This is a genomic window from Burkholderia cepacia ATCC 25416, assembly GCF_001411495.1.
Taxonomy (GTDB): Bacteria; Pseudomonadota; Gammaproteobacteria; order Burkholderiales; family Burkholderiaceae; genus Burkholderia; species Burkholderia cepacia.
Genome location: NZ_CP012981.1, coordinates 3,384,070 through 3,497,654, shown reverse-complemented (window position 1 = coordinate 3,497,654; position 113,585 = coordinate 3,384,070). Strand labels below are relative to the sequence as shown.

Genomic DNA, 113,585 nt, shown 5'->3' with positions numbered 1-113,585 from the left:
CTGGTCGGTCGTGAAATAACGGCAGCGTTCCGCGCCGATCGCGTCGATGTACTGGTCGCGGCGCGCGGCGTCCTTGTTGTCGTCGGTCGGGCGCTGCTCCCACGACAGCAGGCGTTCCGGTTCGCACGCGACGAGGATCTCGTTGACGGGAATCACGGTTTCCGTGCCGGGAATGCGCACCTGCATGTGCACGAAATCGCCGAGCCTGCCGGTCGTTTCGAAGCCGACGCAGAACGTGTTCCATTCGCCGTAGCACGGGAAGTCGGTCAGCACTTCCCAGACGACGGAGGCCGGTGCGTCGATGTCGACGGTGATCGAGGTGACGAGATTCGAGGGTTTGGTCATGGTGGCGTATCGGGTGAGTATCAGGTGAGTAGCGGGTGAAGCCGCGCGCCCGGCCGGCCGGGCGCCGCAGCAGTCGGAAAGGTCCGCGCCGGCATCGGCCGGCGCGCATGGCAGGGGCGGGACGCGCGGTGCGGGTAGCGGCCGGCACGTGCCGCGCGGCGTACCCGACATCGAGCGTAGGCCGGCGCATGCGGCGAAGAATCGTCGGAATGGACTAAGGCGTTTCACCGGGGGCGGCGGGGGGCGCGACGGCCGTGACCGTCGTCGGTCCGCCGGCGCGCCGAACGTCGACACCGCGCGGCGCAGCCGCGACAATACGCGTCTCTTCCCGCTTTCGTCATCGAGGTGCCCGTGCCCGCCAAGTCGTCCGTTGCTCCCGCGATCGTCTGGTTCCGCGACGATCTGCGCGTGACCGACCAGCCCGCGCTGACGCGCGCGGTGGCGTCGGGCCGGCCGCTCGTATGCGTATTCGTCGACGACACGGGCGTCGGCGCCGGGCGCGCGCCCGGCGGCGCGGCGCGCTGGTGGCTGCACGGGTCGCTGGCCGGGCTCGACGCGGCGCTTGCGCGTCATGGCGGACGCCTGCTGCTGTTGCGCGGCGACGCGCCGCGCGAGATCGAACGCGTCGTGCACGACACGGGTGCGCAAGCGGTGTACTGGAACCGTCGTTATGCGCAACCGCAGCGCGACGCCGACGCGGCGCTGAAGGCGTCGCTCAAGGCGCGCGGCGTCACGGTCGAGAGCAGCAACGGCAGCCTGTTGAACGAGCCGTGGGAGGTGCTGACGGGCAGCGGCGGGCCGTACCAGGTGTTCACCGCGTACTGGCGCGCGGCGCGCCGCGATCGCGCGGTGGCCGCGCCGCTGCCCGAGCCCGAACGGATCGGGTTTCATCGCTGGCCGAAGGCCGTGAGCGACCGCGCACTGGCGCTCGATGCGCTGGCATTGCGTCCGCCGGCGCCGGATTGGGCCGGCGGCCTGCGCGACGCGTGGCCCGCGCCCGACGAAGGCGGCGCGCACGCGCAGCTCGACGCGTTTCTGACGACCTCGCTCGCCGATTACGCGGATGCGCGCGACCGTCCCGACCGCCCCGCGACGAGCCGGCTGTCGCCGTTCCTGCGCTTCGGCAACGTGTCGCCGCGACAGGTGTGGCACGCGGTGCAGGGCGCCGCGCAGGCCGGCGGCGCGGCATGCGCGGCCGGCGCCGACAAGTTCCTGAGCGAACTCGGCTGGCGCGAATTCAGCTACACGCTGCTGTATCACTTTCCGGCACTCGCGACCGACAACTTCCGCGCGCAGTTCGATGCAATGCCGTGGCGCGACGATCCCGCCGCGCTGCGCGCGTGGCAGCGCGGGCTGACCGGCTATCCGCTCGTCGATGCGGGCCTGCGCGAACTGTGGACGACCGGCTGGATGCACAACCGCGTGCGGATGGTCGTCGCGTCGTTCCTGATCAAGCATCTGCTGATCGACTGGCGCGCGGGCGAAACGTGGTTCTGGGACACGCTGGTCGACGCCGATCCCGCGAACAACGCGGCGAGCTGGCAGTGGGTGGCCGGCTGCGGTGCCGACGCCGCGCCGTATTTCCGCATCTTCAATCCGGTCGCGCAGGGGCGGAAGTTCGACCCGGACGGCGCGTACGTGCGGCGCTGGGTGCCCGAGCTGACCGGCCTCGACGCCGCATCGATCCACGCGCCGTGGGAAGCTTCGCCGCTGGAACTCGAAGCGGCAGGCGTGCGGCTCGGCGTCGACTATCCGGAACCGCTCGTCGAGCATGCGGCCGCGCGTGCCCGCGCGCTCGATGCGCTGGCCGCATTGCCGAAGCGCCGCTGACCGCCCGCTCCGGGTTGCCGCGTCAATTGCAGAACGCGGCGTGTTCGAGCAGCGCGTACGCGACGCCCGAATCGAAGTAGGCCGCGCCGCACCACGCGACGAACGCGAGCGTGCCGGCAGCCAGTGCCGCGCGGATCATGCCCACGCCGCGTTACCCGCTGCGGGACGCGCGACGCGCGCGTCGTTGATCGGCAGGTGCAGCAGCGCCGCGAGTACGCCGAGCGCGATCGAGCCGATCCACAGCGGCATGTACGAATGCGTCGCGTCGTACACGAGCGCACCGAGCCAGACACCGAAGAAGCTGCCGAGCTGGTGACCGAAGAACACGAAGCCGAACAGCGTCGCGATGTACCGCACGCCGAACACCTGCGAGATCACGCCGTTCGTCAGCGGCACGGTGCCGAGCCACGTGAACCCCATGACGGCCGCGAACACGTAGACGCTCGCGGGCGACAGCGGCGCGGCGACGAATACGGCCATCGTGAGCGCACGCACGAGGTACAGCACCGACAGCACGTACTTGCGCCGCAGCAGCCCGCCGAGATGGCCGCACGCATAGGTGCCGGCCACGTTGGTCAGCGCGATCAGCGCGAGCGCGACGCTCGCGTGGCGTGCCGGCAGCCCGTGATCCAGCAGGTACGCGGGAAGATGCGTCGCGATGAAGGCGAGCTGGAAGCCGCACGCGAAGAAGCCCGCGTTCAGCAGCCAGAAGCCGCGATGCGCGAACGCCTCGCGCACGGCTTCGCCGATCGACTGGTCGGGGCCGGCGGCGGCGCCGGCAACCTGCGCGGGCCGGTCGCGCAGCAGCACGGCGAGCGGCGCGAGCACCACCGCGACGAGCGCCAGTGCGATGAACGCATGCCGCCAGCCGATGCCGCCGATCAGCTCCTGCGCGACGGGCACCATGCAGAACTGGCCGAGCCCGCCGATCGCGCCTGCGACGCCGAGCGCCCAGCCGCGCCGGTCGGGCGGAAACAGGCGGCTCAGCGCGCCGTAGATCGATGCGAACGCCGAGCCCGACAACGCGATGCCGATCACGAGCCCGGCACCGACCGTGAACATGCCGGTCGTCGCCGCATGCGCCATCGTGACGAGCCCGGCCGCATAGAGCAGCATCCCGGCGACGATCACGCGCAGCGACCCGAAACGATCGGCGATCATGCCCGTGAACGGCTGCGCGACGCCCCAGATCAGGTTCTGCAGCGCCAGCGCGAGCCCGAACGCTTCGCGCGACCAGCCGTGATCGAGCGACACCGGCGCGAGGAACAGGCCCTGCACGTGGCGGATGCCGAGCGCGGCGCCCATGATCAGGCCGCCGGCCAGTACGGGCAGCCAGCGGCGGCGGACTTCCTGCTCGATCGGGGTCATGCGTGTCTCCGGAAGGGGGCGCGGCAAAACGGCCGCGCTCGATCCGATTAGACGATCGGGCCCGTCGACGCTCAAGCGATCATTCGGTCAGGTTGGCATGCGTGCGGGGAATGCGACGAAGGGCGCGCGGGATCCGGCGGGCGTGCCCGGCCGCGGCCGGCGGCATTCGCCAAACCGGCTTCGGCTCCGGCCTATGCCGACGCCCTATCGTGCGCACGCATCGCGGTATCGCATTCGGCTGCTTCGGCGAGCATCCAGTCGCGGACTTCGGCGACTTCGCGGCGCGGTGCCGGATCGTGCTGGAACAGCCAGTAGCCGTACGCCTCCGACAGCGCCTGCGTGTGCGGCCCGAGCACCGCGAGCCGCCCGTCCGCGAGCATCGGCGCGACGAGCGCGAGCCGCCCGAGCGCGACGCCCTGGCCCGCGATCGCGGCCTGGATCACCTGGTCGTACTGGTTGAAGCGCAGCACCCCTTTCGGGCGCGCGTCGCCGAGCCCGGCCGCGAGCAGGTGCGTGCGCCATTGCAGTTGCGGCTGCGGCGGCCCGTCGAATTCGAGCAGGACGTGGTCGGCGATCGCGGGCGCGTTCGTGACGGGGCGTGCGGCGAGCGCGGGATGGGCGACCGGCACGACGATCTCGTCGAACAGGTGCAGCGCGCCGGCCGGCGCGCGGTCGCGCGGGCAATAGCGGACGCCGAGGTCGATGCCTTCGGCGCGCAAATCGAGTACCTTGTCGTTCGCGGCGACGCGCAGGTCGATCTCCGGCAGGCGCGCCTGCAGCCGCCCGAGCCGCGGCAGCAACCACAGCGCGGTGACGCCGATGCTCGCGGTGATCGTGACGGGCTGGCGCTCGCGTGCGGCGGCGAGCGACGCGACGGTGTCCTGCAGGCCGTGCAGGGCCGCATCGGCGACGCGAAACAGCCGCTCGCCTTCCGGCGTGAACGCGATCTTCCGGTAGCCGCGCTGCAGCAGCGCGACGCCGAGATGCGCTTCGAGCGCGTGCACCTGGCGGCTGACCGCCGATTGCGTGACGCACAGATCCTGCGCGGCGAGCGTGATGCTCATGCGGCGGCCGACGGCGACGAAACCGCGGACGAGGTCGAGCGACGGGAGACGGACGAGTGGCGTTGACATGCGCGTGACTCATGCGAACGGAGCAGCAAGATTGGTTGAGAACGCGGGGCGCGTCAAGTTCAATGGAGGCTGGCGCGGGGAGCGCGGGGCTGACCGCGAAGCATGGGGTTCGGGTAAGGGCTGAAGCGGCAACTCGGGCCGACCGCGAAGCATGGGGTTCGGGTAAGCGCTAAAGCGCTAACGCGGACCGACCGCGAAGCATGGGGCCCGAGTAAGCGCTAAAGCGCCAACGCGGACCGACCGCGAAGCATGGGGTCCGAGTAAGCGCTAAAGCGCTAACTCGGGCCGACCGCGAAGCATGGGGTCCGAGTAAGCGCTAAAGCGCTAACTCGGACCGACAGGAGACTCGATGACGATTTCGAACGAAAGCAGCGGGACAACGCAGGGCAGCCGTGCGGCAGGCGCATTGCCGCCCGAGCCCGTGACGCTGCGCGCGGCCGACGGCTACGAATTGCGCGGCCATGTATGGCGCCATCGCGGCGGCAGTGCCGCGCGGCCCGTGACGGTCATCAATTGCGCGACATCGGTGCGTTGCGACTACTACTTTCGTTTCGCGGCCTGGTTGTTCTCACAGGGGCGCGACGTGCTCGTCTACGACTATCGCGGCATCGGCGGGTCGCGCCCGGCGCAGCTCGCGAAGCTGCGCGCGAACTGGCTCGACTGGGGGCGGCTCGATTGCGACGCCGCGCTGCGGTACGCGCGCGACGCGTTTCCGGGCCAGCCGATCGACGTGGTCGCGCACAGCATCGGCGGGTTCGCGCTCGGGCTCGCGGCATCGAACGCACACGTGCGGCACGCGGTGACGGTCGGCGCGCAGTACGCGTACTGGCGCGATTACCTGCCGGCCGAACGGCGGCGCATGTGGTGGAAGTGGCATGTCGCGATGCCGCTGCTCGCGGCCGTGTTCGGCTACGTGCCCGCGAAGCGGCTCGGCTGGATGGAGGACACGCCGCGCGGCGTCGCGTTGTCGTGGGTGCGCTCGCAGGCGCGCTTCGAGGATGGTTATACGCGCGGCCTGCTCGCCGAACCCGCCGCAAGCCGCGCCGCGTTGCCCATCCGCTTCGCGGGACTGTCGGCGCCGATGCTCGCGATCGGTCTCGACGACGACGGGTTCGGCACGGTCGAGGCGATCGAGCGGCTGGTCGGCTACTACACGGGCAGCGACGTCACGCATCTGCGGATCGCGCCGGCCGACATCGGCGTCGAGGCGATCGGCCATTTCGCGTTTTTCCACAGCCGCTTCACCGACACGCTGTGGCCGCTCGCGTTGTACTGGCTGCAGCACGGCGTGCTGCCGGCCGATGCGCCGGGCCACGTGCATGCGCTTCACCCGGCGTCGCGCGGGCGAGGGGCGGGTAGCGGCGTGCCGGGTGTCGCCGCGAACGGGTGAGGCGCGGCGGCTGCACGATGCGTCGCGGGCATGGCGTGCTGCCGTGCGCGGCCTTCGCATGCGGCACATGAAGCCGCCCCGATTCGATGCGGCTGCGGCGAGTCGCACACAAGCCGGTTCGTGCGCCGGCGCGATCGATTAACATCGGGCGTTTCCTTCCACGGCACAGGCTGCTGCGCACCGATGTCCATTCCGTCCGATTCTGCTTCCCCGGCCGATACCGCTCGCGCATGGCGCGTGCACGCGCTCGATGTGCCGCCCGCCGCGGCACGCGCGGGTGTGCGGGCCGTGCGTATCGATTTCGACTGGAGCGTGCCGCTCGCGTCGCCGGCCTATGCGGCGCTGAGCGATGACGAGCGCGCGCGCGCCGCGCGCTTCATGCGTCACGAGGATGCGGTACGCAGCGCCGCGACACGTGCCGCGCTGCGCGACGTGCTCGGCGCGGCGCTCGGTGTCGCGCCGCATGCGGTCGCGATCGTCGTCGACGCATCGGGGCGGCCGTCGCCGGCCCCCGCGCATCGGACGTCACTCGATTTCAACGTGTCGCATGCGGGCGATCACGCATTGCTCGCGTGGGCGCCCGCGGGCCGCGTCGGTGTCGATATCGAGTGCTGCGACCGCGCGGCCGACTGGCGTGCGCTCACACGCGAAGTCTGCGCGCCCGCCGAGACTGCGTGGCTCGACAGCGTGTCGCCCGCCGCGCGCGCGGCGGCGTTCATGCGCGTGTGGGCGGCGAAGGAAGCGCTGCTCAAGGCGCTCGGCACCGGCATCGTCGGCGGGTTGCGAGCGTTCGCGGTCGTGCCGCCGCGCGATGTCGCGACCCCTGCGACGACGATCGTCGAGCCGGCCGCGCCCGCCGCCGGCGTCGCGGCGTTCGACGCGGCGTGGCTCGACGCGGCGCCCGGCTACGCGGCGTGCATCGCGTGGACGCGTGCGTGAGCCGGCGTCAGCGCGCGGCGCTCATTCGAGCGGCGCGTCGTTCGGTGCCGCGTAGCGCGCCTTGATCACGTCGCTCATCGGGAAGTCGAACGCGAGCCCCTTCGGCGGCACCGGCTTCATGAACCACCTGTCGTACAGCGCATCGATCTCGCCGCGCTTCATCGACTGCACGAGCACGCCGTCGACGAGCGCCTTGAACTGCGGATCGTCCTTGCGCAGCATGAACCCGTAGGCCTCCGACGACTGCGGCGTGCCGACGATCTGCCAGTCGGCCGGCTTCGCGGCGAGCTGGCGCACGCCCGCGAGCAGCACGTCGTCCATCATGTACGCGGCCGCGCGGCCCGATTCGAGCGTGAGGCGTCCTTCGCCGTAGTCCTTCGCGCTGATGATCTGCATGTTCATCTTCTTTTCCTCGTTCATCCTGCGCAGCAGGCGCTCGGACGTCGTGCCCTGGTTCGTCACGACCGTCTTGCCGGCGAGGTCGGGGAAGTCGCGGATGCCCGAGCGAGTGCGCGTGAGCAGGCGCGTCGTCGCGACGAAGAAGGTGGTCGAGAACGCGACCTGCGCGTGACGCGCCGCAAGGTTCGTGGTGACGCCGCATTCGAGATCGACGGTGCCGTTCTGCACGAGCGGGATGCGGTTCTGCGACGTGACGGGGATGAAGCGCACCTGCAGGTCGGGCTTGCCGACGCGCGCCTTCACGGCGGCGATCACGCGGTCGCACAGGTCCTGCGAGAAGCCGATGACCTTGCCGTTCGCGTCGACGTAGGAGAACGGCACCGACGTTTCGCGGTGGCCGATCGAGATCAGGTTGCTTTGCCGGATCTTCTCGAGCGTGCCGGCGAGCGGCTCCGCGGCGAACGAGGCGCCGCATGCGAGTGAGCACGCGGCGAAGAGCAGGGGGCGGCCGAACCGGGCGATGAACCGGGCGATGAAACGGGGCGGGATGGGCATGACGGGCTCCGTGGCGAGTGGTGATTCGTATGTTGCCAAAGAAAAAATAATTGCAACATATGTTAAGAGCCGGATCCCGCCGACCGGTCCGGCGGGCCACACCGGGCATCAGGGAAACTCCCGAGTCGAAATCGGTGAAAAACGGGTTGTCTAGACAAGTTCGGGTGGCTACACTTCAAACCACTCCGAACTTGTCTAGACAGGATTGCTCACATGATTACGTTGACCCCCGGCCACCTGACCCTCCCGCAACTGCGCCAGATCGCACGCGAATCCGTTCAGCTGGCGCTCGATCCGGCCAGCTTCGCGAAGATCGACGCCGGCGCGAAGGCCGTCGCCGACATCGCCGCGAAGGGCGAGCCGGCCTACGGCATCAACACGGGCTTCGGCCGCCTGGCGAGCACGCACATCCCGCACGACCAGCTCGAACTGCTGCAGAAGAACCTCGTGCTGTCGCACGCGGTCGGCGTCGGCGAGCCGATGGCACGTTCGTCGGTGCGCCTGCTGATGGCGCTGAAGCTGTCGAGCCTCGGCCGCGGCCACTCGGGCATCCGCCGCGAAGTGATGGACGCGCTGATCAAGCTGTTCAACGCGGACGTGCTGCCGCTGATTCCGGTGAAGGGCTCGGTCGGCGCGTCGGGCGACCTCGCGCCGCTCGCGCACATGTCGGCCGTGCTGCTGGGCGTCGGCGAAGTGTTCATCCGCGGCGAGCGGGCGAGCGCGCTCGACGGCCTGCGCGTCGCGGGCCTCGCGCCGCTGACGCTGCAGGCGAAGGAAGGCCTCGCGCTGCTGAACGGCACGCAGGCATCCACCGCGCTCGCGCTCGACAACATGTTCGCGATCGAAGACCTGTACCGCACCGCGCTCGTCGCGGGCGCGCTGTCGGTCGACGCGGCCGCCGGCTCGGTGAAGCCGTTCGACGCACGCATTCATGAACTGCGCGGCCATCAAGGCCAGATCGACGCGGCAGCGTCGTATCGCGAGCTGCTCGAAGGCTCGCCGATCAACCAGTCGCACCGCGATTGCGACAAGGTGCAGGACCCGTACAGCCTGCGCTGCCAGCCGCAGGTGATGGGCGCGTGCCTGGACCAGATGCGTCACGCGGCCGACGTGCTGCTGATCGAAGCGAACGCCGTGTCGGACAACCCGCTGATCTTCCCGGATACCGGCGAAGTGCTGTCGGGCGGCAACTTCCACGCCGAGCCCGTCGCGTTCGCGGCCGACAACCTCGCACTGGCCGCATCGGAAATCGGCGCACTGGCCGAACGCCGCATCGCGCTGCTGATCGACGCGACGCTGTCGGGCCTGCCCCCGTTCCTCGTGCGGGACGGCGGCGTGAACTCGGGCTTCATGATCGCCCACGTGACGGCCGCCGCACTCGCATCGGAAAACAAGACGCTCGCGCACCCGGCGTCGGTCGACTCGCTGCCGACCTCGGCGAACCAGGAAGATCACGTGTCGATGGCGACGTTCGCCGCACGCAAGCTCGCCGACATCGCGGACAACACGAAGCACATCCTCGCGATCGAACTGCTGGCCGCCGCGCAAGGTGTCGACCTGCGCGCGCCGCACCACACGAGCCCGAAGCTCGCGCCCGTGATGGAAACGATCCGCGGCAAGGTCGCGCACTACGAGCTCGACCACTACTTCGCACCGGACATCGCGGTGATCGCGAAGCTGGTCGGCGAGCGTGCGTTCGCGAAGGTCGCGCCGTTCTCGTTCGCGTCGGAACAGTAAGCCCATGAGCGCGCCGGTCTACCAGGAGATCAAGGATTTCATCCTGGCCCGCATCCACGCAGGCGAGTGGGAGGAGGGCGACCAGGTGCCGTCCGAGAACGAGCTGGCGCGCGAGTTCAAGGTGGCGCGCATGACCGTCAACCGCGCGCTGCGCGAGTTGACGGCCGAGCAGGTGCTCACGCGCATGAAGGGCGCGGGCACCTACGTCGCGCGGCCGAAGTACGAGTCGACGCTGGTGGCGATCCGCAGCATCTCGGAGGAGGTCGGCGCGCGCGGGCATGCGTATCGCGCGAGCGTGCTCGGCCTCGACACGATCCGCGCCGACGAGGTGCTCGCCGACGAGATGCAGGTGGCCGTGCGCACGAAGCTGTTTCATTCGCAGGTGCTGCATTTCGAGAACGACGAGCCGGTGCAGCTCGAAGAGCGGTGGGTGAATCCGGCGGTCGCGCCGGATTACGCCGAGCAGGATTTCACGAACACGACGCCGAACCTGTACCTGATGCGCGCGGCTCCGCTGCAGCGCGTCGAGTACCGGATCGAAGCGGCGGCCCCGGCGCCGGAGCGGCGCGAGCAGCTGCGGATGGACGACGTCGAGCCGTGTCTGGTTTTACATCGGCGCACCTGGTCGCAGGGCGTCGTCGCCTCGGTGGCGAATCTGTGGCATCCCGGCAGCCGTTATCGCTTCACCGGGCATTTCTGATTCCTATTTGATATTCATTTCCCTCGGGAGCAGTCGTCATGAACCATCCGAAACACATCGATCCCCGTCTCGATCCGACGCGCACGATCCGCGCGCCGCGCGGCAGCGAGAAAGTCTGCAAGACCTGGCTGGCCGAAGCGGCCTACCGGATGATCCAGAACAACCTCGACCCGGAAGTCGCCGAGCATCCGCATGCGCTTGTCGTATACGGCGGCATCGGCCGCGCGGCGCGCAACTGGGAATGCTACGACCAGATCCTCGCGTCGCTGAAGGATCTCGAGGAAAACGAAACGCTGCTGATCCAGTCGGGCAAGCCGGTCGGTGTGTTCCGCACGCACAAGGATGCACCGCGCGTGCTGCTGGCCAACTCGAACCTCGTGCCGCACTGGGCGAACTGGGACCACTTCCACGAGCTCGACCGCAAGGGCCTGATGATGTACGGCCAGATGACGGCCGGCAGCTGGATCTACATCGGCAGCCAGGGCATCGTTCAGGGCACCTATGAAACGTTCTTCTCGGTCGCGAACCAGCACTTCAACGGCGATCCGTCGGGCCGCTGGATCCTGACGGGCGGCCTCGGCGGCATGGGCGGCGCGCAGCCGCTGGCCGCGACGATGGCCGGCTTCTCGATGATCGCGGTCGAATGCGACGAGACGCGCATCGACTTCCGCCTGAAGACGCGCTATGTCGACAAGAAGGCGACGACGCTCGACGAGGCGCTCGGCATGATCGAGGAAGCGAAGCGCACCGGCAAGCCGGTGTCGGTCGGCCTGCTCGGCAACGCGGCCGACGTGTTCGCGGAACTCGTCACGCGCGGCATCACGCCGGATTGCGTGACCGACCAGACGAGCGCGCACGACCCGATCAACGGCTACCTGCCGCAAGGCTGGACCGTCGCGCAATGGCGCGAAGCGCAGAAGGTCGATCCGCAGAGCATCGTGAAGGTCGCGAAGCAGTCGATGGCCGTCCAGGTGCGCGCGATGCTGGCGCTGCAGGAGCGCGGCGCGGCGACGCTCGACTACGGCAACAACATCCGCCAGATGGCGCTGGAAATGGGTGTCGAGAACGCGTTCGACTTCCCGGGCTTCGTGCCGGCCTATATCCGCCCGCTGTTCTGCGAAGGCAAGGGCCCGTTCCGCTGGGTCGCGCTGTCGGGCGATCCGGAAGACATCTACAAGACCGACCAGAAGGTGAAGGAGCTGATCCCCGACGATCCGCACCTGCACAACTGGCTCGACATGGCACGTGAGCGCATCGCGTTCCAGGGCCTGCCGGCGCGGATCTGCTGGGTCGGCGTGAAGGATCGCTATCGCCTCGGCCAGGCGTTCAACGAGATGGTCAAGAACGGCGAACTGAAGGCCCCGATCGTGATCGGCCGCGACCACCTCGACACCGGTTCGGTCGCGAGCCCGAACCGCGAGACGGAATCGATGAAGGACGGTTCGGACGCCGTGAGCGACTGGCCGCTGCTGAACGCGCTGCTGAACACCGCGGGCGGCGCATCGTGGGTGTCGCTGCACCATGGCGGCGGTGTCGGCATGGGCTTCTCGCAGCACTCGGGCGTCGTGATCGTCGCCGACGGTACCGCCGAAGCGCACGAGCGTCTCGGCCGCGTGCTGCTGAACGACCCGGCGACGGGCGTGATGCGCCATGCGGATGCCGGCTACGAACTCGCGCAGCAGACGGCCCGCGAAGCCGGCCTGAAGCTGCCGATGCTCGGCCGCTGAGCATGACGGCGCTCCACCAGGCGCCGGCGAACGCGACGCTGGCCGCCGCGGTGATCCGCGCAGCGGATCTCGTCGCGTCGCCATGGAAGAACGGCGGCGGCGTGACGCGCGAAATCGCGGCGTTTTCCCCTACGGGGACTTCCTTCGGGGCGCCGCCGGGCGCCGCGCTCGACGCGTTCGCGTGGCGCGTGAGCGTCGCGGACGTCGGCACGGACGGCCCGTTCTCGCGTTTCGACGGCGTCGACCGCACGCTCGTGCTGCTGTCCGGCGCGGGCATGACGCTCGCCGAGGAAGGCGGCGCACGCCACGTGCTCGACGCACCGCTGGCCCGCGCGGATTTCGCGGGCGAGGCGGCGATCGACGCGACGCTGCACGACGGCGCGACGCGCGACTTCAACCTGATGACGCGCCGTTCGGCCGCGCGCGGCACGCTCGACGTGTGGCGCGCAGGCGCGCACCGCATCGGGCACGCCGATACCGTGCTGTTGTTTTGCGCGACCGGCGAGGTCGCCGTTGAAATCGACGGCACGCGCTACACATTGGAAGAAATGGACACGTTGCGGCTCGACGGGCCGCGGCGTGCGTTTGACGTCGTCGTGAGCGGTAGCGGCGCGTTGCTCGCCGTGTCGCTCGCCATCGGCGAACGAGACTGAACGCATGAAACCGACTGTCTGGCATCACCTGAGGCTGTGTCCGCGCGGCCATCCTGACGAGACGATCGACGACGCGGCGATCGCCGTCGACGAAACCGGCACGATCGCCTGGCTTGGCGCGATGTCCGCGCTGCCGCACGGTTATGCCCACTGGCGGCGCGAGGATCTGCACGGCGCGTGGGTGACGCCGGGCCTCGTCGACTGCCATACGCACCTCGTATACGGCGGCACGCGTGCCGACGAATTCGCGCAGCGCCTCGCGGGCGTCAGCTACGAGGAGATCGCGCGGCAGGGCGGCGGGATCGTGTCGACGGTGCGCGCGACGCGCGCGGCCGACGAGACGACGCTGTTCGTGCAGGCCGCCGCGCGGCTGCAGCCGCTGCTGGCCGAAGGCGTGACCGCGATCGAGATCAAGTCGGGCTACGGGCTCGACCTCGCGAGCGAACGCAAGATGCTGCGCGTCGCGCGCCAGCTCGGCGAGCGCTTCCCGGTCACGGTCTACACGACGTTCCTCGGCGCGCATGCGCTGCCGCCGGAATATGCGGGCCGCGCGGACGAATACATCGACGAAGTGTGCGACCGGATGCTGCCGGCACTGGCCGACGAGGGGCTCGTCGACGCGGTCGACGTGTTCTGCGAACGCATCGGCTTTTCGCTCGCCCAGACCGAGCGCGTGTTCGAAGCCGCGACGCGGCGCGGGCTGCCCGTGAAGCTGCATGCGGAGCAACTGTCGAACGCGGGCGGCACGGCGCTCGCCGCCCGCTATCGGGCACTGTCCGCCGACCACCTCGAATTCCTCGACGAAGCCGGCATCGAGGCGATGAAGGCGGCCGGCACGGTCGCCGTGCTGCTGCCCGGCGCGTACTACTTCATCCGCGAGACGCAACTGCCGCCGATCGAGCTGCTGCGCAAGCACGGCGTGCCGATCGCGCTCGCGACCGATCACAACCCCGGCACGTCGCCGCTCGAATCGCTGCTGCTGACGCTAAACATGGGCTGCACGCTGTTCCGCATGACGGTGCCCGAAGTGCTGCAGGGCGTGACGCGCCATGCGGCCGCGGCGCTCGGTCGCGCGGATCGCCACGGCGCGCTCGAGGTCGGTCGCCAGGCCGACTTCGCCGCATGGTCGGTCGGCTCGCTGGCGGAGCTCGCCTACTGGATCGGCCGGCCGCTGTGCGAGCAGGTCGTACGCGGCGGCACGACCGTGTTTCGCCGGATGAATGGATAGATAGCCTTATGACCGACACCCTGTTGTTCGCAGACCATGCGTACCTGCCCGACGGCTGGCGCCGTAACGTGCTGCTGCGCTGGGACGCGGCCGGCACGCTGACCGGCGTGACGCCCGACACCGACGCCCCGGCAGGCGTCGCGCGTGCGGCCGGGCCGGTGCTGCCCGGCATGCCGAACCTGCATTCGCACGCGTTCCAGCGCGCGATGGCGGGGCTCACCGAATACCGCGCGAATCCGGCCGACAGCTTCTGGAGCTGGCGCGACCTGATGTACCGCTTCGCGCTGAAGATCACGCCCGACGCGCTCGCCGCGATCGCGCGCTGGCTGTACGTCGAGATGCTCAAGTGCGGCTATACGTCGGTGTGCGAATTCCACTACGTGCATCACGCGCAGGACGGCTCGCGTTATCCGCAGATCGCGGAACTCGGCACGCGCGTGGTCGACGCTGCACGCTCGGCCGGCATCGGCATCACGATGCTGCCCGTGTCGTACCAGTTCGCCGGCTTCGGCAACAAGCCGCCGCGCGACGACCAGCGCCGCTTCATCAATACGCCCGACGGCCTGCTCGAGCTGCTCGACGCGATGCGTCGCGCGGCGCCGGAGCATGGCGGGCTGCGCTACGGCGTCGCGCCGCACTCGCTGCGGGCGGTGTCCGAGAACGGGTTGCGCGTGCTGCTCGACGGGCTGCCCGACGACGCGCCCGTGCATATCCATATCGCCGAGCAGACGGCCGAAGTCGACGACTGCGTGCGTGCCTACGGCGCGCGCCCCGTGCAATGGCTGCTCGATCGCTTCGATGTCGACGCACGCTGGTGTCTCGTGCACGCGACGCACGTCGACGCGTCCGAAACGGCCGCGCTCGCGCAGCGTCGCGCGGTCGCCGGCCTGTGCCTGACGACCGAGGCAAACCTCGGCGACGGCGTGTTCCCGGCCGTCGACTATCTCGCGCAAGGCGGCGTGATCGGCGTCGGCTCGGACAGCCACGCGTCGGTCGACTGGCGTGCCGAGCTGCGCCTGCTCGAATACGGGCAACGGCTCGTGCACCGCGCGCGCAACGTGCTGGCGAGCGACACGCAGGCGCATGTCGCCGATCGCCTGTTCGACGCGTCGCTCACGGGCGGCGCGCAGGCCAGCGGGCGGCGCGTCGGTGCGCTGCGCGAAGGGTGCCGCGCCGACTGGCTCGTCCTCGATCCCGATCATCCGGCGATCGCCGAACACGACAGCACGTCGTGGTTGTCGGGTATCGTGTTCGCGGAGCACGGCGAGACGCCGGTGCTCGACGTCTACACGGGCGGCGAGCGCGTCGTGAGCGGCCGCCGCCATCGCGACGAAGCCGTCGCGTATGCCGACTACCGCGCCGCGCTGGCGCAACTGCTGCGCTGACGCGCGGCAACCGGCGCGCGCCGCCTGCGTGCGCCGGCAGACTTTCAACGGTGATGCGACATGACTGAACAACCGGCTGTATTCACGCTGAAGCAGGGCACGCTGCCGCTGCTGATCTCGATTCCGCACGCAGGCACGTACATCCCCGACGACATCGCCGCGACGATGACGGCCGACGCGCGTTTCGTCGACGATTGCGACTGGCATCTCGAACGGCTGTACGGCTTCGCGGCCGGCCTCGGCGCATCGATCCTCGTGCCGTCGCATGCGCGCTACGTCGTCGACCTGAACCGTCCGCCCGACAACGAGAACCTGTACCCGGGGCAGGACACGACGGGGCTCGTGCCGGTCGATACGTTCGACAAGGTGCCGCTGTATCCGGCGAACGCGCTGCCCGGCAACGACGAGATCATGCGTCGCCGCGATCGCTACTGGCTGCCGTATCACGACGCGCTGCAAGGCGAGGTCGCACGCCTGAAGCGCGAGCACGGCCGCGTGCTCGTGTGGGAAGCGCATTCGATCCGCTCGCACGTGCCGCGCTTCTTCGACGGCCGCCTGCCGGACTTCAACTTCGGCACGTCGAGCGGTGCAAGTGCCGCGCCGGGCCTGGCGGAGGCGCTCGCCGCGCGCGTGCTCGAACATGGCGGCTATACGGCCGTCGCGAACGGGCGCTTCAAGGGCGGCTACATCACGCGCCACTACGGCGTGCCCGAAACGGGCGTCGAGGCCGTGCAACTCGAGCTCTCGCAGATCACCTACATGGAAGAGACGCGCCCCTACGCGTACGACGAAACGCGTGCGGCGCGGATTGTGCCGCTATTGCAGACGCTCGTCGAAACCGCGCTCGCGCATCGCTGAACCCGGGCCGCGCGGATGCGGCAGCGCGGCGGAGCGGGTGCGTCACGGCCCGCCGGCACGCAGCGTGCCGCACCGATGCAATGCACAACACGGCATCGATCCACGAGATCGGTGCCGTTTTTTTCGTCCGGGTTTCGTCTGATCGATGTCGTCATCCGCACCTGAAAATTTGACGCAATTTTTAGGTGATATAAGCTGAATGTCAGGAAGTCGTCACGCGCGCATCGGCGGCGGGCCATCGAACGTGGCCGCACCGCACCGGAATGCGCGGCGAGACACCTTGCCGACGTGTCGCCGCGCGGCATTGCCGCATGCGCTTCATCGCGACACGTGTCCTGCATTCATCCGTCAGTCGAGTACGATCGTGAAAGCCGCCAGCCCTTCGATACGCCGGACGCGAAGTCCGTCGGCGGGCGCGCCGCCTCAGGCCGGGCCGATCCGGCATGCTGATCGCGGCACGCGTGCCGCCTCTTTGCGCGAACCTCGTTTCTTCGCCATTTCCCGTCGCGGCCTGCGCCGCTTCAACCTCGTGGCTGCCCGCGTGTTCAGCGCGGTGCAGTGCGACGGCAGCGCATCGTTGTTGCCCTAGCGTCCCTTTCCACGTCCGTTCCGGGCCGCACCGCCTGTTGCCGCATCGTCCGCGCGGCAGGATCGCGTTTGGGCATGCGGCGCATCGTGGCGCGCGCGGGCGGTGCCGGCGCGAACCTTCATCGTCCCGCGTGCGAACGTGTCGCGCGCGATTGCCGGAGAGACACCCATGCGTGCGCGACCGATCGTAGCCGTGACCGCCGACCGCATCCTGCGCGGTGCACATCCGAACCACACGGCGGGGGAGAAGTACCTGGCCGCGCTCGTCGACGGCGCGGGCGTGCTTGCCTTCGTGCTGCCCGCGCTCGGCGCGCGCCAGCCGGCCGATGCGATCGTCGAGGCGGTCGACGGGTTGCTGTTGACCGGCAGTTATTCGAACGTCGAGCCGCATCATTACGGCGGTGCCGCGAGCGCGCCCGACACGCTGCACGATCCCGCGCGCGATGCGACCGCGCTGCCGCTGATCCGCGCGGCGATCGACGCGGGCGTACCCGTACTCGCGATCTGTCGCGGCATGCAGGAGCTGAACGTTGCCTACGGCGGCACGCTGCATCAGCGGCTGCACGCGACGACCGGCTTCGACGATCACCGCGAGCGGCCGGCCGATCCGCTCGAACGGCAGTACGGCCCCGCGCACGTCGTGCAGTTCGCGCCGGGCGGCCTGCTGCAGCGGATCGCGCACGGCGCACCTGAAGCGACGGTCAATTCGCTGCACGACCAGGGCATCGCGCAGCTCGGCGCGGGGCTCGTCGTCGAAGCCAGCGCGCCCGACGGGCTGGTCGAGGCCGTCAGCGTGCGCGGCGCGCGTGCGTTCGCGCTCGGCGTGCAGTGGCATCCCGAATGGCGCTACGCGGAACAGCCACTGTCGCGCGATATCTTCGCGGCATTCGGCGCGGCGTGCCGCGCGCGCATGACCCATCGCATTCATGCGGCCGGCGGCGCGATGCCGTCGCCGGCCGCATCCGACGTCGACTGACAGAGGCCGATCATGCAACCCGAACTGAGCGAATTCCTGCGACAGCACCGCATCACCGAGGTCGAGGCGATCATTCCCGACATGGCCGGCATCGCGCGCGGCAAGATCATTCCGCGCAACAAGTTCGAATCCGGCGAATCGATGCGCTTGCCGCAGGCCGTGATGGTGCAGACCGTCACCGGCGACTATCCGGAGGACGGCACGCTGACCGGCGTGACCGACCCCGACATGGTGTGCGTGCCCGATCCGTCGACGATCTGCCTGATTCCGTGGGCCGTCGATCCGACCGCGCAGGTGATTCACGATTGCGTGCACTTCGACGGCTCGCCGGTCGAGATCTCGCCGCGCTACGTGCTACGCCGTGTGCTCGACCTGTACAAGGCGAAAGGCTGGCAGCCGGTCGTTGCGCCCGAGCTCGAGTTCTACCTGGTCGACATGAACGCCGATCCGGACCTGCCGCTGCGTCCGCCCGTTGGCCGCACCGGGCGCGCCGAAACCGGCCGGCAGTCGTATTCGATCGAGGCCGTCAACGAGTTCGATTCACTGTTCGAGGACATCTACGAATACTGCGAGATGCAGGGGCTCGATATCGAGACGCTGATCCATGAAGTCGGCGCCGCGCAGATGGAGATCAACTTCGTGCACGGCGATGCGCTGTCGCTGGCCGACCAGGTGTTCCTGTTCAAGCGCACGGTGCGCGAGGCCGCGTTGCGCCACAACATGTACGCGACCTTCATGGCGAAGCCGATGCAGGACGAGCCGGGCTCGGCGATGCACATCCACCAGAGCCTGGCCGACGCGCGCACGGGGCGCAACCTGTTCTCGGGCGAAGACGGCGCCGTGTCGCCGATGTTCCACAGCTATCTCGCGGGGCTGCAGAAGTACACGCCGGCGCTGATGCCGATCTTCGCGCCGTACATCAACTCGTATCGCCGCCTGTCGCGCTTCATGGCCGCGCCGATCAACGTGCAGTGGGGCTACGACAACCGCACGGTCGGCTTCCGCATCCCGCAGTCGGGCGCGTCGGCGCGCCGCATCGAGAACCGGATTCCGGGTGTCGACTGCAATCCGTACCTCGCGTTCGCGGCGACGCTCGCCGCCGGCTATCTCGGCTTGTCGCAGCAGCTCGCGCCGACCGAGCCGATCGCGTCGGACGGCTACAACCTGCCGTACCAGCTGCCGCGCAATCTCGAGGAGGGGATCTCGCTGATGGCGGCGTGCACGCCGCTCGCCGGCATTCTCGGCGACAAGTTCGTGAAGGCCTACCTGGCGCTGAAGGACACCGAATACGAAGCGTTTTTCCGCGTGATCAGCTCGTGGGAGCGCAGGCATCTGCTGCTGCACGTCTGAGCGTGCGGCAGCGTTATCCGGAGGAAACATGACCGATCGAAACGAAGCCTTCTCACCGCATTCGACCGCCGAATACCGCGCGCTCGACGCCGCGCACCACATCCACCCGTTCTCGGACATGGGCGCGCTGAACCGCGCGGGCAGCCGCGTGATCGTGAAGGCCGACGGCGTCTACCTGTGGGACTCGGACGGCAACAAGGTCATCGACGGGATGGCCGGCCTCTGGTGCGTGAACGTCGGCTACGGCCGCAAGGAACTCGCCGACGCCGCGTATCGCCAGATCCAGGAACTGCCGTTCTACAACACCTTCTTCAAGACCACGCACCCGCCGGTGATCGAACTCTCCGCGATGCTCGCGGAAGTCACGCCGAAGGGCTTCAACCACTTCTTCTATTGCAACAGCGGCTCGGAAGGCAACGACACCGTGCTGCGCCTCGTGCACCAGTACTGGCGCGTGCAGGGCCAGCCGCAGAAGAAGTACGTGATCTCGCGCAAGAACGGCTACCACGGCTCGACGATCGCCGGCGGCACGCTCGGCGGGATGGGCTACATGCACGAGCAGATGCCGTCGAAGGTCGAGCACATCGTGCACATCGACCAGCCGTATTTCTTCGGCGAGGCGGCGGCCGGCGAAACGCCGGAAGCGTTCGGCCTGGCCCGCGCGCAGCAGCTCGAGGCGAAGATCCTCGAACTCGGCGCGGAAAACGTCGCGGCGTTCATCGGCGAGCCGTTCCAGGGCGCGGGCGGCGTGATCTTCCCGCCGTCGACGTACTGGCCGGAAATCCAGCGGATCTGCCGCAAGTACGACATCCTGCTGGTGGCCGACGAAGTGATCGGCGGGTTCGGGCGCACCGGCGAATGGTTCGCGCACCAGCACTTCGGCTTCGAGCCGGACCTGATCACGATGGCCAAGGGCCTCACGTCGGGCTACGTGCCGATGGGGGCCGTCGGCATTCACGAGCGGGTGGCGCGGCCGATCATCGACAACGGCGAATTCAACCACGGCCTCACGTACTCGGGCCACCCGGTGGCGGCAGCCGTCGCGGTCGCGAACCTGAAGCTGCTGCGCGACGAAGGGATCGTCGAGCGCGTGAAGAACGACATCGGGCCGTACTTCCAGCGCCGGCTGCGCGATGCGCTGGGCGACCATCCGATCGTCGGGGAGATTTCGGGAGCGGGGCTCGTGGCAGGCGTTCAGCTTGCGCTCGACCGGAACCGGCGCGAGCGGTTCGGTGCGAACGTCGATATCGGGACGATCTGCCGCGACTTCTGCTTCAACGGCAACCTGATCATGCGTGCGACCGGCGACCGGATGCTGCTGTCGCCGCCGCTCGTGATTCGCGAGGCGGAGATCGACGAGATCGTCGACAAGGCGAAACGTGCGTTCGATGCGACGGCGCAGCGGGTGGGGCGTTCCGCGTGAGCTGTCGTCGCGGCCGCCGTGATGACGTGTACGCGTAGCGCTGCAGGTCGAATTCGACGATGCGCGTGACGCCAAAACGAAAAGGGCCTGCGTCGTGAGACGCAGGCCCTTGAATTCTTTGGTGGGCGGTACTGGGATCGAACCAGTGACCCCTGCCGTGTGAAGGCAGTGCTCTACCGCTGAGCTAACCGCCCAAAGAAGAATCAAATTATGTCAGAGCTTTTGGGATTCGTAAAGCCCTTTCTGCAATTTTTTTCAAATAGCCGCAAGCACCGGTTCGCGAGCCGTGCACTCAGCCCGCGAGCGCGGGCAGTGCATCGATCGACGCGCGCACGTAGTCGGCGAAGCGCAGCGCAACCGGCTCGGCGGTGCCGCTGCGCTTCAGCGCGAGCGTGCGCGATTCGAGCGACGCATCCTTCAGCGGCCGGAACGCGAGCCGGTCGCTCTTCGCCTGCTGCAGCACGCGCGGCACCAGCGCGACGCCCATCCCGAACTCGATCATCGACAGGATCGTCTGCCACAGCCGCGCTTCGTGGCGGATCAGCGGGCTGAAGCCGGCGTTCACGCATTGCGCGATGATCAGGTCGTGATAGTGCGGCGCTGCTTCGCGCGGGAACAGGATGAACGGTTCCGCGGCCAGCGCGGCAAGCGCGACCTGCCTGCGCCGCGCGAGCGGATGTGCGGCCGGCAGGCAGCACACGAACGGTTCCGCATAGACAGGTACCGATTCGACCTCGGGCGGGAAGTGGCCCCAGTGCGCGTAGCCGAGATCGATCTGGCCGCGCTGGATCGCCTGCACCTGCGCGTGCGTGTTCATCTCGCTCAGCACGACCTCGACGCCCGGGTAGTCGGCCTCGAAACGCCGCACCGCATCGGGCAGCCCGCGATACAGCATCGAATGAACGAAGCCGATCCGCAGCCGGCCCGCGAGGCCCGACGCGGAGCGCACCGTCAGGCGTTCGGCCTCGGCCGCCTGCAGCAGCAGCCGGCGCGCTTCGCCGAGCAGCACCTCGCCCGCGTTGGTCAGCGCGACGGTCTTGTTGGTGCGCGAGAACAGCTGGACGCCGAGCGCGTCCTCGAACTTGCGGATATCGAAACTCAGCGCCGGCTGCGAGATGAACAGGCGCTTTGCCGCGCGCCCGAAATGCAGTTCCTCGGCGACCGCCACGAAGTAGCGCAACTGCCTCAGTTCCATGGTGTCTCCTCGCGGCGTCGGCATCGATAAGCGATGTCTATCGTACCGGACAAATCCTGTATTGGACGCTTATCGATCGCGCGCCTACGCTCTGCGGAAAGCTTTGCACGGGACGGGCCGGGCGCCGCGGCGCCCCCCCGCCGGCCGATGTGCAGGCAACCCAGGAGACGCACGCATGAACGACACCGCTCGCACGCCGGACGCCGGCGCATCCAACATCCCCGACAGCCGGGGCCTCGATTTCTTCACGGCCGATCCCGATCTCGGCGCGTTGCTGAAGCTGCATCTCGGCGACGCGCACTATGCCGAACTGGAGCCTCGGCTGCGCGCGCTCGGCGCACGCGTGTCGGGCGAACTCGACGAATGGGCGTCGCGCGCGGACAAGCATCCGCCCGTGCTCGAACACCGCAACCGGCGCGGCGAGGCCGTGCAGCGGATCGGCAAGGATCCCGCGTATGTCGCACTCGAACGTGTCGCGTATGCCGAGCTCGGGCTCGCGTCGCTGAGCCACGGGGCGGAATCCGTTGCGCCGCTCGTCAAGTACGCGCTGACGTTCCTGTTCGTGCAGGCGGAATTCGGGCTGTGCTGCCCGGTCAGCATGACCGATTCGCTGACGCGTACGCTGCGCCGCTTCGGCGATCCGGCGCTCGTCGCGCGCTACCTGCCGAGACTCGCGTCGCGCGACTTCGACACGCTGTACCAGGGCGCGATGTTCATGACCGAGCAGGCGGCGGGTTCCGACGTCGGCCGGATCGCCACGCGGGCGACGCGCGAGACGGACGCGCACGGCGAGACCGTCTGGCGCCTGACCGGCGACAAGTGGTTCTGCTCGAACGCGGATGCCGATCTCGCGATGGTGCTCGCGCGGCCCGACGGCGCGCCGGACGGCATCAAGGGCCTCGCGCTGTTCCTGCTGCCGAAGACGCTGCCGGACGGCACGCGCAACCGCTACCGGATCGTGCGCCTGAAGGACAAGCTCGGCAGCCGGTCGATGGCGAGCGGCGAGATCGCGCTCGAAGGCGCGCAGGCTTTCCTGATCGGCGAGATCGGCCGCGGTTTCCACCAGATGGCCGACATGATCAACATGTCGCGGCTGTCGAACGGCGTGCGCGCGGCGGGGCTGATGCGGCGCGCGCTGAACGAGGCGCTGCACGTCGCCGCGCACCGCGAGGCGTTCGGCCGCAAGCTGATCGAGATGCCGCTGATGCAGCGCCAGTTGCTGAAGATGCTGCTGCCGGCCGAGGCCGCGCGCGCGATGTTCATGCAGATCGCGCTGCTGCTGCCGCAGGCCGATGCCGGCGACGAGCAGGCGGCGCGCTGCGTGCGGATCCTGACGCCGCTGATCAAGTTCCGCGCGTGCCGCGATGCGCGGCGCGTGACGGGCGATGCGATGGAAGTGCGCGGCGGCACCGGCTACATCGAGGAATGGAGCGATGCGCGCCTCGTGCGCGATGCGCATCTCGGCTCGATCTGGGAAGGCACGAGCAACATCGTCGCGCTCGACGTCGCGCGGGCCGCGCAGCGCGAGCAAGCGCTCGACGCGCTGCGTACCTTTCTCGGCGACCGCCTCGGCGCGGCGCCGCTGCCCGACGCGAGCCGCGCGGCGCTGCGGCGCATCCTCGCGCGCGCCTGCGACGCGCTTGCGCGGGTCGCGGCGGAAGGCGACGACGCGCGCGTGCGGCAGGCCGCGTCCGCGCTGTACTACGCAAGCGCGGCCGTGCTGATGGCGTGCGAGGGCGCGCGGCTCGCGCCGGATTTCCGGCGTCTCGCGCTCGCGCACCTGGTCGTGCGCCACAAGCTGCTGCCGGTCGACCCGCTTGCGCCGGCATCGCGCGACGACGAATCCGCTGCCTGCGCTGCGCTGCTGCGCGGCACGCCCATCGCGCTCGATACCGCGCTCGACCTGCTGCCGGAGGTCGAACGATGACCGCCTCGCGTGGCGCACTGGACGGCCTGAAGGTCGTCGACCTGAGCCGCGTGCTCGGCGGCCCGTACTGCACGCAGGCACTCGCCGACCACGGGGCGACGGTGGTCAAGATCGAGCCGCCGGACGGCGACGAGACGCGCGGCTGGGGGCCGCCGTTCCTCGGCGACACCGCGTGGTACTTCATGGGCGTGAACCGCAACAAGGAAGGGCTCGCGCTCGACCTGTCGCGCGACGAGGGGCGCGCGATCCTGTGGCGCCTGCTCGAAGAGGCCGACGTGCTCGTCGAGAACTTCAAGCCCGGCACGCTCGCGCGCTGGGGGATGGATTACGCGCGCGACCTGCAGCCCCGCTTCCCGCGCCTGATCCACTGCGCGGTGACGGGCTTCGGCGAAGCGGGCCCGCTCGGCGGGCTGCCCGGCTACGACGCGGTGATCCAGGCGATGGCGGGGCTGATGAGCGTCAACGGCGAGCGCGACGGCGACGCGACGCGCATCGGTCTGCCGATCGTCGACATGGTCACAGGCCTCAATGCGCTCGCGGGCATCCTGCTGGCGCTCGCGGAGCGCGGGAAGAGCGGGCGCGGACAGTCGATCGACATCGCGCTGTACGACTGCGGCGTGTCGCTGCTGCATCCGCATCTGCCGAACTTCTTCGGTTCGGGGCGCGTGCCGGCGCGCAGCGGCAACGCGCATCCGAACATCGCGCCATACGACAGCTACCGCACGGCGACCGTGCCGATCTTCCTCGCGATCGGCAACGACCGGCAGTTCGCGCGGCTCGTCGCGCATCTCGGTGCGCCGGCGCTCGCGGGCGATCCGCGTTTCGTCGACAACCGCAACCGCTGCGCGCACCGTCCCGAGCTGAAGGCCGAACTGGAAGCGCGGCTCGCCGCGCACGCATGCGAGCCGCTCGCGCGCGACCTGATGGCGGCCGGCGTGCCGTGCGGGCCGGTGCGAACGGTGGCCGACGTCGCGCACGATCCGCATGCGCTGCACCGGAACCTGTTCGTCGAGATCGGCGCGTATCGCGGCACCGCGTCGCCGGTGAAGCTGTCGCGCACGCCGGCTACCTATCGTTCGCCGCCGCCCGCGCTGGGCGGCGACACGCGCGCGGTGCTCGATCGCCTCGGCGTCGATCCCGCGCTCCAGCAGCAATTGCTCGACGCCGGCGTGCTGAGGGAAGCCCCCGGCTGACACGACGCCGCCGGCCGGCGGCGCCATGCCGGCCACCCGGGAAAGGCGCGCGGCAGTCGCGCCCCGGAAACACAAACATGGAGACATCGATGAGCCGTCAGCCATCCCCGTCCGCCGCGCCGCAGCCGCGGCCCGGCCGCGCCGCCTTCGCGGCGTTCGTCGGCACCACGATCGAGTGGTACGACTTCTACATTTACGGCACCGCCGCGGCGCTCGTGTTCGGCAAGGTGTTCTTTTCGAGCAGGATGGATCCCGGCGTCGCGACGCTGCTTGCGTTCGTCACGTTCTGGGCCGGCTTCGCCGCGCGGCCGCTCGGCGGCATCGTGTTCGGGCATCTCGGCGATCGTGTCGGCCGCAAGACCGCGCTCGTGATCACGCTGGTGATGATGGGGCTCGCGACGACCGGCATCGGCCTGCTGCCCGGTTATGCGCGGATCGGTGTATGGGCGCCGGCCGGCCTCGTCGCGCTGCGCGTGCTGCAGGGCATCGCGGTCGGCGGCGAGTGGGGCGGCGCGGTGCTGATCGCGAGCGAGAACGCGCCGAAGCATCGCAGCATCCTGTACGCGGCGTTCGCGCAGCAGGGTTCGCCCACCGGCAACCTGCTCGCCACCGCGGCCTTCTTCGCGCTGAGCGCGCTGCCGACACCGTCGTTCCTGATGTGGGGCTGGCGCATTCCGTTCCTGCTGTCGGCCGTGCTGGTGATCATCGGCATGGTGATCCGGCTGAGGCTCGAGGAGTCGGCCGACATGCAGCGCGTGCTCGCGCGCAAGCGCACCGTGAAGCTGCCGCTGCGCGACGTCGTGCGCGATCACTGGGTCGTCGTGCTGCTCGCGGCCGGCACGCTGCCGGTGATCAACGTCACGTACTTCCGCAGCACGTTCGCGCTGTCGTGGGCGACGAAGGAGCTCGGCTACGCGCAGGGCACGTTTCTCGGCATCCTGTCGATCTCGCTCGTCGTGCAGTTCCTGATGCAGCCGGTCGGCGCGTGGTTCGTGTCGAAGGTCGACATGCGCCGCGCGATGTGCTGGATCCTGATTCCGGAAATCGTGCTGATGCCGGTGATGTTCCATGCGCTCGCGACGCGTTCGTATTGGGTCGCCGTCGCGGGCATGTGCATCTCGACGATTCCGTCGGCGATGTTCTACGGCGCGGTCGGCGGCGTGCTGGCGCGCGTGTTCCCGGCGAACATCCGCTACACGGGCCTGTCGCTCGCGTATCAGTTGAGCGCGCTCGTCGTCGGCGGCGGCACGCCCGTGCTCGCGCAGGCGATCCTCAACACGACCGGCAGCATCGTCGGCGTCGCGGTTGCGTCGGGCCTTTACGCGCTCGTGTCGCTCGTCTGCATGCTCGCGCTGCTGAATCGCACCGGGTATCGCGCGGACGAACTGTCGACGGCCGAACGCAGCGATGCGGCCGAATGGGGCACCGAAGGCGGCAGCACGGCACCCGCGGCCGACGGGAGCGCGCAGTCGGGCGACGGCGGTGCTTTGAAGCCGGCCGGCTGAGCGGCACGCCATGCCGCCGCGCGGGAGGCGGGAACGCCCCGAGCGCATGTCGCCAAAAGAAAACGGCACCGTGCGAAACACGGTGCCGTCTTTCCCGGAGCACGCGGCCGGCAGGCTGCCGGCCGCGCGCATCGCATCATCAGCCTTCCGTCGGCGGCACGTAGCCGGACGCCTGGTCCGCGCCGTCGCCGAAGAAGTACTTCTCGGTCTGCTTCATCAGGTACTGGCGCGCGCGCGGGTCGGCCATGTTCAGGCGGTTCTCGTTGATCAGCATCGTCTGCTGCTTGAGCCAGCCCTGCCACGCTTCCTTCGAGACGCTCTCGTAAATGCGCTTGCCGAGTTCGCCCGGCAGCGGCGGGAAATCGAGGCCTTCGGCTTCCTTGCCGAGCTTCGCGCATTGAATCATTCGAGCCATCGTGTACTTCTCCTGTAATCGAACTGGGGGGAGGGCAGTCGTGCCTGCGCTCAGAGCTGCTTCATCAGCACGAGCGACTTGCGCTGCCAGTTATAGAGTTTGCGGCGGTCTTCGGGGAGGTCGTCGACGCTGACCTTGACGAAGCCGCGCTTGAGGAACCAGTGCTCGGTGCGCGTCGTGAGCACGAAGATGTGCGTGAGGCCGCGCGCGCGGGCGCGCTGCTCGATGCGCTTGAGCAGGCGTTCGCCGTCGCCCGAGCCCTGCGCTTCCGGCGCGACCGTCAGGCACGCCATCTCGCCGATCTTCTCCTGCTGGTACGGATACAGCGCCGCGCAGCCGAACAGCACGCCATCGTGCTCGATCACCGAGAAGTGGTCGATGTCGCGTTCGATCTGGTGGCGGCCGCGGCGCACCAGCGTGCCGTCCGACTCGAGCGGCTCGATCAGCGACAGGATGCCGCCGACGTCGTCCGGCGTCGCTTCGCGCAGGCTCTCGAGGTTCTCGTACGAGATCATCGTGCCGACGCCGTCGTGCAGGAACAGTTCGAGCAGCATGCTGCCGTCGAGCGACTGCGGGATCAGGTGGGCCCGGGTCACGCCGCCGCGGCATGCGCGGATCGAGTGCTTCAGGAAGAACGCGTCGTCGCCCTGGACGTTGCCGGAATCGAGCAGCTCGGCGGCCGCGTCGAGCGACATTTCGCGCACCAGCCCGCCTTCGTCGTCGACGATGCCGGGCGCTTCGGTCAGGAAGATGATCTTGTCGGCGCGCAGTGCGATCGCGGCGGCCGACGCGACGTCTTCCATCGACAGGTTGAACGCTTCGCCGGTCGGCGAGAAGCCGAGCGGCGACAGCAGCACGAGCTTGCGGCTCGCGAGAGAGTGACGGATCGACTCGGCGTCGATCTTGCGCACGATGCCCGTATGCGCGAAATCGACCCCGTCGAGAATCCCCACCGGCCGCGCGGTCACGAAGTTGCCCGACACGACGCTGATGTGCGCGTGCGCCATCGGCGAGTTCGGCAGACCCTGGCTGATCGCGGCCTCGATGTCGAGACGCACTTCGCCGGCCGCTTCCTTCGCGGATTCGAGCGCGCGCGCATCGGTGATGCGCAGGCCGTGCGAAAACTCGGATTCGACACCGTGCAGGCTCAGCTGCTCCTCGACCTGCGGGCGCGAACCGTGCACCAGCACGATCTGGATACCCATCGCCTGCAGCAGCGCGATGTCGGACACGAGCGCGTTCAGGAGCCCCTGCTGCACCACCTCGCCGCCAAACCCCACGACGAACGTGCTGTTGCGGAACTTGTGGATATAGGGCGCGACGGAGCGCATCCAGTCGACGAACTGCGCGTGACTGGCGGCCGAATCGTCGGCGGCCGGCGGCGTCGCGGCGCCGGTCTGGGCGGGGGGGAGGTCGGTTTGGGAATTCATGGGCGGGATTATAATGCGCCCCCATGTCGAATGTTTCTAAAAGTCCCGCGCCGACGCGGGCCAATACGCCGTCGGCCCGGCACCCGGATGGTGCGGCCGACGCACGCGAGCAGCAGGGCCAGCCAGCGCGCCAGCAGCAGGAAAAGCAGGCGGGCAAACCGGCAGACGCGCCGCGCGGGCCGCGCGGTGACGAACGGCGCGGCGATGCGCGCCAGTCCGCCGCGAAGGGCGCACCCCAGGCAACGGGCGAGCGTTCCCCGCGCCGCGCGCGGCCGCCGCGCGCCGTCGTCGCGCCGAACCCCGTCCCGCCGATCACGTACCCCGAAAGCCTGCCCGTGTCGGGCAAGCGCGACGAAATCGCACGCGCGATCGCCGGTCATCAGGTTGTCATCGTCTGCGGCGAAACCGGCTCGGGCAAGACCACGCAGCTGCCGAAGATCTGTCTCGATCTCGGCCGCGGCCTCGGCGCCGGCGGCACGGGCCTGATCGGCCATACGCAGCCGCGGCGGCTCGCCGCGTCGTCGACCGGCCGGCGGATCGCCGAGGAACTCGGCACGCCGTTCGGCGAGGTGGTCGGCTACAAGGTGCGCTTTACCGACAATCTCGCGCCGGGCGCGTCCGTCAAGCTGATGACGGACGGGATCCTGCTCGCCGAGACGCAGACCGATCCGCTGCTGAAGGCGTACGACACGCTGATCATCGACGAGGCGCACGAGCGCAGCCTGAACATCGACTTCCTGCTCGGCTACCTGAAGGAAATCCTGCCGAGGCGGCCGGACCTGAAGCTGATCGTCACGTCCGCGACGATCGACGCCGATCGCTTCGCGCGCCATTTCGGCACCGACGAGCGTCCCGCGCCCGTGATCGAGGTGAGCGGGCGGCTGTATCCGGTCGAGATGCGCTACCGGCCGGTGGCCGAGGATCGCCCGGCCGTGAAAAATGCCGAAGGCACGGGCGGCCGCGATCGCGTGAAGACCGCGCGCGAGGCCGAGCGCGACCTGATGGATGCGATCGTCGACGCGGTCGACGAACTGTGCCGCGAAGGCCCCGGCGACGTGCTGGTGTTCCTGCCCGGCGAGCGCGAGATCCGCGAGGCGGCCGAGGCGCTGCGCAAGCACCATCCGCCGCACACCGAGATCCTGCCGCTGTTCGCGCGGCTCTCGGCAGCGGACCAGGACAAGGTGTTCAAGGCATCGAACGCGCGCCGCATCGTGCTCGCGACCAACGTGGCCGAAACCTCGCTGACGGTGCCGGGCATCCGCTACGTCGTCGATACCGGCCTCGCGCGCGTGAAGCGCTATTCGTACCGGAACAAGGTCGAGCAGCTGCAGGTCGAGTCGATCTCGCAGGCCGCCGCGAACCAGCGCGCGGGCCGCTGCGGCCGCGTGGCCGACGGTATCTGCATCCGCTTGTACGAGGAAAGCGACTACCAGGCGCGGGCGCGCTTCACCGATCCGGAAATCCTGCGCTCGTCGCTCGCGTCGGTGATCCTGCGGATGAAGTCGCTGCACCTGACGGCGATCGAATCGTTCCCGTTCCTCGAGCCGCCGCCCGGCCGTGCGATCGCGGACGGCTACCAGTTGCTCAACGAGCTCGGCGCGGTCGACGACGACAACGCGCTGACGCCGCTCGGCCGCGAACTCGCGCGGCTGCCGCTCGACCCGCGCGTCGGCCGGATGATTCTCGCCGCGCGCGACCAGCAGTCGCTGCGCGAGGTGCTGATCATCGCGAGCGCGCTGTCCGTGCAGGACCCGCGCGACCGCCCGATCGAAGCGCAGGAGCAGGCCGACCAGGCGCACCGCCGGTTCGCCGACGAGCGTTCCGAGTTCCTGCAGTGGCTGAAGATCTGGGCGTGGTTCGAAGAGGCGGTCGCGCACAAGAAGTCGAACCGCCAGCTCGTCGACGCATGCCGGCAGAACTTCCTGTCGCACCTGCGGCTGCGCGAGTGGCGCGACGTCCATTCGCAGCTGCTGACCGTCGTGCGCGAGCACGGCTGGCGGCTCAACGAAGCCGAGGCGACGTACGAACAGGTCCATCTGGCCCTGCTGACGGGCCTGCTCGGCAACCTCGGCCTGAAGGCCGATGACGATCCGCACTATCTCGGCGCGCGCGGGATCAAGTTCTACCTGTGGCCGGGTTCCGTGCTCGCGAAGAAGGCCGGCCGCTGGGTGATGGCGGCCGAGCTCGTCGAGACGAGCCGGCTGTACGCGCGCTGCCTCGCGAAGATCGAGCCGGAGTGGGTCGAGAAGATCGGCGCGCACCTGCTGAAGAAATCGCTGTCGGAGCCGCACTGGGAGAAGCGCCCGGCGCAGGTCAGCGCGTTCGAGCGCGCGACGCTGTACGGGCTGCCGATCTACCACCGCCGGCGCGTCGCGTTCGGCAAGCAGGATCCGGCGCGGGCGCGCGAGCTGTTCATCCGCGGCGCGCTGGTCGAAGGCGAATTCGACACGAAGCTGCCGTTCTTCGCGCACAACCGCAAGCTGCTCGCCGACATCGAGCAGCTCGAGCACAAGTCGCGCCGGCAGGACGTGCTGGTTGACGACGAGCTGATCTACGCGTACTACGACCAGGCGATTCCGGCGGGTATCCACACGGGCGCCGCATTCGAGCGCTGGTATCGCGACGAGGTGAAGAAGGGCGGCCAGCCCGAGGACAAGCAGCGGCTGCTGTACCTGTCGCGCGACGACCTGATGCGCCACGAGGCGGCCGGCGTGACGACCGAGCTGTTCCCGAAGCGGGCGACGATGGCCGGCGTCGAGATGGCGCTCACGTATCACTTCGAGCCGGGCACGCCGCGCGACGGCGTGACGCTCGCGGTGCCGCTGTATGCGCTGAACCAGGTCGACGCGCGCCGCTGCGAGTGGCTCGTGCCGGGGATGCTGAAGGAAAAGGTGCAGTTGCTGCTGAAGTCGCTGCCGCAGAAACTGCGCCGGCACTGCGTGCCGCTGCCCGAGTACGCGGCCGGCTTCGTCGAGCGGATGGGCCGCGAGCGCTTCGGCGCGGGCGGCCTCGTCGAGGCGCTGATCGCCGACGTGCGCGGCGAGACGCAGGTCGCGATGAAAACGGCCGACTTCAAGCTCGAGACGCTGCCCGCGCACCTGTTCATGAACTTCAAGGTGATCGACGAGCACGGCCGCCAGCTCGCGATGGGGCGCAATCTCGCGCAGCTTCGCCAGGAGCTGGGCGCGCAGGCGCAGCAGCAGTTCCAGAAGATCGCGGCGGCGTCGACGATCGCGGCTGGCGGGGAGGGCGATGCGGGTCAGCCGGTCGGCCAGGCGCCGGCGGCGGCTGGTCCGGCCGGCGCACCCGGCCGCGGCCCGAAGCCCGCGAAGGGCGCGGCGCCGCAGACGTCCGCTCCGGCGGAAGCCGGCGCGACGGCGCTGTACGAGAACCTGACGACGTGGAATTTCGGCAAGCTCCCCGAGCTGCTGGAAATCCGCCGGCGCGGCCAGACGCTGTACGGCTACCCGGCGCTCGTCGATCGCGGCACGCATTGCGACGTCGAGGTGTTCGATTCGCCGGAGGAGGCCGCGCGCATCCACCGGGCCGGCCTGCGGCGGCTGTTCGCGCTGCAGCTGAAGGAGCCGATCAAGTTCCTCGAGAAGAACCTGCCGGGCCTGCGCGAGATGGCGATGCAGTACATGTCGCTCGGCACGCAGGACGAATTGCGCGACCAGCTGATCGACACGGCGCTCGACCGCGCGTGCCTGCAGGACCCGCTGCCCGACGACGACGCGAGCTTCCACGCGCGCCGTGACGAGGGCCGAAGCCGCCTGAACCTGCTCGCGCAGGAAATCGCGCGGCTGGTCGGGCAGGTCCTGGCCGAATACGCGGGGCTCGTGAAGAAGCTCGCGCAGGCGAAACCGTTCGCGCAGGCGCATGCGGACCTGCAGCAGCAGCTCGCCGCGCTGGTCGGCAAGCGCTTCGTGATCGATACGCCCTACGCGCAACTCGCGCACTTCCCGCGCTACCTGAAGGGCATCGCGCTGCGGATCGACAAGCTGAAGGCCGATCCGGCGCGCGACGCGAAGCAGTCGGCCGACCTGCTGCCGCTCGCCCAGCAGTACCAGCGCGCGGTGTCGCAGCGCGGCGGCGTCGCCGATCCGCGGCTCGCGGAATTCCGCTGGCTGCTCGAGGAATTGCGGATTTCGCTGTTCGCGCAGGAACTGCGCACGCCGATGCCTGTCTCTGTCAAGCGTCTGCACAAGGTCTGGGAGTCGATGCAGCGCTAGCGCAACATCGGCTTCCCGGGCTCCGCGCCGGCGGCGGGCCCCGGCCGGCCGCGCGGCGCTTGCCGGGCCGCCCGGCCGGGCACGCCGCCGCGTGCGTCGAAGTGGCGCAATGCCGGCCCAGGTCAACCGGCCGGGCCGGTTGAACGTTTTACAATGACGGTTGTTCCACGACGTGAGTCTTCATGCGCACTTTCCTTTCCCTCGGCCGCACGCTCGCGCTGGCCGCCGCCGTGCTGGCGCCCGCCGCCCACGCGAATAACGTGATCATCCTCAATTCGGCCGAAGCGACGCTTTCCCTGATCGACCAGCAGACCCGTCAGGTCGTCGGCACGATGCCGACCGGCAAGGAACCGCACCATCTGATGGCAACGCCCGACAATTCGTCGCTGATCGTTGCAAATTCGGTCTCGAACAGCCTGATGTTCCTCGATCCGAAGACGGGCAAGCTGCAGCGCACCGTCGAAGGGATCGACGATCCTTACCAGCTCGGTTTCTCGCCCGACCGCAAGTGGTTCGCGGCCGCCGGCCTGCGCCTCGACCGCGTCGACATCTACGGCTACGACGGCCGCGACCTGAAGCTCGTGAAGCGCGTGCCGCTCGAAGTCATGCCGAGCCACCTCGCGTTCACGAAGGACAGCAAGACGCTGCTCGTGTCGCTGCAGGTGTCCGGCGAGATCGCGGCGATCGACCTGCCGACGCAGACGGTCAAGTGGAAGATGAAGGTCGGCAAGGTTCCGGCCGGCCTGTGGCTCACGCCGGACGACAAGTACCTGCTCGTCGGGATGACGGGCGCGGATTACGTCGCGGTGGTCGACTGGCGCAACCAGAAGGTCGTCAAGCAGATCTATACCGGCAAGGGCGCGCACAACTTCCGTTCGCTCGCCGACGGCACGCACGTTGCCGTGACGAACCGGGTCGCGAACACGATCAGCATCATCGACGAGAACACGCTCACCAACGTCGGCGACATCACCGGCCTGCTGCCGGGCCCGGACGACATGGAGCTGTCCGCCGACAAGAAGACGCTGTGGGTGACGTTCCGCTTCGCGAAGAAGGTCGGGATCATCGACCTGGCGTCGCGCAAGCTGGTGCAGACGATCGCCGTCGGCCGTTCGCCGCACGGGATCTACTTCTACGACCGCGCGCCGTGGCGCGCCGCGAACGGCGCGTGACGGGCGGGGGAGAACGATGCTGCACCTGATCGATGCGTTCGTATCGGACATCCAGACCTGGCTGTACGTCGACGTCGTGCAGCCGCTCCTCTTCAAGTTCAACCTGATGGACTACGACGAGGACACCTACGACGCGCTGTACTGGGTGATCGTCGGCGCGCTGCAGATGGTGCTGATGTTCGTGCTGCTGCGCCCGCTCGAGGCGCTGCGGCCCGTCGAGCGCTGGACGAACCGCCGTGCCGTGCGGGTCGACGTGATCTACACCGCGATCGCGAAGCTCGGCATCTATTCGCTGTTCTTCTTCTTCGCGCTGCAGCCGCTGTTCGACAACTTCCAGGCGTGGCTGCGCCTGCACGGGGTCGCGAACGTCAACCTCGACTACCTGTGGCCGGGCGTGACCTCGAAGCCGATCGTCGCGTTCGCGATCTATCTCGTCGTGCTCGATTTCGCCGGCTACTGGTATCACCGCTGGCAGCACAAGTTCGGCGTCTGGTGGGAGCTGCACGCCGTGCATCACAGCCAGCGCCAGATGTCGCTGTGGTGCGACGACCGCAACCACGTGCTCGACGACGTGATCCAGTCGTGCTTCTTCGCGGCGATCGCGCTCGTGATCGGCGTGACGCCGTCGCAGTTCGTCGTGCTGACCGCGTTCACCAACTTCATGCAGAGCATTCAGCACACGAATGCGCGCCTGTCGTTCGGCTGGCTCGGCGAGCGCCTGTTCGTGAGCCCGATCTTCCACCGGCGCCACCACGCGGTCGGCTACGGCCACGAAGGCACGAAGTACGGCTGCAACTTCGGCGTGCTGTTCCCGTGGTGGGACATGATGTTCGGCACCGCGTCGTGGAACCGCACGGTCGAGCCGACCGGCATCCGCGACCAGGTCGAGGGCGTGTCCTATGGCGAAGGCTTCTGGGCGCAGCACGGCCTCGCGTTCGTGCGGATCTTCCGGCGCCTGTTCCCCGCCAAGCGCGGCGCGGCGTCGGCCTGATCCGGCCATTCCCACGTTGAGCGGCTCTCCCACGCGGCCCGCATGTGCTTTGGCGCATGCGGGCCGCGTGGTTTATCCTTTCCCCGTTTTTCTCCGTCGATACAGGCTCGCATGAACGACTTGCTGCGTTCCTTCGTCCGGGCATTGGCGAGCGCACTGCATCCGCGCATGCTCTGGCTCACCCTGATGCCGTTTCTCGTCTCGGCCGTCCTGTGGGGCGTCGTGCTGTGGTTTTCGTGGCAGACGCTGCTGGACCTCGCACGCGGCGCGCTCGACGGCTTCGTGCTGACGGCCCTGCTGTACCGCGCGTTCGACGCGATCGGCATGTCGCAGCTGCATGCGGTCGTCGCGCCGTTCGTGGTCGTGTCGCTCGCGATTCCGCTGATCGTGCTGACCGTGCTGTTGCTGATCGCGACGATTTCGATGCCGGTCGTGATCAAGCACCTGTCGAACCGGCAGTTCGCGGCGCTCGAGCCGAAGCGGGGCGGCACCTTCTTCGGCAGCGTGTTCAATTCGCTGTGGGCGGCGCTGGCCGGTGTCGTCGTGCTGGTCGTCACGATCCCGCTGTGGCTGATTCCACCGTTTTTCGCGCTGCTGCCGCCCGTGATCTGGGGCTGGCTGACGTACCGCGTGATGACCTACGATGCGCTCGCGCTGCACGCGAGCCGCGACGAGCGCCGGGCGCTCGTGCGCCGGCACCGCTGGCCGCTGATCGGCATCGGCGTCGCGACCGGGCTGCTCGGCACCGTGCCGACCTTCGTGTGGGTATCGTCGGTCTGGATGATGGTGCTGTTCCCGTTCGTCGCGGCGGCCATGATCTGGGTTTACGCTTTCATCCTCGTCTTCTCGGCGCTGTGGTTCGGGCATTACTGCCTGCGCGCGCTGGAGGACCTGCGTGCGAGTTCGCGCGCCACCGCAATCGACATGGGGCAGGCATGAGCATCGGCATCATCATCATCGGCGACGAAATCCTTTCGGGCCGCCGGCAGGACAAGCATCTGGCGAAGGTCATCGAGCTGCTCGGCGCACGCGGCCTCGCGCTCGACTGGGCCGAATACGTCGGCGACGATCCGGCGCGCATCACGGCGACCCTCGCACGCGCGATTGCATCGGGCGACATCGTGTTCTCGACGGGCGGGATCGGCGCGACGCCGGACGACCACACGCGCCAGTGCGCGGCCGCCGCGCTCGGCGTGACGCTCGAGCTGCATCCGGAAGCGAAGGTGCTGATTTCGGAGCGGATCCGCGAAACCCACACCGACCCGGCCACGCCGGTCGATTTCGATTCTCCGGAGAACCAGCACCGCTTCAACATGGGCGTGTTTCCGGTGGGCGCGACGATCATCCCGAACGGCTACAACCGGATTCCCGGTTTCTCGGTCGGCGACCTGCATTTCGTGCCGGGTTTCCCGGTGATGGCGTGGCCGATGATCGAATGGGTGCTCGATACGAAGTACGCACACCTGCATCACGCGACGCCGCACGCGGAGCGTTCGCTGTACGTGTTCGAGCTGCCGGAATCGACGCTCACGCCGTTGATGGAGCGCATCGAGCGCGATTTCCCAGGCGTGCGCGTGTTCAGCCTGCCGAGCGTGGGCGATGCGGAGCGTGGCGGGATCTTCGCGCGCCGTCACATCGACCTCGGCGTGAAGGGCGAGCCGGAAGCGGTCGCGGCCGCGTACGTGAAGCTGCGCGAGGGCGTGCACCTGCTCGGCGGCGACGTCGTCGAAGCCGAGACGTCGCGCGCCTGAGCGGCGCGCCAGCCGGCCGCACAAAAACCACGGGCCGCGCAACGCGGCCCGTCATCGGCATGTCATCGCCCGGCTCGACGATGAGGCTGTCGTCACCGGCGGGCGCGGCGCGCCGTCAGGCGCCGATCCACGGCAGTTTCCGGAAGCACCAGCCGTCGACCGTCTTGCGGTGGCCTTCGGCGTCCTTCGCGCCCTCGAAGCCTTCGAGCAGGTCGAACGCCTTCGTGAAGCCGGCCTGCGTGGAGGCGACCGCGGCGAGCTTCGAGCGCGCGGCGCTGCGGCACAGGAACAGGATGGGGGTATCGGCCGGGAGGGCCGCTTTCAGTTCGTTGACGAATTCGGCGTTCGGCACGCCGCCCGGGTAGCGCGTCCATTCGAGGTGCAGGTACTGGCCGTCGCCGACGAGCGGGCGGCCGATCCAGTCGAGTTCGGCGCGGGTGCGCACGTCGACGAGGCGTGCCGACGGATCGAGCTGCAGCAGTTCGAAGGCTTCGGCCGGCAGCAGCGCCCCGGCGTAGTTGAGCGCGCCTTGGGCGCGGCGTTCGTCGGCCTTCGCGTAAAGCTGGTCGAGCGTACTCATGGCAGGGAGTCTCCGTATCGGTCAAACGAGCATTCTAGCGCGGCGTCGCGGCACGGATGGCCGCGTGCGGTGCGGTGCACGCGTGGCCCACGTGTTCACCAAAAAAAGTGCAGAATGGCACGCATGCACCAGAATGATTCCTTGGTTGCGGCGGGCTACCGGAATTGCACCATTGCGGTGCTTTCGGCGAGCGACCAGTGCGGCGCAAGGCCCCGGAATCGCGCAGCCCGGCCCTGTCGTGGCGAGCCCCGGCGCGATTTGCGCCCGTCGTTCGCAAAGGTGGCACGGAAGCTGCTATATAGAATTCGGTCGAATCGGGGCGCGCTGCGCCAAAGCAAGACCCCGATCAGCTCGATAAACGAGGCGGTTCCCAGTCCGCCGGAATTGTTCTAATCAGGAGAAGAGGTTATGAGTAAAACCGTCGCCGACGTCATGCAGCTCGTGAAGGACGAGGACGTCAAGTTTGTCGATTTCCGCTTCACGGATACGCGCGGCAAGGAGCAGCACGTGTCGGTGCCGGTTTCGGCGTTTGACGAAGACAAGTTCGAAAGCGGCCATGCATTCGACGGCTCGTCGATCGCCGGCTGGAAGGGCATCGAGGCGTCGGACATGCTGCTCATGCCGGATCCGAGCGCCGCTTTCGTCGACCCGTTCTATGAAGAGTCGACCCTCGTGCTGACCTGCGACGTGGTCGAGCCGGCCGACGGCAAGGGCTACGAGCGCGATCCGCGTTCGCTCGCGAAGCGCGGCGAAGCGTACCTGAAGAGCACGGGCATCGGCGACACGGCCTACTTCGGTCCGGAACCGGAATTCTTCATTTTCGACTCGGTTCAGTGGAACACGGACATGTCGGGCTGCTTCGTGAAGATCAACTCGGAAGAAGCGCCGTGGTCGGCAGGCAAGGAATTCGAAGGCGGCAACACGGGCCACCGTCCGGGCACGAAGGGCGGCTACTTCCCGGTCGCACCGGTCGACACGTTCCAGGACATGCGTTCGGAAATGTGCCTGCTGCTCGAACAGCTCGGCATTCCGGTCGAAGTGCACCACCACGAAGTGGCGGGCCAGGGCCAGAACGAAATCGGCACGAAGTTCTCGACGCTGGTTCAGCGCGCCGACTGGACGCAATGGTCGAAGTACATCATCCACAACGTCGCGCACTCGTACGGCAAGACGGCGACGTTCATGCCGAAGCCGGTCGTCGGCGACAACGGTTCGGGCATGCACGTTCACCAGTCGATCTGGAAGGACGGCCAGAACCTGTTCGCGGGCAACGGCTACGCCGGCCTGTCGGAACTGGCGCTGTTCTACATCGGCGGCATCATCAAGCACGCCCGTGCACTGAACGCGATCACGAACCCGACGACGAACTCGTACAAGCGTCTGGTCCCGCACTTCGAAGCACCGGTCAAGCTCGCGTACTCCGCGCGTAACCGTTCGGCATCGATCCGCATTCCGCACGTGTCGAACCCGAAGGGCCGCCGTATCGAAACGCGCTTCCCGGATCCGATGGCGAACCCGTACCTGTGCTTCACGGCGCTGATGATGGCCGGCCTCGACGGGATCCAGAACAAGATCCATCCGGGCGAAGCAGCGGACAAGAACCTGTACGACCTGCCGCCGGAAGAGGATGCAAAGATCCCGACCGTCTGCGCGGGCCTCGACCAGGCACTCGAAGCGCTCGACAAGGATCGCGAGTTCCTGACGCGCGGCGGCGTGTTCACGGACGGCATGATCGACGCGTACCTCGCGCTGAAGGAGCAGGAGCTGGCGAAGTTCCGCATGACGACGCACCCGATCGAGTTCGAGATGTACTACTCGCTGTAATCGGCGATGGCGCTTCGATTCAGCGCCGTTTTGCCGGTTCGTTCCCGCCGCGCGGTTGGCGGCGGGGGCGGCGGAGTCTGAAAGGGGCGGCGTTCAGCCGTCCCTTTTTTGTTCCGGTGATTTTCCTTTTCTGGCCCGTTGAGGCGCGACAAGCACGCAGATGGTTCTGAAGAATCTGATCAAGGCGAAAACGGGGCAGCCCGAGCGACTGACGGACGACGAGCGGCTCGCACGCTCGGGCCTGCTGGCAGGGCTGGAAGCGCTGCCGACGGTCGTGCTCGTGCTCGACCGCAAGACGCTGCGGATCGCATTCGCGAACCCCTCCGCGGAGGCGATGCTCGACATCTCGCGCCGGCAGCTCGCGCAGCGGCCGTGGGGCGAGATTTTTCCGAACGCGAACGAACTGGCGTCGACGATCACCGCGATCGGCGAGGAGCGCTTTCACGCGACGCACCTCGATACCGTGCTCGACCGGCCCGGCCGCGAACCGCTGCACGTGCACGCGATCGTCGGCTTCCTCGAGACCGCGCCCGATTTCGTGCTCGTCGAGCTGTTCGAGAACGAACGGCAGTCGCGCACCGATCGCGAGGAGCGCATCCACGACCTGACCGCGGTCAACAAGCAGCTGATCCGCAACCTCGCGCACGAGATCAAGAATCCGCTCGGCGGCATTCGCGGCGCGGCCCAGCTGCTCGAATTCGAACTCGGCGAGCGCGAGCGCGGCGAGTTGCGTGAATACACGCAGGTGATCATCAAGGAGTCCGACCGCCTGCAGACGCTCGTCGACCGGTTGCTGGAGCCACACCGGCATCCGCACATCGTCGGCGACGTGAACATTCATGAAGTATGCGAACGCGTGCGCGCGGTGATGCTCGCGGAATTCCCGCGCGGGCTCACGATCGAGCGCGACTACGACGTGAGCGTGCCGGACCTGCGCGGCGACAAGGAGCAACTGATCCAGGCGCTGCTCAACATCGTGCGCAACGCGGCGCAGGCGCTGCGCGAACGGATCGCGCAGGGCGACGCGAAGATCGAGTTGCGCACGCGCATCGCGCGCAAGGTGACGATCGCGAAGCGCCTGTACCGGCTGGCACTGGACTTGCACGTGATCGACAACGGACCCGGCATCCCGGAAGACATCCGCGACCGGATCTTCTACCCGCTCGTGTCCGGGCGCGACGACGGCAGCGGCCTCGGCCTGACGCTCGCGCAGACGTTCGTGCAGCAGCACGACGGGACGATCGAGGTCGAAAGCCGGCCCGGACGTACCGAATTTCAGATCCTGCTGCCGCTCGATCATTGAGCGACGGCATGGCGATTCACCGGATTCACCAATATCTGACCGACCTATGAAGCCGATCTGGATAGTAGACGACGACCAATCGATCCGCTGGGTGCTTGAAAAGGCGCTCGCCCGGGACAGCTTCGCGACGAAGAGCTTCGCGAACGTGCGCGACGCGCTGGCCGCGCTCGACCACGAGACGCCGCAGGTGCTCGTATCCGACATCCGGATGCCGGGCGGCTCGGGCCTCGAGTTGCTGCAGGCGATGCACGAGCGCCTGCCGGGCCTGCCCGTCATCATCATGACGGCGTTCTCCGATCTCGACAGCGCTGTGGCGGCGTTCCAGGGAGGCGCGTTCGAATATCTCGCGAAGCCGTTCGACGTCGACAAGGCGGTCGAGCTGATCCGCCGCGCCGTCGAGGAAAGCCTGCGAGGCGGCGTGCCGCAGGACGAGCGCGTGGCCGAGGCGCCCGAGATGCTCGGCCAGGCGCCCGCGATGCAGGACATGTTCCGCGCGATCGGCCGCCTGTCGCACTCGGCCGCGACCGTGCTGATCACCGGCGAATCGGGCACCGGCAAGGAGCTCGTCGCGCGTGCGCTGCACCGTCACAGCCCGCGCGCGAACGGGCCGTTCATCGCGCTGAACACCGCGGCGATCCCGAAGGACCTGCTCGAATCCGAGCTGTTCGGCCATGAGCGCGGCGCGTTCACCGGCGCGCAGTCGACGCGGCAGGGCCGCTTCGAGCAGGCCGAGAACGGCACGCTGTTCCTCGACGAAATCGGCGACATGCCGTTTGACCTGCAGACGCGCCTGTTGCGCGTGCTGTCGGACGGGCAGTTCTATCGGGTCGGCGGGCACAACCCGCTGCGCGCGAACGTGCGCGTGATCGCCGCGACGCACCAGAATCTCGAATCGCGCGTGCGGCAGGGCCTGTTCCGCGAAGACCTTTACCACCGGCTCAACGTGATCCGGCTGCGGCTGCCGCCGCTGCGCGAGCGCAGCGAGGACATCGCGCTGCTCACGCGCCACTTCCTGCAGAAGAGCGCGCGCGATCTCGGCGTCGAGCCGAAACGCGTGTCCGACGAGGCGCTGGCCTACCTGACGTCGCTCGCGTTTCCCGGCAACGTGCGCCAGCTCGAGAACCTCGCGAACTGGCTGACCGTGATGGCGCCCGCGCAGACGGTCGAGATCAAGGACCTGCCGCCCGACCTCGTGCCGGCCGGCGCGCCGGTCGTCGCTGCGGGCGAAGGTGCGGGCACGCACGTCGGTGGTGGCGATACGGCACTCTCTGCACCGGTGACGGGCACGGCGCCGGTGGCGTCCGCGCCTGTCGCGGCCGCGCCGAACGGCAGCGCGCCGGCCGGCTATCCGGTGTGGGAGCATGGTTTGCGCACCGAGGTGGCGCGGCTGTTGCGCGAGAATTCGGCCGACGTGATGGACGAACTCGCACGCCGCTTCGAGGCGGCCGTGATCCGCGAGGCGCTCGACTTTACGCGCGGTCGCAAGGTCGAGGCCGCGGAGCGCCTCGGCATCGGCCGCAACACGATCACGCGCAAGATCCAGGAACTCCATCTGGAGCCCTGAGCACGATTTGCGGCATGCGCGGGCATCGCGCATGCCGCGATCGGACATAATCGCGGTTTGCACGCCGTTTGCCATTCCGCCCATCCGCAATGTCCGATTCCTTCCGCTGGCCCGCCGGGGCCGACCCGTTCCGTTTCCTCGAAGCGCTCGACAGCAAGCGCGCCCGCACGTGGGTCGACGAGCAGAACGCGCGCACGCGCGCCGCGCTGCGTGACGACGATGCCTATCGCGCGCTCACGGCGCGCCTCGCGAAAGCGTACCTGCCGCGCGAACGCCCGGTGATTCCAACCCGCTGGCGCGACTGGGCCTACGACCTGTGGCAGGACGATCTCCATCCGAAGGGGCTGTGGCGCCGCACGCGCTGGGACGACTGGCGTGCAGGCCGGCCGGCGTGGGAAACGCTGCTCGACGTCGACGCGCTCGGCGCGGAGGAGGGCGAATCGTGGGTGTTCGAGCAGGACGCGATCCTGTATCCGGACGGCGATCGCGCGCTGCTGTCGCTGTCGCCGGGCGGTGCCGACGCGGTCGTCGTGCGCGAATTCGATCTCGTCGAACGTCGTTTCGTCGACGGCGGCTTCACGATCGACGAGCCGGGGCATCACACGGTCGGCTGGATCGATCGCGATACCGTCTACGTGAGCTGGGATCGCGGCGACGCGCATGCCACCGCGGCCGGCTATCCGTATGAAGCGCGGCGCTGGGTGCGCGGCACCGCGCTTGCCGATGCGCCGGTCGTCTTCAGCGGCGAACCCGACGACATCAGCGCGGGCGCGGGGTTCGATCCGATCGACAACCGCCACGTCGCGTGGCGCAGCGTCGACTTCTTCGACGCGCATGCGTACCGGCTGACCGACGCGGGCGAGTGGGCGCGCTACGACGTGCCGCCCCATGTCGAGGTCGGGTTCTGGGAAGGCTGGCTCATGCTGGAGCCGCGCCTCGACTGGGATTGCGGCGGCGTGCGCCATGCGGGCGGCTCGCTGCTGGCGATCCGCGAGCAGGCGTTCCTGGCCGGGTCGCGCGAACTCACGACGCTGTTCGCGCCGCAGCCGACGACGTCCGCGTGCACGTGGACGCACACGCGCACGACGCTGATCGCGAGCTGGCTCGACGACGTGCACAACCGCACGATGCTGTGGCAACCGCGACAGGTCGACGACGGTACGTGGACATGGGATGCGCGGCCGTTCGAGTGGGCGGGCGATGCGCAGATCGACGTCGAGCCCGTCGAGTCGACGCTGAACGACGAGGTGTACGTCGACGTCGACACCTATCTCGATCCGCCCGAATGCTGGCTGGCGGATCTGGCCGACCGCGCGGACGATGCGTCGTCGCGCCGCGTGCTGCTCGACCGGCCGCCGGTGCAGTTCGACGCGACGGGGCTCGTCGTGCGCCGCGCGAGCGCGCGCTCGCAAGACGGCACGATGGTGCCGTACACGCTGATCGGGCCGCGCGATGCACTCGATCCGGCCGAAGGCGCCACGCGCGTCGCGCGGCCGTGTTTGCTGTCGGGCTACGGCGGTTTTGCGATCCCGAACCTGCCGGGCTACAGCGACGCGTTCGGCATCGGGTGGCTCGAGCGCGGCGGCGTGATGGCGTTCGCGCACATCCGCGGCGGCGGCGAGTTCGGGCCGCGCTGGCACGTCGACGCGCAGCGCGAACACCGCCAGCGCTCGTTCGACGATTTCATCGCGGTGGCCGAGGATCTGGCCGCGACCGGCGTGACGAGCGCCGCACAGCTCGGCATCGAGGGCGGCAGCAACGGCGGGCTGCTGGTTGCCGCGTGCATGGTGCAGCGGCCGGAGCTGTTCGGCGCGGTGCTCTGCCGCGTGCCGCTGCTCGACATGCGGCGCTATCCGAAGCTGCACGCGGGCGCCGCGTGGCTCGACGAATACGGCGACCCGGACGATCCGCACGAAGGTGCGGCGCTGGCCGCGTATTCGCCGTATCACCGCGTGCGCGAGGGCGTCGCGTATCCGCCGTTACTGCTGACGACGTCGACGCGCGACGACCGCGTGCATCCCGCGCATGCGCGCAAGATGGCCGCGCGCATGCATGCGCTCGGTCATGAACGGGTGTGGTATTGGGAGAACACCGACGGCGGCCACGGCAGCGCCGACGATCTGGAACGCGCGGAAGCCGACGCGGCGGAATTCGGGTTCCTGTGGGCCCATCTCGGGCCGGCGCCCGCGCGGCGCTGAACGCGCGCGGGCTGCCCGGTCAGCCGACGACCGCGACCACGGGCGTGTGGTCGGACGGCTGTTCCCACGTGCGCGGCGTGCGATCGACCTCGCACGACGTGCAGGTTTGCGCGAGCGCCGGCGACAGCAGCACGTGGTCGATGCGCAGCCCCGCGTTGCGGCGGAACGCCATCATCCGGTAGTCCCACCATGTGAAGGTCTTCTCCGGCTGTTCGAAGCGGCGGAACGCATCGACGAAGCCGAGTTCGATCAGTTGCACGAAGTGGGCGCGCTCCTGCGGCGACACGAGGTTCTGGCCTTCCCATTTCGCGGGGTCGTGCACGTCGCGGTCTTCCGGCGCGATGTTGTAGTCGCCGAGCAGCGCGAGCTTCGGGTAGCGCTGCAGCTCGGTGCGCAGCCACGCCTGCAGCGCGTCGAGCCATTGCATCTTGTAGACGAACTTGTCCGAGTCGGGCGCCTGGCCGTTCGGGAAATACGCGGACACGATGCGCACGCCGTCGACCGTCGCGGCGATCACGCGCTGCTGGGGATCGTCGAAGCCCGGAATGTTGCGTACGACGTCCGATTCGTCGACGGACAGCGTGTCGCGCGCGAGGATCGCGACGCCGTTGTAGGTCTTCTGGCCCGTGAACCAGCTGCGGTAGCCGGCGGCTTCAAGATCGGCGCGCGGGAATTTCTCGTCCGGCAGCTTCAGTTCCTGCAGGCACAGCACGTCGGTGCCGCTTTGCGCGAGCCAGTCGAGTACGTGCTGCTTGCGGACGTTGAGCGAGTTGACGTTCCAGGTGGCGATTTTCATGAACGGGGAGTGTGCGTGCGGGGTAAATGCGAAGGCCGCCATCTTACCGCGAGCACGCGGTGCGAACGCGCCCGTCGTGCGGGGCGGGGGCGGTGCCTCGCACCGCCGTCACGGTGAATCGGGAAGAAATTGTGACAAAAGTATTGACGTGAGTACTTCCTCACCCTATAATTTATTTCTCTGACGCGGGGTGGAGCAGTCTGGCAGCTCGTCGGGCTCATAACCCGAAGGTCGTAGGTTCAAATCCTACCCCCGCAACCAAGCACACCAGACGATGTGCAGCGCATATGACCGATGCGCGCTTCGTCGACAAGAACCCGGCTCCATGCCGGGTTTTTTGTTTTCTGCGCGCGGCGCCGCTATCGCGCCGCCCACTCGACCGCCGCCTTCGCATGCAGCGCGGTCGTATCGAACACCGGCAGCGGCGAGTCGTCCGCGCCGATCAGCAGCGTGATTTCCGTGCAACCGAGGATCACCGCCTGGGCGCCGCGTGTCGCCAGTTCCTCGATGATCGTCCCGTACGTCGCGCGCGATTCCGGCGCGATGATGCCGTGGCACAGCTCGTCGTAGATGATCCGGTGCACGTCGTCGCGCCCGCGTTCGTCCGGCACGAGTACCTCCATGCCGAACCTGTCGCGCAACCGCTCCGCGTAGAACGGCAACTCCATCGTGTAGCGCGTGCCCAGCAGCGCGACGCGCTCGATGCCCGCATCGCGAAGCGCGGCGCCGGTCGGATCGGCGATGTGCAGGAACGGCAGCGTCACCGCGGCTTCGATCGCGGCGTGGACGCGATGCATCGTATTGGTCGTCAACACGACAAGATCGGCGCCGGCCGCTTCGAGCTGCCGCGCGGCACTCGCCATCCGCTCGCCGAGCGCGGCCCAGTCGTGCGTGCGCTGCAGCGCTTCGATCTCCGCGAAATCGACCGTGACCAGCACGCTTTTCGCGTTGTGATGTCCGCCGTGCAGCGCCTTCGAATGGCGATTGATCATCCGGTAGTACTCGGCCGACGATTCCCAGCTCATCCCGCCGATCAGTCCGATCGTCTTCATCCGTCACCTTTGCGTTTCGTGTATTGCGGCAGACGAGTATAGGCGCCGCTGCCCGCGCCGGCCGGTACGATCCGTGCAAAGCGGGCCGGTACGGCACAGCCGGGCGCGACCGCACGCGACAGTTGAAACCGGCACTGTGTTTTTGTACAGTATCGGCACCGTGAACCCGACCATCATTCCGCCTGCCGATCCGCACGCGCCGCCGCCGGGCGACGTGCTGCCGCGCATGCGCAAGATCATTCATTGCGATTGCGACTGCTTCTACGCGTCGGTCGAGATGCGCGACGACCCGTCGCTGCGCCACCGGCCGCTCGCGGTCGGCGGCCGGCCCGACCAGCGCGGCGTGATCGCGACCTGCAACTACGAGGCGCGGCGCTACGGCGTGCATTCGGCGATGTCGTCGGCGCTGGCGATGCGCAAGTGTCCGGACCTGCTGATCCTGCCGTCAGCAATGGACAAGTACCGCGCGGCATCGCGGCAGATCATGGCGATCTATCGCGACTACACGCCCGACGTCGAGCCGCTGTCGCTCGACGAGGCGTACCTCGACGTCAGCGGGTCGGAGCAGTGCCAGGGCAGTGCGACGCTGATTGCGCGGGAGATCCGTCAGCGCGTGCACGATACGGTCGGCGTGACCGTGTCGGCCGGCGTCGCGCCGAACAAGTTCATCGCGAAGATCGCGTCCGACTGGAACAAGCCCGACGGGCTGTTCGTCGTGCGGCCGCACGAGATCGACGCGTTCGTCGCGGCGCTGCCGGTGCGCAAGCTGCACGGCGTCGGCAAGGTGACGGCCTCGCGGCTCGACCGGCTCGGCATCCAGACCTGCGCGCAATTGCGCGACTGGCCGCTGATCGACCTGCACCGCGAATTCGGCGCGTTCGGGCGGCGGCTGTACGAATTGTCGCGCGGGATCGACGAGCGGCCGGTGCAGGCCGACCAGGAGCGCAAGTCGGTCAGCGTCGAGACGACCTACGTCACCGATCTGACGACGCTCGAGCAGTGCGCGGCAGAAATCCGCCGCCTCGTCGTGCAGCTCGACGCGCGTATCGTGCGGGCGGGCGCCGCGCGGTCGATCCGCAAGCTGTACGTGAAGATCCGCTTCGCCGATTTCCAGCGGACGACGGTCGAGTGCGTGGCCGACGCGACGCATGCGGATACGGCCGTCACGCTGCTCGCGAAGGGGCTGCAACGGCGTGCGCAGGCGGTGCGGCTGCTCGGCGTCGGCGTGCGCATCGACGAGGATACCGCCGAGCGCCACGGGCAGTTCTCGCTGTTCGACGACGAAGCCGGTAACGCCGACGACGCAGCCGGCGAACCCCCGGCGCCATGAAAAAAGGCACCGCCGCGGCGGTGCCTTTCGATGCAGCCGGACGAGCCGGACAGCGTGCGCTCAGTGCGCGGGGGCGGCCATCCCGTTGTGGCGCAGCAGCGCATCGATCTGCGGCTCGCGGCCGCGGAACGCCTTGAACGAATCCATCGCCGGGCGGCTGCCGCCGACCTCGAGGATTTCGCGGCGATAGCGCGTGCCGGTCGCCGCGTCGAGCACGCTGCCGCTCGCGGCGGCCGCTTCCTCGAACGCCGCGTACGCATCGGCCGACAGCACCTCGGCCCACTTGTAGCTGTAGTAGCCGGCCGCGTAGCCGCCCGCGAAGATGTGGCTGAACGTGTTCGGCCAGCGCGAGAACGCGGCTTGCGGGATCACGTGATAGCGTTCGTTGATCTCGCGCGCGAATGCGGTCACGCCGGTGGCGCCGGCCGGGTCGAAGTCGACGTGCAGCAGCATGTCGAACATCGAGAACACGATCTGGCGCAGCGTGCCGAGCCCGCTCTGGAAGTTCTTCGCGGCGATCATCTTGTCGAACAGCTCGCGCGGCAGCGCGGCGCCCGTATCGACGTGCGACGACATCGACGACAGCACGTCCCATTCCCAGCAGAAGTTTTCCATGAACTGCGACGGCAGCTCGACGGCATCCCATTCGACGCCGTTGATGCCCGACACGCCGAGCTCGTCGACGCGCGTGAGCATGTGGTGCAGCCCGTGGCCGAATTCATGGAACAGCGTGATGACTTCGTCGTGCGTGAAGCATGCGGGCTTGCCGCCGACCGGTGCCGAGAAGTTGCAGGTCAGGTACGCGACCGGCGTCTGCACGGTGCTGCCGCGCTTCGCGCGCGAACGCGCGTCGTCCATCCACGCACCGCCGCGCTTGCCTTCGCGCGCGTACAGGTCGAGATAGAACTGCGCGACGAGCGAGCCGTCGCGGTTTTCGACGCGGAAGAAGCGCACGTCCTTGTGCCACACCGGCGCATCGTCCGGCTTGATCTGGACGCCGAACAGCGTCTCGGTGACGGTGAACAGGCCCTTCAGCGCGGCCGGCTCCGGGAAGTACTGCTTGACCTCGTTTTCCGAGAACGCGTAGCGCTGCTGGCGCAGCTTCTCGGCCGCGTATGCGACGTCCCACGGCGCGAGTTCGGCGAGGCCGAGTTCCTTCGCGGCGAACGTGCGCAGCTCGTCCCAGTCCTTGTCCGCGTGCGGGCGTGCGCGCGTCGCGAGATCCTCGAGGAACGCGATCACCTGCTGCGGCGATTCGGCCATCTTCGGCGCGAGCGACACTTCGGCGAAGTTGCGGTAGCCGAGCATCTGCGCCTCTTCGCGGCGCAGCTTCAGCGCATCGGCGACGATCGCCGTGTTGTCCCATTCGGCCTTGCCGTCGCCGTACTGCGGCCCGAGTTCCGACGCGCGCGTCGCATAGGCGCGGTAGAGCGTCTCGCGCAGCGCGCGGTTGTCGGCGTATTGCAGCACCGGGAAGTACGACGGGAAGTGCAGCGTGAATTTCCAGCCTTCCTTGCCGTCCTTCTGCGCGGCTTCGCGGGCGGCCTCGATCGCGTCGCCGGGCAGGCCGGCCAGTTCGGCGTCGTCCTGCACGATGTACGCGTACGCGTTGGTCGCGTCGAGCACGTGATCGGAGAAGGCCTTCGACAGCGCGGCCTGCTGTTCCTGAAGTTCCGCGAAGCGCGGCTTCTGGTCCTCGGGCAGCTCGGCGCCCGACAGGCGGAAATCGCGCAGCGCGTTGTCGAGGATCTTTTTGCGTTCGGTGGACAGCGTTGCGTATTCGGCACTCGCGGCGATCGCCTTGTACTTCTCGTACAGCGCGAGGTTCTGGCCGACGCTCGACCAGAATTCGGTCACGCGCGGCAGGTTTTCGCCGTAGGCGGCCCGCAGTTCGGGGGTATCGGCGACCGCGTTCAGGTGGCCGACGATGCCCCACGCGCGACCGAGCGGCTCCGTCGCGTGCTCGACCGTCTCGACGACATCCGCCCAGGTTGCCGGCGTCGCGGCGGCGCTTGCGGTCTCGACCGCGCGGTTGGCGGCATCGAGCAGCGTGTCGAGCGCGGGCGTCACGTGTTCCGGGCGGATCTCGCCGAAGCGGGGCAGGCCCGAGAAGTCGAGAAGCGGGTTGGTGTTGGCGCTGGCGGACATAAGACTCCCTGTCTGTTGCCGGATGAACCGGAGTGAAAAGGGTAAGGCGCGCACGGCAGCGCGGCGCCCGATATCGACATTATTGGGGCGCATCGCGCGCTTTCCAATCGTTAGTTTCTAACGACGCGATTGGCGCGGGGTCGAATGCGGGACGGGGCGGCCGGCAAGGTGCGGCCGGCGAGGCGCCGGCGCGCGGAACCGCACGCCGGCTGAACGGGCAGGGTCAGGCGGCTGCGTCGGCCGCGCGCTCGGCGGCTTCGATCGTGTTGATCAGCAGCATCGTGATGGTCATCGGGCCGACGCCGCCCGGCACCGGCGTGATGTGGCCGGCCACTTCCTTCACGCCCGCGAAGTCGACGTCGCCGCACAGCTTGCCCGCATCGTCGCGGTTCATGCCGACGTCGATCACCGTCGCGCCGGGCTTCACCATGTCGGCGGTCAGGATGTTGCGCTTGCCGACCGCGGCGACCACGACGTCGGCCTGCCGCGTATGCGCGGCGAGGTCACGCGTCTTGCTGTGGCAGATCGTCACGGTCGCACCGGCGTCGAGCAGCATCATCGCCATCGGCTTGCCGACGATGTTCGAGCGGCCGATCACGACCGCGTTCGCACCCTGCAGCGCGATGCCGTGCGCCTCGAACATCTTCATCACGCCGTACGGCGTGCACGGCCGGAACAGCGGCTTGCCGGTCATCAGCGCGCCGGCGTTCGCGATGTGGAAGCCGTCGACGTCCTTCTCCGGCGCGATCGCCTCGATCACCTTGTGGCTGTCGATGTGCGCGGGCAGCGGCAGCTGGACGAGGATGCCGTGGATCTTCGGGTCGCGGTTCAGCTCGTCGATGCGCGCGAGCAGGTCGGCTTCCGACAGCGTGGCCGGGTACGCATCCTTCAGCGAGAAGAAGCCGTTGTCCTCGCACGCCTTGATCTTGTTGCGCACGTAGACTTCGCTCGCCGGGTTGGCGCCGACGAGGATCACCGCGAGACCGGGCTGGTGGCCGCGTGCGGTCAGGGCGGCGGCGCGTTCGGCGGCCTGCGCGCGCAAGGTCTTCGAGAGGGCGTTGCCGTCGATGAGGAGGGCTGTCATGGTGGTGGTCCTGCCGGGAAGTTGGAATGCGGGCGTGCGGCACGCGAAGCGCCGCAGCAAAGCACGCAATTATACCGGTCGCCTGCCGTCGTCCGACAGTGAATACAAGGAAAGCGTCATGGCGCCGGTGCCGGCGCTCCGGGAGGAAGCGCCGGGATGCCGCGCGAGTGGGCCGCATCGCGCGGCGCGGTAGTGTCCGATGGTGCGGCCGGCCGGGCAGGGCTGCCCGGAGCCGCGTGCGACGCTCAGGCCTGCTTCTTCGACAGCGCGAGGCGCAGCAGGTCCGCCACCGTATTGACGTTGAGCTTTTCCATGATGTTCGCGCGGTGCGCTTCGACCGTCTTGATGCTGATGCCGAGATCGTCGGCGATCTGCTTGTTCAGGCGGCCCGCGATGATCCGTTCGAGCACCTGCTGCTCGCGCGCGGTCAGCTTCGACAGGCGTTCGCTCGCGGCACGCTGCTCCTGGACGCTCTTGCTTTCGCTTCGGGCCTTGTCGAGCATCCGCTCGACGAGCTTGCGCAGCTCGGCTTCGTCGAACGGTTTCTCGATAAAGTCCATCGCACCCTTTTTCATCGTCGACACGGCCATCGGCACGTCGCCGTGACCCGTGACGAAGATGATCGGCAGCGCGGCATTGTCGGCGATCAGGCGCTCCTGCAGCTCGAGACCGCTCATGCCCGACATCCGCACGTCGAGGATCAGGCACGCGATCTGGCCGGCCTGCTGCGCCGGCTGGTACGCATCGAGGAACTGCTCGGCGCTCGAGAAGCATTGCACGCGATAGCCGTTCGCCTCCAGCAGCCAGCGCAGCGAGTCCCGTACGGCCTCGTCGTCGTCGACGACGAAGACGGTTTCCTGAGTGGTGGTGACAGGGCTATTCATAGTTCTCCCGTAACGGTATGTGATGCCGATGCCTCGCGCCCCCCTTGGCCGAGATCAGCGGGTTCCCCAATGGGCAGGCTGCAGTGGAACGTCGCGCCGGAAATGCGGCCATCCGGCTCGACGTTGTTGACCACCCACAGACGCCCCCGATGCGATTCGATGATCGAACGGCAGATGTTCAGCCCCATGCCCATGCCATCGGACTTGGTGCTGTAAAACGGTTCGAACAGGCGCTCGGCGGTCGCTTCGTCGACGCCCGGGCCCTGGTCGATCACGCGGATGTCGACGAATCCCGCCTCGATGTCGGCGATGACGCGGATCACGCCGTCCGCCGACGCCGGCTTCACGTCGGCCATCGCCTCGGCCGCGTTCTTCATCAGGTTCACGAGCACCTGCTCGATCAGCACGGGGTCGACATAAATAATAGGCATTCTTGCGAGGATTTCCGTGACGATCCGGATCCTGCGCTTCCTGGCCTCGATTTCAGCGAGCCCGACCGCGTCGGCGACGATGTCCGCGACCCGGGCCGGCTGGCGCTTCGGTTCGCTGCGCTTCACGAACTCACGGATCCGCTTGACGATCATCCCGGCGCGCAGCGCCTGCTGCGCGGTCTTTTCCAGCGCGGGCTGCAGTGTCTCGGGCGTGCCGCGGCCGCTCTTCACGAGCGCGAGCGTTCCCGAGCAGTAGTTGTTGATCGCGGCGAGCGGCTGGTTCAATTCGTGAGCAATCGACGACGCCATTTCACCCATCGTCATCAATCGGCTCGTGAACTGCAGCTTCTCTTCCTGCTGGTGCGCGAGCTCCTGCGCCTTCTTGCGGGTCGTGATGTCGGTCGCGATCTGCATCTGCGCGAGGTGGCCGTCCACCCACTGGATGTACTGGCGGCGCACCTCGAACCACTTCTGGATGCTCTCGACGTACACCTCCTGTGCATCGGCCGTGCTGCTCGTCAGCGCGGCGGCCGGCAAGCCCGCGAACGCGTCGACCATGTCGATCGAGTCGGACGATGCCTGCGCGCGGTCGAAGCCGCCGCCCGACAGCTCGAGATGGCCGTCCGGGCGAATGCCGAACAGGTGGCGGTAGTAGCGGTTCGCGAACAGCAGCTCGGCTTCGTCGGCGGCCAGCACCGACACCGCGGCGTCGAGGCTTTCGAGCACCGTCGTGAAGCGCTCGTGCGCGGCCGCGAGTTCCTCGCGTGCACGCTTCGGCTCGGTGATGTCGGTCATCGACGACATCCAGCCGGTCTGGCGGCCCGAACTGTCGATCAGCGGCGACACGTACAGGCGCGCATGGAACAGCGTGCCGTTCTTGCGCCGCACGCGTAGCTCGAAGCCCGAGCTCGGCGCCTTGCCGCGCAGCGTCATGTCGAGCTGGCGCTGCATTTCCGGGTAAGCGTCGCGCGGCCAGTACGGGAACGGCGCGACCTTGCCGACGAGGTCGGTTTCGTCCCAGCCCGTCATCCGGCAGAACGCGGGGTTCACGTGCGTGATGCGGCCGTGCATGTCGAGCACGCGCATGCCGATCAGCACCGAATTCTCCATCGCGCGGCGGAAGAACGCTTCCGCGTACAGCGCCTGCTGCGCCTCGAAGCGCTGGCGCGTGTGCTTCCACAGGCTCCAGAGGCTCCACAGCACGAAGCACGACAGGCCCGCCACGAGCCACACGAGCGTGTTGTTGGTGAGGTTTGTGAGCTGCGGGAATGCGTACACGCGCACGGTCAGCCCCTGGCCGGGCGGATCGAGCGGCAGGTCGTAGTGCGAGTCGCGCGGCAGGCGCGGGCGCGTCGACGTGGACGACAGCTCGCGGTTGTTCGCGTCGGTGATCGAGATCTTGTACTTCGACGACAGTTCCTGCGGGATGTCGTGCTTCAGGATGCCTTCGACCGAGAACACCGCGGCGATCGAGCCGAGGTACTCGCGGTCGCCGCGCATGACGGGCGTCTGCAGCGTGATGAAGCCGTTGCCGAAGTCGTCGTAGATCAGCGGCGAATAGGCCTGGCGGCGCGTGCTGCGCGCCTCGTCGTATGCGCCGCGCACGGCGTCCTGCATCTGCGCTTCGCCGGGCTTCGCGAGCCGCTGGCCGAGCAGCGGCGGATGCACGGTCGGCCAGCGCTGTACGCCGGGCGACGTGTACCAGTTCAGGTAGAGGATTTCCGGGTGCGTCTGCATCACGTCCGCGACGGCCATCTGGAACGCGTTCTGGTCGAGACGGCCGGACGCGAGATCGCGCGACAGTGCCTGGAGCTGTTCCTGCGCACCCGTCATCGACAGGCGGATCTGCTGCTGCGCCCACGCGACGTTCCGGAAGAGGGTGTCTTCCTGCTGCTGCTGTTCGCGGCGGTTGAGGCTCCACAGGATGAGGCTCATCACCACCAGGAACACGAGGATCGACAGCAGTGGCGTCAGCAAATAGGAATTGGACCACCACGGTCCGTGGTGCCAACGGGACGGCTGCGACTCCGCCGGCGGGCCCGACGGTCGCGCCGAGCGTGCGAAAAGCCGATCGGTCAACATGGCAGGATTGTAGCGCAGCGCAATACATGGAAAACCTATACCGGATATGTTGAACGGAAACGGATTTGTTTCGCCGGGACGCGCCGGAGAGCCCCGAAATATGGGTGCAGCGCAGCAATATTTCGTATTGCGAGAAAAGATCTCACTATTCGAAAATTTTGTTGCGCAGGCCCGCGCACGCTCATTACAATCCGCTGGAGCTTGCCCGCAGCCGGTCGCGTCGCGTCGTCTGCACGAGAGCGATCCTCACATTCCAGGACCCAGGAGACGAGAATGTCCGCTGTACCGAACGAAGTGATGAAATATGTCGCCGCCGAACGTGACGACGACCCGCAAGAAACCGTCGAGTGGCTGGAGTCGCTCGATGGCGTGATCTCCTCCGTGGGCACCGGCCGCGCGCATTACCTGATCGAAAAGCAGATCGAGTTCGCCCGCATGCACGGCGAACACCTGCCGTTCTCCGCCAATACCCCGTACATCAACACGATCCCGGTCGAAGCCCAGGCGAAGATCCCTGGCGACCAGGACATCGAGCACCGCATCCGTTCGTACACGCGCTGGAACGCGCTGGCGATGGTGCTGCGTGCAGGCAAGGACACGAACGTCGGCGGCCACATCGCGTCGTTCGCGTCGGCCGCGACGCTCTATGACGTCGGCTACAACCACTTCTGGCACGCAGCGTCCGAGCAGCACGGCGGCGATCTCGTGTTCGTGCAGGGCCACTCGTCGCCGGGCGTCTACTCGCGCGCATTCCTGCTCGGCCGCCTGAAGGAAGAGCAGCTCGACAACTTCCGCCAGGAAGTCGACGGCAACGGCATTTCGTCGTACCCGCACCCGTGGCTGATGCCGGACTTCTGGCAGTTCCCGACCGTGTCGATGGGTCTCGGCCCGATCATGGCGATCTACCAGGCACGTTTCATGAAGTACCTGGAAGCGCGCGGCATCGCGAAGACGGAAGGCCGCAAGGTGTGGGCATTCCTCGGCGACGGCGAGACGGACGAGCCGGAATCGCTCGGCGCGATCGGGATGGCGAGCCGCGAAAAGCTCGACAACCTCGTGTTCGTGATCAACTGCAACCTGCAGCGTCTCGACGGCCCGGTGCGCGGCAACGGCAAGATCATCCAGGAACTGGAATCGGAATTCCGCGGTGCCGGCTGGAACGTGATCAAGGTCATCTGGGGCAGCCGCTGGGATGCGCTGTTCGCACGCGACAAGACGGGCGCGCTGATGCGCCGCATGATGGAAGTCGTCGACGGCGAGTACCAGACGTACAAGTCGGAGTCGGGCGCGTTCGTGCGCGAGCACTTCTTCAACACGCCTGAACTGAAGGCGCTCGTCGCCGACTGGTCCGACGACGACATCTGGGCGCTGAACCGCGGCGGCCACGATCCGCACAAGATCTACGCGGCTTTCCACGAAGCCACGAACACGAAGGGTGCGCCGACCGTCATTCTCGCGAAGACCATCAAGGGCTACGGGATGGGCGAATCGGGCCAGGCGATGAACATCACGCACCAGCAGAAGAAGCTGCCGGTCGAGCAACTGAAGAAGTTCCGTGACCAGTTCCGCCTGCCGATCACCGACGAGCAGATCGCCGACGTGCCGTACCTGAAGTTCGAGGAAGGCTCGAAGGAACTCGAATACATGCGCAAGCAGCGCATGGATCTCGGCGGCTACCTGCCGCATCGCCGCGAGAAGGCGACGTCGCTGCCGGTGCCGGCGCTCGACGCGTTCGAACCGCTGCTGAAGGGCACGGGCGAGGGCCGCGAGATCTCGACGACGATGGCGTTCGTGCGGATCCTGAACATCCTGCTGAAGGACAAGGCGCTCGGCAAGCGCGTCGTGCCGATCGTCCCGGACGAATCGCGTACGTTCGGCATGGAAGGCCTGTTCCGCCAGATCGGTATCTGGAACCAGCAGGGCCAGAAGTACGTGCCGGAAGATTCCGACCAGCTGATGTTCTACAAGGAATCGGAGACCGGCCAGATCCTGCAGGAAGGCATCAACGAAGCGGGCGGCATGTGCGACTGGATCGCGGCGGCGACGTCGTATTCGACGCACGGCGAGATCATGGTGCCGTTCTACATCTTCTACTCGATGTTCGGCTTCCAGCGGATCGGCGACCTGGCATGGGCCGCGGGCGACATGCGTTCGCGCGGCTTCCTGCTCGGCGGTACCGCGGGCCGCACGACGCTGAACGGCGAAGGCCTGCAGCACGAAGACGGCCACTCGCTGCTGTGGGCGGCATCGGTGCCGAACTGCGTGAGCTACGACCCGACCTTCGGCTACGAACTCGCGGTGATCGTCCAGGACGGCCTGCGCCGCATGGTGCAGGACCAGGAGGACGTGTACTACTACATCACGGTGATGAACGAGAACTACGAGCACCCGGCGATTCCGCAGGGCGAGCACGTGGCGGCCGACATCATCAAGGGCATGTACTCGTTCAAGAAGGCCGACGCCGACAAGAAGGCGCCGCGCGTTCAACTGCTCGGCGCGGGCACGATCTTCAACGAAGTGATCGCTGCCGCCGACCTGCTGAAGAACGACTGGGGCGTCGCCGCCGACCTGTGGAGCGTGCCGAGCTTCACCGAGCTGGCGCGTGAAGGCCACCAGGTCGAGCGCTGGAACCTGCTCCATCCGACCGAGGAGCGTCGCCTGTCGCACGTGCAGAAGTGCCTGAAGGACACGCAGGGCCCGGTCATCGCGTCGACCGACTACGTCCGCGCGCTGGTCGACCAGATCCGCGGCCAGATCGATCGCCGCTTCGTCGTGCTGGGCACCGACGGTTTCGGCCGCTCGGATACCCGCGAGAAGCTGCGTCACTTCTTCGAAGTCGACCGTCACTGGGTCACCGTCGCCGCGCTCAACGCGCTGGCCGACGAGGGCACGATCGAGCGCAAGGTGGTCGCGGACGCGATCGCCAAGTACAACCTCGATCCGTCGAAGCCCAACCCGATGACCGTTTAACGCACACGCCGTGTGATGCCGCGCGCCGCTTCCGCGAGAAGCGCGCGCGGCCATGGAGACAGAAACAGATGAGTCAAGCGATCGAAGTGAAGGTGCCGGATATCGGCGATTACAAGGACGTGCCGGTGATCGAGATCGGCGTGAAGGTCGGCGACACGGTCGAGCCGGAGCAGTCGCTCGTCACGCTCGAGTCGGACAAGGCGACGATGGACGTGCCGAGCCCGGTAGGCGGCGTCGTGAAGGAAATCAAGGTCAAGGTGGGCGATTCCGTGTCGGAAGGCTCGCTGATCATCCTGCTCGAAGGCGGCGCCGCGGCGCAGGCCAACGGCGCGGCTGCGCCGGCCGCAGCACCGGCTCCGGCGGCAGCGCCTGCGCCGGCCGCAGCGGCACCGGTTGCCGCACCGGCAGCCGCCGGCGGCACGCTCGAAGTGAAGGTACCGGACATCGGCGACTACAAGGACGTGCCGGTGATCGAGATCGGCGTGAAGGTCGGCGACACGGTCGAGAAGGAACAGTCGCTCGTCACGCTCGAGTCGGACAAGGCGACGATGGACGTGCCGAGCCCGGCAGCGGGCGTCGTGAAGGAAATCAAGGTCAAGGTGGGCGATTCGGTGTCGGAAGGCACGCTGATCGTGCTGCTCGAAGCCGCAGGTGCAGCGGCTGCCGCACCGCAGGCGAGCGCACCGGCGCCCGCCGCAGCAGCGCCGGCGCCGACACCCGCCGCCGCACCCGCGAAGGCCGCACCGGCCGCTGCCGCACCGGCTCCGGCCGCGGCACCGTCGGGCGAATACCGCGCCAGCCACGCATCGCCGTCGGTACGCAAGTTCGCGCGCGAACTCGGCGTCGAAGTCGCGCGCGTGCAGGGCTCGGGTCCGAAGGGCCGCATCACGAAGGAAGACGTCACGGGCTTCGTGAAGGGCGTGATGACCGGCCAGCGCGCGGCACCGGGCGCGGCAGCCGCGCCGGCAGGCGGCGGCGAGCTGAATCTGCTGCCGTGGCCGAAGGTCGACTTCTCGAAGTTCGGCCCGTTCGAGGCGAAGCCGCTGTCGCGCATCAAGAAGATCTCGGGCGCGAACCTGCATCGCAACTGGGTGATGATCCCGCACGTCACGAACAACGACGAAGCGGACATCACCGAGCTCGAAGCGCTGCGCGTGCAGCTGAACAAGGAGCACGAAAAGGCGGGCGTGAAGTTCACGATGCTCGCGTTCGTGATCAAGGCGGTCGTCGCCGCGCTGAAGAAATTCCCGACCTTCAACGCGAGCCTCGACGGCGACAACCTGGTGTTCAAGCAGTACTACCACATCGGTTTTGCCGCGGACACGCCGAACGGCCTCGTCGTGCCGGTGATCCGCGATGCGGACAAGAAGGGGCTCGTCGATATCGCGAAGGAGATGGCCGAGCTGTCGAAGGCCGCACGCGACGGCAAGCTGAAGCCGGACCAGATGCAGGGCGGTTGCTTCTCGATCTCGTCGCTCGGCGGGATCGGCGGCACCAACTTCACGCCGATCATCAATGCGCCGGAAGTCGCGATCCTCGGGTTGTCGCGCGGTCAGATGAAGCCGGTGTGGGACGGCAAGCAGTTCGTGCCGCGTCTGACGCTGCCGCTGTCGCTGTCGTATGACCATCGCGTGATCGATGGCGCGGAAGCCGCGCGGTTCAATGCGTATCTCGGCGCGTTGCTCGCGGATTTCCGTCGCATCATTCTTTGATGAGCGGGGAGTGTGCTCGCGGGGTGCGTGGGTTTATGTCGGTCATCCACGTTTCGTCGTTGAACCCGTATCGCTAACGGTCTGCTAGCGTCGCCCCTGCGCGGGGCGGCGGTCACTTTTCTTTGTCTTCCAAAGAAAAGTAACCAAAAGAAAGGCGCGTCCTTGGGCGGACGGCAAAGGTGGTTCTGCCCAACGTCGCGTTCTCTTGTCAGGCCGTAGTCGCAGTAGTGGGTTCTTCCGCGGGTTTCTCCCTCTCTGTCTGCAGCTAATCAAGAAGGGGACAGTAATGAGTCTCATCGAAGTCAAGGTTCCTGATATCGGCGATTTCAGCGGCGTCGATGTCATCGAAGTCAACGTGAAGCCGGGCGACGTGATCGAAAAAGAGCAAACGCTCATCACGCTCGAATCGGACAAAGCCTCCATGGAAGTGCCCAGCGACGTCGCCGGCACCGTCAAGGAAGTCAAGGTCAAGGCCGGCGAGAAAGTCTCGCAAGGCACCGTCATCGCCATCGTCGAAGCAGCGGCAGGCGCCGCCGCTCCCGCGAAAGCACCCGAACCGGCCAAGCCCGCAGCGGCTGCTCCGGCACCGGCCGCCCCGGCATCCGCGCCGCAAGCCGGCAGCTACGCAGGCGCCGTCGACATCGAGTGCGACATGCTCGTGCTCGGCGCCGGCCCCGGCGGCTACTCGGCCGCGTTCCGCGCAGCCGACCTCGGCATGAAGACCGTGCTCGTCGAACGCTACTCGACGCTCGGCGGCGTGTGCCTGAACGTCGGCTGCATCCCGTCGAAGGCGCTGCTGCATACGTCGCTCGTCGTCGAGGAAGCCGCGGCGCTCGCGTCGCACGGCATCACGTTCGGCAAGCCGGAAGTCGATCTCGACAAGCTGCGCGACTTCAAGGGCGGCGTCGTCAAGAAACTGACGACGGGCCTCGCCGGCATGGCCAAGGCGCGCAAGGTCGAAGTGGTCACGGGCGTCGGCGCATTCGTCGATCCGTTCCACATGGAAGTGCAGGGCGAAAACGGCAAGAAGGTCGTCAGGTTCAAGCAGGCGATCATCGCCGCCGGCTCGCAAGCCGTGAAGCTGCCGTTCATGCCGGAAGACCCGCGCGTCGTCGATTCGACCGGCGCGCTCGAGCTGCGCCAGCTGCCGAAGCGCATGCTCGTGATCGGCGGCGGCATCATCGGCCTCGAAATGGCGACGGTGTACTCGACGCTCGGCGCCGAGATCGACGTCGTCGAAATGATGGACGGCCTGATGATGGGCGCGGACCGCGATCTCGTGAAGGTCTGGGAAAAGTACAACGCGAAGCGCTTCGGCAACGTGATGCTGAAGACCAAGACGGTCGGCGCGGAAGCGAAGGAAGACGGCATCTACGTGAAGTTCGAGGGCGAGAAGGCGCCGGCGGAAGCGCAGCGCTACGACCTCGTGCTCGTCGCGGTGGGCCGCAGCCCGAACGGCAAGAAGATCGGCGCCGACAAGGCAGGCGTCGCCGTCACGGATCGCGGCTTCATCGACGTCGACAAGCAGATGCGCACGAACGTCCCGCACATCTTCGCGATCGGCGACATCGTCGGCCAGCCGATGCTCGCGCACAAGGCCGTGCACGAAGGCCACGTCGCAGCGGAAGCCGCGCACGGCGAGAAGGCGTACTTCGACGCGCTGCAGATCCCGTCGGTGGCTTACACCGACCCGGAAGTGGCGTGGGCCGGCAAGACGGAAGACCAGTGCAAGGCCGAAGGCATCAAGTACGGCAAGGCCGTGTTCCCGTGGGCCGCATCGGGCCGCGCGATCGCGAACGGCCGTGACGAAGGCTTCACGAAACTGATCTTCGACGAGGAAACCCACCGGGTGATCGGCGGCGCGATCGTCGGCCTGAACGCGGGTGACCTGATCAGCGAAGTGTGCCTCGCCGTCGAGATGGGCGCGGACGCGGAAGACATCGGCAAGACGATCCATCCGCACCCGACGCTCGGCGAATCGGTCGGCATGGCCGCCGAACTGTACGAAGGCGTCTGTACGGACCTGCCGCCGCAGCGCAAGAAGTAACGCGACCGGGGCCGGCATGTTGCCGGCCACAAAAAACGCCGCCTCCCGGGCGATCCGGGCGGCGGCGTTTTCTTTTGCGGGCGGCCGATGCTCAAACGACCGTTCGAGCACGGCCGGCGGCTTGGCGATTCCGGCGTGGTGCGGTGCCAGAAACGAAAAAGCCGCGCTGTGCGCGGCTCTTTCAGGAGCAGGGGACGCTTACGCGGCCGGCTTGCTCGAACGACGTGCGGCAGCGGCGGTAGCAGCCTTCGTTGCGACGGCAGCAGCAGCGTTGAAGTTCGTTTCAGCGATTTCGACGGCTTGCTTCGTGGCCTTCTGAACCGTTTCGTACGTGGTGTTCGCAGCGTTCAGTGCCGACTTCAGTGCGGCGACAGCCGTTTCCGAACCGGCCGGGGCGTTCTTCGCGACGTTGTCGACGAGTGCCTGGACCTTCTTGTTCTGCTCTTCGAATTGCGCTTCTGCAACCTTCGCGAACTCGGCTTGCGTCGACGATGCGATTTCGTACAGGTGACGGCCGTACGACAGCACCTTTTCCGCGACCGGCTGCGACAGGCTGGCTTGCAGGGCGATCAGTTCCTGTGCGTCCTTCACCGACAGCAGGCGCTGTGCGTTTTCCTGGCCTTCGGCCAGCGTCGACTTCACGACCTGCAGGTTGAGTTCGATCAGCTTCTCGACGCCTTCGAACGCCTTGGTCGTCAGACCGAACAGGCTTTCGAGGTTGGCTTTCTGTGCAGCGGCGATTTGCTCGGGGGTCAGCAAGGACATGTCCAGCTCCTGAAAAGCGATCGCGTCGATCGCAGGGTAAAGGGCACTACGACGGGGAACCTCGGATGCGCGTGCTTTGTGCAACGCAGCAATGAGGCCTATTTTAGGGCAGAGAAAACGGATGTCAAGTGTTTTTTGTGCGTTGCACAATCGCGACAAATTATCGATAAAACAACAAGTTATCGTGCCCGTTCGGAATCGGTTTCACGCGCGTCTCCCAGATGGTGCGCACGGACGCGGGGCGCACGCGGCGCACCATGATCATGCACAGGTAAACCTGACAGGGTCATGGAACGTTATCCTTCTGTTCCTGTCGAAAACGCGCCGTTTCGATGCGCGTACCGTGGCGACGTGCCGCCGCCACGGCCGAGACCGGCTCCCAGGCACCCCGAGCGCCGGATACGTAGTTTCCCCGCTTTAAATCGCCTCCGAAGTGACGTTATCTCAATTAACCGTGTGTAATCGGGAGACGGGTACTGTCGGGCAGCGCATCCCATGAATTTTTTCGATGGGAGCGGGAGGGTTCATTGGTCAGAGGTTGGCCAACCCTTACATTCCGGTTTAACGACGATCGGTAAGTGCCTAATATTGCTCTTTTTTTCAGCTTTAACTACACTTGCGGAAACCTCCCGCCCGCTTTGTCCAGACCCCAATGAAAGCCGAATCGTTTTCACCGCGCAGATTGTTGCAGAGCATGACGCTCGGCACGGCTGTGTCGGTCGCTGTCGCCTTGCTGGCGACCACTGCGTCCGTCACGCCCGCTGACGCCTTTGCCGCCACTGCGAAGACCCAACAAGCCGCCAAGAAAAAGGCTGTCGCTCCTGCTTCGTCCGCGAAGAAGAAGTCGGCCAGGGCTACCTCCGACAAATCCGCCAAGGTCGCCGCGGCCGATGCGCCGCGCGCAAAGGCGTCGCGCAAGCGCGTGACGCTCGCGGCGAACAGCGTGCGTGCCGGCCATCACGGCGCGGTTCGCAAGGTCGCGTTCCAGCCGCGCCGGCAGAGCGTCGGCCAGGCGTTCGGCCTGCACGACACGCCGGACGCGCTCGCGCTGCGTTCGAGCGTCGCGTACGTCGTCGACCAGAATTCCGGCGAGCCGCTGTTCGACAAGAATTCGCACGCCGTCGTGCCGATCGCGTCGATCTCGAAGCTGATGACGGCGATGGTCGTGCTCGACTCGAAGGCGCCGATGGCCGACCAGATCGAAGTCACCGACGAAGACCGCGACTACGAGAAGGGCACGGGCTCGCGCCTGTCGGTCGGCTCGGTGCTGTCGCGTGAAGACATGCTGCACATCGCGCTGATGGCGTCGGAAAACCGCGCGGCCGCCGCGCTGTCGCGTTATTACCCGGGCGGTCGTCCGGCGTTCATCGCCGCGATGAACGCGAAGGCGAAGTCGCTCGGCATGGCCGATACCCATTTCGAGAATTCGACCGGCCTGTCGAGCTCGAACGTGTCGAGCGCGCGCGATCTGGTGAAGATGGTCAATGCGGCGTACCAGTACCCGATGATCCGTCAGTTCTCGACCGATCGCAGCTACGAGGTGTACACGGGCAAGCGCAATCTCGCCTACAACAGCACGAACGCGCTGATCCGCGGCAACGGCTCGTGGGACATCGGTCTGCAGAAGACGGGCTTCATCAACGAAGCGGGCGAATGCCTCGTGATGCAGGCGACGATCCACGGCCGGCCGATGGTGATGGTGCTGCTCGATTCGTTCGGCAAGTATTCGCGCTTCGCCGACGCGGCGCGTCTGCGTAACTGGCTCGACGCCGGCGGCGGCGAGCGCCTGACGGCGGCCAACACGCCGAACGGTGGGACCTGATCGCACGGCGGCGTGGCGGTTCGCCGCCGCGCCGATGGTCGAAAAAAAGCCCCGCAATCGCGGGGCTTTTTTACTGCGGGAGCGCGGGAGCGGCTTACGCCTGCCGCTGCAGCCCGTCCGCATCCTTCGTGGGCGCCGGCCGGTAGCCGAGCGATTCCGAAATGGTGAGGGCAGTACGGCTCAACTGGCCGAGCCAGGCATCCTGGAGACGATCGGCCGGTGCCGACAGCGACAGGCCCGCGACGAGCTTGCCCGAATCGTCGTAGATGCCGGCCGCGATACAGCGCACGCCGAGCTCCAGTTCCTCGTTGTCGCGTGCGCACGATTGCTGGCGGACGATCGTCAGCTCGCGCTCGAGCTTCGCGATGTCGGTGATGCTGTTCTGCGTATGGCCGGACAGCCCCGTGCGCGTTGCATAGGCGCGCACGCGCGACGTTTCGTCGGCTGCAAGGAACAGCTTGCCGACCGACGTAAGGTGCAGCGGCGCGCGGCCACCGATCGCACGGACGACCTGCATCCCCGAGCGCTCCGAATACGCGCGCTCGATGTAGACGATCTCGTCGCCCTGGCGCACCGACAGGTTCACGGTCTGCCCGGTGAGGCGGTGCAGCTCGCGCATCGGCATCAGCGCCGCGTCGCGCACCGACAGGCGTGCCTTCACGAGGTTGCCGAGCTCCAGCAGCCGCATGCCGAGGCGATACGTGCCGGGATCGGAGCGGTCGACGAGGCGGCAGGTCACCATGTCGTTGAGGATGCGGTGCGCCGTAGACGGGTGCAGCTCCGTGCGCTGCGCAAGTTCCTTCAGGCTCACGGGGTCACTGTGCGCGGCGAGCGCGTCCAGCAACCGCATCATGCGTTCGATCACCTGGATCGACGTTTTGGAATCCGGGGTGGGTTGGCTCATGTCGGGGGAGAAATCGGTTGACGCGGCAAGCGGTGTTGCAACGATTGTATCTCGTATCGTGAAAAAAGCGAACGCCGTTCGAGGAAGTCCTCGTTTCGCGCAGTGCGGGCTTGCGCGCGAGCCGGCGTTGGTCTCGCCGGCCAAACGGCGGATAATGAGAGCCGTTTTCTCGAAGGAGCGCGTATGCGAGTCGGTTTGTTCGTGACCTGCCTGGTCGATCTGATGCGTCCGGAAATCGGTTTTTCGGCGCTCAAGCTGATTCGCGACGCCGGCTACGAGGTGATCGTGCCGCCCGCGCAGACTTGCTGCGGCCAGCCGGCCTACAATTCGGGCGACCGCGCGCTCGCCCGCGATCTCGCGGAAAAGACGCTGCGCGAGTTCGAGCAGTTCGATTACGTCGTCGCGCCGTCGGGTTCGTGCGGCGGGATGATCCGCGCGCACTACGGCGACCTGTTCCGCGACGACCCCGAGCTGATGGGGCGCTACACGCGGTTCCAGCAGAAGGTCTACGAACTGACCGATTTCCTGGCGAATGTCGCGAAGGTCTCGCTCGCGCCGGGTGAATTCACGGGGCCCGTCACCTATCACGATTCGTGCTCGGGCCTGCGCGAGCTCGGCGTGAAGGCACAGCCGCGCGCGCTGCTCGCGCAGCGCGGCATTGCGGTCACCGAGATGAAGGACTGCGAGCACTGCTGCGGCTTCGGCGGCACGTTTGCGGTGAAGTACGGCGACATCTCGGCGGCCATCGCGGACGAGAAGTGCGCGAACGTGCGCGCGTCGGGCGCGGGCGCCGTCGTGCTCGGCGATCTCGGTTGCATGCTGAACATCGAAGGGCGGTTGCGCCGCACCGGCGACCGCGACACGCGCGTGCTGCACGTCGCGCAGGTGCTGGCGGGCGACGTCTGACGCCCGGTTCCGCTCACTTTTCCCCGATACCGCGATGCAAGTCCAATCGATGCATTTCAAGGCGCGCGCCGGCCAGAAGCTGGCCGACCAGCGCCTGCAGCAGAACCTGAAGAAGCTGTCGACGAAGTTCGTGTCCGCGCGTGCCGACGCGATGACCGCGATCGACTTCCCGGCCACGCGGGCCGCGCTGAAGGCGCGCCGCAACCGCGCGCTGGAGAACCTCGACGTGTGGCTCGAGGCCTTCGAGCAGGAGGCGACGCGGCGCGGCACGACCGTGCTGTTCGCTGAGACGACGGCGGACGCCGCGCGGCTCGTGGCCGACATTGCGCGCCGTCACGACGTGAAGAAGGTCATCAAGACCAAGTCGATGGTGTCGGAGGAAATGCGCCTGAACGCGGTGCTCGCGGAAATGGGCGTGCAATCGATCGAGACGGACCTCGGCGAATACATCCTGCAGATCAACGACAACGAGCCGCCGAGCCACATCATCGCGCCCGTCGTCCACAAGGACAAGGACGAGATCGCCGACCTGTTCGCGCGCACGCACCACCGCGAGCGGCTCACCGAGATTCCGGACATGACGCGCGAGGCGCGCGAGGTGCTGCGCCCGCATTTCATGTCGGCCGACATGGGCGTGACCGGCGGCAACTTCGTGATCGCCGAGACCGGTTCGGTCGCGATCGTGACGAATGAAGGGAACGAGGGGATGTGCACGGTGATGCCGCGCGTGCATGTGGCGGTGACGGGCATCGAGAAGGTGCTGCCGACCCTCGAGGACCTCGCGACCGCGATGCGCCTGCTGCCGCGTTCCGCGACGGGTCAGAAGACGTCGAACTATTTCTCGCTGCTGACCGGGCCGCGCGGGCCGGACGATGAGGACGGCCCCGAGCACAACTACGTGGTGCTCGTCGACGGTGGCCGCACGGGGCTGATCGGCGGCGAGTTCCAGGAGATGCTGCGTTGCATCCGCTGCGGCGCATGCATGAACCATTGCCCGGTTTACCAGAAGGTCGGCGGCCATGCGTACGGCTGGGTCTACCCGGGGCCGATGGGTTCCGTGCTGACGCCGAGTTACGTCGGGCTCGATCGCGCGCTGGATCTGCCGCAGGCCGCGACGCTTTGCGGAGAATGCGACAGCGTCTGCCCGGCCGGGATTCCGCTGTCGCATCTGTTGCGCACGCTGCGCGAAAAACAGGTCGAGCGGCACCTGCGGCCGTGGCGCGAGCGGGCGGCGCTCACCGCATGGGGTTTCGTCGCGCGGCGGCCGATGCTGTACGCACTGACGACGAAGCTCGCGGTGCGCATCCTCGAGCGGCTGGGTGCCGGAGGCACGCTGCGGCGCCTGCCGATGATGGGCGGCTGGATGGACACGCGCGACATGCCGACCCCGACCGGGCGCACGTTCCGGGAACTGTACGCGGCGTCGCAAAGCCACCTCGGCTGACGACTGTTCATCCGGCGACAACAGAGCGTTCGCTATTTGGATATTTATCTCGATAGATGCGGTCTATAGAATCTCGTCTGTAGTCCCCGGAATCGGGTTTCGGGGTACGAGGTCAAGGAGGTCCGCATCATGAAAAAGACAATATCGATGTACTGGCCGCTGGCAATCGTCGTTCCGCTGGCCGCGGCTGCCTATCTGCATGCGATGGCCGATGCGCCGTCGCGTGGCCCGCTCGCAGTTCACCAGGCATCCGCTGAATTGGCTCGTGCGGTGTCGTTCGGGCTGGTCGACGACGCGGCGAAGCCGCTGCCGGCGGCATCCGGCGACGTCGCGCTCGTCGCGCCGAAGGCGCTGTAATGCACGGCGCCGTCGCTTTGCCGGGCGGCGCGATTCCGGTCGCCTTTGTATAATGGCGTGTTCTTCTCCCGCGCGGTTCGCCGCGGCTTTCCGATAGTGCGATGACCCGCGTTTCGATCTGTTTCGTCTGTCTCGGCAACATCTGCCGTTCGCCCACCGCGGAAGGCGTGATGCGTCATCAGGTCGATGCGGCCGCGCTGGCGGACCGGATCGCGATCGATTCGGCCGGCACCGGCGACTGGCATGTCGGCGAGCCACCCGATACGCGTGCGCAGGCGGCCGCTCGCGGCCGCGGCTACGACCTGTCGGCGCTGCGCGCGCGACAGGTGAGCGCGGCGGATTTCGAGCGCTTCGACCTGCTGCTCGCGATGGACGAGGCGAATCTCGCGGAGCTGCGCCGCCGCTGTCCGCCGCAGCATCTCGACAAGGTGCGCCTGCTGATGGAATTCGCGCCGGATTCGACCGAAACCGAAGTGGCCGATCCGTATTTCGGCGGCGCGCAGGGCTTCGAGCAGGTGCTCGATCAGGTCGAGCGCGCGTGCGCGGGCCTGCTCGAGACGCTCCGGCCCCGCACGGAGCGCTGATCGCGCGGTATTCAGCGGTCTACGAATACCCTTTCAAAGACATGGATACTTGACTAAAAACGTCAAATATTTATACTTGACCAAAATCGTCAAGATTGCAGTCCCCTAGACACCATGAGACTCACCACCAAAGGCCGTTTCGCCGTCACGGCGATGATTGACTTGGCACTGCGCCAGGAGCAGGGCCCGGTGACGCTTGCAGGCATCAGCCAGCGCCAGCGGATTTCGCTCTCGTATCTCGAACAGCTGTTCGGGAAGCTGCGCAGGCATGAAATCGTCGAATCCGTGCGCGGCCCGGGCGGCGGCTACAACCTCGCGCGTCGCGCGCAGGACGTCACCGTTGCCGACATCATCATCGCGGTCGATGAACCGCTCGACGCCACGCAGTGCGGCGGCAAAGGCACGTGCGACGGCTCGAAGCAGCCCGACGGCCATTGCATGACGCACGAGCTGTGGTCGACGCTGAACCAGAAGATGGTCGAATACCTCGACTCCGTGTCGCTGCAGGATCTCGTCGATCAGCAGCGCGCACGCGAGGGCGCCCCTGCGGTGTTGCGCGATCGCCGCACGCCGGAGCCCGTCGCCGCACCGGCCGAGCCGGTGCGCACGATGCCGCTCGGTCCCAATTCGGTGTTCAACATCGCGAGTTCGTGAGCGCGAAGGCGCCCGCCATACCCCATAACGCACATAGTCCCTGCACAGAATTCCCGGAGCGACAGATGACCCAAGAGACTCTCCACCTGCCCATCTACATGGATTACAGCGCGACGACACCGGTCGACCCGCGTGTGGTCGACAAGATGGTGCCGTACCTGCGCGAGCAGTTCGGCAACCCGGCATCGCGCAGCCACGCGTACGGCTGGGATGCCGAGCGTGCGGTCGAGGAAGCGCGCGAACAGGTGGCCGCGCTCGTGAACGCGGATCCGCGCGAGATCATCTGGACGTCCGGCGCAACGGAGTCGGACAACCTCGCGATCAAGGGTGCCGCGAACTTCTACAAGGGCAAGGGCAAGCACATCGTCACGGTGAAGACCGAGCACAAGGCCGTGCTCGACACGTGCCGCGAGCTCGAGCGCGACGGCTTCGAAGTCACTTACCTCGACGTCAAGGATGACGGCCTGATCGACCTCGACGTGTTCAAGGCCGCGCTGCGTCCGGACACGATCCTCGTGTCGGTGATGCACGTGAACAACGAGATCGGCGTAATCCAGGACATCGAGACGATCGGTGAAATCTGCCGCGAGAAGGGCATCGTGTTCCACGTCGACGCCGCACAGTCGACGGGCAAGGTCGGGATCGATCTCGCGAAGCTGAAGGTCGACCTGATGTCGTTCTCGGCACACAAGACGTACGGCCCGAAGGGCATCGGCGCGCTGTACGTGCGCCGCAAGCCGCGTGTGCGCATCGAAGCGCAGATGCACGGCGGCGGCCACGAGCGCGGGATGCGTTCGGGCACGCTGCCGACGCACCAGATCGTCGGCATGGGCGAAGCGTTCCGCATCGCACGTGAAGAAATGGCGACGGAAAACGAGCGCGTCCGCATGCTGCGGGACAAGCTGCTGCGCGGCCTGTCGCAGATCGAGGAAACGTACGTGAACGGCGACATGGAACGCCGTGTCCCGCACAACCTCAACATCAGTTTCAACTTCGTCGAAGGCGAGTCGCTGATCATGGCGATCAAGGACGTCGCGGTGTCGTCGGGCTCCGCGTGCACGTCGGCGTCGCTGGAGCCGTCGTACGTGCTGCGTGCGCTCGGCCGCAACGACGAGCTGGCGCACAGCTCGATCCGCTTCACGGTCGGCCGCTTCACGACGGAGCAGGAAGTCGACTTCGTGATCAACCTGCTGAACAGCAAGATCGCGAAGCTGCGCGAACTGTCGCCGCTCTGGGAAATGCACCAGGAAGGCATCGATCTGTCGACGATCGAATGGGCCGCACACTGAGCACCGGATTGAACATACCCGCGGGCGGATTCGCGCACGCAGACGTAACGAGTCAAGGAGTCTGAGTCATGTCTTACAGCAACAAGGTTCTGGATCACTACGAAAACCCGCGCAACGTCGGTTCGTTCGCGAAGGACGACGACACGGTCGGCACGGGCATGGTCGGCGCGCCCGCCTGCGGCGACGTGATGAAGCTGCAGATCCGCGTCGGCGCGGACGGCGTGATCGAAGACGCGAAGTTCAAGACGTACGGTTGCGGTTCGGCGATCGCGTCGAGCTCGCTCGTCACCGAGTGGGTGAAGGGCAAGACGCTCGACGAAGCACTGTCGATCAAGAACACGCAGATCGCCGAAGAACTCGCGCTGCCGCCGGTGAAGATTCACTGCTCGATCCTCGCGGAAGACGCGATCAAGGCAGCCGTGGCCGACTACAAGAAGCGCCACGACACCAAGGAAGGCGATCAGGCAGCAGCCTGAGCGGCATCGAGCGGCTAGAGAACGAAACGCGGCAGGCCCCGGTGGCGTGCCGCGGCAAGGACATCATGGCAATTACACTGACCGAAAAAGCAGCACAGCACGTCCAGAAATACCTCGTCCGTCGCGGCAAGGGTATGGGCCTGCGGCTTGGCGTTCGCACGACCGGGTGCTCGGGGCTCGCGTACAAGCTCGAGTATGTCGACGAGCTGGCTCCCGAGGATCAGGTGTTCGAGAGCCATGGCGTGAAGGTGATCGTCGATCCGAAGAGTCTTGCGTACATCGACGGCACCGAGCTCGACTTCGCCCGCGAAGGCCTGAACGAAGGGTTCAAGTTCAACAACCCGAACGTGAAGGACGAGTGCGGTTGCGGCGAATCGTTCCGCGTGTGACGCGGATCTCCGCGCGATGCGGGCAAGAGGCGGCACGGGCCGCCTTTTTAATGTGCGGCGTTTGCCGTGCGACGAACCGGAATTGAACGCGACGATGGTTTCGCTGAAAGACAGCCACTTCGACCTGTTTCACCTGCCGGCGCAATTCGCGCTCGATGAGACGGCGCTCGACGCCGCCTATCGGACGGTGCAGACGCAGGTGCATCCGGACCGCTTCGCGGCGGCCGGCGATGCGCAGAAACGCATCGCGATGCAATGGGCAACCCGTGCGAACGAGGCGTACCGCACGCTGCGCGATCCGCTGAAGCGCGCGTCGTATCTGCTGTCCCTGCGTGGTGTCGACATCGGTGCGGAAAACAACACCGCGATGGAGCCCGCGTTCCTGATGCAGCAGATGGAGTGGCGCGAGGGCATCGAGGATGCCGCGGCCGCCCGCAATGTCGACGCGCTCGACGTGCTGCTGGCCGAGTTGCGCGAAGAGCGGCGCATTCGTGTGGAGCGTCTCGGCACGCTGCTCGACAGCGGCGCCGATCAGGCGGCCGCCGAGGCCGTGCGCCAGCTGATGTTCATCGAACGGGTCGCGTCGGAAGTGGGCGCGCAGATCGAGCGCCTCGAAACTTAACCGCGTGCCTCGCGGCACGCGCAGCAAACGGGCCGAGCGCCCGAACGAACCAAGATGGCTTTACTGCAAATTTCCGAACCGGGCATGGCGCCGGCGCCGCATCAGCGGCGACTCGCCGTCGGGATCGATCTCGGCACGACGAACTCGCTCGTCGCGGCCGTGCGTAACAGCGTACCGGAGGTGCTGCCGGACGAGGCGGGCCGTGTGCTGCTGCCGTCGGTGGTCCGCTACCTCGAAAAGGGCGGCCGGCGTATCGGCCACGAGGCGAAAGAGCAGGCCGCGACCGATCCGCGCAACACGATCGTGTCGGTCAAGCGCTTCATGGGCCGCGGCAAGGCCGAGGTCGAAGGCGCGGCGAACGCGCCGTACGAATTCGTCGATGCGCCGGGCATGGTGCAGATCCGCACCGTCGACGGCGTGAAGAGCCCCGTCGAAGTGTCGGCCGAGATTCTCGCGACGCTGCGCTATCGCGCGGAAGATTCGCTTGGCGACGACCTCGTCGGCGCGGTGATCACGGTGCCCGCGTATTTCGACGAAGCGCAACGCCAGGCGACCAAGGACGCCGCGCGCCTCGCGGGCCTCAACGTGCTGCGCCTGCTGAACGAACCGACCGCCGCGGCGATTGCCTACGGTCTCGACAACGGGGCCGAAGGCCTCTACGCGGTGTACGACCTCGGCGGCGGCACGTTCGATCTGTCGATCCTGAAGCTGACGAAAGGCGTGTTCGAAGTGCTGGCCGCGGGCGGCGATTCCGCGCTCGGCGGAGACGATTTCGACCATGCGCTGTTCGGTCACGTGCTCGCGCAGGCCGGCATCGATGCGAAGACGCTTGCGCCCGAGGACGTGCGCCTGCTGCTCGACCGTGTGCGCGTGCTGAAGGAAGCGCTGTCGTCCGCGCCGCAGGCGTCGCTCGACGTCACGCTGTCGGGCGGTGCGCATCTCGTTCAGACGATCTCGCACGATACGTTCGCGTCGCTCGTCGAGCCGCTCGTGCAGCGTACGCTCACGCCGACCCGCAAGGCGCTGCGCGACGCGCAGGTCACGCCGGCCGACATCAAGGGTGTCGTGCTCGTCGGCGGCGCGACGCGCATGCCGGTGATTCGCGACGCGGTCGCGAAGTATTTCGGCCAGCCGCCGCTCGTGAACCTCGATCCGGATCAGGTCGTCGCGCTCGGCGCGGCAATCCAGGCCGACCTGCTCGCAGGCAATCGCGGCACCGGCGACGACTGGCTGCTGCTCGACGTGATTCCGCTGTCGCTCGGTGTCGAGACGATGGGCGGCCTCGTCGAGAAGATCATCCCGCGCAACTCGACGATTCCGATCGCGCGCGCGCAGGAATTCACGACCTTCAAGGACGGCCAGACCGCGATGGCGATCCATGTCGTGCAGGGCGAGCGAGAGCTCGTCGCCGACTGCCGCTCGCTCGCGCGCTTCGAGCTGCGCGGCATTCCGCCGATGACGGCCGGTGCGGCGCGCATTCGCGTGACCTACCAGGTCGACGCGGACGGCCTGCTGTCGGTGTTCGCGCGCGAGCAGCATTCGGGCGTCGAGGCGTCGGTCGTCGTGAAGCCGTCGTACGGTCTTGCCGACGACGATATCGCGAAGATGCTCGAGGACAGTTTCAAGACTGCCGAAATCGACATGCGCGCCCGCGCGCTGCGCGAAGCGCAGGTCGAGGCCGAGCGGATGCTCGAGGCGACGCAGGCTGCGCTGGCGGCCGACGGCGAGCTGCTCGACACGGACGAGCGCACGCAGGTCGATGCGTTGGCCGCGGCGCTGCGCACGATCGCGCAGGGCGACGACACGGACGCGATCGAAACCGCGACCAAGGCGCTGGCCGACGGCACCGACGAATTCGCGGCGCGCCGGATGGACAAGAGCATCAAGCGCGCGTTGTCGGGCCGCCGGCTCGACGAGATCTGAACTCACGAACTGCGCATCGGCCGGTAACGGCCCGCGCGATATTGAACCGTGCGGCGCCTGGCGCCGCACCCTGACTGACGGAACGGACATGCCTCAACTGGTGGTGCTGCCTCACGTCGAACTGTGCCCGGACGGCGCGGTGATCGACGCGACGCCCGGCAAGAGTATCTGCGACAACCTGCTCGAACACGGGATCGAGATCGAGCATGCATGCGAGAAGTCGTGCGCGTGCACGACGTGCCACGTGGTGATCCGCGAAGGCTTCAACGATCTGACACCGTCCGAGGAGGACGAGGACGATCTGCTGGACAAGGCGTGGGGCCTCGAGCCGACGTCGCGCCTGTCGTGCCAGGCGATCGTGAAGGAAGATTCGGACCTGGTGGTCGAGATTCCGAAGTACTCGATCAACCACGCGAAGGAAAATCACTGACAGGAACCGGAGGCAGGCGATGAAATGGACCGATTCGCGTGAAATAGCCATTGCGCTGGCGGACAAGCACCCCGACATCGACCCGCAGCGGATCAACTTCGTCGACCTGCGTCAGTGGGTGCTCGAACTCGACGGTTTCGACGACGATCCCAAGCACTCGGGCGAGAAGATCCTCGAAGCGATCCAGGCCCACTGGATCGACGAATCGGATTTCGACGACGAAGACTGAACACCGCGTGCGCCGTAACGGCGCAGACGGCCGGTCATGAAAAAACGGCTCGTGAGCAATCGCTCACGAGCCGTTTTCTTTTTCAGGCCGCTTGCCCGCGTATGACACGCGGGCAGGGGGCACCGATGCGATCAGGCGATTACGCGCCGACCAGCGTGCCGTTCTCGATCCGCACGCGCTGGCCCTGGCCGAAAGGCGGCGGGTTGTGGTACGTGAACGTGCGCGTCGCGCCGCTCTCCATCTGCACTTGCACCTGATAGTCGGTTTCCGCACGCACCTGCTTTTCAACCTGGTTGCCGGCGAGACCGCCGCCCAGCGCGCCGATGATCGTCATCGCGGTGCGGCCGTTACCGTGGCCGAACTGGTTGCCGAGCAGGCCGCCGGCTGCAGCGCCGCCCACGGCGCCGATCCCCGAGCTCTGGCCCGGCGTGCGCGTCTGCGTGATCGCGACGACCGTGCCGCAGCTCTGGCAGTAGGTCTGGGCCGGCGCCGACGGCTGCTGCGCGTATTGCGGCGGCTGCGGTGCCGTCGTATGGCGGCGGTGCGGTGCAGCCGGGCGCGGCGCGGGCTTCGGCTCGGCCTGCGCGATGGCAGCCTTCTGTTCGGCCGCCTTCTGCTGCGCGGCGGCTTGTTCCGCCGCCTGCTGCTGGGCTTGCGCGGCCAGCGCGGCGCTGGCCGCCGCGGCCGTATCGACGGCCGGCTGCGACGCGATCAGCGCGGCCTGGGTCTGGCCGTTCTGTGCGTTGCTGCTGCTGGCCTTCGGGAAGATGCCCGTGATCGCAGCCGTCGCCGCGAGGCTGGCGACGATGACGGCGCCGGCGGCGGTGGCGATAAGCGGGTGGAGGCGTTGCTTTTGCGGCGTGGTCTGATTCTGGTTGTCCATTTTTTTCTCCGATGTCGATCCGGATCGGCACTGCGGCGTCGGGCCGGATCCCACGCTTCGGGCTCGAGCAGACTTGGCGTTCCTGCGCCTCGTTCTGGTCCCGTGTCATGCGTGGTGACGCAAAAGGAGTGTCGTCCACCGGCAAGCGGCGCGCCGTATCAAGGTGTAACGAATTGCAGCGGGGCGCTGGCGACTATGACAGGGAAAACCCGGAGAAGGCCGTCGCGACGGGGGAATAAAACGGGGGAGGATCGAGAGCCGGCGGACGCCGGCCGAAGGGATTTACGCGTCGTTACAAAGCTGACGCGTGCGCGCCGCGGGGCGCGGCGCACACGCGGGCGGGGCGATCAGTCTTCGCGGCGCAGATGCGGGAACAGCAGCACGTCGCGGATCGTCGGGCTGTCGGTCAGCAGCATCACGAGACGGTCGATGCCGATCCCGCAGCCGCCGGTCGGAGGCATCCCGTATTCGAGCGCACGGATGTAGTCGGCGTCGAAGAACATCGCTTCCTCGTCGCCCGCATCCTTCTGCTCGACCTGCTTCTTGAAGCGTGCGGCCTGGTCTTCCGGATCGTTCAGCTCCGAGAAGCCGTTCGCGATTTCGCGGCCGGTCATGAACAGCTCGAAACGCTCGGTGATGCCCGGCACCGTATCCGATGCGCGTGCGAGCGGCGACACTTCGACCGGGTAATCGATGATGAAGGTCGGCTCCCACAGCTGCGCTTCGGCCGTTTCCTCGAAGAGCGCGAGCTGCAGTGCACCGGTACCCGCGTTCAGGAACGCCGGCTGCGACACGTCGACGCCGAAGCGCTTCAGTTCGGTGCGCAGGAACGCGTCGTCCGACAGCTGGCCGTCGGTGTAGTCCGGTGCGTACTTCTGGATCGCCTGCGTGATCGTCAGGCGATGGAACGGCTTCGCGAGGTCGAGTTCGCGGCCCTGGTACTGGATCGTCGCGGTGCCGAGCGCATCGATCGCCGCCTGGCGGATCAGTTGCTCGGTGAAGTCCATCAGCCAGCGGTAGTCGGTGTACGCGGCGTAGAACTCCATCATCGTGAATTCCGGATTGTGACGCGGCGACACGCCTTCGTTCCGGAAGTTACGGTTGATCTCGAACACGCGCTCGAAGCCGCCGACGATCAGGCGCTTCAGGTACAGCTCCGGCGCAATGCGCAGGAACATCTGCATGTCGAGCGCATTGTGATGCGTGACGAACGGCTTCGCCGCTGCGCCGCCCGGGATCGGGTGCAGCATCGGCGTTTCGACTTCCATGAACTCGGCGTTGTCCATGAACTTGCGGATCGATGCGATCGTCTTCGTGCGGGCGCGGAACGTGTCGCGCGTTTCCGGCGTGACGATCAGGTCGACGTAGCGCTGGCGGTAGCGCATTTCCTGGTCGGACAGGCCGTGGAACTTGTCCGGCAGCGGGCGCAGTGCCTTCGACAGCAGGCGCAGTTCCTTGCACTGGACCGACAGTTCGCCCTTGTTGGTGCGGAACAGCACGCCACGCGCGGCGACGATGTCGCCCAGGTCCCACTTCTTGAATGCGTCGTAGGTTTCCGCGCCGACGTCGTTCGGCGTCACGAAGAACTGGATCTGGCCCGACCCGTCCTGCACCGTCGCGAAGCTCGCCTTGCCCATCACGCGCTTGAGCATCATGCGGCCGGCCACCGACACCTCGACCGGGTTCGCTTCGAGCGCGGCCTTGTCCGAGTCGGCGAATTTCGCCTGCAGGTCGGCAGCGTGGTGCTCGGGCCGGAAATCGTTCGGGTAGGCGACGCCTTGCTCGCGCAGGGCGCGCAGCTTCTCGCGGCGCTCGGCGATGATCTGGTTTTCGTCCGCGGTGACGGCGGGCTGCGTTTGGGTCGGTTCGGTCATGATGGTCGGAATTCGGAGTGGGTGCGGCAACGCAAACGGGAAGGGCAAGGGGGCGCGGCCTGGCCAGGCCGCGCCGCGGCGCTTACACGCCCTGTTTGAGGCTCGCGCTGATGAAGTCGTCGAGGTCGCCGTCGAGGACGGCTCTCGTGTTGCTCATTTCGACGTTCGTGCGCAGGTCCTTCACGCGGCTCTGGTCGAGCACGTACGAGCGGATCTGATGGCCCCAGCCCACATCGGTCTTGCTCGATTCGAGCTTGTCCTGTTCGGCCTGACGCTTGCGCATCTCGACTTCGTACAGGCGCGACTTCAGCATTGCCATCGCTTCGGCGCGGTTGCGGTGCTGCGAGCGGTCGTTCTGGCACTGCACGACGATACCGGTCGGCATGTGCGTGATCCGCACCGCGGAGTCGGTCTTGTTGATGTGCTGGCCGCCCGCGCCCGATGCGCGGTACGTGTCGATGCGCAGGTCGGCCGGGTTGATCTCGACTTCGATCGAGTCGTCGATTTCCGGATAGACGAACACCGACGAGAACGACGTGTGGCGGCCGCCCGACGAGTCGAACGGCGACTTGCGCACGAGGCGGTGGATGCCCGTTTCGGTGCGCAGGAAACCGTATGCGTATTCGCCCGAGACCTTGACCGTCGCGTTCTTGATGCCGGCGACGTCGCCGTCGGACTCTTCGAGCACTTCGGCCTTGAAGCCCTTGCGTTCGCAGTAGCGCAGGTACTGGCGCAGCAGCATCGATGCCCAGTCGCACGCCTCGGTGCCGCCGGCGCCGGCCTGGATGTCGATGAAGCAGTTGTTCGGGTCGGCCGGGTTCGAGAACATCCGGCGGAACTCGATGTCGCCGACGCGTGCCTCGAGTTTCGCGGCGTCTTCTTCCGACGCGATGAGGGTGTCTTCGTCGCCTTCCTCGCGGGCCAGCTCGAACAGGTCGAGCGCGTCGCGCAGGTCGCCGTCAAGCGCGGTGAGCGTCGTGACGACGCCCTCGAGCAGCTTCTTCTCGCGACCGAGCGCCTGGGCGTTCTTCGAATCGTTCCAGACGTTCGGGTCTTCGAGTTCCTTGTTGACTTCGGTCAGACGCGCAGCTTTTGCGTCGTAGTCAAAGATACCCCCGGAGCTCGCCCGCGCGATTGCGCAGGTCGAGCAGGGAGCTTTCGATCGCGTTGAGACGTTCCGCTTCCATGATCGCTCGCTATTCTTGCTTCGTAAAAAAGCGGAATTATAGCCGATCGGCAGGGTTGCCCGGTGACGCAAACGGTGCTCGCGCGTGCACCGCGGCCCCGTCCGGCGCGGCGCGCATGCATCGGCGGGCGCTCAGCCGGCCGCGTGTTCGACGATCAGCTGGACGCGCGTGACGCCGTTCCACGTGTCGGCGACGAGCCGGTACGCGACCAGCGCGCTTTCCGGCAGGGGTTCCGTGTGGTTGAACCAGATCGCGTTGAAGCGCTGGCGGCCGCGTGCAAGCTGCAGTTTCAGGTGCTTTTCCTTCACGAGCGACTGGGACACGACGTCGAATTCGCCCGAGAAAAGCGGGGCCGGAAAACCTTGCCCCCAGACGGCCTCGTCGAGCAGCCCGACGAACTGCGGCGTGAAGTAGGCGTCCTCGAGTTCGCCGTCGGTCTCGATCACGCGGGCGAGCGCGTCGTCGGACAGCCATTCGCGCGCGACCGCCTCGAACGCGGCGGCGAAGCGCGGCACGTTCTCGGTGTCGAGCGTGAGGCCGGCCGCCATCGCGTGGCCGCCGAACGCGACGATCAGGTCCGGTTCGCGTTTCGACACGAGGTCGAGTGCGTCGCGCAGGTGGAAGCCGGCGATCGACCGGCCCGAGCCCTTGACCCGCTTGCCTTCGTCGTCCGCGTGCGCAAACGTGAACGACGGGCGGTGGAATTTTTCCTTGAGCCGCCCGGCGACGATGCCGATCACGCCCTGGTGCCACTCGGGGTTGAAGAGGGTGATCGTGCACGCGTCGGCCGGGTCGACGTCGGCGAGATCGGCGAGCGCCTGCTGCTGCATGCCGGCCTCGATCTCGCGGCGCTCGCGGTTCATCACGTCGAGCTGCTGCGCCAGGTCCCATGCGCGGCCGATGTCGTCGGTGATCAGGCACTCGATGCCGAGCGACATGTCGGAGAGCCGCCCGGCGGCGTTCAGGCGCGGGCCGAGGCCGAAACCGAGGTCGAAGCCCGATGCCGTGCGCGCTTCGCGCGCGGCGGCGCGGAACAGCGCGGCGACGCCCGGTTGCATGCGGCCGTTGCGGATGCGCTGCAGCCCTTGCGCGACGAGCACGCGGTTGTTGCCGTCGAGCCGCACGACGTCGGCGACGGTGCCGAGCGCGACGAGGTCGAGCAGGCCGTCGAGGCGCGGCTCGGCTTCCTTGCTCGCAAAGGCGCCGCGGCGGCGCAGCTCGGCGCGCAGCGCGAGCAGCACGTAGAACATCACGCCGACGCCGGCGAGGTGCTTGCTCGGGAACGCGCAGCCCGGCTGGTTCGGGTTGACGATCGCGCGTGCGGCGGGCAGTGCGTCGCCGGGCAGGTGGTGATCGGTCACGAGCACGTCGATGCCGCGCGCGTTCGCCGCTTCGACGCCCGCGACGCTCGCGATCCCGTTGTCGACGGTGATCAGCAGGTCGGGCTTGCGCGCGGCGGCGAGTTCGACGATCTCGGGCGTGAGGCCGTAGCCGTATTCGAAGCGGTTCGGCACCAGGTAGTCGATCTGCGCGCCGAACATCCGCAGGCCGCGCACCGCGACCGCGCAAGCGGTCGCGCCGTCGCAGTCGTAGTCGGCGACGACGAGCAGGCGCCGCTTGTCGGCGATCGCGTCGGCGAGCAGCGACGCCGCATCGGCGCAGCCTTTCAGCTCGGTGGGCGGGACGAGCCGCGCAAGCGCGGTCTCGATGTCGGCGGGGGACTGCACGCCGCGCGACGCGTACAGGCGCGCGAGCACGGGATGCAGGCCGTGGCGCGCGAGCGCTTCGGCGTCGGCGGGCGCGACGGGGCGGGTAACGATCCGGGTCATACGGGGTGTGCTTGTTATTCGAACAGGGAGGCCAGCGCGCGGCGGCGCCAGAACTTGCGCAGGTCTGAGCGCGTCGCACGCAGCGTCACGGAACTCGTGTCGCCGCACAGCGTGAAATCGACGCCCGCCAGCTCGCCGTTCCGCAGCGCGGCGAGGGCCGGCGCGAACCAGTCGCGCTCGAGCGCGGCGAGTCCGTCGTGCCAGCGCGCCCAGTCCTGCTCGATGAACGGGGTGGTCAGCGCCGGCAGTTCGACGAGCGTCGCGCCGCCGGCAGCGGGCAGTGCACCGAATGCGGCGGGCACGCCCGAGGCGTCGATCCGCGCGGCGCGCGCAAGGCCGAGCGCCGCGGGCGATGCGGACAGCACGCGCGCGAACGGCTGGCCGACCGGTTTCAGCGTGCCCTGCGCATGGAACCAGATCGAGTTGACGGCCGGCAGCCCGCGCGCTTCGCGCGCTTCGTTGACCGGGTGCTGGAACCAGGCCATCTGCACTTCGTTCTGCAGCTTCATCCACATCCGCGAGCGTTCGCCCGTATGCGCCTCGTGCGGCAGCCAGATTTCGATGTTGCGGCCGCTCGCGCGCAGCGGCGCGGCGCCGGCGAGCCGGGCGAGCTGCTCGCTCGACAGGTACCAGCGTGACGGGTTCGGCGCTTCGAGCCGTACGCCGAGCTCCTCGATCAGCGGCCGGGCGACCGCGAGCAGCGCGGCCGCGTCGCCGTCGTCGAGCGCAAGGGCCGCCGGATCGACGAGCACCAGGTGATCGTGCGCGATTTCGACGTGGACGGGCTCGACGCAGGCCCAGGCCCGGGCGCCCGGATCGCCGCCGTCCGCCAGCAGCATGTAGGGCGCGAGCGGCGCCTCGTCGGCGGCGTTGCCCTGGGTCGCGCCGAACTGGCGGGCCAGCCAGCGCTCGTGCGGCAGCGTGCGCTGGAAGTCCTCGCCGGCCACGCGCTCGACGAGGCTCGCGCGTGCGAGCAACTTTTCGAGCGCGGGGCTGTCCAGCGTGTGCAGGGACGAGGCCGCATCGGCCGCCGACGGCAGCGCGAACGGAACGAGAAAATGGAGGCGTCGGTCGTGCATGATGGTGCGCATTGTATGGCAAACTGCGCGCGTGATCGGGCCGGCTGACGGCCCGTTCGCGTCCGGCGGCCGTTTTTCGACCGTGCCCGGGCCGGTGGCCGCCACCGGGCGGCGGTCCGGCCGCGGGGCGCCTCCCCGCCGTAACCAGCAGAAAGGATTCGCTTGAAACTTCCGTACGAATGGCAGATCGGCTGGCGCTACACGCGCGCCGGCAAACGCACGACCGGTAACGGCTTCATTTCCTTCATCGCGCTCGTGTCGATGCTCGGGATCGCGCTCGGTGTCGCGGCACTGATCGTCGTGCTGTCGGTGATGAACGGCTTCCAGAAGGAAGTGCGCGACCGCATGCTGTCGGTGCTCGCGCACGTCGAGGTGTTCTCGCCGACGGGCTCGATGCCCGACTGGCAGCTGACCGCGCAGGAAGCGCGCCGCAATCCGTCGGTGATCGGCGCGGCGCCATATGTCGACGCGCAGGCGCTGCTCACTCGCCAGGACGCGGTGAGCGGCGTGATGCTGCGCGGTGTCGAGCCGACGCTCGAGCCGCAGGTGTCGGATATCGGCAAGGACATGAAGGCCGGCCAGCTCGCCGCGCTCGTGCCGGGCCAGTTCGGCATCGTGCTCGGCGACGCGCTTGCCGGCAACCTCGGCGTGACGGTCGGCGACAAGGTGACGCTCGTCGCGCCGGAGGGTTCGATCACGCCGGCCGGCATGATGCCGCGGCTGAAGCAGTTCACGGTCGTCGGCGTGTTCGAGTCCGGGCACTACGAATACGACAGCACGCTCGCGATGATCAACATCCGCGATGCCGAGGCGCTGTTCCGGATGGCCGCGCCGACCGGTGTGCGGCTGCGGCTGAAGGACATGCAGAAGGCGCCGGACGTGGCGGTCGAGCTGTCGCATACGCTGTCGGGCAGCCTGTACATCCGCGACTGGACCCAGCAGAACAAGACGTGGTTCTCGGCCGTGCAGATCGAGAAGCGGATGATGTTCATCATCCTCACGCTGATCATCGCGGTGGCCGCGTTCAACCTCGTGTCGTCGCTCGTGATGACGGTGACCAACAAGCAGGCCGACATCGCGATCCTGCGCACGCTCGGCGCGCAGCCGGGGTCGATCATGAAGATCTTCGTCGTGCAGGGCGTGACGATCGGCTTCGTCGGCACGGCGTCGGGCGTCGCGCTCGGCTGCCTGATCGCATGGAGCATCCCGTGGCTGATCCCGATGATCGAGCACCTGTTCGGTGTGCAGTTCCTGCCGCCGTCGGTGTACTTCATCAGCGAGCTGCCGTCGGAACTCGTCGCGAGCGACGTGATCCGGATCGGGCTGATCGCGTTCGCGCTGTCGGCTGTCGCGACGCTCTATCCGAGCTGGCGCGGGGCGAAGGTGAAGCCGGCGGAGGCCCTTCGCTATGAATGATCGCGCGACCGCATTCGCGGATTCACGACAACACAACACACAGGATTCGGCAGGTATGCAGGAATACGTGCTTCAGGCGCGCGGGATCACGAAGGCGTTCGTACAGGGCGGCTTCAACGTGCAGGTGCTCGACAATACCGAGCTGACGGTGCGGCGCGGCGAGAAGCTTGCGGTCGTCGGCGCGTCGGGCTCCGGCAAGAGCACGCTGCTGCACGTGCTGGGCGGGCTCGACGAGCCGAGCGCGGGCGAGGTGTCGCTGCTCGGCAAGCCGTTCACGCAGCTCGCCGAGCGCGAGCGCAACGAATTGCGCAACCGTGCGCTCGGTTTCGTCTACCAGTTCCATCACCTGCTGCCCGAGTTCACCGCGCTCGACAACGTCGCGATGCCGCTGCGCATCCGCCGGATGACGACCGAGGCCGCGCGTGCCGAGGCCCAGGCGATGCTCGAACGCGTCGGTCTCGGGCCGCGGGCGAAGCATCGGCCGGGCGAGCTGTCGGGTGGCGAGCGGCAGCGCGTCGCGATCGCGCGCGCGCTGGTCACGAAGCCCGCGTGCGTGCTCGCCGACGAGCCGACCGGCAACCTCGACGGCACGACGGCAGATACGGTGTTCAATCTGATGCTCGAATTGTCGGAAACGCTCGAAACGAGCTTCGTGATCGTCACGCACGATCCCGATCTCGCCGCGCGCTGCGACCGCATCATGCGGCTGCGCGACGGCGTGCTGCACGAGGAGCCGGCGTTGCCGGTGTAAGTGAACGCCGCTGGCCGGCTGTCGGGTTCGTCCCGGCGCGGCGCCAGCGTGCTGGAACATCGCCATGTGGATCGATACGCACTGCCATCTCGATGCCGCCGAGTTCGACGCCGACCGCGACGCGGTCGTACAGGCGGCGCACGCGGCCGGCGTGTCGCGCATCGTGATCCCGAGCGTCGGGCGCGACAACTTCACGACGGTGCGCGAGCTTGCGCACCGCACGCCGGGCGCGGTCTATGCGCTCGGCATCCATCCGATGTATACGCCGCGCGCACGCGACGAGGATCTCGACCTGTTGCGCATGGAAATCGAGGCGAGCCTCGACGATCCGCGCTTCGTCGCGATCGGCGAGATCGGACTCGACTATTTCGTGCAGGGGCTCGACGACGCGCGGCAGCAGTTCTTCTACCAGGGGCAGCTGAAGCTTGCGCGCGAATTCGACCTGCCCGTGCTGTGTCACGTGCGCAAGTCGCAGGACCGCGTACTGGCCGGGCTGCGCCGCTTCGGCGTGCGGCGCGGCATCGCGCATGCGTTCAACGGCAGTTTTCAGCAGGCCGAAGCGTATCTCGCGCACGGGCTGCATCTCGGCTTCGGCGGCAACGTGACGTTCACGCGGGCGCTGCAGATCCGCCGGCTCGCGACGCAGTTGCCGCTCGAGGCGATCGTCGTCGAGACGGATGCGCCCGACATCGCGCCCGAATGGGCATACAAATCCCGCAACACGCCCGACCAGGTGCCGCGCATCGGCGACGTGCTCGCCGAACTGCGCGGGATCGACACCGGCGCGCTCTCCCTATGCACTTCGGCTAACGCGCTCGCCGCGCTGCCGCGACTCGCCCTTTCGTCCGCATAATCGTTGCCGGAAGGCGCCGTATTCGCAATGGCGGCGCCGGATCGACGAGGAGGGACGATGCGCGTGTGGTGGATCGCGTTCGCGCTCGGCGTGGTCGTACTGCAGCGGCAGGCGACGCTGCCGGGTGCGTTCGCATGGACGATCGGTGCGACCGTGCTCGCGGGCTGCGTGGTCCTGGGCGCGTGGTGCATGCGCCGCCGGCGTATGCGCATGACCGTCGCGTTCGGATGGATGCTTTGCGCGCTCGCGGCCAGCGTCGCCGGATTCGGCTACGCGGCCGCGCGGGCCGAATGGCGGCTGGGCGACAGCCTGCCCGTCGAGTGGGAAGGGCGCGACATCGTCGTCACCGGTGTGATCCGGGGGCTGCCCGTGGTCGACGACACAGGTGCGCGGCTGCTGTTCGCGGTCGAGTCGAACGATGCGGGGCTGGCCCGTTTCCCGCCGTTGATCCGTCTGTCGTGGCGCGCGTATGACGCGGCCGCGACGCGCGACGCGCTGCCCGATCTGCGCGCCGCGCAGCGCTGGCGTTTCGTCGTGCGCCTGAAGCGCCCGCATGCGGAGGCCAATCCCGGCGTGCGCGACAGCGAGGCGGCCTGGCTTGCCGCGGGCATTCGCGCCGTCGGTTATGTCAGCGCGCCCCGGCGGGCGGTATTGCTCGATGCGCGCGCGTCGGGATGGCGTGCATCGATCGATCGGCTGCGCGACGTGCTGCGCTCGCGCATCGGCGAGACGCTTGGCGGCGACGCCGGCCATCGCGGCATCGTCGCCGCGCTCGCGATCGGCGACCAGTCGGGCATCGGCGACGACGACTGGCGCGTGCTGCGCAACACGGGCACGAGCCACCTCGTCGCGATCTCCGGCCTGCATGTCGGGCTCGTCGGCGCGATCGCGGGCGGGCTCGTGTCGATGGTCTGGCGTCGCCTGCGCTGGCGCGCCCGGGCCGCGACGCTCGTATTGCCGGCGCCGTACGCGGCCGCGCTCGCCGCGCTGACGGCCGCGGCCGGTTATGCGGCGCTCGCCGGCTTCAACGTGCCGGCGCAGCGCGCATGGTGGATGATCGCGGCCGGCGGCATTGCGTATCTGGCCGGGCGCAGCGTGCCGGCTTCCGCGGTGCTGTGCGCGTCGCTCGGCGGCGTACTGCTTGCCGATCCGTGGGCCGTGCTGTCGGCCGGGTTCTGGCTGTCGTTCGGGGCGGTCGCCGTGATCCTGCTGGCGGTTTCCGGCTGGCGCGCCGTGCGCGAGGCCGATGCGCAAGGCGATGGGGGTGAGGAGGGTGGCGGCACCGCTGGCTTGTCGAACCGGGCGCGCGCGTGGGGTGCACGCGCCGGGCGCCGCATCGCCGAGGCCACGCGCGTGCAGTACGCGGTGACGATCGGCCTCGCGCCGCTGACGGCCGCCTGGTTTGCGCAGATATCGCTGTCGGGCCCGTTCGGCAATGCGTTCGCGATTCCCTGGGTCAGCTCGGTCGTGACGCCGGTCGTGCTGGCCGGCATCGCGCTGCCGGCGCCGTTCGACGCCTATGCGTTCCGGCTTGCGCACGCGGCACTCGAACCGATGATGACGTTGCTGGGATACCTCGCCGACTGGCCGGCCGGCGTGTTCTGGTTGCGCATGCCCGACTGGCCGGTGCTGGCGCTGGCCTGCGCGGGCGTCGCATGGGCGCTGATGCCGCGCGGCTGGCCGCTGCGCTGGGCTGCGCCGCTCACGTGGCTGCCGCTCGTCGCGCCGGCAGCCGATGCGCCGCCGCCGGGCGGTTTCCGGCTGACCGTGCTCGACGTCGGGCAGGGTGCGTCGGTGCTGGTGGAGACCGCCCGACGGACCTTGCTGTTCGACGCGGGACCGGGCGCGGAGTCGACGCATGCCGGTGCGCGGATCGTCGCGCCGGCATTGCGCTCACGAGGCATCGCGGTGGTCGATTCGCTCGTGCTCAGTCACGCGCATGCCGATCACGCGGGCGGCGCGCCGGCCGTCTATGCGGCTGCCGACGTGCGCCAGCTGCTGGCGGGCATTCCGCCGACGAGCGGGCTGTGGCGCGATGCGATGGCCGCCGGCGTTGCCGACCGGCTGCCGTGCGCGGCCGGGCAGCGCTGGACCTGGGACGGCGTGGTGTTCACGATGCTCTGGCCGTCGGGCGGTCCGGGCGCGGGTTCGTCGAACGGGCAGTCGTGCGTGCTGCGCATCGACGCGGGCGGGACGTCCGCGCTGCTGACGGGCGACATCGAAGCGCCCGTCGAGCGCCAGCTCGTGGGCACGGCGCGCGACACGCTGGCCGCGCAGATCCTGGTCGTTCCGCACCACGGCAGCCGCACGTCGTCGGTCGAGCCTTTCCTCGATTCGGTCGGGCCGCGCGTCGCGGTATTTCCTGTAGGCTATCGCAATCGTTTCGGACATCCGCACCGGGCGGTTCTCGCACGTTACGAGGGGCGCGGGATTCCGCTGCCGCGCACCGATCGCGACGGCGCCGTGCGGTTCGACGTCGCGCCGGCCGACGGCGGGTTTGCCTTCGAGCTTCATCGCGACGTTCGGCGGCGATACTGGATGGATCGGTGAGCGCGGCAAGGGCCGCGTCAATTCCGGTCGACAAGGGAGACATCGGCGTTTGAAGGACATCCTCCATTTCTCGCATGCGAACGGCTTTCCGGCGTCGACGTACCGCACGATCTTCGCCGAACTGGCCGACGACTACGAGCTGCGCTACATCGAACGGATCGGCCACGACCGCCGCTATCCGGTGACGCGCGACTGGCCGCATCTCGTCGAGCAACTGCTTGACGACATCGGCAGCCGCTACGAGCGTCCCGTCTGGCTCGTCGGCCATTCGCTCGGCGGCTACCTGTCGCTGATGGCTGCGCTGAAGAAGCCTCAATGGGTGCGCGGCGTCGTGATGATCGATTCGCCGATCATCGCGGGCTGGCGCGCCGGCGCATTGCGTGCGAGCCAGTGGGCGGGGCTCGACGAGCGGCTGTCGCCGGCGGCCGCGACGCGTAACCGGCGCACGCGCTGGGTGAGCCGTGACGAAGTCTGGCGGCACTTTCGTGAGAAACCGGCGTTCGCCCGCTGGGACGAACGGATGCTGGCCGACTACATCGACTACGGGATTCCGCAGGCCGGGGCCGACGGCGAGCGGGTGCTCGCGTTCGACCGGCAGGTCGAATACCTGATCTACCGGACGCTGCCGCACACGCTCGGCCCGAGGCTCGCGCACGGCGCGCCGGTGCCGCTCGGTTTTCTCGCCGGCACGCGTTCGCGCGAGGTGCGCCAGGTCGGGCTCGATGCGACGCGCCGCGCGGCGCGCGGCCGCGTCGAATGGCTGGAAGGCAGCCACCTGTTCCCGATGGAGCGGCCGCTCGAGACCGCCCGCGCATTGCAGCGGATGCTGAATTCGCTGAAGGCGGCCGAGGGCGAAGTGTCGCAGGGCGGCGCCCCGCTCGCGAAGCGCGCCTGACGCCGGGCCGGGTGACCGGGCCGCGCCGCCTGTGCGTGCGGCTGCGCCGGCCGGCGGGGGGCTTCGCCCCGGCGCCCACGGCTGGTGCGGGGTGGCGCGAAAGGGCGCGATCATCGAGTCAATTGCTGAGAGAAGGGCGGGCTTTACGGTATAATCCGTTTTTCCCGCGAGCATTCAGCGATGACCAAATATGTTTTCGTCACCGGCGGCGTAGTTTCTTCCCTCGGCAAGGGTATTGCCGCCGCCTCCCTCGCCGCGATCCTCGAATCGCGCGGTCTGAAAGTCACCCTCCTCAAACTCGATCCCTACATCAACGTCGACCCCGGCACGATGAGCCCGTTCCAGCACGGCGAAGTGTTCGTGACGGAAGACGGAGCGGAGACCGACCTCGACCTCGGCCACTATGAGCGCTTCATCAGCACGAAGATGCGCAAGGCCAACAACTTCACGACCGGCCAGATCTACGAATCGGTGATCCGCAAGGAACGCCGCGGCGACTATCTCGGCAAGACCGTGCAGGTGATTCCGCACATCACGAACGAAATCCAGGCGTTCATCGAGCGCGGGGCGGCATCGGCCACCTGCGGCGAGCCGGATGTCGCGATCGTCGAGATCGGCGGCACGGTCGGCGACATCGAATCGCTGCCGTTCCTTGAAGCCGCGCGCCAGATGAGCCTGCGCCTCGGCCGCAACAGCGCGTGCTTCGTGCACCTGACGCTGGTGCCGTACGTCGCGACGGCCGGCGAGCTGAAGACGAAGCCGACCCAGCACAGCGTGCAGAAGCTGCGCGAGATCGGCATCCTGCCGCACGTGCTGCTGTGCCGTGCGGACCGCCGCATTCCGGACGACGAATCGAAGAAGATCTCGATGTTCTCGAACGTGCCGGAAGACGCCGTGATCTCGGTGTGGGACGCCGACAGCATCTACAAGATTCCGCAGATGCTGCACGACCAGGGCCTCGACCGGATCATCTGCGAGGAACTGAAGCTGTCGCCGAAGGACGCCGACCTGAGCATGTGGTCGGAACTCGTCGAGAAGCTCGAGAACCCGAAGCACGAAGTGACGATCGGCATGGTCGGCAAGTACGTCGACCTGACCGAGTCGTACAAGTCGCTGATCGAGGCGCTGCGCCACGCATCGCTGCACACGTCGACCAAGGTCAACATCGAATACATCGACTCGGAAGAGATCGAGTCGAACGGTGTCGACAGCCTGAAGCACCTCGACGCCGTGCTGGTGCCGGGCGGTTTCGGCCGTCGCGGCACGGAAGGCAAGATCGCGGCGATCCGCTATGCGCGTGAAGCCAAGGTGCCGTATCTCGGCATCTGCCTCGGCATGCAGCTCGCGGTGATCGAATTCGCACGCGACGTCGTCGGCCTGAAGCAGGCGAACAGCACGGAATTCGAGCCGGACACGCCGGAACGCGTGGTCGCGCTGATCACCGAGTGGTATGACCGCGACGGCAAGGTCGAGACGCGCACCGAGGAATCCGACCTCGGCGGCACGATGCGCCTCGGTTCGCAGCGCTGCCCGATCAAGCCCGGCACGATGGCCGAGGAAATCTATGGCAAGGACGTGAACGAACGCCATCGCCACCGTTATGAAGTCAATAACCGCTTCGTGCCCCAGCTCGAAGCCGGCGGCCTTATCATCAGCGCCCGTACCCCGAGCGAGGATCTGCCGGAAATGATGGAGCTGCCGCGTTCGATGCACCCGTGGTTCGTCGGCGTCCAGTTCCACCCGGAATTCACGTCCACGCCGCGTGACGGTCATCCCCTCTTCAAGTCGTTCGTCGAAGCCGCGCTCGCCAACAAGCAAGCGCGCGGAGTGCAGGCATGAAGCTGTGCGATTTCGAGGTCGGTCTCGACAAGCCTTTCTTCCTGATCGCGGGTACCTGCGTCGTCGAGTCGGAGCAAATGACGATCGACACGGCAGGCCGCCTGAAGGAAATCTGCGCGAAGCTGAACGTTCCGTTCATCTACAAGTCGTCCTACGACAAGGCGAACCGCAGTTCGGGCAAGTCGTTTCGTGGCCTCGGAATGGACGAGGGCCTACGGATCCTGTCCGAGGTGAAGCGCCAGCTCGGCCTGCCGGTGCTGACCGACGTGCATTCGATCGACGAGATCGAGCAGGTCGCGTCGGTCGTCGACGTGCTGCAGACGCCCGCGTTCCTGTGCCGCCAGACCGATTTCATCCAGGCGTGCGCGCGCTCGGGCAAGCCCGTCAACATCAAGAAGGGCCAGTTCCTCGCGCCGCACGACATGAAGAACGTGATCGACAAGGCGCGCGACGCCGCACGTGAAGCGGGGCTGTCGGAAGACCGCTTCATGGCGTGCGAGCGCGGTGTCTCGTTCGGCTACAACAATCTCGTGTCGGACATGCGTTCGCTCGCGATCATGCGCGAGACGAGCGCCCCGGTCGTGTTCGACGCGACCCACTCGGTGCAGTTGCCGGGCGGGCAGGGCACGAGCTCGGGCGGCCAGCGCGAATTCGTGCCGGTGCTTGCCCGTGCGGCAGTCGCGACGGGCGTCGCGGGCCTCTTCATGGAAACGCACCCGAATCCGGCCGAGGCAAAATCGGACGGCCCGAACGCGGTGCCGCTGAACCGGATGAGCGCGCTGCTGGAGACCCTCGTCACGCTCGACCAGGCGGTGAAGCGCCACCCGTTCCTGGAAAACGATTTCAATTAAAGATCGAATGAACCTTGCGACGGTTTCGCGCGTCAGTAGCGAAAGCGGTTCGGGCGCGCGCGCCGTCGCAGTTTGAAGAATCCATCGTCATTCTCAGAGGAAACCCATGAGTGCAATCGTAGATATCATCGGCCGCGAGATTCTGGATTCGCGCGGCAACCCCACCGTCGAATGCGACGTGCTGCTCGAATCGGGCACGATGGGCCGCGCGGCGGTGCCGTCGGGCGCGTCCACCGGTTCGCGTGAAGCGATCGAACTGCGCGACGGCGAAGCCGGCCGCTACAACGGCAAGGGCGTGCTGAAGGCGGTCGAGCACATCAACACCGAAATCTCCGAAGCCATCATGGGCCTCGACGCGTCGGAACAGGCGTTCCTCGACAAGACGCTGCTCGAGCTGGACGGCACCGACAACAAGTCGCGCCTCGGCGCGAACGCGATGCTGGCCGTGTCGATGGCCGTCGCGAAGGCGGCCGCCGAAGAGGCCGGCCTGCCGCTGTACCGCTACTTCGGCGGTTCGGGCGCGATGCAACTGCCGGTGCCGATGATGAACATCGTCAACGGCGGCGCGCATGCGAACAACAGCCTCGACATCCAGGAATTCATGATCGTCCCGGTGAGCCAGCCGACGTTCCGTGAAGCCCTGCGTTGCGGCGCGGAAGTGTTCCACGCACTGAAGAAGATCCTGAGCGACCGCGGCATGAGCACGGCAGTCGGCGACGAAGGCGGCTTCGCGCCGAACTTCGGCAGCAACGACGAGTGCCTGTCGACGATCCTGCAGGCGATCGAGAAGGCCGGCTACCGTGCGGGCGAAGACGTGCTGCTCGCGCTCGACTGCGCGGCATCCGAGTTCTATCACGACGGCAAGTACCAGCTCGCGGGCGAAGGCCTGCAACTGTCGTCGGCCGAATTCACCGACTACCTCGCGACGCTCGCCGACAAGTTCCCGATCGTGTCGATCGAGGACGGCATGCACGAAAGCGACTGGGAAGGCTGGAAGCTGCTGACCGACCGCCTCGGCAAGAAGGTGCAACTGGTCGGCGACGACCTGTTCGTCACGAACACGCGCATCCTGAAGGAAGGCATCGAGAAGGGCATCGCGAACTCGATCCTCATCAAGATCAACCAGATCGGTACGCTGACCGAAACGTTCGCGGCCATCGAAATGGCGAAGCGCGCAGGCTACACGGCCGTGATCTCGCACCGCTCGGGCGAAACGGAAGATTCGACGATCGCGGATATCGCGGTTGGCCTGAACGCCGGTCAGATCAAGACGGGTTCGCTGTCGCGCAGCGACCGTATCTCGAAGTACAACCAGCTGCTGCGCATCGAGGAAGATCTCGGCGACATCGCGAGCTACCCGGGTAAATCGGCTTTCTATAACCTGCGCTAACGCGCTACTATCGGGTTCGTCATATCGACGCCGCTCTGTGCATGTGCGCGGAGCGGCGCTTCTTATATCTGCGTTTCTTACATGCGGCTTGTCACTGTCGTCCTGATTGCCTTGCTGGCGCTCATTCAGTACCCCCTATGGTGGGGACACGGCGGCTGGCTGCGGGTGCATGAATTGCGTCAGCAGCTCGACGACCAGCTCCAGAAGAATGCGGACGAGAAGCTGCGCAACGAGCGCACTGCCGGCGAAGTGCAGGATCTGCAGAGCGGCACCGCGGCCATCGAGGAGCGCGCGCGCTACGAGATGGGCATGGTGAAGGACGGCGAGGTATTCGTGCAGTTCGTGTCGCCGAATGCGCCGGCCGCGCCGTTGAACAACATGCCGTCGAATACGTCGACGCGCGGCGCCGTGTCCGCGGCGCCGGTGCGCGTCGTGCCGAATCCGCAGTCGATCGCGAAGCCGTCGCGGCATCATGGCGGCGATAAGGGCAAGGCCGCGCATCACTGATCACGATCGTTCGAACCCATTGAAAAAGCGCGGGAAATGCCGCGCTTTTTTATTTCCTGCCGGTAGTCAATCGGCTGAGCGATGGATGCTCACCACCACCATCCCGGGTAGCCGTAGCTGATACCCGTGCCCCAGCGATTGCCCCATCCGCCGTAATACCCGCCGTAGACGGTCACGGGCGGCGGCGAGTAATAGGCCCATGCGCGCGCGGCTGCCTCGGCTGCCATCGCGCTGTTCTGTTCGCGCAGCACCTGCTGGTCGATCTCGTCATAGCGCTTGCGTTCGGCGCTCGACAGCGCGGGCGGCTGGCCGCCCGATGCGCCGGGTTCGGGCAGGCGGCTCAGGATCGTGGAAGTCGGCGGCGGCATCGCGCAGCCGGCAAGCGCGAGCGTGCAGGCGGCAACGCTCGTCAGGACGACGGTTCGAAACGGGAGACGAAGCGGGCGATTCATGTGTTTCTCCTGCAGCGCGCCGACGACGGGAAGCGGCTTGCGCCGAAGTGCGGGACTTCGGCGCGCGAGCCTTGCGTGCGACGCTCGTGCGTCATTATGCGCCCGTGCCCGGACGGCGGGCATCGGGTCGCCGCTCAGTGACGCTGTTCGGTCGCGGGCGCGATGCCCGTCTCGACGCCGGGTGCCGCGAACAGCTGCGCGACGTCGACCGGATCGAATTCATAGCGCTGATTGCAGAACTCGCAATGGATCTCGACGTGGCCACGCTCGACGATCACGCTGTCGACCTCTTCGCGGCCGAGCATGCGCAGCATCGCACCGACCTTCTCGCGCGAGCACGAGCACTGGAAGCGCGTGCCGGCCGGCTCGAAGTGCTGCACGTTTTCCTGCCAGAACAGCCGGCGGAACACGACTTCCGGTTCGACCTCGAGCAGTTCCTTGGCGGACAGCGTGCCGCCGAGCGTGCAGACGCGTTCCCACGTATCGGTATCGGTTTCGGCGTTGCGCGGCACGATGCCGCCGTCGCCCGGCAGCTTCTGCAGCAGCATGCCGACTGCGCGGTCGCGATCGGCAGCGAGCCACATCCGCGTGTCGAGCTGCTCCGAGTGATGCATGTAATGCTCGAGCACCTGCGAGACGGATTCGAGCGGGCCGTCGACGCCGTTCAGCGGCACGATGCCCTGGTACGGCTGCTGGCCCGGCAGCTTGTCGGCCGGGTCGAGCGTGATCACGCAACGGCCGTGACCGCTCGCATTGACGAGCGATGCGAAGCTCGTGTCGTCGCCGATCGTCTGGGCGGCGTCGCCGGCGAACTTCGCGGTGGCCCGCATCGACAGATCCGAGCCGCACTGGACGACCAGCATCTGGACCGGCCCGTCGCCGAAGATCTGCATGATCAGGGTGCCGTTGAATTTCAGGTTCGCGGACAGCAGCGCGCATGCGGCCATCATCTCGCCGAGCACCGTGCGCACGGGGGCCGGGTAGTCGCGGCGGGAGAGCACTTCCTGCCACGTATTGCGCAGCGAAACGATCTCGCCGCGCACGGGCGCCGCATTGAACATGAATTTCTGTAACTGGTCGCTCACTCTTCTTCCTTGAAATCCGTGCGAATCACCCGATTCGCACGAGTTGCTCCTTGAAATGCGCACGCCGCTCGACGTACGTCTTCGCGTTCGTGCGCAGCCGCGCGATGTCTTCCGCCGTCAGCTCGCGCACGACTTTCGCCGGTGCGCCGAGAATCAGCGAATTGTCCGGGAACGTCTTGCCTTCCGTCACGACCGCGCCGGCACCAACCAGACAGTTGCGGCCGATCACCGCTCCATTCAAGACCACCGCCTGAATCCCGACCAGCGACCCTTCGCCGATCGTGCAGCCGTGCAGCATGGCCTGGTGGCCGATCGTCACGTTTTCGGCAATCGTCAGCGGAAAGCCCGGGTCCGTATGCAGTACCGCGCCTTCCTGGACGTTGCTGCCCGCGCCGACGGTAATCGTCTCGTTGTCGCCGCGAATCGTCGCACCGAACCAGACGCTCGCGTTCTCCTCGAGCACGACCTTGCCGATGATGGCCGCCGTGTCGGCGACGAATACGCTTTCGTGGATCGTCGGGGCCGTATCGCCCAGCTTGTAGATCGTCACGGAGTCTCCTTGTCTCTTCGATGATGGGCGCCGGTAGAATGGCGCGTCCGGTTTGCCCGGCGCGTTCGCATTGCGCCGCGGAACAATCGCCTATTGTAAACCGTCGCGTGCGTGCGCTCCCGCGATGCGCGCGCAGGGTGTCCCCGTTTATGAGCATGGAGTATTCTTCTTTCGGCGATGCGCGTGCCTGCGTGCGCCGCGCCGCGCTTGTCGCACTGCGTGACGCAGAACCCGCGGCCAAGGCCGCACAGGTGCGCTCGCTCCACGATGCGCTGCTGGCCGGGCGGGCGACGATCGCCCCGTCGCTCGAGTTGCCCGAGCCGGCCGACTTGCCCGGGCGCCCGGCGCGCCCGCCGCTGGTCGAGCCGCGCCAGCTCGAGCGACGTAGCGTGCGTTCGCCCGAAGGGCGCGCCGTGCTGCTGCACGCGCTTGCCCATATCGAGTTCAATGCGATCAACCTCGCGCTCGACGCCGTCTGGCGCTTCGCGGGCCTGCCGAACGCGTTCTACTCGGACTGGCTGAAGGTGGCGGCCGAGGAGGCGTACCACTTCACGCTGCTGTCCGACCGCCTGGCGGCATTCGGGCATGCGTACGGCGATTTTCCCGCGCACAACGGCCTGTGGGAGATGTGCGAGCGAACCAAGGGCGACGTGCTTGCGCGCATGGCGCTCGTGCCTCGTACGCTCGAGGCCCGCGGGCTCGACGCATCGCCGCCGATTCGCGCGCGGCTCGTACAGGCGGGCGACGATGCGTCGGCCGCGATCCTCGACGTGATCCTGCGCGACGAAATCGGCCATGTCGCGATTGGCAACTGCTGGTTCCGGCATCTGTGCGACGAAGCCGGCCGCGATCCCGTGCCGACCTACCGGCAGCTCGCCGAGCAATACCATGCACCGCGGCTGCGCGGCCCGTTCAATTTCGACGCACGCCGCGATGCCGGATTCGAGCAGGCCGAACTCGACGAACTGGCCGCGCAGGACGGGGCGGACGGAAGCGCGCCGCGCTGACCCGCTCGGGTTCGGCTGCGTTTCGACCGCCGCCGGCTGTCCAGGGCACCCGGCAGATGGCGCGTCCCGGCGGCCCGTGCGCGCCGGCGCCGCTAGAGCGGCGCCTCGACTGCCGGCCGCCGGAAAGAAAGCGCCGCCGCTATAATCGAACGACCATTCTTTTTTTGAGCGGCTGCGATGAGTGCCTCGAGTTCTGTTTCCGATTTCGTCATGGTGCGCGGCGTCCAGCTGCATGTCCGGCGCTGGGGCCGGCCCGATGCGCCGACGCTGTTCATGCTGCATGGCTGGATGGACGTCGCGGCGTCGTTCCAGTTCGTCGTCGATGCGCTCGCGGGCGACTGGCAGGTGATCGCGCCCGATGCGCGCGGCTTCGGGCTGTCCGACTGGCCGGTCGCGCGGCAGGGTGGCGGCCACTACTGGTTCCATGAATACCTGGGCGATCTCGATGCGCTCGTCGACCACTATGCGCCGGCCGGCGAAGTCAACCTGGTCGGGCACAGCATGGGCGCGAACGTCGTGTGCCTGTATGCCGGCGCACGGCCGGAGCGCGTGCGGCGCGTGGTCGATCTCGAGGGTTTCGGGCTCGCGCCCGCGCGGGCCGAGCAGGCGCCGCGCCGGCTGCGCGGCTGGCTCGACGAGTTGCGCGAACCGCCCGCGCTGCGCCCTTATGCGTCACTCGACGACGTGGCGGCGCGCCTGACCAAAACCAATCCCCGGCTGGACCCGCGTCGCGCCGCGTTCCTCGCCGCGCACTGGTCGAAGCGCGGCGACGACGGCCTCTACCACCTGCTGGCCGACCCCGCTCACAAGATGCCGGGCCCGCTGCTGTACCGGCTCGACGAAGTGATGGCTACCTGGGCGCAGGTGCGTGCGAAGGTGCTGCACGTCGAGGCCGTCAACTCGCCGACGCTCGCACACATCGCCGGCGATATCCCGCTGCCGGAATTCAAGGCGCGTTTCAACGCGTTTTCCGACTGGCGCGAGAAGCTCGTCGAGGATGCCGGCCACATGGTGCATCACGACCAGCCCGAGCAGATCGCGGCGCTGATCGAGGCGTTCTGCGCGTAAGCCGCGCGGCGTCAGCGGCGGGGCAGGCGGGCGGCGCATTGCCGCGTTGCAGTAGAATGAAGCCTTACCTGCCATGCCGACAATGAACGCCGATCTCCACTGCCATTCGAATGTTTCCGACGGGTTGCTGTCGCCTGCCGACGTCGCGCGCCGCGCCCATGCCGGCGGCGTGACCCTGTGGGCGTTGACCGACCACGACGAAATCGGCGGTCAGGCGGCGGCGCGCAGCGAGGCGGAAGCGCTCGGCATGCGCTACCTGAGCGGCGTCGAGATTTCGGTCACGTGGGCGTCGCGCACCGTGCACATCGTCGGCCTGAACGTCGATCCCGCGAATCCGGTGCTCGTCGACGGCCTGTATCGCACGCGCCACGGCCGCGCGGCGCGCGCGCTGGCGATCGGCGAGCAGCTCGCCACGCTCGGCATTCCCGGCGCGTACGAAGGCGCGCTGAAGTACGTATCGAATCCCGACCTGATCTCCCGCACGCATTTCGCGCGGTTTCTCGTCGAGAACGGCCATGCCGAATCGACGTCCGACGTGTTCGATCGCCTGCTCGGCGACGGCAAGCCCGGGTTCGTCCCGCACCGTTGGGCGACGCTGCCCGACGCGGTCGCCTGGATTCGGGCGGCCGGCGGTGAAGCCGTGGTCGCGCATCCGGGCCGTTATCGCTATACGCCCGTCGAATTCGACGCGTTTTTCGGCGAGTTCATCGATCTGGGCGGCCGCGCGATCGAGGTCGTGACGGGCAGCCACACGCCCGACCAGTACCGCGAATACGCGGACGTCGCACGCCGCTTCGGCTTCGAGGTATCGCGCGGCTCGGATTTCCATGCGCCAGGCGAGGGCCGTGTCGAGCTCGGCGGCCTGCCGCCGCTGCCGCCCGACCTGACACCGGTCTGGGAGCGCTGGCTCTGACACCGGGCGGCGGTCTGCCGCCCGCGTTGCCGCCGGCGCGCGCATCCGACTTCTCTTCCTTTACGTACCCCCACGTACCCCCATGTCCCAGTTCTTCAGGATTCATCCGGATAATCCGCAACCGCGCCTGATCAAGCAGGCCGTGGAGATCGTCAGCAAGGGCGGCGTGATCGCGATGCCGACCGATTCGAGCTATGCGCTCGCGTGCCATATCGACGACAAGGACGCGGTCGAGCGAGTGCGCCGGATTCGCGGCCTCGACGAGAAGCAGCACCTGTCGCTGCTCGTGCGCGACCTGTCGGAGCTCGCCAACTTCGCGATGGTCGACAACCGCCAGTACCGCCAGATCAAGTCGGTGACGCCCGGCCCGTACGTGTTCATCCTGCAGGCGACCAAGGAAGTGCCGCGCCGGCTGTCGCATCCGTCGCGCAAGACGATCGGGTTGCGCGTGCCCGATCACGCGATCACGCTCGCGTTGCTGGAGTCGCTCGGCCAGCCGCTGCTCGGCACGACGCTGATCCTGCCGCCGGACGACGAGCCGCTCAACGATCCCGAAGACATTCGCGCGCGGCTCGAGAAACAGGTCGATCTCGTGATCGACGGTGGCGCGTGCCCGCGCGAGCCGTCGACGGTGATCGACCTCACCGGCGACGAGCCTGAGCTCGTGCGCGCGGGGCGCGGCGCGCTCGAGCCGTTCGGCCTCTCGGCGCCGTAAGCGCGCCGTTCCATTTTTTGCGCGAGTGCGCTTGTTACAATAACGCGATATGGATGCTTCCCTGATACAGACCATCGCCGTCTACGCGCTGCCCGTGATCTTCGCGATCACGCTGCACGAGGCCGCGCACGGCTACGCCGCCCGCCTGCTCGGCGACAACACCGCCTACATGATGGGGCGCGTGTCGTTCAACCCGATGCGCCACATCGATCCGCTCGGCACGATCGCGATTCCGCTCGCGATGTATTTCCTGACGGGCGGCGCGTTCCTGTTCGGCTATGCGAAGCCGGTGCCGGTGTCGTTCGGCAACCTGCGCGATCCACGCTGGGGCAGCCTGTGGGTATCGCTCGCGGGGCCGGCGTGCAACTTCGTGCAGGCGCTGATCTGGGGCGTGCTGACGCTCGTGCTGCCCGCCGTCGGTATCGACGAGCCGTTCTTCACGCGGATGGCGTTTGCCGGCGTCAGCGCGAACCTCGTGCTGGGCGTGCTGAACCTGTTTCCGCTGCCGCCGCTCGACGGCGGCCGCATCCTGGCGGCGCTGCTGCCGACGAAGCAATCGATCGCGCTGTCGCGCATCGAGCCGTACGGTTTCATCATCGTCCTCGCGCTGGTCGCGACGGGCGTGCTGACGAATTTCTGGCTGCGCCCGCTCGTCAACGTCGGCTACGCCGTCCTGAGCGCCATCCTGTCCCCATTCGCCTCGCTTTTCTAACGACAATCATGTTCCCTGAACGTATTTTCTCCGGCATGCGACCCACCGGGTCGCTGCACCTCGGTCATTACCACGGCGTGCTGAAAAACTGGGTGAAGCTGCAGTCCGAGTACCCGTGCTTCTTCTGCGTCGTCGACTGGCATGCGCTGACGACGCACTACGAGACTCCCGAGGTCATCGAGAAGAACGTGTGGGACGTGCTGATCGACTGGCTTGCGTCCGGCATCGATCCGGCCCAGGCGACACTGTTCATCCAGAGCAAGGTGCCCGAACATGCCGAACTCGCGCTGCTGCTCGGCATGAGCACGCCGCTCGGCTGGCTCGAACGCGTGCCGACCTACAAGGAGCAGATGGAGAAGCTGAAGGACAAGGATCTGTCGACCTACGGCTTCCTCGGCTACCCGGTGCTGATGGCGGCCGACATCCTGCTGTATCGCGGCTCGCTCGTGCCGGTCGGTGAAGACCAGGTGCCGCACGTCGAGATGACGCGCGAGATCGCGCGCCGCTTCAACTACCTGTACGGCCGCGAGCCGGGCTTCGAGGAGAAGGCGCTCGATGCCGCGAAGAAACTCGGCGGCAAGCGCGCGAAGCTCTATCACGAGCTGCGCAATGCATACCAGCAGGAGGGCGACGACGAGGCGCTCGAACAGGCGCGCGCGATGCTGCAGGAATCGCAGAGTCTGTCGATGAGCGACCGCGAGCGCCTGTTCGGCTATCTCGAAGGCGCGCGCAAGATCATCCTCGTCGAGCCGCAGGCGCTCCTCACCGAAGCATCGCGGATGCCGGGTCTCGACGGGCAGAAGATGTCCAAGTCGTACGGCAACACGATCGGCCTGCGTGAAGACGCCGAGACGATCACGAAGAAGGTCCGCACGATGCCGACCGATCCCGCGCGCGTGCGCCGCACCGATCCGGGCGATCCCGACAAGTGCCCGGTGTGGCAGCTGCACCAGGTCTATACGGACGAAGCGACGCACGACTGGGTGCAGAAGGGCTGTCGTTCGGCGGGTATCGGCTGCCTCGATTGCAAGCAGCCGGTCGTCGAAGGCATCCTGCGCGAGCAGCAGCCGATGCTCGAGCGTGCGCAGAAGTACATGGACGATCCGTCGCTGCTGCGCGCGATCGTCGCGGACGGTTGCGACAAGGCGCGCAAGTACGCGACGGAAACGATGCGCGACGTGCGCGACGCGATGGGCCTGTCGTACAACTGATCGACCGCATGAGCACATCCGTCATCGCCGCCGCGGGCGGCCACGTCGTCCAGGCCGAGCCGTCGCGCTGGGTCGCGCAATGGTCGCGGCTCGTGCCGGCAGGCGGCGCGGTGCTGGATGTCGCCGCGGGCGGCGGGCGCCACGCGCGCTGGTTCGCTTCGCGCGGGCATCCGGTCGTCGCACTCGACCGCGACTCGGTCGCGCTGGCCGCGTTGCGTGCGATTCCGGGCGTCGACGCCCGTGACGCCGATCTCGAAGGCGCGCCGTGGCCATTGCCGGCCGGCGAGCAGTTTTCGGCGGTGATCGTCACCCATTATCTGCATCGTCCGCTCTGGCCCCATCTGCTCGATGCGGTGGCGCCGGGCGGCGTGCTCATCTACGAAACCTTCGCGCAAGGAAACGAATCGGTCGGTAAACCGTCCAACCCCGCGTTCCTGCTCGCCCCGGGCGAGCTGCTGGATGCCGTGCACGGCCGCCTGCGGGTGGTGGCGTACGAGGACGGGTTCGTTGCCGCGCCGCGCGAGGCGTTCGTCCAGCGTCTCTGCGCAGTGCGCGAGGGCGCGACCCCGAAGGCGGGGGCGGGAATTCCACGTTACGAACTGCCCGGCTAATCCGCTACAATCTCAACGTTTACCGGTACATAACCTCAATCGCGTTTCATGGCTAACGGCACCCAAGACGGCATTCAAATCCGCGGCAGCATCCCCGCGATCGTCACCCCGATGCTCGAAGACGGCAGTCTCGACCTGCCGGCGTTTCGCAAACTGATCGACTGGCATATCGCGGAAGGCACCGATGCGCTCGTCGTGGTCGGTACGAGCGGCGAGTCGGCAACGCTCAACGTCGAAGAGCACATCCTGATGATCCGCACGGCGGTCGAGCATGCGGCGAAACGCATCCCGATCATCGCGGGCGCGGGCGGCAACTCGACCGCCGAGGCGATCGAGCTGACGAAGCACGCGAAAGCCGTCGGCGCGGACGCGACGCTGCAGGTCGTGCCGTACTACAACAAGCCGACGCAGGAAGGCATGTACCGTCACTTCAAGACGATCGCCGAAGCGGTCGATCTGCCGGTGATCCTGTACAACGTGCCGGGCCGCACGGTCGCGGACATGGCGAACGAGACGATGCTGCGCCTCGCGGAAGTCCCGGGCATCATCGGCGTGAAGGAAGCGACCGGCAACATCGATCGCGCCGCGCACCTGATCAAGGCTGCACCGAAGCATTTCGCGATCTATAGCGGCGACGATCCGACGGCAATCGCGCTGATGCTGCTCGGTGGCCACGGCAACATCTCGGTCACGGCGAACGTCGCACCGCGTGCGATGAGCGAGCTGTGCCGCGCGGCGCTGGCCGGCGACGTCCAGACGGCCCGCGAACTGCACATGAAGCTGCTGTCGCTGCACAAGAACCTGTTCATCGAGGCGAACCCGATTCCGGTGAAGTGGGCGCTGCAGGCGATGGGCAAGATGCAGGGCGGCATCCGGCTGCCGCTCACGGTGCTCGACGAGCGCTGCCACGATGCCGTGCGTTCGGCCCTCGTCGAGGCCGGCGTCCTCGCCTGATGCCGAGGCGGCCGCGTCCTGCGGCCGCCGGCTCGTACCCTGATCAACCCGCACCGGCCGGCTCCGTCCGGCGCCGCTCCTGACGAGCGTTCTAGCAAGACGAAGGATTTCATGAAACGTTTCGCCTTTTCCTCTCGCGCCATCCAGATGTCGGTGGTGGCGCTGGCGCTGGGCGCGCTCGCCGGCTGCGATACGCTGAACGACTATCTGGCCCCCGACCGGGTCAACTACAAGAACACCGGTTCGGCGCCGCCGCTCGCGGTGCCGAGCGACCTGAAGCCGGTGCCGACGACGCAGCAGTTCGTCGCGCCGCCGAGCAACGCCGGCCTCGGCACGCTGCCGCCGCGGGCCACGACCCAGGCCGGCAACGCGACCGACGGCATTCCGAGCGCGCAGGATCCGTTCGGCATGCATATCGAGCGCGACGGCGATCGCCGCTGGCTCGTCGTCGATGGCCGGACGCCCGAGCAGCTGTGGCCGATCCTGAAGGAGTTCTGGCAGGAGAACGGCTTCTCGCTGAAGACCGACGCGCCGTCGACGGGCATCATGGCCACCGACTGGGCCGAAAACCGCGCGAACATTCCCGACGACTGGTTCCGTCGCACGATCGGCAAGGTCATCGATTTCGCATACTCGTCCGGTACGCGCGACCGCTTCCGTACGCTCGTGAACCGCACGTCGGACGGCAACACCGACATCTCGATCACGCACAGCGCGATGGAAGAAATGATGGTCGGCCCGCAGGGCGGCACGTCGTCGCGCTGGGAGGAGCGTCCGCGCAACCCGGTGCTGGAAGCCGTGTTCCTGTCGAAGTTGATGCAGAAGTTCGGCCTGACCGATGCGCAGGCGAAGCAGCTGCTGACCGATGCACGCCCCGCGACGGCGCCGGCGCAGGTCAGCGACGCGAGCAACGGCGCGGCAACGCTGCAGCTGGCCGAGTCGTTCGACCGTGCGTGGCTGCGAGTGGGCCTGGCGCTCGACCGGACCAACTTCACGGTCGACAATCGCGACCGCGAGAAGGGCGTGTACACCGTGCGCTATGCGAATTCGATGGAAGAGCTGAAGCGTGACGGCCTGTTCGGCAAGCTGTTCTACGGCGGCCCGGCGGCCGCGAAGCCGGGCAAGGAATTCCTGGTCAACGTGCGTGCGCAAGGCAACGGCGGCACGCAGGTCGCGGTGATCGGCGCAAACGGCCAGGTCGACAACTCGTCGGACGCGCAGCGGATCATTTCGCTGCTCCACGCGCAGCTGAACTGAGCGCGTGCGATTCGCCAGCCTCGGAAGCGGCAGCGAAGGCAACGCGCTGGTCGTCGAGGCCTCGAGCGGCACGACGACCACCCGCGTGCTGCTCGACTGCGGCTTTTCCGCCAAGGAGGTCGAGCGTCGGCTCGGCCGTCTGAATCTCTGCATCGGCGATCTCGATGCGATCCTGATTACCCACGAACACAGCGACCACGTCGGCAGTGCGCTGACGCTCGCCCGCCGGGCGTCGCTGCCGCTCTACATGAGCTGGGGCACCGCGCGCGCGGTCGGCGCGGACGAGGCCGATGTCGACCTCCACGTGCTGTGGGGCGACGAGACGGCCGCGATTCGCGATCTGGCCGTGATGCCCTATACGGTCCCTCACGACGCGCGCGAGCCGCTCCAGTTCGTCTTTATGGACGGCTGCAGCCGGCTCGGCGTGCTGACGGACGTCGGCATGGCCACGCCGCACATCACGACGGTACTGAGCGGTTGTGACGCGCTGGTGCTCGAATCCAACCACGACACCGCAATGCTGGCCGCGAGCCGCTATCCGCAGTCGCTGAAGGCGCGCATCGGCGGCAACCACGGCCACCTGAGCAACGACGCGGCGGCGGCCATCCTCGCATCGCTTGAGCGCAGCCGCCTTCGGCACCTGGTCGGGGCGCACCTGAGCCAGCAGAACAACCTGCCGGAACTGGTCCGCCAGGCGTTTGGCGGCGTACTGGGGACGAACGGGGAGGACGTGATCGTAGCCACGCAGGACGCGGGCTTCGACTGGCTGGCGCTCGGATGAGCGGGGCAGGGCCGCTGCGGCGGCCTGGTACGACTGCCGGGCGACAGACGCGAAAACGGCAGACGTAAAAAAACCGGCCCTCGGGCCGGTTTTTTTTCAGCTGACGCTGAGGCTTACTGGCTTGCGCCCGAAGCCGGAGCAGCCGTCGCTGCCGAAGCAGCCGACGCCACTGCAGCAGCAGCGTCGCTCGCAGCAGCCGTTGCCGACGAAGCAGCGGCAGCAGCGTCGCTCGCTGCACCAGCAACTGCCGAAGCAGCCGTCGAAGCAGCAGCAGCCGCGTCGCTTGCAGCCGACGAAGCAGCTTGATCAGCGCTCTTGTTGCAAGCAGCCAGTGCAACAGCAGCCAACAGGGAAGCTACGAGGAGGGATTTCTTCATGATCACGTCCTTTTATGGTTAAAGGTAAGCAACAGCGCGAAACAATACCGGTAATGTGCTCCAACACCGACCTGGGCCGCTGGTGGAGATGCACTTCTAGAGCGTGAATCTTCCCTACGGCTTGGGCGGAAATTATATGCACTTTCCTATCGACCGTCGACAAATGCGGGGTCAATACGTTGTCTTTCCCATACAGAATTTGATCTGTACGGGCATACGGGGCGACTCACACTAATTCCGGTTTCCGACCCGTATCCAGCCCGCACGATACCACTCGTGCAATAAAGCTGTCATTGAGGGAGCCCGGGATAGTGTTACAAACCGTTTCGCCTCCATCTGGCGTTGATTGGCCAGTTCGGGCAGCCATTCGCTGGCTTGCTCGAGCGGTCCTTCCTCGCCATTAATGAAGTACGAGCGCGCGTTATACATCAATGCGGCCCTTCTGTCGAGACACACGCCACGACGTGACGCTTGCGTGACGAACGCGGCTTCGGACAGCGGCCGCGCGGGCGGGTCGAAAACGACGTTCGGTTTGGGCTCGCTCAGGTAGCAGCCGAGAAACTCTGCGACGTCGCGCTTGCGCCAGCGAATCGCGTCGACGATCTCGGCAACGCGCTCGACCATCGCCGGAGGCAGTTGCGCGGGCGTGTCGACGGCCGGCTGCTTCGGGTCGCGGTAGAGGTCGTCGCCGCACCCGTCCCGCAGGCCGCCACGCTCCGCGAGATAGTACAGGAACTGGGCGCCCAGTTCGCCTGCGGACGGCGCCCGGAAGCCGATCGAACAGGTCATGCATTCGCCTTCGGCCACGCCGTCGTGCGCGATGTGCGGCGGCAGGTACAGCATGTCGCCGGGTTCCAGCACCCATTCGTCGCTCGGTTCGAAGTTTTCGAGGATCTTCAGCGGCACGTCCGGCTGCAGCGACAGGTCCTTCTGCGCGCCGACGCGCCAGCGGCGCCGGCCCTCGACCTGCAGCAGGAAGACGTCGTATGAATCGAAATGCGGGCCGACGCCGCCGCCATCCGTCGCGTACGAGATCATCAGGTCGTCCAGCCGCGCGTCGGGGATGAAGCGGAAGCGGTCGAGCAGCGCGCGCGCCGCGTCGACGTGCAGGTCGAGCCCTTGTACGAGCAGGGTCCAGGCCTTGCGCGTGACGGCCGGCAGCGAGCCCGGTTCGAACGGGCCGTGAGCCAGTTGCCACTTGTTACGAAAATGGGTGATCAGTCGCGATTCCGCGTCATAGTCCGTGGCGAGCTCGAACAGCGCGTCGCGCGAGACCGGCGACGCGACGCCGGGGATCGCCTGGCGGATCAGGAGCGGCTTCTTCTGCCAGTAGCCGCGCATGAATTGCGTCGGCGTAAGACCGCCGAGCAGCGGTGTGGGAAGATCGGAGGGCGGCGCGCCGAGCGGGGCGGCAGCGGCATCCCGCGGTTCGGCTTGAGACCGGTTGCGCATCGTATAATGAGACTTGTATTTGGGAGAATTGGATGAAAATCGCAAAAAACACCGTCGTGTCGGTCACTTACAAGCTGTCGGATGCACAGGGCAATCTGATCGAGGAAAGCGACGAGCCGATGGTTTATCTGCACGGCGGCTATGATGGCACGTTCCCCAAGATCGAGGAACAGCTCGACGGCCACGAGCCGGGCTACGAGGCACAGGTCCAGCTCGAGCCGCAGGACGCGTTCGGCGACTACGATCCCGAACTCGTGAAGATCGAGCCGCGCGATCGTTTTCCCGAGCCGCTCGAAGTGGGCATGCAGTTCGAAGGCACGCCGGAAGACGGCGACGAGGAAGTCGATTCGCTGATCTATACGGTCACCGACATCGCCGAAGACAAGGTCGTGCTCGACGGCAACCACCCGCTGGCAGGCATGGCGCTGCGTTTCGCGCTGACCGTGAAGGACGTTCGCGAAGCCACCGAAGACGAAATCGAGCATGAGCACGCACATGGCGCGGAAGGGCTCGAGATCGTTGACGAGGACGAAGACGAAGACGGCGAAGCGCCGTCAGGGCGCACCCTGCACTGAGCTTGCAGGCAGGCCGGGCGCCGGCCCCGACGCTGGGGTTGGCACAGGCCACGACGCGCCGCCCGGGGCGGTGCCGTCGCCCTGCAGCGGCGGCGCGACCGACGATGAGTCAGGTAGCGCCGGCAATGCAGGGATTTCCGGCATCTGCGGCAGCGGGACGTCGTCACGGGGTACGAGCGGCAGCGCGGGCGGCACCGGCAGGTTCTTCGGTACTTCCTGCAGGCTCACGTTGAAGATCGTCTGCCGTGCCGGCGACACGCTCACCTTGACCCACTGATTCGCCGGATGACGCGGTCCGATCGCGACGCGCGTCACGTTACCGACCAGTTCACCGTCGTCCGCACGCAGCGGGCGGTCGATCAGAAAGCCGTTCGCCAGCGCTTCGCTGCTCGCGTGCATCACGAGTATCGGGCCGCGGAACGTCGCCGCCGCCTTCACCAGCGTTCGTTTCAACTCGCGGAAGCCGTCCCGCACGCGCGGCCGGTTGAAACGCAGCCATGCGAAGCGTTCCGCGCGTTCATAGCGCTCGAACTGCGGATCGCCTTCGAATATCACCACCATCGCACGCGCCTCGCGCCGCTTCGCGTATTCGGCCGCGTGGTCGATCCAGAAACCGTTCGCGATGATGCGGTCCTCGAATTCGCCGTTGCGGCCGCCGGCCGTCAGGTAATGGTTGTTCGGCGCCGGCGCGTTGAGTGCGACGTAGACGATGTCGTCGCGCATCCAGCGTGCATTCTCCCGATACGGCCGGAACCGTGCGACTTCGCTTTCCCGCGTGATCGGCAGCGCGCCGGGGTCGGGCAGTGCCGAATCGGCGAGCAGCGTCTGCCGCAGGAAGTCGAGCCGCTCGACCGGATCGTAGCTACCTCCGGCCACGGTGTTGCACGTTGCCCAGTCGTCGTGACCGGGAATGAATACGAGCGGCACGCGTGCCGCATCCAGGATCGCGCCGCGCTGCGAGTACAGTGCATCGCGGCACGCTTCCTTCGAACCCTTGAGATCGCCCGCGTAGACCACGAACGCGAGATTGCGCTCGCGCGCGATCGCATCGAGCAGCCGCTGGGCGGCCGGTTCGTCCGCAGGGGTGTTGATCACGCCCGACACGACCGCGAACGAGTAGGGCGCGGTGCTGCGCTTCGGCGGCGCAGCCAGCGCGGCGGCCTGCGCGAGCGCGAGCACCGCCGCGACGAGCGCGGCGGCGGCGCGTGCCGGCAGGCCGCGCGGAATGCGCTTACGCGTGCCCGTCGGCATCGTGCGACCGGACCAGCGTGCGCAGTTCGTACAGCAGGTCGAGCGCCTCGCGCGGCTTGAGATCGTCGGGATCGATGTCGCGCAGTTTTTCGAGCGCCGGATGCGGTGTGTCGGGCAGCGCCGGTGAGTCCGCGCATTCGAGATCGTCGTCGGCCACCGGCGGCGCGCTGAACAGGTCGAGCTGCGGCGTGTGCTGCGACGCCGACTGCTGTTCGAGGTACGCGAGGTGCTTGCGCGCGGCACGGATCACGGGCGCCGGAACGCCTGCGAGCTGTGCGACCTGCAGGCCGTAGCTCTGGTTGGCCGGGCCTTCGTTGACCGCGTGCAGGAACACGATGCCGTGGCCGTGCTCGACGGCCGACAGGTGGACGTTGGCCGCTTGCGGAAATTCCGCCGGCAGTTGCGTCAGCTCGAAGTAGTGCGTCGCGAACAGCGTGTAGCACGCGTTGTGTGCCAGCAGGTGGCGCGCGATGGCCCACGCGAGCGCGAGGCCGTCGAACGTCGACGTGCCGCGGCCGATCTCGTCCATCAGCACGAGGCTTTGCGGTGTCGCGTCGTTGAGGATCGCCGCGGCTTCGGTCATCTCGACCATGAACGTCGAGCGGCCGCCCGCGAGATCGTCCGCCGCGCCGATGCGCGTGAAGATCCGGTCGATCGGGCCGAAGCATGCCGACCTGGCCGGCACGTAGCTGCCGACGTAAGCCATCAGTGCGATCAACGCGGTCTGCCGCATGAACGTCGACTTACCGCCCATGTTCGGGCCGGTGATCAGCAGCAGCTTGCGCTCGGTGCCGAACCGGCAGTCGTTCGCGATGAACTGTTCGACCTGCGCCTCGACGACCGGGTGGCGGCCCTGTTCGATTTCGATGCCGATCTCGTCGGTGAAGGTCGGCGCGACCCAGTCGAGCGCGCGGGCGCGTTCGGCGAATGCGGCGAGCAGGTCGAGTTCGGCGAGCGCCGATGCGACGCGCTGGCACTCGGGGATGAACGGCAGCAGTGCCTGCAGCACTGCGTCGTACAGCGCGCGTTCGCGCGCCAGGGCGCGTTCCTGCGCGGACAGCGCCTTGTCCTCGAAAGTCTTCAGTTCGGGCGTGATGTAGCGCTCGGCATTCTTCAACGTCTGGCGCCGGCGATAGTCGTCGGGCACCTTGTCGGTCTGGCCGCGCGTGACCTCGATGTAGAAGCCGTGCACCTTGTTGTATTCGACGCGCAGGTTCGCAATGCCGGTGCGCGTGCGCTCGCGCGCTTCGAGATCGATCAGGAACTGTCCGCAGTTCTCCGAGATGTCGCGCAGCTCGTCGAGCTCCGCGTCGTAGCCGCGCGCGATCACGCCGCCGTCTCGCACCATCGCGGCCGGTTCGGGCGCGATCGCGCTCGTCAGCAGGTCGAGGCATTCGGCGGGCGGTGCGAGTGCCGCGTCGACGCGGGTGAGGGCGTCCGCGTTCGGGACGATCGCGCTGATGCGCTCACGCAGCGCGGGGAGGGCGGCGAATGTGTCGCGCAGGCTCGACAAGTCACGCGGGCGCGCGGACAGCAGTGCGAGGCGCCCGGTGATCCGTTCGACGTCGGCGATCTGGCGCAGCGCGCTGCGCAGCGCATCGAGGCTCGCGTTTGCCGGTGCATCGAGCAGCGCGCCGATCGCCTGCTGGCGCGACTGTGCGGCGACCGACGCGCGCGGCGGGTGATGCAGCCAGTGACGCAGCAGGCGGCTGCCCATCGTCGTGCAGCAGGTGTCGAGCAGCGAATACAGGGTCGGCGACTCGGTGCCGCGCAGCGTCTCGGTCAGTTCGAGGTTGCGGCGCGTGGCCGGATCGAGCCCGATGTACTCGGTTTCGTTTTCGACCTTCAGGCTGCGCACGTGCCGCAACTGCTGGCCTTGCGTGGCCGCTGCGTAGAGCAGCAGCGCGCCGGCCGCGCCGCACGCGCTCGTCAGCGAATGTGCGCCGAAGCCGTCGAGGCTCGCGACATCGAGCTGGTCGCACAGGCGCTGCGTGCCCGATGCGATGTCGAAGTGCCACGCCGGCACGCGCTTGCTTGCGCCTGCGCCTGCCGGCACGGCGTCGGTTGCGCCGTCCGGCGTCAGGATCTCGGCCGGCCGGATGCGCTCGAGCGCGGCAGCGAGCTGCTCGGGTTCGATTTCTGCGAGCCGCAGCGCGCCGCTTGCGAGGTTCAGCCACGCGAGGCCGACATTGACCGCGACGCCACGCTTGTTGTGGCCCGTGCACATCGCGAGCAGGTAAACATCGTTCTTGTCGGACAGCAGTGCTGCATCGGTCAGCGTGCCGGGCGTGACGACGCGCACGACCTTGCGCTCGACGGGGCCCTTCGACGTGGCGGGATCGCCGATCTGTTCGCAGATCGCGACCGATTCGCCCATCTTCACTAGCTTGGCGAGATACTGTTCGACCGCGTGGTGCGGAACGCCCGCCATCTTGATCGGCGTGCCGGCGGATGCGCCGCGTTGCGTGAGGGTCAGGTCGAGCAGGCGTGCGGCCTTTTCCGCGTCTTCGAAGAACAGCTCGTAGAAGTCGCCCATCCGGTAGAAGACAAGCGTGTCGGGATGGTCGGCCTTGATGCGCAGGTACTGCTGCATCATTGGAGTGTGGTTGCTGAAAGCGGCTTCTGTAAGCTGCTGTTTTGTATCTGTAATTTCCCGCACGTCCTTATCCATCAAGGCTTTCCATCAGTTCTTGGGGCTTCGGTATCGAATTTCCCCGTGTCGCGACATCTTGCTAAATTCTCTTGGTCAGCGTAGCTTTTCGTCCTTCACGAAATCTACGCCTACGCCGGTGCTGTCCTGTGTTTGGCGGAAACCTACGCCGAGGATTGAATGCGGTTTGACGCACGCACTGCAAAGCAACTTTTGCCCGGTGCACATTTGAATATCGACGGTTGTCCCGGTCTCAGGCTTGAGGCAACAGCCTCGCGTCGTAGTTGGACTTACCGGTACAAATCGCCCGTCGACGGGCGCATGCGACAAATCAAAATCGGCGAATGGCCTGCGCTGTCAATCGCAGCTGCGGCCGTTGAATGGGAGCGCTTGAGGGACCAGCGCAACGCAGGCAACGACCCCGCACTGACTAAGCGACAAGCACTCGGCACTGTCGCCGTAATGGTACAGCAAGGGGATTCACTGACAGTGGGCGACGTGTGTGCTGCATACCTGAAAGGCCACGTCGAGCACAACCGAAAACCGAAGGGGGCGGCCGAAGTTGCTCGGATGTTCCGGACGATGATGGGCGATCTTGCGGAGACACCGGCTGTCCAGCTGACCCGCGAGCGGGCCTTTACCAAGATTGATTCATTTCGCCACATCCCCGTCCAGGCGTCGAAGCTTCGGCTTGAGCTGGGCGCTGCGTGGGACTATGCGCTCGACGCCGGCAAACTTCCCGAATCCTCGCCGAACTGGTGGCGTCAGATCATGCGCGGCCGTTTGCGTAGCAACGGCAAGCGCATTCAGGGGCAGCCTACCGGAACCGTGAAGCGGTTTCTGAGCGACGCGGAGGCGGGGGCGGTGATCAACTGGTTGCCAAACTTCAGTCGCAACGTCGAGGATGCGCTGACGCTATATCTCTGGACAGCAACCCGTGGTGCAGAGATTGGCGCGATGGAGGGGCGGGAGATCGCCGAAGAGTCGGACGGGCTTTGGTGGACGATACCGAAGATCAAGACGAAAAACGCTCGCCACGAGAACGCTACGGACTTGCGGGTTCCACTTGTTGGTCGGGCAGAAGCAATTGTTCGTCGTCGGCTTGAGCGTTACGGGAAAGGGTGGTTATTCCCGGCTGAAAGAGGCGGTCCCATGCAACAGAAAGTGTTCGGTACGGCCGTGCACTTCCATATGCCCTACAGCGAAACGAAGCCACAACAGGTCCGGCCTCGTCTTGCAGTGACCCACTGGGCGCCTCACGACCTCCGTCGAACAGCTCGCACGATGTTGGCTGCGCTTGGGTGCCCGTACGAGATCGGTGAGGCCATAATCGGGCACATGTTGCCGGGCGTCGGCGGCGTCTACAATCGTCACGACTATGACGCCGAGCGCCGGCAGTGGTTGTCGAAATTGAGCGCGAAGTTGGAGGCGGTCAGTCAGGCGCATGTACGTTAACCTTCCGTCGACCAGTCCCGCAATTCGGTGGCGGCAAGAATTCGGAAGGCGTGCGGGCCTCTGCCCATTCCTCGATCTCACGCGTGAGCCACCCCACGCGACGACCTGACAGCGCGCGAGGCTTCGGAAACTCTTCTTGCCGGACGAGCTTGTGGATAACGGCCGGCGACAGGGAGATTGCAGCCGAGACAGATTCGATATCGAGGTAGATCGGTTTCATTGCAACGGTCATGCGAGCGCTCCTCGATTCTTCGTTTCCTCGTCGGCCGCGCCAGGTAGTGCGCGAGCCAGTTGCATAAATCCGGTTTCCAGCGTGATGTCGGCAGTTGCTGCCCAGGTGCGTGCGTCCTGCGCCGCCTTGTGGCGAGCGAACGATCCGACCTCGTCGGCCATCAGGTCCAGCAGCTCGACGTCGGCCGCGTGCGAGATCTCGGTGATCAACGCGCGGATCTCATTGCGAAGGGCGTCGAGGCGCGTGAGCCTGCCTTGGCGGGTCTCCGCCAAGGCCTGGATAGGTTTGCGCCGCGCGAGCGGCGCTTCGTCCTTCTGGATCGCTTTTGCGGGCGTCAGCCCGCTGCAGTCCGACTGCGTTGAAGTACCGTTGACGCTCGCCAGTGCGATAGCCGGGCGCTTCTCCGCGTGTTCCCGCTTTCGCGGCAGCGGACGTGGGGTAGAAAGGGCCGGGCGCGGGGTCATTTGGCTGCCTCCTGTGCGGCCCCATGCTTGGCTGCCAGCTCTGGCGTCCAGTCGGGGTCGGGCATTGCATACAGCTTGTCGAGCCACGCATGGACGATCGGTGCTTCCTTCGATTTCGCGTAGCTTGGCGACTGCATGACGCGCGTCATGTCTGACACCGCGCCCCGGATTGCTTGCCCGCGTGTCGGGTACGTCTCCGTGTAACTGCGCGGTGACGGCAGGCCAGTCATACCGCTGGAGCCGACCTCCAGCGTGAACGAGTGAATCCACACGCCAGGTTCGATGTGAGCGAGATGGATCGCAGCCGGGCATTTGCGAGTGCGCTTGCTAGCAGGGGACTTGATCGTCTCGCAGGCGTCGAAAACGCCGTGCTTGTTCGGTGCGTGGATCGGATGATCAGTCGGTGTCGGACCAACCCCGCCGAGGCATAGGTGAGCTATGCCGTTCAAGCCGGCGTGTACGGCATGCATTGTGCCCGGCGAGAGTTGGTCGAAGGCGGGGTCGTGCAGGACCGATTGCAGAGCCTGCAAAAGTTGCTTTGACTGTTTCTCGCTGATCTTGGCGGGGGCGCTTTGGCGCGACGCTGCCTGCATCGGTGCCTGCTTCTCGATCGTGACATCCGCGGCCGTCGACGTGACGAGTGGTGCGGCGTCAGCGTCGGTGTTGCTGTCGTTGTAGTTGTCGCTGTCGGCGGCTGCGGCTGCGGGGCCTGCGCGCTCGAGCGAAGGTTCCGGGGCCGGATGCGTATCGAGCACGGGCGCTGCTTCGAGGTACTTCTTCGTGACCTTCATCTTGCCGGCTTCAGCGGCTTTGGAGATCCCTGCGACGATGCGTTCGAGCGCTTTGTCGCCGCCGTGCTGGCGGATCTGCTCGATGGCCAGTGTGCCGGTACATTGGCCGTTCCGTATGAGCTGGTGCAGTTCGGCCGGTGCCCGTTCGAGCAGGCCAACGTCGCGGATCGTTTGGTCGGTGACATTCAGGCGCTTGCAGATGGCCGCAAGCGCCATGCCGTGAATGTCGCGCAGCTCTGCGACGGCAGCGGCCAGATCAAGCGGCGACGACAGTTTGCCGTTGTTGCTGAGATAGCCGTCGATCACCATTTCGGCGCGGTTGACGTTCTTCGCGTCGCGGACGACAACCGGGATCTTGCCCAGATCTTTCCCGGTGGCGATCACGTGTCCCGCTGCGAGATAGCGGTGCTGCCCCTTGTAAACGTAGAGCAGATCCTTGCCGTCAACCTTCCGGGCGTAGCAATGGAGGGGGGAACCCTTGTCGTATCCGTTCTCCCGCATAAGCGCGGCGAGGTGTGCCACCCATTCGGTATCAACCGCTCGGATGTTGTCGGCCGGGTCGTAGCGCAACTGATCGTAGGGGACCATCCACAGGTCTGCCTTCGTTGCGCCGGCGGCTGCGGCTGCTGCCTTGATGTTCCCGGTCGGGATCGGCGCGGTCAGGTCGAGCTGTTGGGTGCGATCGTCCATTACGCAACCTCCGGTGCTGCGGTGGCACGCGGCTTGCCGGCGTTCTTCGATTTTTCGATCGCGTTCGATGCCGCCACGCCCGCCGCACGCTTTGCGTCTCGCAGGCGCTTGATTGCATCGGCGCAGTCACCTTCGCTCGGGATCGAGATCTGCTTGCCGGCGATCTCAGTGCCGTCGAGGATCAAATACTCCGTATGCACGCTGTCCGCCAGCGGGCGGCGTCCGACCACGTACTTGCCGATCAGGATCGGTGTCGACGGACGGCGTGCGTTCCGGTCGTATCGCGTGATGGTGCGAAGTGAGAGGGTGTCGCGACGCTCGACGTCGACGAGGGGAAGGGTTTGGCCTTTGATTCGCGGCATGGTGGTCTCCATGACGCCGGGGGCGTTCGCCCCGGCAGGATCGGGGCGGTTTAGACGGTGACGTGATAGGCGGTCGTCGGTGCGACGACAGGGTCGTCCTGGAACACGTTTACGACGACAAACAACAATGCGGCGACGACCGTCCAGCGGAAGACCTTCGACTTCTCAAAGTTGCTTTGGCGGGCAGGCTCGGACGGCGTGACGCGGGGCGTGTGTTCGTCACGAAGCCAATCGTGGCGATCGGCGGACTGATGGTCGAACATTTTCATGGGCTTCTCCGATGACTGCGCGAGCGGCAGTAATGGAGTCGAATGTTAGGCATTCCTTTGTCATATTGCAATAGGAATTCCTAACTCTTTTCGCTAGCATCGAGGTTCGTCGTTGAATCGAGCGCGGGGAGGACGCGATGAATCTTGTTGAAAGGTGTTGTATTCTTCTGACCTAATACTGTATGTTTATACAGTGATTAAGCGAAAATATTGCCGAGGGGAGGTTGTTGCGGGGCTATGTCAACAGGGGAATTGCGCTGCAAACCGGGCGATGTGGCGATCGTCAGTCGATGCCGGAACCGGTCGCGTATCGGTGTGCTGGTGCAGGTTATCGGCCCGCACAGCGGTGAAGAGTTCGATTGGGATGTGGAGCTTCTTGGAGGGCCAATCAGGGGGCGTGGAATACGTTCCGGGCAGGTCGGGACGCACCGCAGAGCCGCAGTATTCGACTGGAACCTTACCCCTCTTGTGGGTCGGGGGCATTCAGATCGAGAAGATCACCAGACTGCTGTCCGCGCAGGTCTTCAAACACCCTGAGGGTTTCAAGCAGCGCGACAAACGCTGTAGATGGCAACCCGACCTTGTCTGCTTTGGCAAGCGCGT

Annotated in this window: 99 protein-coding genes and 2 tRNA genes (2 of these 101 only partly in view); 65 read left to right on the top strand and 36 right to left on the bottom strand. The window is 67.2% G+C overall.

All coding sequences use genetic code 11. From position 1 onward, the window contains the following. Window positions 1-345: the 5' portion of an SRPBCC domain-containing protein gene (locus APZ15_RS16145; protein WP_027786926.1), read on the bottom strand. It extends 135 nt beyond the left edge of the window; the window shows 345 of its 480 coding nt (coding positions 1-345); it begins with the start codon at window positions 343-345; its stop codon lies beyond the left edge, outside the window. 351 nt (window positions 346-696) lie between these two features. Between APZ15_RS16145 and APZ15_RS16140 the strand changes: the two genes are divergently transcribed. Continuing rightward, complete coding sequence (locus APZ15_RS16140; RefSeq protein WP_027786927.1) at window positions 697-2,175, top strand: cryptochrome/photolyase family protein; 1,479 nt, start codon at window positions 697-699, stop codon at window positions 2,173-2,175. 135 nt (window positions 2,176-2,310) lie between these two features. Here APZ15_RS16140 and APZ15_RS16130 read toward each other — a convergent pair whose 3' ends face one another. Together APZ15_RS16130 and APZ15_RS16125 are read right to left on the bottom strand one after the other, a co-directional pair. Beyond that, complete coding sequence (locus APZ15_RS16130) at window positions 2,311-3,543, bottom strand: MFS transporter (RefSeq protein WP_027786929.1); 1,233 nt, start codon at window positions 3,541-3,543, stop codon at window positions 2,311-2,313. A gap of 191 nt (window positions 3,544-3,734) precedes the next feature. Beyond that, the gene (locus tag APZ15_RS16125) at window positions 3,735-4,676 is read right to left on the bottom strand and encodes a LysR substrate-binding domain-containing protein (RefSeq protein ID WP_027786930.1); all 942 of its coding nucleotides are present in this window, start codon (window positions 4,674-4,676) and stop codon (window positions 3,735-3,737) included. Window positions 4,677-5,025: 349 nt separating this feature from the next. On the opposite strand from APZ15_RS16125, the gene APZ15_RS16120 reads away from it, so the two are divergent. Beyond that, window positions 5,026-6,066: an alpha/beta hydrolase family protein gene (locus APZ15_RS16120; protein WP_027786931.1), complete on the top strand. Its 1,041-nt coding sequence runs from the start codon at window positions 5,026-5,028 to the stop codon at window positions 6,064-6,066. 183 nt (window positions 6,067-6,249) lie between these two features. Then, complete coding sequence (locus APZ15_RS16115; protein WP_027786932.1) at window positions 6,250-7,005, top strand: 4'-phosphopantetheinyl transferase family protein; 756 nt, start codon at window positions 6,250-6,252, stop codon at window positions 7,003-7,005. 21 nt (window positions 7,006-7,026) lie between these two features. Here APZ15_RS16115 and APZ15_RS16110 read toward each other — a convergent pair whose 3' ends face one another. Then, on the bottom strand, window positions 7,027-7,959 hold the full coding sequence (locus APZ15_RS16110) for a glutamate/aspartate ABC transporter substrate-binding protein (protein WP_027786933.1): 933 nt from the start codon (window positions 7,957-7,959) through the stop codon (window positions 7,027-7,029). 213 nt (window positions 7,960-8,172) lie between these two features. Between APZ15_RS16110 and hutH the strand changes: the two genes are divergently transcribed. The 10 genes from hutH (at window position 8,173) to APZ15_RS16060 (ending at window position 20,584) form a co-directional block, all read left to right on the top strand. Continuing rightward, the gene (gene hutH, locus APZ15_RS16105; protein WP_027786934.1) at window positions 8,173-9,696 is read left to right on the top strand and encodes a histidine ammonia-lyase; all 1,524 of its coding nucleotides are present in this window, start codon (window positions 8,173-8,175) and stop codon (window positions 9,694-9,696) included. A gap of 4 nt (window positions 9,697-9,700) precedes the next feature. Beyond that, window positions 9,701-10,396 (top strand): histidine utilization repressor, encoded by a 696-nt coding sequence (gene hutC / locus APZ15_RS16100; RefSeq protein ID WP_027786935.1) that lies wholly within the window; start codon window positions 9,701-9,703, stop codon window positions 10,394-10,396. A gap of 38 nt (window positions 10,397-10,434) precedes the next feature. After that, window positions 10,435-12,123 carry a urocanate hydratase gene (gene hutU, locus APZ15_RS16095; protein WP_027786936.1) on the top strand — a complete coding sequence of 563 codons (1,689 nt, stop codon included), beginning with the start codon at window positions 10,435-10,437 and terminating at the stop codon, window positions 12,121-12,123. A 2-nt stretch (window positions 12,124-12,125) separates the two neighbouring features. Continuing rightward, the gene (locus tag APZ15_RS16090) at window positions 12,126-12,776 is read left to right on the top strand and encodes a HutD/Ves family protein (protein WP_027786937.1); all 651 of its coding nucleotides are present in this window, start codon (window positions 12,126-12,128) and stop codon (window positions 12,774-12,776) included. Between the two features lie 4 nt (window positions 12,777-12,780). Next, a complete protein-coding gene (hutI, locus tag APZ15_RS16085; protein ID WP_027786938.1) occupies window positions 12,781-14,004 on the top strand; it encodes an imidazolonepropionase in 1,224 nt (407 codons plus the stop codon). 8 nt (window positions 14,005-14,012) lie between these two features. Beyond that, on the top strand, window positions 14,013-15,389 hold the full coding sequence (locus APZ15_RS16080; RefSeq protein WP_027786939.1) for a formimidoylglutamate deiminase: 1,377 nt from the start codon (window positions 14,013-14,015) through the stop codon (window positions 15,387-15,389). Window positions 15,390-15,449: 60 nt separating this feature from the next. Further along, window positions 15,450-16,247 (top strand): N-formylglutamate deformylase, encoded by a 798-nt coding sequence (hutG, locus tag APZ15_RS16075; RefSeq protein ID WP_027786940.1) that lies wholly within the window; start codon window positions 15,450-15,452, stop codon window positions 16,245-16,247. Window positions 16,248-17,004: 757 nt separating this feature from the next. After that, on the top strand, window positions 17,005-17,811 hold the full coding sequence (locus APZ15_RS16070) for a gamma-glutamyl-gamma-aminobutyrate hydrolase family protein (RefSeq protein WP_027786941.1): 807 nt from the start codon (window positions 17,005-17,007) through the stop codon (window positions 17,809-17,811). Window positions 17,812-17,823: 12 nt separating this feature from the next. Further along, entirely contained in the window at window positions 17,824-19,161 is a 1,338-nt protein-coding gene (locus APZ15_RS16065) for a glutamine synthetase family protein (RefSeq protein WP_027786942.1), read from the top strand. A 28-nt stretch (window positions 19,162-19,189) separates the two neighbouring features. Then, window positions 19,190-20,584 carry an aspartate aminotransferase family protein gene (locus APZ15_RS16060; RefSeq protein ID WP_027786943.1) on the top strand — a complete coding sequence of 465 codons (1,395 nt, stop codon included), beginning with the start codon at window positions 19,190-19,192 and terminating at the stop codon, window positions 20,582-20,584. A 119-nt stretch (window positions 20,585-20,703) separates the two neighbouring features. Here the strand turns inward: APZ15_RS16060 and APZ15_RS16055 are convergent. Both APZ15_RS16055 and APZ15_RS16050 read right to left on the bottom strand, forming a co-directional pair. Continuing rightward, window positions 20,704-20,778 (bottom strand) — tRNA-Val (locus tag APZ15_RS16055). 98 nt (window positions 20,779-20,876) lie between these two features. Next, window positions 20,877-21,779, bottom strand: a complete 903-nt coding sequence (locus tag APZ15_RS16050) for a LysR family transcriptional regulator (RefSeq protein WP_027786944.1) — start codon at window positions 21,777-21,779, stop codon at window positions 20,877-20,879. Window positions 21,780-21,954: 175 nt separating this feature from the next. Here APZ15_RS16050 and APZ15_RS16045 point away from each other — a divergent pair, with 175 nt between their 5' ends. The 3 genes from APZ15_RS16045 to APZ15_RS16035 all read left to right on the top strand — a co-directional run bounded on the left by APZ15_RS16045 (window position 21,955) and on the right by APZ15_RS16035 (window position 26,404). Continuing rightward, window positions 21,955-23,706, top strand: a complete 1,752-nt coding sequence (locus tag APZ15_RS16045) for an acyl-CoA dehydrogenase family protein (RefSeq protein WP_027786945.1) — start codon at window positions 21,955-21,957, stop codon at window positions 23,704-23,706. Then, the gene (locus APZ15_RS16040; RefSeq protein WP_027786946.1) at window positions 23,703-24,899 is read left to right on the top strand and encodes a CaiB/BaiF CoA transferase family protein; all 1,197 of its coding nucleotides are present in this window, start codon (window positions 23,703-23,705) and stop codon (window positions 24,897-24,899) included. The genes APZ15_RS16045 and APZ15_RS16040 overlap by 4 nt, the downstream gene beginning before the upstream one ends. A gap of 89 nt (window positions 24,900-24,988) precedes the next feature. After that, on the top strand, window positions 24,989-26,404 hold the full coding sequence (locus APZ15_RS16035; RefSeq protein ID WP_027786947.1) for an MFS transporter: 1,416 nt from the start codon (window positions 24,989-24,991) through the stop codon (window positions 26,402-26,404). Window positions 26,405-26,543: 139 nt separating this feature from the next. Here the strand turns inward: APZ15_RS16035 and APZ15_RS16030 are convergent, their stop codons facing one another. Together APZ15_RS16030 and argA are read right to left on the bottom strand one after the other, a co-directional pair. Then, a complete protein-coding gene (locus APZ15_RS16030; RefSeq protein ID WP_006478357.1) occupies window positions 26,544-26,819 on the bottom strand; it encodes an oxidative damage protection protein in 276 nt (91 codons plus the stop codon). 50 nt (window positions 26,820-26,869) lie between these two features. After that, a complete protein-coding gene (argA, locus tag APZ15_RS16025; protein ID WP_027786948.1) occupies window positions 26,870-28,249 on the bottom strand; it encodes an amino-acid N-acetyltransferase in 1,380 nt (459 codons plus the stop codon). A gap of 23 nt (window positions 28,250-28,272) precedes the next feature. Between argA and hrpA the strand changes: the two genes are divergently transcribed. From hrpA to APZ15_RS16000, 5 genes are all read left to right on the top strand, one after another. Beyond that, window positions 28,273-32,481 (top strand): ATP-dependent RNA helicase HrpA, encoded by a 4,209-nt coding sequence (gene hrpA / locus APZ15_RS16020; RefSeq protein WP_027786949.1) that lies wholly within the window; start codon window positions 28,273-28,275, stop codon window positions 32,479-32,481. A gap of 182 nt (window positions 32,482-32,663) precedes the next feature. Then, window positions 32,664-33,653, top strand: a complete 990-nt coding sequence (locus APZ15_RS16015) for a YVTN family beta-propeller repeat protein (RefSeq protein WP_027786950.1) — start codon at window positions 32,664-32,666, stop codon at window positions 33,651-33,653. A 16-nt stretch (window positions 33,654-33,669) separates the two neighbouring features. Further along, window positions 33,670-34,644, top strand: coding sequence for a sterol desaturase family protein (locus tag APZ15_RS16010; RefSeq protein ID WP_021157648.1), 975 nt, complete (start codon window positions 33,670-33,672; stop codon window positions 34,642-34,644). Window positions 34,645-34,755: 111 nt separating this feature from the next. Next, window positions 34,756-35,583 carry an EI24 domain-containing protein gene (locus APZ15_RS16005; protein ID WP_021157649.1) on the top strand — a complete coding sequence of 276 codons (828 nt, stop codon included), beginning with the start codon at window positions 34,756-34,758 and terminating at the stop codon, window positions 35,581-35,583. After that, the gene (locus APZ15_RS16000) at window positions 35,580-36,395 is read left to right on the top strand and encodes a competence/damage-inducible protein A (protein WP_027786951.1); all 816 of its coding nucleotides are present in this window, start codon (window positions 35,580-35,582) and stop codon (window positions 36,393-36,395) included. The genes APZ15_RS16005 and APZ15_RS16000 overlap by 4 nt, the downstream gene beginning before the upstream one ends. Before the next feature lie 115 nt (window positions 36,396-36,510). Here APZ15_RS16000 and APZ15_RS15995 read toward each other — a convergent pair whose 3' ends face one another. Beyond that, window positions 36,511-36,975: a rhodanese-like domain-containing protein gene (locus APZ15_RS15995; protein WP_027786952.1), complete on the bottom strand. Its 465-nt coding sequence runs from the start codon at window positions 36,973-36,975 to the stop codon at window positions 36,511-36,513. 408 nt (window positions 36,976-37,383) lie between these two features. On the opposite strand from APZ15_RS15995, the gene glnA reads away from it, so the two are divergent. From glnA to APZ15_RS15975, 4 genes are all read left to right on the top strand, one after another. After that, entirely contained in the window at window positions 37,384-38,799 is a 1,416-nt protein-coding gene (gene glnA / locus APZ15_RS15990) for a type I glutamate--ammonia ligase (RefSeq protein ID WP_017331833.1), read from the top strand. Window positions 38,800-38,959: 160 nt separating this feature from the next. Then, window positions 38,960-40,102: a nitrogen regulation protein NR(II) gene (gene glnL / locus APZ15_RS15985; RefSeq protein ID WP_021157653.1), complete on the top strand. Its 1,143-nt coding sequence runs from the start codon at window positions 38,960-38,962 to the stop codon at window positions 40,100-40,102. 46 nt (window positions 40,103-40,148) lie between these two features. Then, the gene (gene ntrC / locus APZ15_RS15980) at window positions 40,149-41,666 is read left to right on the top strand and encodes a nitrogen regulation protein NR(I) (RefSeq protein WP_021157654.1); all 1,518 of its coding nucleotides are present in this window, start codon (window positions 40,149-40,151) and stop codon (window positions 41,664-41,666) included. A gap of 89 nt (window positions 41,667-41,755) precedes the next feature. After that, on the top strand, window positions 41,756-43,864 hold the full coding sequence (locus APZ15_RS15975; RefSeq protein ID WP_027786953.1) for a prolyl oligopeptidase family serine peptidase: 2,109 nt from the start codon (window positions 41,756-41,758) through the stop codon (window positions 43,862-43,864). A 19-nt stretch (window positions 43,865-43,883) separates the two neighbouring features. On the opposite strand, the gene xth is transcribed toward APZ15_RS15975, so the two are convergent. Beyond that, entirely contained in the window at window positions 43,884-44,660 is a 777-nt protein-coding gene (xth, locus tag APZ15_RS15970) for an exodeoxyribonuclease III (protein ID WP_027786954.1), read from the bottom strand. Between the two features lie 184 nt (window positions 44,661-44,844). Here xth and APZ15_RS15965 point away from each other — a divergent pair. Continuing rightward, window positions 44,845-44,921 (top strand) — tRNA-Met (locus tag APZ15_RS15965). 98 nt (window positions 44,922-45,019) lie between these two features. Here the strand turns inward: APZ15_RS15965 and APZ15_RS15960 are convergent. Continuing rightward, window positions 45,020-45,712, bottom strand: coding sequence for an aspartate/glutamate racemase family protein (locus tag APZ15_RS15960; RefSeq protein WP_027786955.1), 693 nt, complete (start codon window positions 45,710-45,712; stop codon window positions 45,020-45,022). Between the two features lie 136 nt (window positions 45,713-45,848). On the opposite strand from APZ15_RS15960, the gene dinB reads away from it, so the two are divergent. Continuing rightward, on the top strand, window positions 45,849-47,042 hold the full coding sequence (gene dinB / locus APZ15_RS15955) for a DNA polymerase IV (RefSeq protein ID WP_027786956.1): 1,194 nt from the start codon (window positions 45,849-45,851) through the stop codon (window positions 47,040-47,042). 60 nt (window positions 47,043-47,102) lie between these two features. On the opposite strand, the gene APZ15_RS15950 is transcribed toward dinB, so the two are convergent. Together APZ15_RS15950 and folD are read right to left on the bottom strand one after the other, a co-directional pair. After that, window positions 47,103-49,190 carry a M3 family metallopeptidase gene (locus tag APZ15_RS15950; RefSeq protein WP_027786957.1) on the bottom strand — a complete coding sequence of 696 codons (2,088 nt, stop codon included), beginning with the start codon at window positions 49,188-49,190 and terminating at the stop codon, window positions 47,103-47,105. 223 nt (window positions 49,191-49,413) lie between these two features. Further along, window positions 49,414-50,274 carry a bifunctional methylenetetrahydrofolate dehydrogenase/methenyltetrahydrofolate cyclohydrolase FolD gene (folD, locus tag APZ15_RS15945; protein ID WP_027786958.1) on the bottom strand — a complete coding sequence of 287 codons (861 nt, stop codon included), beginning with the start codon at window positions 50,272-50,274 and terminating at the stop codon, window positions 49,414-49,416. Between folD and APZ15_RS15940 the strand changes: the two genes are divergently transcribed. Beyond that, on the top strand, window positions 50,273-50,467 hold the full coding sequence (locus APZ15_RS15940; protein WP_027786959.1) for a hypothetical protein: 195 nt from the start codon (window positions 50,273-50,275) through the stop codon (window positions 50,465-50,467). The genes folD and APZ15_RS15940 overlap by 2 nt on opposite strands. Window positions 50,468-50,519: 52 nt before the next feature. On the opposite strand, the gene fixJ is transcribed toward APZ15_RS15940, so the two are convergent. Then, the gene (gene fixJ / locus APZ15_RS15935; RefSeq protein ID WP_006493245.1) at window positions 50,520-51,158 is read right to left on the bottom strand and encodes an oxygen response regulator transcription factor FixJ; all 639 of its coding nucleotides are present in this window, start codon (window positions 51,156-51,158) and stop codon (window positions 50,520-50,522) included. Further along, window positions 51,155-53,671 (bottom strand): oxygen sensor histidine kinase FixL, encoded by a 2,517-nt coding sequence (fixL, locus tag APZ15_RS15930; protein WP_027786960.1) that lies wholly within the window; start codon window positions 53,669-53,671, stop codon window positions 51,155-51,157. Before fixL ends, fixJ begins: the two co-directional genes overlap by 4 nt. A gap of 273 nt (window positions 53,672-53,944) precedes the next feature. Here fixL and aceE point away from each other — a divergent pair, with 273 nt between their 5' ends. The 3 genes from aceE to lpdA all read left to right on the top strand — a co-directional run bounded on the left by aceE (window position 53,945) and on the right by lpdA (window position 60,400). After that, on the top strand, window positions 53,945-56,641 hold the full coding sequence (gene aceE, locus APZ15_RS15925; RefSeq protein WP_027786961.1) for a pyruvate dehydrogenase (acetyl-transferring), homodimeric type: 2,697 nt from the start codon (window positions 53,945-53,947) through the stop codon (window positions 56,639-56,641). Between the two features lie 68 nt (window positions 56,642-56,709). Beyond that, window positions 56,710-58,353 (top strand): dihydrolipoyllysine-residue acetyltransferase, encoded by a 1,644-nt coding sequence (gene aceF / locus APZ15_RS15920; protein WP_027786962.1) that lies wholly within the window; start codon window positions 56,710-56,712, stop codon window positions 58,351-58,353. 286 nt (window positions 58,354-58,639) lie between these two features. Next, the gene (gene lpdA / locus APZ15_RS15915) at window positions 58,640-60,400 is read left to right on the top strand and encodes a dihydrolipoyl dehydrogenase (RefSeq protein WP_027786963.1); all 1,761 of its coding nucleotides are present in this window, start codon (window positions 58,640-58,642) and stop codon (window positions 60,398-60,400) included. Window positions 60,401-60,598: 198 nt separating this feature from the next. Here the strand turns inward: lpdA and APZ15_RS15910 are convergent, their stop codons facing one another. Beyond that, a complete protein-coding gene (locus APZ15_RS15910; protein WP_006481973.1) occupies window positions 60,599-61,165 on the bottom strand; it encodes a phasin family protein in 567 nt (188 codons plus the stop codon). 652 nt (window positions 61,166-61,817) lie between these two features. Between APZ15_RS15910 and pbpG the strand changes: the two genes are divergently transcribed. Next, window positions 61,818-62,987, top strand: a complete 1,170-nt coding sequence (gene pbpG, locus APZ15_RS15905; protein WP_027786964.1) for a D-alanyl-D-alanine endopeptidase — start codon at window positions 61,818-61,820, stop codon at window positions 62,985-62,987. Between the two features lie 94 nt (window positions 62,988-63,081). Here pbpG and APZ15_RS15900 read toward each other — a convergent pair whose 3' ends face one another. Continuing rightward, window positions 63,082-63,891, bottom strand: a complete 810-nt coding sequence (locus APZ15_RS15900) for an IclR family transcriptional regulator (RefSeq protein WP_027786965.1) — start codon at window positions 63,889-63,891, stop codon at window positions 63,082-63,084. Between the two features lie 183 nt (window positions 63,892-64,074). Between APZ15_RS15900 and APZ15_RS15895 the strand changes: the two genes are divergently transcribed. The 12 genes from APZ15_RS15895 to iscX all read left to right on the top strand — a co-directional run bounded on the left by APZ15_RS15895 (window position 64,075) and on the right by iscX (window position 73,194). Further along, a complete protein-coding gene (locus tag APZ15_RS15895; protein WP_021157667.1) occupies window positions 64,075-64,797 on the top strand; it encodes a (Fe-S)-binding protein in 723 nt (240 codons plus the stop codon). A 34-nt stretch (window positions 64,798-64,831) separates the two neighbouring features. Then, complete coding sequence (locus tag APZ15_RS15890; RefSeq protein ID WP_027786966.1) at window positions 64,832-66,241, top strand: lactate utilization protein B; 1,410 nt, start codon at window positions 64,832-64,834, stop codon at window positions 66,239-66,241. A 129-nt stretch (window positions 66,242-66,370) separates the two neighbouring features. Next, window positions 66,371-66,598, top strand: a complete 228-nt coding sequence (locus APZ15_RS15885; protein ID WP_027786967.1) for a hypothetical protein — start codon at window positions 66,371-66,373, stop codon at window positions 66,596-66,598. A 101-nt stretch (window positions 66,599-66,699) separates the two neighbouring features. Beyond that, entirely contained in the window at window positions 66,700-67,182 is a 483-nt protein-coding gene (locus APZ15_RS15880; protein ID WP_027786968.1) for a low molecular weight protein-tyrosine-phosphatase, read from the top strand. A 114-nt stretch (window positions 67,183-67,296) separates the two neighbouring features. Next, window positions 67,297-67,836: a Fe-S cluster assembly transcriptional regulator IscR gene (gene iscR, locus APZ15_RS15875; RefSeq protein WP_009691731.1), complete on the top strand. Its 540-nt coding sequence runs from the start codon at window positions 67,297-67,299 to the stop codon at window positions 67,834-67,836. A gap of 65 nt (window positions 67,837-67,901) precedes the next feature. Further along, on the top strand, window positions 67,902-69,125 hold the full coding sequence (locus tag APZ15_RS15870; RefSeq protein WP_021157672.1) for an IscS subfamily cysteine desulfurase: 1,224 nt from the start codon (window positions 67,902-67,904) through the stop codon (window positions 69,123-69,125). Window positions 69,126-69,193: 68 nt separating this feature from the next. Next, window positions 69,194-69,601, top strand: a complete 408-nt coding sequence (iscU, locus tag APZ15_RS15865) for a Fe-S cluster assembly scaffold IscU (RefSeq protein ID WP_006481982.1) — start codon at window positions 69,194-69,196, stop codon at window positions 69,599-69,601. 65 nt (window positions 69,602-69,666) lie between these two features. After that, complete coding sequence (gene iscA / locus APZ15_RS15860; RefSeq protein WP_012492710.1) at window positions 69,667-69,990, top strand: iron-sulfur cluster assembly protein IscA; 324 nt, start codon at window positions 69,667-69,669, stop codon at window positions 69,988-69,990. Between the two features lie 94 nt (window positions 69,991-70,084). Continuing rightward, window positions 70,085-70,612, top strand: a complete 528-nt coding sequence (hscB, locus tag APZ15_RS15855; protein WP_027786969.1) for a Fe-S protein assembly co-chaperone HscB — start codon at window positions 70,085-70,087, stop codon at window positions 70,610-70,612. A 54-nt stretch (window positions 70,613-70,666) separates the two neighbouring features. Beyond that, entirely contained in the window at window positions 70,667-72,535 is a 1,869-nt protein-coding gene (hscA, locus tag APZ15_RS15850) for a Fe-S protein assembly chaperone HscA (RefSeq protein WP_027786970.1), read from the top strand. A gap of 88 nt (window positions 72,536-72,623) precedes the next feature. After that, a complete protein-coding gene (fdx, locus tag APZ15_RS15845; protein WP_011352558.1) occupies window positions 72,624-72,965 on the top strand; it encodes an ISC system 2Fe-2S type ferredoxin in 342 nt (113 codons plus the stop codon). A 19-nt stretch (window positions 72,966-72,984) separates the two neighbouring features. Next, the gene (iscX, locus tag APZ15_RS15840) at window positions 72,985-73,194 is read left to right on the top strand and encodes a Fe-S cluster assembly protein IscX (protein WP_021157676.1); all 210 of its coding nucleotides are present in this window, start codon (window positions 72,985-72,987) and stop codon (window positions 73,192-73,194) included. A 139-nt stretch (window positions 73,195-73,333) separates the two neighbouring features. Here the strand turns inward: iscX and APZ15_RS15835 are convergent, their stop codons facing one another. The 5 genes from APZ15_RS15835 to APZ15_RS15820 all read right to left on the bottom strand — a co-directional run bounded on the left by APZ15_RS15835 (window position 73,334) and on the right by APZ15_RS15820 (window position 80,046). After that, window positions 73,334-74,077, bottom strand: coding sequence for a glycine zipper 2TM domain-containing protein (locus APZ15_RS15835; RefSeq protein WP_021157677.1), 744 nt, complete (start codon window positions 74,075-74,077; stop codon window positions 73,334-73,336). Window positions 74,078-74,424: 347 nt separating this feature from the next. Beyond that, complete coding sequence (gene lysS, locus APZ15_RS15830; protein ID WP_021157678.1) at window positions 74,425-75,951, bottom strand: lysine--tRNA ligase; 1,527 nt, start codon at window positions 75,949-75,951, stop codon at window positions 74,425-74,427. Between the two features lie 82 nt (window positions 75,952-76,033). Beyond that, window positions 76,034-77,138, bottom strand: a protein-coding gene (gene prfB, locus APZ15_RS39340) for a peptide chain release factor 2 (RefSeq protein WP_099318679.1) whose coding sequence is annotated in 2 segments (ribosomal slippage) — window positions 76,034-77,056 and window positions 77,058-77,138 — 1,104 coding nt in all. Because the reading frame shifts where the segments join, the coding sequence is not laid out codon by codon here. Between the two features lie 131 nt (window positions 77,139-77,269). Beyond that, window positions 77,270-78,967, bottom strand: coding sequence for a single-stranded-DNA-specific exonuclease RecJ (gene recJ / locus APZ15_RS15825; RefSeq protein ID WP_027786972.1), 1,698 nt, complete (start codon window positions 78,965-78,967; stop codon window positions 77,270-77,272). A 14-nt stretch (window positions 78,968-78,981) separates the two neighbouring features. Then, window positions 78,982-80,046: a hypothetical protein gene (locus APZ15_RS15820; protein ID WP_027786973.1), complete on the bottom strand. Its 1,065-nt coding sequence runs from the start codon at window positions 80,044-80,046 to the stop codon at window positions 78,982-78,984. A 162-nt stretch (window positions 80,047-80,208) separates the two neighbouring features. Here APZ15_RS15820 and APZ15_RS15815 point away from each other — a divergent pair, with 162 nt between their 5' ends. The 9 genes from APZ15_RS15815 to ftsB all read left to right on the top strand — a co-directional run bounded on the left by APZ15_RS15815 (window position 80,209) and on the right by ftsB (window position 91,098). Continuing rightward, window positions 80,209-81,462, top strand: coding sequence for a lipoprotein-releasing ABC transporter permease subunit (locus APZ15_RS15815; RefSeq protein WP_021157682.1), 1,254 nt, complete (start codon window positions 80,209-80,211; stop codon window positions 81,460-81,462). Then, window positions 81,455-82,213, top strand: a complete 759-nt coding sequence (lolD, locus tag APZ15_RS15810; RefSeq protein WP_027786974.1) for a lipoprotein-releasing ABC transporter ATP-binding protein LolD — start codon at window positions 81,455-81,457, stop codon at window positions 82,211-82,213. The genes APZ15_RS15815 and lolD overlap by 8 nt, the downstream gene beginning before the upstream one ends. A 64-nt stretch (window positions 82,214-82,277) precedes the next feature. After that, window positions 82,278-83,066, top strand: a complete 789-nt coding sequence (locus APZ15_RS15805) for a TatD family hydrolase (RefSeq protein WP_027786975.1) — start codon at window positions 82,278-82,280, stop codon at window positions 83,064-83,066. Between the two features lie 57 nt (window positions 83,067-83,123). Next, a complete protein-coding gene (locus APZ15_RS15800; RefSeq protein ID WP_027786976.1) occupies window positions 83,124-85,616 on the top strand; it encodes a DNA internalization-related competence protein ComEC/Rec2 in 2,493 nt (830 codons plus the stop codon). A gap of 49 nt (window positions 85,617-85,665) precedes the next feature. Further along, window positions 85,666-86,511: an alpha/beta fold hydrolase gene (locus APZ15_RS15795; protein ID WP_027786977.1), complete on the top strand. Its 846-nt coding sequence runs from the start codon at window positions 85,666-85,668 to the stop codon at window positions 86,509-86,511. A gap of 180 nt (window positions 86,512-86,691) precedes the next feature. Beyond that, on the top strand, window positions 86,692-88,350 hold the full coding sequence (locus APZ15_RS15790) for a CTP synthase (protein WP_021157687.1): 1,659 nt from the start codon (window positions 86,692-86,694) through the stop codon (window positions 88,348-88,350). Then, the gene (gene kdsA / locus APZ15_RS15785; protein ID WP_021157688.1) at window positions 88,347-89,201 is read left to right on the top strand and encodes a 3-deoxy-8-phosphooctulonate synthase; all 855 of its coding nucleotides are present in this window, start codon (window positions 88,347-88,349) and stop codon (window positions 89,199-89,201) included. Before APZ15_RS15790 ends, kdsA begins: the two co-directional genes overlap by 4 nt. Window positions 89,202-89,307: 106 nt before the next feature. Next, window positions 89,308-90,591: a phosphopyruvate hydratase gene (gene eno / locus APZ15_RS15780; RefSeq protein ID WP_011352544.1), complete on the top strand. Its 1,284-nt coding sequence runs from the start codon at window positions 89,308-89,310 to the stop codon at window positions 90,589-90,591. Between the two features lie 81 nt (window positions 90,592-90,672). After that, window positions 90,673-91,098, top strand: coding sequence for a cell division protein FtsB (gene ftsB, locus APZ15_RS15775; protein WP_027786978.1), 426 nt, complete (start codon window positions 90,673-90,675; stop codon window positions 91,096-91,098). 89 nt (window positions 91,099-91,187) lie between these two features. Here the strand turns inward: ftsB and APZ15_RS15770 are convergent, their stop codons facing one another. The 3 genes from APZ15_RS15770 to APZ15_RS15760 all read right to left on the bottom strand — a co-directional run bounded on the left by APZ15_RS15770 (window position 91,188) and on the right by APZ15_RS15760 (window position 93,185). Continuing rightward, the gene (locus APZ15_RS15770) at window positions 91,188-91,550 is read right to left on the bottom strand and encodes a hypothetical protein (protein WP_027786979.1); all 363 of its coding nucleotides are present in this window, start codon (window positions 91,548-91,550) and stop codon (window positions 91,188-91,190) included. 134 nt (window positions 91,551-91,684) lie between these two features. Continuing rightward, window positions 91,685-92,635: an Hsp33 family molecular chaperone HslO gene (gene hslO / locus APZ15_RS15765; protein WP_027786980.1), complete on the bottom strand. Its 951-nt coding sequence runs from the start codon at window positions 92,633-92,635 to the stop codon at window positions 91,685-91,687. Between the two features lie 25 nt (window positions 92,636-92,660). Continuing rightward, the gene (locus APZ15_RS15760) at window positions 92,661-93,185 is read right to left on the bottom strand and encodes a gamma carbonic anhydrase family protein (RefSeq protein WP_021157692.1); all 525 of its coding nucleotides are present in this window, start codon (window positions 93,183-93,185) and stop codon (window positions 92,661-92,663) included. Window positions 93,186-93,334: 149 nt separating this feature from the next. Between APZ15_RS15760 and APZ15_RS15755 the strand changes: the two genes are divergently transcribed. The 10 genes from APZ15_RS15755 (at window position 93,335) to APZ15_RS15710 (ending at window position 102,414) form a co-directional block, all read left to right on the top strand. Further along, window positions 93,335-94,192: a ferritin-like domain-containing protein gene (locus tag APZ15_RS15755; protein ID WP_027786981.1), complete on the top strand. Its 858-nt coding sequence runs from the start codon at window positions 93,335-93,337 to the stop codon at window positions 94,190-94,192. Between the two features lie 177 nt (window positions 94,193-94,369). Beyond that, window positions 94,370-95,260: an alpha/beta fold hydrolase gene (locus APZ15_RS15750; protein ID WP_027786982.1), complete on the top strand. Its 891-nt coding sequence runs from the start codon at window positions 94,370-94,372 to the stop codon at window positions 95,258-95,260. An 82-nt stretch (window positions 95,261-95,342) separates the two neighbouring features. Then, complete coding sequence (locus tag APZ15_RS15745) at window positions 95,343-96,173, top strand: 3',5'-nucleoside bisphosphate phosphatase (RefSeq protein WP_027786983.1); 831 nt, start codon at window positions 95,343-95,345, stop codon at window positions 96,171-96,173. Window positions 96,174-96,255: 82 nt separating this feature from the next. Then, window positions 96,256-96,888, top strand: coding sequence for an L-threonylcarbamoyladenylate synthase (locus tag APZ15_RS15740; protein WP_057056464.1), 633 nt, complete (start codon window positions 96,256-96,258; stop codon window positions 96,886-96,888). 49 nt (window positions 96,889-96,937) lie between these two features. Next, the gene (locus APZ15_RS15735; protein WP_027786984.1) at window positions 96,938-97,600 is read left to right on the top strand and encodes a site-2 protease family protein; all 663 of its coding nucleotides are present in this window, start codon (window positions 96,938-96,940) and stop codon (window positions 97,598-97,600) included. Between the two features lie 8 nt (window positions 97,601-97,608). Further along, the gene (locus tag APZ15_RS15730) at window positions 97,609-98,811 is read left to right on the top strand and encodes a tryptophan--tRNA ligase (RefSeq protein ID WP_011352534.1); all 1,203 of its coding nucleotides are present in this window, start codon (window positions 97,609-97,611) and stop codon (window positions 98,809-98,811) included. A gap of 8 nt (window positions 98,812-98,819) precedes the next feature. Further along, on the top strand, window positions 98,820-99,422 hold the full coding sequence (locus APZ15_RS15725; RefSeq protein ID WP_027786985.1) for a class I SAM-dependent methyltransferase: 603 nt from the start codon (window positions 98,820-98,822) through the stop codon (window positions 99,420-99,422). 48 nt (window positions 99,423-99,470) lie between these two features. Further along, the gene (gene dapA, locus APZ15_RS15720) at window positions 99,471-100,376 is read left to right on the top strand and encodes a 4-hydroxy-tetrahydrodipicolinate synthase (RefSeq protein WP_027786986.1); all 906 of its coding nucleotides are present in this window, start codon (window positions 99,471-99,473) and stop codon (window positions 100,374-100,376) included. 111 nt (window positions 100,377-100,487) lie between these two features. Beyond that, window positions 100,488-101,633 (top strand): outer membrane protein assembly factor BamC, encoded by a 1,146-nt coding sequence (gene bamC, locus APZ15_RS15715; RefSeq protein WP_027786987.1) that lies wholly within the window; start codon window positions 100,488-100,490, stop codon window positions 101,631-101,633. Between the two features lie 4 nt (window positions 101,634-101,637). After that, the gene (locus APZ15_RS15710) at window positions 101,638-102,414 is read left to right on the top strand and encodes an MBL fold metallo-hydrolase (protein ID WP_027786988.1); all 777 of its coding nucleotides are present in this window, start codon (window positions 101,638-101,640) and stop codon (window positions 102,412-102,414) included. Window positions 102,415-102,527: 113 nt separating this feature from the next. On the opposite strand, the gene APZ15_RS40945 is transcribed toward APZ15_RS15710, so the two are convergent. Genes APZ15_RS40945 through APZ15_RS15705 form a run of 3 tightly spaced genes read right to left on the bottom strand, consistent with a single transcriptional unit; the run spans window position 102,528 to window position 104,243 of the window. Beyond that, a complete protein-coding gene (locus APZ15_RS40945) occupies window positions 102,528-102,791 on the bottom strand; it encodes a hypothetical protein (RefSeq protein WP_034195863.1) in 264 nt (87 codons plus the stop codon). Continuing rightward, window positions 102,721-102,966: a hypothetical protein gene (locus tag APZ15_RS42605; protein WP_075122947.1), complete on the bottom strand. Its 246-nt coding sequence runs from the start codon at window positions 102,964-102,966 to the stop codon at window positions 102,721-102,723. The genes APZ15_RS40945 and APZ15_RS42605 overlap by 71 nt, the downstream gene beginning before the upstream one ends. A gap of 56 nt (window positions 102,967-103,022) precedes the next feature. Beyond that, on the bottom strand, window positions 103,023-104,243 hold the full coding sequence (locus tag APZ15_RS15705) for a cupin domain-containing protein (protein WP_027786989.1): 1,221 nt from the start codon (window positions 104,241-104,243) through the stop codon (window positions 103,023-103,025). A 32-nt stretch (window positions 104,244-104,275) separates the two neighbouring features. On the opposite strand from APZ15_RS15705, the gene APZ15_RS15700 reads away from it, so the two are divergent. Next, window positions 104,276-104,818 carry an FKBP-type peptidyl-prolyl cis-trans isomerase gene (locus APZ15_RS15700; protein WP_027786990.1) on the top strand — a complete coding sequence of 181 codons (543 nt, stop codon included), beginning with the start codon at window positions 104,276-104,278 and terminating at the stop codon, window positions 104,816-104,818. On the opposite strand, the gene APZ15_RS15695 is transcribed toward APZ15_RS15700, so the two are convergent. Both APZ15_RS15695 and mutS read right to left on the bottom strand, forming a co-directional pair. Continuing rightward, window positions 104,798-106,069, bottom strand: coding sequence for a membrane protein (locus APZ15_RS15695; protein WP_034195751.1), 1,272 nt, complete (start codon window positions 106,067-106,069; stop codon window positions 104,798-104,800). The two genes, APZ15_RS15700 and APZ15_RS15695, sit on opposite strands and share 21 nt — an antisense overlap. After that, window positions 106,050-108,740 (bottom strand): DNA mismatch repair protein MutS, encoded by a 2,691-nt coding sequence (mutS, locus tag APZ15_RS15690; protein WP_049098137.1) that lies wholly within the window; start codon window positions 108,738-108,740, stop codon window positions 106,050-106,052. Before mutS ends, APZ15_RS15695 begins: the two co-directional genes overlap by 20 nt. Before the next feature lie 159 nt (window positions 108,741-108,899). On the opposite strand from mutS, the gene APZ15_RS15685 reads away from it, so the two are divergent. Next, on the top strand, window positions 108,900-110,174 hold the full coding sequence (locus APZ15_RS15685; RefSeq protein ID WP_027786993.1) for a tyrosine-type recombinase/integrase: 1,275 nt from the start codon (window positions 108,900-108,902) through the stop codon (window positions 110,172-110,174). Here the strand turns inward: APZ15_RS15685 and APZ15_RS39325 are convergent. The 6 genes from APZ15_RS39325 to APZ15_RS39320 form a co-directional block, all read right to left on the bottom strand. After that, complete coding sequence (locus APZ15_RS39325; protein WP_226153363.1) at window positions 110,152-110,406, bottom strand: helix-turn-helix transcriptional regulator; 255 nt, start codon at window positions 110,404-110,406, stop codon at window positions 110,152-110,154. The two genes, APZ15_RS15685 and APZ15_RS39325, sit on opposite strands and share 23 nt — an antisense overlap. Next, window positions 110,403-110,870 carry a hypothetical protein gene (locus tag APZ15_RS15680; protein WP_027786994.1) on the bottom strand — a complete coding sequence of 156 codons (468 nt, stop codon included), beginning with the start codon at window positions 110,868-110,870 and terminating at the stop codon, window positions 110,403-110,405. The genes APZ15_RS39325 and APZ15_RS15680 overlap by 4 nt, the downstream gene beginning before the upstream one ends. After that, window positions 110,867-112,351: a ParB/RepB/Spo0J family partition protein gene (locus APZ15_RS15675; RefSeq protein WP_027786995.1), complete on the bottom strand. Its 1,485-nt coding sequence runs from the start codon at window positions 112,349-112,351 to the stop codon at window positions 110,867-110,869. Before APZ15_RS15675 ends, APZ15_RS15680 begins: the two co-directional genes overlap by 4 nt. Further along, window positions 112,351-112,713: a hypothetical protein gene (locus APZ15_RS15670; protein ID WP_027786996.1), complete on the bottom strand. Its 363-nt coding sequence runs from the start codon at window positions 112,711-112,713 to the stop codon at window positions 112,351-112,353. The genes APZ15_RS15675 and APZ15_RS15670 overlap by 1 nt, the downstream gene beginning before the upstream one ends. A 50-nt stretch (window positions 112,714-112,763) precedes the next feature. Next, window positions 112,764-112,982, bottom strand: a complete 219-nt coding sequence (locus APZ15_RS15665; RefSeq protein WP_027786997.1) for a hypothetical protein — start codon at window positions 112,980-112,982, stop codon at window positions 112,764-112,766. A gap of 457 nt (window positions 112,983-113,439) precedes the next feature. Beyond that, a protein-coding gene (locus APZ15_RS39320) for a transcriptional regulator (protein WP_080982019.1) crosses the window boundary here: on the bottom strand, window positions 113,440-113,585 show its final stretch. The gene runs 283 nt beyond the window's last position; only the last 146 of its 429 coding nucleotides appear in the window; its start codon lies beyond the right edge, outside the window — the gene reads right to left on this strand; the stop codon is at window positions 113,440-113,442.

Excerpts from the sequence above, each read along its gene's own strand:
- APZ15_RS16130 (WP_027786929.1), bottom strand. The coding sequence starts at position 3,543 with ATGACCCCGATCGAGCAGGAAGTCCGCCGCCGCTGGCTGCCCGTACTG.
- APZ15_RS16125 (WP_027786930.1), bottom strand. The coding sequence starts at position 4,676 with ATGTCAACGCCACTCGTCCGTCTCCCGTCGCTCGACCTCGTCCGCGGT.
- APZ15_RS16120 (WP_027786931.1), top strand. The coding sequence starts at position 5,026 with ATGACGATTTCGAACGAAAGCAGCGGGACAACGCAGGGCAGCCGTGCG.
- APZ15_RS16115 (WP_027786932.1), top strand. The coding sequence starts at position 6,250 with ATGTCCATTCCGTCCGATTCTGCTTCCCCGGCCGATACCGCTCGCGCA.
- APZ15_RS16110 (WP_027786933.1), bottom strand. The coding sequence starts at position 7,959 with ATGCCCATCCCGCCCCGTTTCATCGCCCGGTTCATCGCCCGGTTCGGC.
- hutH (WP_027786934.1), top strand. The coding sequence starts at position 8,173 with ATGATTACGTTGACCCCCGGCCACCTGACCCTCCCGCAACTGCGCCAG.
- hutC (WP_027786935.1), top strand. The coding sequence starts at position 9,701 with ATGAGCGCGCCGGTCTACCAGGAGATCAAGGATTTCATCCTGGCCCGC.
- hutU (WP_027786936.1), top strand. The coding sequence starts at position 10,435 with ATGAACCATCCGAAACACATCGATCCCCGTCTCGATCCGACGCGCACG.
- APZ15_RS16090 (WP_027786937.1), top strand. The coding sequence starts at position 12,126 with ATGACGGCGCTCCACCAGGCGCCGGCGAACGCGACGCTGGCCGCCGCG.
- hutI (WP_027786938.1), top strand. The coding sequence starts at position 12,781 with ATGAAACCGACTGTCTGGCATCACCTGAGGCTGTGTCCGCGCGGCCAT.
- APZ15_RS16080 (WP_027786939.1), top strand. The coding sequence starts at position 14,013 with ATGACCGACACCCTGTTGTTCGCAGACCATGCGTACCTGCCCGACGGC.
- hutG (WP_027786940.1), top strand. The coding sequence starts at position 15,450 with ATGACTGAACAACCGGCTGTATTCACGCTGAAGCAGGGCACGCTGCCG.
- APZ15_RS16070 (WP_027786941.1), top strand. The coding sequence starts at position 17,005 with ATGCGTGCGCGACCGATCGTAGCCGTGACCGCCGACCGCATCCTGCGC.
- APZ15_RS16065 (WP_027786942.1), top strand. The coding sequence starts at position 17,824 with ATGCAACCCGAACTGAGCGAATTCCTGCGACAGCACCGCATCACCGAG.
- APZ15_RS16060 (WP_027786943.1), top strand. The coding sequence starts at position 19,190 with ATGACCGATCGAAACGAAGCCTTCTCACCGCATTCGACCGCCGAATAC.
- APZ15_RS16050 (WP_027786944.1), bottom strand. The coding sequence starts at position 21,779 with ATGGAACTGAGGCAGTTGCGCTACTTCGTGGCGGTCGCCGAGGAACTG.
- APZ15_RS16045 (WP_027786945.1), top strand. The coding sequence starts at position 21,955 with ATGAACGACACCGCTCGCACGCCGGACGCCGGCGCATCCAACATCCCC.
- APZ15_RS16040 (WP_027786946.1), top strand. The coding sequence starts at position 23,703 with ATGACCGCCTCGCGTGGCGCACTGGACGGCCTGAAGGTCGTCGACCTG.
- APZ15_RS16035 (WP_027786947.1), top strand. The coding sequence starts at position 24,989 with ATGAGCCGTCAGCCATCCCCGTCCGCCGCGCCGCAGCCGCGGCCCGGC.
- APZ15_RS16030 (WP_006478357.1), bottom strand. The coding sequence starts at position 26,819 with ATGGCTCGAATGATTCAATGCGCGAAGCTCGGCAAGGAAGCCGAAGGC.
- argA (WP_027786948.1), bottom strand. The coding sequence starts at position 28,249 with ATGAATTCCCAAACCGACCTCCCCCCCGCCCAGACCGGCGCCGCGACG.
- hrpA (WP_027786949.1), top strand. The coding sequence starts at position 28,273 with ATGTCGAATGTTTCTAAAAGTCCCGCGCCGACGCGGGCCAATACGCCG.
- APZ15_RS16015 (WP_027786950.1), top strand. The coding sequence starts at position 32,664 with ATGCGCACTTTCCTTTCCCTCGGCCGCACGCTCGCGCTGGCCGCCGCC.
- APZ15_RS16010 (WP_021157648.1), top strand. The coding sequence starts at position 33,670 with ATGCTGCACCTGATCGATGCGTTCGTATCGGACATCCAGACCTGGCTG.
- APZ15_RS16005 (WP_021157649.1), top strand. The coding sequence starts at position 34,756 with ATGAACGACTTGCTGCGTTCCTTCGTCCGGGCATTGGCGAGCGCACTG.
- APZ15_RS16000 (WP_027786951.1), top strand. The coding sequence starts at position 35,580 with ATGAGCATCGGCATCATCATCATCGGCGACGAAATCCTTTCGGGCCGC.
- APZ15_RS15995 (WP_027786952.1), bottom strand. The coding sequence starts at position 36,975 with ATGAGTACGCTCGACCAGCTTTACGCGAAGGCCGACGAACGCCGCGCC.
- glnA (WP_017331833.1), top strand. The coding sequence starts at position 37,384 with ATGAGTAAAACCGTCGCCGACGTCATGCAGCTCGTGAAGGACGAGGAC.
- glnL (WP_021157653.1), top strand. The coding sequence starts at position 38,960 with ATGGTTCTGAAGAATCTGATCAAGGCGAAAACGGGGCAGCCCGAGCGA.
- ntrC (WP_021157654.1), top strand. The coding sequence starts at position 40,149 with ATGAAGCCGATCTGGATAGTAGACGACGACCAATCGATCCGCTGGGTG.
- APZ15_RS15975 (WP_027786953.1), top strand. The coding sequence starts at position 41,756 with ATGTCCGATTCCTTCCGCTGGCCCGCCGGGGCCGACCCGTTCCGTTTC.
- xth (WP_027786954.1), bottom strand. The coding sequence starts at position 44,660 with ATGAAAATCGCCACCTGGAACGTCAACTCGCTCAACGTCCGCAAGCAG.
- APZ15_RS15960 (WP_027786955.1), bottom strand. The coding sequence starts at position 45,712 with ATGAAGACGATCGGACTGATCGGCGGGATGAGCTGGGAATCGTCGGCC.
- APZ15_RS15950 (WP_027786957.1), bottom strand. The coding sequence starts at position 49,190 with ATGTCCGCCAGCGCCAACACCAACCCGCTTCTCGACTTCTCGGGCCTG.
- APZ15_RS15940 (WP_027786959.1), top strand. The coding sequence starts at position 50,273 with ATGGTGGTGGTCCTGCCGGGAAGTTGGAATGCGGGCGTGCGGCACGCG.
- folD (WP_027786958.1), bottom strand. The coding sequence starts at position 50,274 with ATGACAGCCCTCCTCATCGACGGCAACGCCCTCTCGAAGACCTTGCGC.
- fixJ (WP_006493245.1), bottom strand. The coding sequence starts at position 51,158 with ATGAATAGCCCTGTCACCACCACTCAGGAAACCGTCTTCGTCGTCGAC.
- fixL (WP_027786960.1), bottom strand. The coding sequence starts at position 53,671 with ATGTTGACCGATCGGCTTTTCGCACGCTCGGCGCGACCGTCGGGCCCG.
- aceE (WP_027786961.1), top strand. The coding sequence starts at position 53,945 with ATGTCCGCTGTACCGAACGAAGTGATGAAATATGTCGCCGCCGAACGT.
- aceF (WP_027786962.1), top strand. The coding sequence starts at position 56,710 with ATGAGTCAAGCGATCGAAGTGAAGGTGCCGGATATCGGCGATTACAAG.
- lpdA (WP_027786963.1), top strand. The coding sequence starts at position 58,640 with ATGAGTCTCATCGAAGTCAAGGTTCCTGATATCGGCGATTTCAGCGGC.
- APZ15_RS15910 (WP_006481973.1), bottom strand. The coding sequence starts at position 61,165 with ATGTCCTTGCTGACCCCCGAGCAAATCGCCGCTGCACAGAAAGCCAAC.
- pbpG (WP_027786964.1), top strand. The coding sequence starts at position 61,818 with ATGAAAGCCGAATCGTTTTCACCGCGCAGATTGTTGCAGAGCATGACG.
- APZ15_RS15900 (WP_027786965.1), bottom strand. The coding sequence starts at position 63,891 with ATGAGCCAACCCACCCCGGATTCCAAAACGTCGATCCAGGTGATCGAA.
- APZ15_RS15895 (WP_021157667.1), top strand. The coding sequence starts at position 64,075 with ATGCGAGTCGGTTTGTTCGTGACCTGCCTGGTCGATCTGATGCGTCCG.
- APZ15_RS15890 (WP_027786966.1), top strand. The coding sequence starts at position 64,832 with ATGCAAGTCCAATCGATGCATTTCAAGGCGCGCGCCGGCCAGAAGCTG.
- APZ15_RS15885 (WP_027786967.1), top strand. The coding sequence starts at position 66,371 with ATGAAAAAGACAATATCGATGTACTGGCCGCTGGCAATCGTCGTTCCG.
- APZ15_RS15880 (WP_027786968.1), top strand. The coding sequence starts at position 66,700 with ATGACCCGCGTTTCGATCTGTTTCGTCTGTCTCGGCAACATCTGCCGT.
- iscR (WP_009691731.1), top strand. The coding sequence starts at position 67,297 with ATGAGACTCACCACCAAAGGCCGTTTCGCCGTCACGGCGATGATTGAC.
- APZ15_RS15870 (WP_021157672.1), top strand. The coding sequence starts at position 67,902 with ATGACCCAAGAGACTCTCCACCTGCCCATCTACATGGATTACAGCGCG.
- iscU (WP_006481982.1), top strand. The coding sequence starts at position 69,194 with ATGTCTTACAGCAACAAGGTTCTGGATCACTACGAAAACCCGCGCAAC.
- iscA (WP_012492710.1), top strand. The coding sequence starts at position 69,667 with ATGGCAATTACACTGACCGAAAAAGCAGCACAGCACGTCCAGAAATAC.
- hscB (WP_027786969.1), top strand. The coding sequence starts at position 70,085 with ATGGTTTCGCTGAAAGACAGCCACTTCGACCTGTTTCACCTGCCGGCG.
- hscA (WP_027786970.1), top strand. The coding sequence starts at position 70,667 with ATGGCTTTACTGCAAATTTCCGAACCGGGCATGGCGCCGGCGCCGCAT.
- fdx (WP_011352558.1), top strand. The coding sequence starts at position 72,624 with ATGCCTCAACTGGTGGTGCTGCCTCACGTCGAACTGTGCCCGGACGGC.
- iscX (WP_021157676.1), top strand. The coding sequence starts at position 72,985 with ATGAAATGGACCGATTCGCGTGAAATAGCCATTGCGCTGGCGGACAAG.
- APZ15_RS15835 (WP_021157677.1), bottom strand. The coding sequence starts at position 74,077 with ATGGACAACCAGAATCAGACCACGCCGCAAAAGCAACGCCTCCACCCG.
- lysS (WP_021157678.1), bottom strand. The coding sequence starts at position 75,951 with ATGACCGAACCGACCCAAACGCAGCCCGCCGTCACCGCGGACGAAAAC.
- recJ (WP_027786972.1), bottom strand. The coding sequence starts at position 78,967 with ATGACCCGGATCGTTACCCGCCCCGTCGCGCCCGCCGACGCCGAAGCG.
- APZ15_RS15820 (WP_027786973.1), bottom strand. The coding sequence starts at position 80,046 with ATGCACGACCGACGCCTCCATTTTCTCGTTCCGTTCGCGCTGCCGTCG.
- lolD (WP_027786974.1), top strand. The coding sequence starts at position 81,455 with ATGAATGATCGCGCGACCGCATTCGCGGATTCACGACAACACAACACA.
- APZ15_RS15805 (WP_027786975.1), top strand. The coding sequence starts at position 82,278 with ATGTGGATCGATACGCACTGCCATCTCGATGCCGCCGAGTTCGACGCC.
- APZ15_RS15800 (WP_027786976.1), top strand. The coding sequence starts at position 83,124 with ATGCGCGTGTGGTGGATCGCGTTCGCGCTCGGCGTGGTCGTACTGCAG.
- APZ15_RS15790 (WP_021157687.1), top strand. The coding sequence starts at position 86,692 with ATGACCAAATATGTTTTCGTCACCGGCGGCGTAGTTTCTTCCCTCGGC.
- kdsA (WP_021157688.1), top strand. The coding sequence starts at position 88,347 with ATGAAGCTGTGCGATTTCGAGGTCGGTCTCGACAAGCCTTTCTTCCTG.
- eno (WP_011352544.1), top strand. The coding sequence starts at position 89,308 with ATGAGTGCAATCGTAGATATCATCGGCCGCGAGATTCTGGATTCGCGC.
- ftsB (WP_027786978.1), top strand. The coding sequence starts at position 90,673 with ATGCGGCTTGTCACTGTCGTCCTGATTGCCTTGCTGGCGCTCATTCAG.
- APZ15_RS15770 (WP_027786979.1), bottom strand. The coding sequence starts at position 91,550 with ATGAATCGCCCGCTTCGTCTCCCGTTTCGAACCGTCGTCCTGACGAGC.
- APZ15_RS15755 (WP_027786981.1), top strand. The coding sequence starts at position 93,335 with ATGAGCATGGAGTATTCTTCTTTCGGCGATGCGCGTGCCTGCGTGCGC.
- APZ15_RS15750 (WP_027786982.1), top strand. The coding sequence starts at position 94,370 with ATGAGTGCCTCGAGTTCTGTTTCCGATTTCGTCATGGTGCGCGGCGTC.
- APZ15_RS15745 (WP_027786983.1), top strand. The coding sequence starts at position 95,343 with ATGAACGCCGATCTCCACTGCCATTCGAATGTTTCCGACGGGTTGCTG.
- APZ15_RS15740 (WP_057056464.1), top strand. The coding sequence starts at position 96,256 with ATGTCCCAGTTCTTCAGGATTCATCCGGATAATCCGCAACCGCGCCTG.
- APZ15_RS15735 (WP_027786984.1), top strand. The coding sequence starts at position 96,938 with ATGGATGCTTCCCTGATACAGACCATCGCCGTCTACGCGCTGCCCGTG.
- APZ15_RS15730 (WP_011352534.1), top strand. The coding sequence starts at position 97,609 with ATGTTCCCTGAACGTATTTTCTCCGGCATGCGACCCACCGGGTCGCTG.
- APZ15_RS15725 (WP_027786985.1), top strand. The coding sequence starts at position 98,820 with ATGAGCACATCCGTCATCGCCGCCGCGGGCGGCCACGTCGTCCAGGCC.
- dapA (WP_027786986.1), top strand. The coding sequence starts at position 99,471 with ATGGCTAACGGCACCCAAGACGGCATTCAAATCCGCGGCAGCATCCCC.
- bamC (WP_027786987.1), top strand. The coding sequence starts at position 100,488 with ATGAAACGTTTCGCCTTTTCCTCTCGCGCCATCCAGATGTCGGTGGTG.
- APZ15_RS40945 (WP_034195863.1), bottom strand. The coding sequence starts at position 102,791 with ATGAAGAAATCCCTCCTCGTAGCTTCCCTGTTGGCTGCTGTTGCACTG.
- APZ15_RS15705 (WP_027786989.1), bottom strand. The coding sequence starts at position 104,243 with ATGCGCAACCGGTCTCAAGCCGAACCGCGGGATGCCGCTGCCGCCCCG.
- APZ15_RS15700 (WP_027786990.1), top strand. The coding sequence starts at position 104,276 with ATGAAAATCGCAAAAAACACCGTCGTGTCGGTCACTTACAAGCTGTCG.
- APZ15_RS15695 (WP_034195751.1), bottom strand. The coding sequence starts at position 106,069 with ATGCCGACGGGCACGCGTAAGCGCATTCCGCGCGGCCTGCCGGCACGC.
- mutS (WP_049098137.1), bottom strand. The coding sequence starts at position 108,740 with ATGGATAAGGACGTGCGGGAAATTACAGATACAAAACAGCAGCTTACA.
- APZ15_RS15685 (WP_027786993.1), top strand. The coding sequence starts at position 108,900 with ATGCGGTTTGACGCACGCACTGCAAAGCAACTTTTGCCCGGTGCACAT.
- APZ15_RS39325 (WP_226153363.1), bottom strand. The coding sequence starts at position 110,406 with ATGACCGTTGCAATGAAACCGATCTACCTCGATATCGAATCTGTCTCG.
- APZ15_RS15680 (WP_027786994.1), bottom strand. The coding sequence starts at position 110,870 with ATGACCCCGCGCCCGGCCCTTTCTACCCCACGTCCGCTGCCGCGAAAG.
- APZ15_RS15675 (WP_027786995.1), bottom strand. The coding sequence starts at position 112,351 with ATGGACGATCGCACCCAACAGCTCGACCTGACCGCGCCGATCCCGACC.
- APZ15_RS15670 (WP_027786996.1), bottom strand. The coding sequence starts at position 112,713 with ATGCCGCGAATCAAAGGCCAAACCCTTCCCCTCGTCGACGTCGAGCGT.
- APZ15_RS15665 (WP_027786997.1), bottom strand. The coding sequence starts at position 112,982 with ATGAAAATGTTCGACCATCAGTCCGCCGATCGCCACGATTGGCTTCGT.